Here is a 96542-nt window from a genome sequence, read left to right as displayed (position 1 = left end):
CTTTTATTTTTCGTCTCGTTTAACTCACATTGTGCGTTTCTCGAAGCGGGTGCAAAACTACAACTTCTATTTCTAACCGGCAAGAAATTTTTGAAGTTTTTTTTGAAAAATTAATTTCAATTTCTTCTTATTTTCTCAGCAGTTTTTCAAGGAACGTTGCGCGTTTAGCGGGGTGCAAAAGTAACTTTCATTTTCGAATCTCACAAGCTTTTTTAAATCTTTTTTGAAAATTTAATTTTCATTTCTTCTTGAACATAGACGCTCTACTTGCCAATCTGCTAATGAACGTCTGCGTTGTTGCGGGTGCAAAACTACCACCTTTATTCGCTTAAACAATAGCTTTTCTAACCTTTTTTTAACCTTTTCTTAAAGTTATTTTTAAGCCATTGGTTTGTTGGCGGTTAGAAATGATGCTTTTTAAGGAGTTGCGTTTTTTTGTAGCCGTTTTTGACTATTTGATCCGTTTTGTCAGCTTTTAGGAGTTGGACTGGGTTCACCTGCGCCTGGATGGGACGCGGATTACACGGATTCGCTAAAGCAAAAACACGGATGGACGCGGATTTTATCTTGAAATTGCTTCTCCTATATATAAGGTGTGGCTTTTTAGTAGCCGAATAGATCCAAACAAAACGGATTCCCCTTTGAAATACGTCTCATATATATAATGTGCGGCTTTTTGATACACTCTTAAATACATAAGATACGTTTTTACGACCAAATGCCTTATGAAAACTGATGCCATAGCCCCGATAGAAGGGAAAATCCTTGTTCGCCGGGGTTCGGCCAACAAGATTGGAATGATAGCGGGAATAGCTCCTGATGATTCTACCTATCACCTATATATTACACACCTCCTCTCTTCTTAACAATACTATAAGACTAGTCCGTTTTTTATTCCTGTTTAAAAAGTCGAACTTTGCAGTCTAAAAAAAACACATATGCCTCTTCACGTAGAAACTCCCACCTTACTGTTTTCGGCCACTTCATTAATTTTACTTGCTTATACCAATCGGTTTTTGACTGTCGCAACAATTATACGCGGTTTGAAAAAAGCGTATAAAGAAAAGGAAAACCGATTGATATTACTGGAAATAAAGAATCTTAACTTGAGATTAACGCTTATTCGCTATATGCAAATGGCGGGTGTGCTGAGTTTATTTTTATCGGTATTCACTATGCTTGTTTTATTTTTAGACTATCAACTGACTGGAATTTATTTATTTGGATTTAGTTTGTTGTCTTTATTACTCTCTTTAGGGCTTTGCTTTTGGGAAATTAATATTTCTGTAGATGCGCTTCGATTGCATTTAAGCGATTTGACCCATAAAGAACTTGAAAAAGAACAACAACCTAGTGTTATAGAAAAATAGACTCCTCTTTAGTATTAAGAAATTGCAATCCCATTCAAGTGGAAATTAGGATTGGTCATCAAAACAATAATTATTAAAAGAAACAAAATGTTTAAAAACAGTGTATTTAAAGGAGTATTTCTAGTAGGACTTGGCGCAACCAGTTTTGGAATGCTGGCCACTTTTGTAAAAATGGCTTATGCGGAAGGATATACTACCGCCGAAGTAACTATCTCCCAGTTTGTATTAGGAATAACAGGAATTCTGATTATTAATGCTTTCCAAAAAGCAAAAAACGACGACGAAGTAGTTAAAGCGTCTAAGAAAAACATATTCCAGTTAATGGTTGCCGGAACATCGCTTGGCATGACGAGTGTCTTTTATTATATGGCCGTAAAATACATCCCTGTTTCAATAGCTATTGTTTTGTTGATGCAAACCGTATGGATTGGCGTTTTGCTAGAAATGCTTTTGGAGAAAAAAATGCCTTCGAAACAAAAAATAATATCGGTTTTTATTGTTTTAATCGGAACATTATTAGCAACAGACCTACTTAAAAACGAGATACAACTTGATTGGCATGGGCTCATTTGGGGAATGTTGGCGGCCTGTTCCTTTACCACTACAATGTTTACGGCAAATCGTATTGCTCTAGGAATATCGTCGGCTCAACGGAGTTTGTACATGCTGCTTGGAGGAGCGGTCATCGTTTTTGGTTTTGCCACAGCAACACAGAATGCTCCCTTTAATTTTTCAATATTCCTAAAATGGGGAATCATTCTGTCACTTTTTGGGACTATAATTCCACCTATGCTTATGAATGCTGGGTTTCCCCTTACCGGAATTGGGCTTGGCAGTATTGTTTCGGCTCTTGAACTCCCTGTGTCTGTTTTGATGGCTTATTTTCTTTTGAATGAAAATGTAAACACAACGCAATGGCTGGGCATTGCCTTAATCTTATTTGCTATTGTACTGATGAATATTAATTTTAGTAAAAACAATAACAATTGAAAAATTAAACATTAAATATTATATTATTGTCTTATTTTTGTTTATACCCAACTACGCTTCAGCTATTTAAAACACTCAAGAGAAAGATCTAACGCAAACAATTGCAAAAAATTTAAAAAAAATGAATCTATCAAAACTCCTCCTATTTGTGGCATTTTTGACTACCTCCATCTCATTCTCCCAAGAACGCTATCTAGAAGTCAACAAGATTAAAATCAAAAATCCAAACGGAACTACTTCTACAGAGAATCATGAGGTAGCATTTCTATTCAACAAAAAAAACAAAACGTGTAGTGTCCGGATTGATTATAAAAATCCTCAAATTTTCACAATTACAAGCGAAAAAAAAGACCCTAAAACAACCGTAAAGACATACGAACTACTACACAAAGACGGAAGAAAGTTTACTGTAATGATAAAAAACAATGACATTACGTTTCTCAATCACAAAATGGGCAAGAAATATGAAAGCTATATTGATTACTCAAGGGTTGAAGGGAAATAAACCCAAGCACAAAAACAACTTAGCATAAAACTTTCATGCAATAATCCTAGGCTATTTCTTTTCATTCTAAGACATTTTATTTCGGCAAAGTACATATTAACACTATTTTTACTAACTTAGCTATAATTAAAACCTAAAATTAACATTATGAAAAAACTATTAGCAGAATTTTTCGGGACGTATTGGCTTGTATTTGGAGGTTGCGGTAGCGCATTATTTGCTTGCAATTTCCCTGGAGCAGGTATCGGTTTTGTGGGTGTTTCACTTGCTTTTGGATTAACTGTTTTAACCATGGCTTATGCTGTAGGGCATATTTCAGGAGGGCATTTTAATCCCGCGGTATCTTTTGGACTATGGGCTGGCGGGCGATTTTCTGCCAAAGAATTACTTCCTTATATTATTGCTCAATGTGTTGGCGCTATTGCCGCAGCAGGAACCTTATTTACAATTGCTTCTGGTAAAGCTGGATTTATGATTGATAATACTAAGGCTGGGGCTTTTGCATCTAATGGATACGGGGCTTTCTCTCCTGATGGATATTCGATGCAATCCGCATTTATTGCAGAATTTGCTTTAACACTGTTTTTTGTATTAATAATTCTTGGAGCAACCGATAAATTTGCGAATGGAAAATTTGCAGGAATTGCTATAGGACTTGCTTTAACTTTAATTCACTTAATCAGTATTCCTATTACAAACACCTCAGTAAATCCTGCGAGATCATTATCACAAGCATTATTTGTGGGAGGAGAGCCATTATCACAACTTTGGATGTTTTGGGTAGCTCCAATTTTAGGCGCTATTGTGGCTGGTTTCATTTATAAAAATTTACTACAAGACCATTCAGAAGCTTAATTTTTGATCCGATATATATTTAAAGAGAAAAAAGAAGTTTAATCCTTTCCTTTTTCTCTTTATTTTTGTGAAATGAATTCACTTTTTCAATCAGATCGCATCGTATTAAATCTACCAGATGCCGAAATCATCTACTTCCCTACTTTTCTTAAAAAAGAGGAAGCCGATGCTGTATTTAATGAATTGATCCTAAATACTCCTTGGCAACAGGATGAAATTACGGTTTATGGCAAAAAACACCTACAACCACGATTAACCGCCTTGTACGGAAATGAAGGAAAGCCATACTCCTATTCTAATATTATCATGCAGCCGCATCCTTGGACATCGCTTCTGCAAAAAATAAAATCTCATATCGAAAGTGCTTCCGAAACCAATTTTACAACAGTACTTCTTAATTACTACAGAAATGGCAGCGATAGCAATGGTTGGCATGCCGACAATGAGAAAGAATTGGGTACAAATCCCATAATTGCCTCACTAAGTTTAGGCGCAGAACGTACTTTTCAATTGAAACACAATTCAGATTCAACCCAAAAAAAGAGCCTCATTCTCGAACATGGTAGTTTATTACTGATGCAAGGAACAACACAACATTTTTGGAAACATCAAATACCCAAAACTTCAAAACCCATTGATTCAAGAATAAATCTCACTTTTCGAAAGATTGAATAGCTATTTGATCTAAATCAGAGAAAATCACGCAAAAAACTGCTCAAAAACATCATACTTTGAAAAAGAATTAAAAATAAAAAATTTTTTAACTTTTAATGAAAAGTGATTATTATTTTTATTAATATTGGTATCAGATTTAAAATCAATTATATTAATCATTAACACCAATTTGAATTAATTTTCACGTGATGAAAAAGAGTAACCGCAAAGAATTGAACTGGGAACAAACAGAGAAACTTGTTACAATGGCCCAAGAGGAAAAAAATCCATTTGAGATTATCAAAAAAGAATTTGGATTAGCTGAAAAAGAGGTTCTGGAAATTATGAAAAAGAAGATGCCCGCAGAAAAATTTGAAATGTGGAAAAAGAAGGCGACAGCAAATAAACCGAAACCAAAACCGCTAAAGATTGATGATTTTGATGAAGATTTAGACGGCAAGTATTACATAAAAAACAAACTTGACTAACCCAAAAAAACTCCTTTAATTAGGAGTTTTTTTATGACTTTTGTTTTTTACATTTCTTTTCATCATTCCTGTAACAATTGAACTCTTTCAAATACTTATTACCAAACAAAAAATAACAAAATGAAAAAATTACTATTTACATTTGCTTTTTCTTCTTTATTTTGGGCAGGTAAAGCCAGTACTACTTCAACATCTGTAGACCCTAAAAAAGAAAAAATTGAAGTTACCATCAATTTAAACGATGTAAAAGACGATCAAGTTCTTGTTACCGTTAAAGCTCCAAAAATCAAAACAAACGAAATCACTTATAGTCTTCCTAAAACAGTTCCCGGCACGTATTCAATAGATGATTACGGAAAATACATTGCCGATTTTAAAGCTTATGATAGCAAAGGAAATTTATTGACTGCTACCAAAACTGACGATAATACTTGGACAATCAAAAACGCTAAATCCTTAGCAAAAGTTACCTACCTCGTAAACGACACTTTTGATACCGAAAAAGGAAGAGGTTTTGGAAAAGATGACGTATTCTCTCCAGCCGGTACCAACATTGATGCCAACAAAAATTTCATGCTGAACTTACATGGATTTGTGGGTTATTTTCAAGACAAAAAAGAACTGCCTTACACAGTAACGATAACCCACCCTGCCTCACTTTGGGGAGCTACCTCAATGATAGACAAAGATGCATCTGCAACAAACGATGTTTTTGAGATGCCACTTTATTCAGAATTATTAGAAAACCCGATCATGTATTCTAAGCCAGACTACACTACTTTTACTGTAGATGGTATGGATATTCAAATTGCGGTTTACTCCCCATCAGGAAAATTCACTGCAGAGAGCATCACTCCAGAAATGAAAACAATGATGACGGCTCAAAAAACGTTTTTAGGGAAAGTAAACTCTACAAAGAAATACACCGTTATTTTGTACCTTTCTACAATGACTCCCACCGATGCAAAAGGTTTTGGAGCATTAGAGCACCCAACAGCTACTACAGTTGTTATGCCTGAAATGATGCCAAAAGACGAATTGGTAAAACAAATGAAGGACGTTGTTTCTCACGAATTTTTTCATATAGTAACTCCATTAACGATCCACTCAAAAGAGATTCAATATTTTGATTACAATGCTCCAAAAATGTCCGAACATTTATGGATGTACGAAGGAGTAACCGAATATTTTGCTAATCTCTTCCAAATCAATCAAGGATTAATCGAAGAAGATGAATTCTATTCTCGCATAGCCGAAAAAATACAAGGCGCTAACGCTATGAATGACACTATGCCCTTTACAACAATGAGTGCCAATGTATTAACAGAGCCTTATAAAGATCAATACTTAAATGTATATCAAAAAGGAGCATTAATCGGTATGTGTTTAGACATTCAAATCAGAGAAAGCAGCCAAGGAAAAAGAGGCATATTAGATTTGATGCATCAATTATCCAATGAATATGGAATAACAAAACCATTTAATGATGCTGATCTTTTTGCAAAAATAACGTCATTAACTTATCCAGAAGTGGGTGCTTTCCTAACCAAATACGTATCAGGACCAACTCCGATACCTTATTATGAGTATTTAGCAAAAGTCGGGGTTACCAAAACTACCAAAAAAGTAGCGGACGGAATATTCCTAAAAGATCAAGTTCCTTATATAGGTGTTAACAAAGAAAATAAAGAAATTTTTGTAGCTCCTAATAAACAACTAACCATTTTCTATACCAATTTAAATCTTAGGGGTGGAGATGTAATCCTTGCCATAAACGACAAACCGTATTCTCTTGATAATATATACGACATGATTTCTGAAAGCCAAAAATGGAAAGAGAATGATGCCATTACAATCAAAATAAGAAGAGACGGTAAAGAGGAAATAGTAAAAGGAACCGTAAAATTACCTTATATAGAAACCGAAGGACTTGAAGCGACCAATTCTTCAAAAGCAGCATTAAGAGCCACTTGGTTGAAAGGATAATCTTCAAAAACAACACCCAAATCCCAATCTAGAAATAGATTGGGATTTTTTTTTAAATTCGATGCCATTACAAACCTCCATTCCAACAATTTTCTTTATTTTGCGCCAAAATTAAAAAACTATGAAATTGCCACGATTCTAAACAATGGCGGTAACCTGTTCTAAAAAAAATAAACATTAATTACACATGAAAAATTCTATCATTGCTTTTGTTACACTATTACTTTTGGCCGCTTGTAACAAAAATGAATCCAAAACCAGTCTGCATCTTACCGGAAACATCAAAGGATTAAAAGAAGGTACATTGTATATTCAACGCGTAGTTGACACCTCTCTTATTGCAATTGACAGCATCAAGATTGATGGAAATTCAGCTTTCACAAGCGATATTGACTTAAAATCACCAGAAATGCTCTATCTATATCTTGACAGAGGAGTTACGAATTCTCTAGACAACAACATCATGTTTTTTGCAGAGCCGGGTACCATAAACATTGACACCAACCTAGACTCATTTATTGCAGGAGCAAAAATAACAGGATCAAAAAACCAAGAATTGTATGAAGAATACAAAAAGATAAACTCTCGTTTCAATGACGAGAATCTAACTTTGATTCAAGATAAATTTAATGCCATTAAAAGCAACAATACCAAAGCGATAGACAGCATAAACGAAAAACAAGACTCCAACATCAAACGTAAGTACCTTTACGCCACCAATTTTGCAGTAAACAACAAAGACCATGAGGTTTCCCCTTATATTGCTTTAGCCGAAATCTACGACATCAACATCAAATATTTAGATACCATTCAAAAATCGATGACTCCAAAAGTAGCCAATTCATTATATGGCAAAAAATTGACTAAATATGTGACTGAGATTAAAAAAAGTGAAGCAAAACAGTAATCAAAACTGTTCTATATATCAAAACCGCCTTTATCATCAAGGCGGTTTTTTTGTATCCATAATTCAAAGTATTAGGGCGAGACCTCATTATAAAAAGGGGCTACTTCACATACCGCCTATTCGCCCCTTTATATAATGCGGTCGGGCTATTGCCACTTCGGTAATTTGGCGCTATCCCTCTCGCGAGCCATTAGGAATCGACAACGATTGTACCTTTGTTAATTCTGATAGTTATCGAAAAAGTCGTCTCACTAGCAAAACCTCTATCTTTTCCATTTCTGAAATCAAAAATCGTTAATCAAAAATCTTAAATATTTTGCTTGATTTTTGCTTTTCCACAGGTTTTAGGATTGATCCTTGATTCCCGATTGACCCATCTTTTGAGTTTGATTCCCTAAAACGAAAAAACCACCTAACAAAAGTTAGATGGTTTTCTTAAAGAGCCGGCGGAGGGACTCGAACCCACGACCTGCTGATTACAAATCAGCTGCTCTAGCCAACTGAGCTACGCTGGCGACTCAATATGTGTTTTGTAATAAGCCAACTTAATTAAAAATCCATCTAAACGAATAGATGGATTTTTTAAAGAGCCGGCGGAGGGACTCGAACCCACGACCTGCTGATTACAAATCAGCTGCTCTAGCCAACTGAGCTACGCTGGCGACTCATTACGGGTGCAAAGATAAGTTTGTAATTCGTTTTTTCAAAATAAATTCGAACTTTTTTTGCCCTTTTTTTTACTACAAATCGTTGATTTTAGCAATCAATTGATTAGCAGTTTGTTCCAATTCAACATTAATTTGTTTGAAGTGTGCTTTTTTATTTTCAACTTTCTTTTCGTTCACTTTAGTGATCAAAACGTCGAAAGCAGCAATAGCTTCGTCGATTAATGCATTAGTTTCTGTTGTAGGTTTTCCTGTTGTAGAAATTTCGAACAAGTAAACTGCTTCAATAATATCTCCTAAAACGTAGTTGATGTCTTTCTTTAAATTCTTAACGTTTGCCATTTTATTTTTATTTAATTTGCGTTTGCAAAAGTACACATAATCTTTCTATTACCTACTATGAAATGTAAATTTCTAAAATAGAAGCTTTTCCACTTAAGATAAACTCATTCATAGCTGCTGGCATTAAAACCGTGTCTCCTTTTTTATAATTGTACTTTACTTTATTGTATTCCATTTCAAAAGAACCTTCAACACACATATAAACGGTAAAAGTCTCCCCTGTTTTAAGCATTGCTTTTTCTCCATCTAACGGAAGGAAATTGGTTGTAAAATAAGGACAATCAACAATAGTATTCGATTGATTTACTTCCTTGTCATACTCCTTAAATGTATTGACTTTATGGTAATTTATGGCTTCAAGAGCCAAATCAACATGCAGTTCCCTTGCATTTCCTTGAGCATCTTTACGGTCAAAATCATACAAACGATATGTTATATCCGATGTTTGCTGTATCTCGGCAATCACTAATCCTGCTCCAATAGAATGAACAGTACCTGTTTCTAAGAAAAAAACATCTCCTGGTTTTACTTTCACATCATCAAGAATAGAAACCAAAGTGTTGTTTTTAAGATGATCTAAATACTCTTTAGAACTTGAATCTTCTTTAAATCCTACAATAATTCTAGCATCCTGATCGGCCTGCATAACGTACCACATTTCAGTCTTACCAAAAGAATTATGACGTTTTTTGGCTAACTCATCATTGGGATGTACTTGAATTGACAAATCCTCGCGGGCATCCAAATATTTAAAAAGCAATGGAAATTGATTCCCAAACCTTTTATAAACAACCGTTCCCAAAACTTCGTTTGGACATTCACGAATTAGCTCCGTCAATGCTTTTCCTTTATAATCACCGTTTACAATAAGGCTTACATCGCCTTCAACAGTAGACAACTCCCAGCTTTCTCCTGTAATACTCGAAGAAATTGGTTTATTTAGAATTGTTTTCAATTTTTTCCCTCCCCAAATTCTTTCTTTGAGGATAGCTTCAAATTGCAATGGATATATTTTTAATTTCATGTATTTTTTTTGCGAATTTCAACACTTTTATAATCAAACAGCGCTTACTCTTTTATCAATTTACTACTGTAATTTTCGTATTGATTCAAGTGCTTTAGGAATATGGCGAGCTGCCATCATACTGTCGAATATCATAATAATCGTTCCCGTTTTATCAGCGACATAAGTAACTCTTCCTGGCAATATTCCGAACAAACCAGAAGGCACACCAAAAAGTTTTCTTATTTTTTTATCATAATCTGATAAAAGTATAAAAGGCAATTGAAATTGTTGTGCAAAGTTTTGATGAGAAACTACGCTATCACTACTAATTCCTATTACTTCGGCACCCAGATCTTTAAAATCTTCATACTGATCCCTAAAACTACAGGCTTGCACTGTGCAACCCGGCGTATTGTCTTTTGGATAAAAATAAATGACTAATGGCTTTTTCCCAATTAGATCCTGACTATCAAAATCATTTTCATTGGTGTCTTTTGCAGTAAATTTTGGAATTTTATCTCCTACTTTCAATTTCATTATTCTCCTTTATAGGTTACAAAATTACGAGGCGTTTCATAAAGAACCACTTCCAAATCCAATTCCGATTTTATTTTCTTTCTGATTTTATTCCAAATTACCACCACAATATTCTCGGCCGTAGGATTCAAATCTAGAAATTCCGGAACGTCTAGATTCAAATTCTTATGATCGAATTGATCTTCAACCTCAACTTTGATAATATCGGTTAGAAATTTCACATCCATAACAAAACCTGTTTCTTTGTCTATCTCCCCCGTAACACTCACTATTAATTCATAATTGTGTCCGTGAAAATTGGGATTATTGCATTTGCCAAAAACGGCATCATTTTGCTCGAAAGTCCAATCTTTTCGATACAAACGATGGGCAGCATTAAAATGGGCTTTTCTGGATATGGTTACTCTCATGGGGAAGTTAGAAGTTAGAAGTTAGAGGCTAGGTTAAAATGTATGGTTAAATTTATATTTAAAAAAGTATTTATCTTTCACTCTTTGATAAAGATTTTCAATTGCTAATTTATAAAGTTTCAAAAAATCTAAAATCTAAAATCTAAACTCAAAAATCTTATATTGTGTGTTCTTCCAAAAAATGATAAAATTCATCAAAAATAATTTTGAACCAAACGGTATAAATTTCTGGATTCAAAAGCATATCTTCTTTAACATCTTCAATTTTCATCCATTTCCAATCTTCAACTTCTTCCCTATTAATCAAAGGTTCTTCATTATAATACCCAATCATTACGTGATCGAGTTCATGTTCTGTCAAACCGTTATCAAAAGGCGCTTTGTATATAAAATGAAACAATTCTTTCAGCTCTGTACTAAAACCCATTTCTTCAAACAATCTGCGATTACCGGCTTGAATATTGGTTTCGCCTTCTCTTTGATGACTACAACAGGTATTCGTCCATAACAAAGGGGAATGATATTTCTGATGCGCTCTTTGTTGGAGCATAATTTCGTTTTTATCATTTAAGACAAAAACAGAAAAAGCACGATGCAAAATGGCTTTTTCATGCGCTTCCAATTTAGGCATTAAACCAATTTGCTGATCCAATTCATTCACTAATATTACTTGTTCTTCTTCCATATATTGTATTGATGGAACAAAAGTACAAAAAAGATATGCTTTGCAAAGGCTTTAACATTCTTTTGGTTTTTGTGGAAGTTATTTCTCTTGAACAACCTTGAAATCCCAACCATAGCAATTCTACATTCCCTTTTTTGTATATTTGGAAGTAAAAATCATAATCGATGAATACAATAAATATCCGAAAAGCAACTCTAAAGGATCTAGAAAAACTTCTGGAATTCGAACAAGGGATTATCACTGCCGAACGTCCCTTTGACCCTACATTGAAAGAAGGGGAAATAAGTTATTACAACATCGAAAAAATGATTTCAGCCACTGATGTTGAAGTCGTTGTTGCCGTCCTGAATGAACAGATTATTGGCTCCGGATATGCCCGAATTGAAGATGCAAAACCCTATTTAAATCACAAATTATATGCTTATTTGGGTTTCATGTACACGGATCCAAAGCACAGAGGAAAAGGTGTAAATTCATTGATTATTGAAACACTAACCAATTGGGTACGTTCGCAGAATGTATTTGAAATACGGTTGGATGTATATAATGACAATCCATCTGCAATAAAAGCATACGAAAAGGTAGGATTCAAAAAGCATTTAATCAATATGCGTATTGGTTTATAAAAAACTGTTCTATTTATTACTTTTTAAAACCAAAAAGTCATTTTTAAAGTAACTAACAATAGTTAAAAATTGTATAAATAGGAATTGAATTGTAAAATACCCGACATTTCAATTGTAACTTGTCTATTACTTTTGAGGTATAAAAAATACTATTATGAAAACAACATCCTTTTTTTGCATTTTACTACTGCTTCCCCTATTTGTTTTTCAAGCTTGCGGACAGAGTAAAGACACAAAGAGTAACGCCATGACTCCAGTTGAAAACAACCAAGGTAAACCCGGAAATCCGTATTACTCGCATACAGACACAACAAAACTAAATTTGACTGATGCCGAATGGAAAAAAACACTACCCGAAGACGTTTATTTAGTTTCTCGAAAAGCCGATACAGAAAGAGCATTTACTGGAAAATACTGGAATAGCAATGATAAAGGAACCTATTATTGTGCAGCCTGTGGCAACAAACTATTTCGTTCTACCGCCAAATTCTCCAGCAGTTGTGGCTGGCCTAGTTTTTTTGAACAAGAAAACAAAAAAAGCATCGTGTTTAAAAACGATAATTCTCTTGAAATGGAAAGAATTGAAGCGCTTTGCGGAAGATGTGGTGGTCATTTAGGCCATTTATTTGATGATGGCCCTGCTCCAACCGGCAAAAGATATTGCATGAACTCCATAGCACTTGATTTTGTTCCCGATGCTAAATAAAAAATCAAATCAAACTGCCATTCAAATGAAAACAATTATTTTAGCCTGTTTGCTAATTACCGGAGCCCTTTTTTCTCAAAACAATAATACAACTAAAAAAATGACACAATCTAATTTTGAAACCATAACCCTAGGCGGTGGATGCTATTGGTGTGTAGAGGCTGTTTACGAAAACCTGAAAGGCGTAAAATCTGTAGTTTCTGGATTTTCCGGCGGCAAAATACTGAACCCAACTTATGAAGAAGTTTGTTCTGGCACCACAGGTCATGCCGAAGTAGTTCAAATTACTTTCGACAAAAACGTAACCAATCTCGATGAGATTTTCAAAGTATTTTTCACCGTACACGATCCTACAACACTGAATAGACAAGGAGCCGATAGAGGAACCCAATACCGTTCTGTAATTTTTTATACTAATGAAGAACAAAAACAAGAAGCTCAGTCTATTATAGCTGAATTAAAAAAAGCAAAGGTATATGAAAACCCAATCGTGACCACATTAGAACCTTTTACTAAGTTTTACAAAGCCGAAGATTATCATCAAAATTATTATGCCAACAACAAAAACCAACCTTATTGTCAAATGGTTATTCAGCCCAAACTAGAAAAATTTGAAAAAGTTTTTGCAGCTAAATTGAAAACTAAAAAGTAGTCATAACTTTGTTCAAGCCGAAATTCATTTTCGGCTTTTTTTATTTAAAACAACAAAATCAACTAGCACAAATTTTTACCAAATGAGTATTCAAAATCCAAGTATAGCAATTGAAGATTTACCCAAAGACTTCATTTATATAAAAAATTTACTATCCAATAATTGTAATTTCGAAATCACCCAGCCAGATCTTGAACCTGAAAGTTCTGAATATGGAGCCTGTACTTTCGTTCTAAATAATTTAAACATTCGATACCGAACTGCCAAAATTACTCCTACCAAAACGGGTCAATTTGTTACACTGTGGAAAAGGATAGATCACGCCCCTATTCAGCCCTTTGACAGTACCGATCCAATTGATTTGTTTATCATTAGCGCCAGAAAAGACAATCACTTCGGGTTGTTTATTTTCCCTAAATCAATAGGAATTGAAAAAGGAATTGTAACCAATGGTAATAAAGAAGGCAAACGTGCTATTCGTGTTTATCCTCCTTGGGATGCAACCACTAGCAAACAAGCCCAAAAAACACAAAAATGGCAATTGGATTATTTTCTGGAAATACGGCAAGACCAAACAATAGATTTAAATCGTGCAAAAACACTCTTCCTTTTAGAAGACTAAAAAAGTTGTGATTGCAAAATCCAAATCAAATATTCTTTCTCTATTTTTATCATCTGTATTGAACTAAAAACAAACCAATTACTCTTATTTAACTCTTCAAAATATGACAAACCCATTTAAGAATCTAACCTATCCCCTATTTTCATATTGATCTTAGGTATACATTTAGCACAAGCCCAAGAAAAAAAAGTAGCTCCAACTTCGCAAGAGTTGTACAACGAAATTGCAGCAATGGACACTGTTCTTTTTGATGCTTTCAACGCAAAAGAGATGACAAAATTCAAACCCTTGTTCACCGAAGATTTAGAATGGTATCAAGACAATGGAGGTTTAATCAACTATGAAACTGTTTTTTCTAATTTTGAGAATATGTTCAAAAATGAAAACAAACTTACTCGACAGTTGGTCAAAGGAAGCCTTGAAGTTCATCCTATAAAAGATTTTGGAGCTATAGAAATAGCCATTCATCAATTCCGACACATGGAAAACGGAAAAGAAGAAATAGGAACCTTTAAATTTGTTGCGATTTGGAAAAAAGTAAACAACTAATGGAAAATTTCAAGAATGATAAGCTATGACCATTGAACACTATTCCTAATTTCGCCCCCTCCAGCTAAAGCTAGAGGCAATTCAAAGTTGGAGGCAATTTAAAACTTTAGATAAACTAGGTGAAAGATTAGCAACAGCTGAAAACCAAACTTTATTTTCTCAATACCTCAGCAATCATTAAGGCACATTTTTCCCCATCAATCGCTGCAGAAATAATTCCACCAGCATAACCTGCTCCTTCTCCGCAAGGATACAAACCTTTTATTTGCAAGTGCTCATAAGAAACTGCATCTCTAGGAATACGAACTGGGGAGGAAGTTCTCGATTCTGGAGCATGCAAGATAGCTTCATTTGTCAAATAGCCTCGCATGGATTTTCCAAACTCTGTAAAACCTTCTCTTAATATTTGAGATAGAAACCCTGGAAAAACCTGTCCCATCTCTACCGAAGTAGTTCCTGGAACATAGGAAGTTTTAGGAATATCCGATGAAACTTTATTTTGAGTAAAATCGACCATGCGTTGTGCGGGTACCCTTTGGGTCTCTCCAGCCAAATGCCATGCTTTTTGCTCGATACTTTTTTGGAATTCCATTCCGGCTAAAGGGCCAAATTTTTCAAAAGGTTTGAAATCTTCCAGTTTCAATTCGATTACAATTCCTGAATTGGCAGTGGCTTGATCCCGTTTAGACGGAGACCAACCATTGGTCACTACTTCGCCCGGACTTGTTGCACAAGGTGCAATCACACCACCAGGACACATACAAAACGAATACATACCACGACCATTTACCTGTTTTACTATTGAATAAGGTGCAGGCGGTAAAAATTCCCCTCGATAATCACAACTATATTGAATGCTATCAATTAAAGATTGTGGATGCTCAGCTCTTACGCCCAAGGCAAAAGGTTTGGCTTCGATAAAAACTTTCTTTCTGTCGAGTAATTCAAATATATCGCGAGCTGAATGTCCCGTTGCCAGAATTAATTTATTTGCGGAAATTGTATCTCCGTTTTGAGTTACAATTCCTTCTACTTCATTATTTTCTATAAGAATATCGGTCACACGAGTTTCGAACAAAACTTGCCCACCACATTCGATGATTTTCTCCCGAATATCTTGTATGATTTGAGGTAATTTATTGGTTCCAATATGCGGATGGGCATCTACTAAAATATCGCCAGTAGCTCCAAAGGCAACCAATAACTCTAGTATTCGAGTAACATCTCCACGCTTTTTGGAACGGGTATACAACTTTCCGTCCGAATAGGTTCCGGCACCACCTTCACCAAAACAATAATTAGAATCTTCGTTGACAATATGATCCACATTGATGGCTTTCAAATCGCGACGACGCCCTCGAACGTCTTTCCCGCGTTCGATTACTATTGGCTTTAAGCCTAATTCTATTAATTGCAAAGCAGCAAAAAGTCCAGCTGGCCCAGCCCCAACAACTATAACTTCTTGGGCAGTTGAAACATTTTGATAATCGGGTAGTTCTATTTTTTGTTCTTGAAAAGGTTCGCCTTTCAAAAAAATCGACACTTTTAAATTGATTTTGACAGCTTTCTGACGTGCATCAATGGAACGTTTCAAAATAGAAACATGCTGAATCTCATTTGCCGAAACTTTTATCTGTTTGGATAAATAGTCTTTAAGCAATGACTCGTTGGAGGCTATCTCGGGAGAAACTTGTAATAGGAGTTCTTGTGGCATTTTTTTTTATATTCTGGAATTTTATGGGAATAATTTATAAATATCTTCCCGTTTAGCAAATCTAGCAAGTTCTATAATTTCACCATCAAAATAAAATCCCAATCGATACTTTCCAATTCTTATTCTGTAAGCTTCGGAATGACCTTTCATTTTTTTTATATTGGATACCAGATTTAGATTTTCTATCTTTTTTAAAATGATAATAACATCGAATAAATTATTTCTCAAAGTTTCATCATTAATTTTAGACAAATCTTTAGAAAATTGCTTTAAATATTCGACTTTCATTTACCTAACATTCTGAAGATTTCTTCTTCACTGACTTTCTCATTTCTATCGGCTTCTTGCATTAACATAAGCATCCCTATGTCCTCTTTCTCTTCATCGGATAAATTTTTGAATTGACTGGATTGCTTATTTTTCACGTACATTTGCACGGCATTTTCTATCAATCCCTTGACACTTGTTTTTTCAAATATTGAAATTACTTTTAATTTTGTTAAAGTTGTTTCGTCTATGTCAATCAATTTTCTCATTGGAAATAAATTTTACACAAATATATACCATATATACGATATATACAATACCAAAATAAACTTCGTAACTTTGCTTCCTAAACTTTAAACATTTAAAATGTCCATAAAAATAAAACTAATATGGGATTTCCGTGGTCCAGCTTCTGCAAAAACGGCAGAACACCACGAAATTCATTTAAAAGAATATATAACCATTGAAAAATTACCAATAGACATTACTGGATTTCAAATCTTGGATGAAATGTATGCGATTGCTTTTATCGTGGTCAATGAAGAAAATATGATTCAGGTACGTGATGCATTGAAACCACATCGAGGGGAGGTTTTTTAGTTTGCAGTATTCAGTCTCAGTATTCAGTTCTCTTCTGTGACTGAATACTGAGACTGCAAACTTTCTTTAATTCGCAACTTCGCTAATGAACTTTATTCGCATTAAGCGCAATTCCATAAGATCATAATCTCCATCAAATTCTTTGAGGGCATTTTCTATGTTATCGGAATCGGATTCCATAAAATACTCATGAATCTCTTCTTGTTGATCATCGTCAAGCATTTCATCAATCCAATATTTGATGTTCAGTTTGGTACCAGAATACACAATTTGTTCCATTTCTTTGATCAAATCATCCATCTTTAACCCTTTTGCGGAAGCGATATCCGTCAAGGCCAACTGTCTGTCAATATTTTGAATGATATACAATTTGTTGATGGAGTTGACACCAGTTGATTTTACAACCAAATCGTCTGGACGAACAATATCATTATCCTCTACATAACGACTGATTAGGGTAACGAATTCTTTTCCGTATTTTTTGGCTTTTCCTTCTCCAACCCCATGAATATTAACAAGCTCTTCTTGTGAAATAGGATACTTTAAAGCCATATCCTCAAGAGATGGATCTTGGAAAACCACAAAAGGAGGAACCCCGAGTTTCTTAGCCACTTTTTTACGCAATTCGCGCAACATGGTCATCAGTAATTCATCTGCAGTACCTGAAGATTTCGCGGCTGTGACGATAGCTTCATCTTCGGATTCATTATACTCATGATCCTCAGACATCATAAACGATACCGGTTTTTTTATAAAATCCGATCCTTTTTTAGCTAGTTTAACGATACCATAAGTTTCGATATCTTTAGACAACAAACCATCTACAAGCACTTGTCTTAATAATGCCATCCAGTATTTCTCGTCATGTTTTGATCCAGAACCGAAAAAAGATTGAGAATCTGTCCTATGCGCTTTTATCATCGCATTTACACGACCTATTAAAGTAAATACAATTTCTTTAGACTTATAAATATATTTGGTATCCCTTACCACTTCCAACAATTGAACCACTTCATTTTGTGCTTCTACTTTTGTTTTAGGGTTTCGAACATTATCATCCATATCTGCACCATCTCCTGTCTCGCTATCAAATTCTTCCCCAAAATAATGGAGTAAAAATTTTCGTCTGGACATAGAAGTTTCGGCATAAGCCACCACTTCCTGTAATAAGGCAAACCCTATTTCCTGCTCGGCGACTGGTTTCCCAGATAAAAATTTTTCTAATTTCTCTACATCTTTATAAGAGTAATATGCTAGACAGTGTCCTTCGCCACCATCTCGACCCGCGCGGCCTGTTTCTTGGTAATAACTCTCTAATGATTTAGGAATGTCGTGATGAATTACAAAGCGCACGTCGGGTTTGTCGATTCCCATTCCAAAAGCAATGGTTGCCACAACGACCTCCACATCTTCCATCAAGAACATATCTTGATGTTTGGCACGTGTTTTCGCATCCAAACCAGCGTGATAAGGAACGGCACTAATTCCGTTTACTTGCAAAACCTCGGCAATTGCCTCTACTTTTTTGCGACTTAAACAATAAATAATCCCCGATTTTCCTTTATGCTGTTTTATAAAACGAATAATATCAGATTCGATATTTTTGGTTTTTGTTCGTACTTCGTAATATAAATTGGGTCTATTAAAGGATGCTTTAAAAGTAGTTGCATTAGGCATATCTAGATTTTTCAAGATATCCTCTTGCACTTTTGGCGTAGCTGTTGCGGTAAGACCTATAATAGGTACAGCTCCCAATTGATGAATAATATTTTTAAGATTTCTATATTCCGGTCTAAAATCATGCCCCCATTCTGAGATACAATGTGCCTCATCTATGGCCACAAAAGAAATAGGCACGGTTTGAAGAAAAGCTACATACTCGTCTTTGGTTAATGATTCTGGAGCTACATATAATAACTTGGTCAATCCCGATGTAATATCGGCTTTGACTTGAGCAATTTCTGTTTTGGTAAGTGAGGAATTTAAAACATGCGCGATACCATTTTCCGAAGATAAGCTTCGAATGGCATCTACCTGATTTTTCATCAAGGCTATTAAAGGCGAAACCACTATCGCAGTCCCTTCTTGAATCAATGCAGGTAATTGGTAGCAGAGTGATTTCCCTCCGCCAGTAGGCATAATAACAAATGTATTTTGCTTATTGAGCAGCGTTTTTATGACCTGTTCTTGCAGCCCTTTAAATTGGCTAAAGCCAAAATATTTCTTTAATTCTTTGTGTATGTCAATTTCGTTTGAATTCATTCTTTATTATGTGGTATTTTATATAAATTTGCGGTACATAAAGATACTACTTTCTTTTAGACATACAAATTTTAAATTATCTGTTTTGATAACAAAAGAAAATATATTGGCGATAGCCAAAAAAACAATCGAATCCGAGAGTAAATCGATTACAAAACTAATTGATTTTATTGACGATACCTTTGCGGAAGCGGTACAATGTATCTATAATTCTAAAGGGAGATTAGTCGTGACCGGAATAGGGAAAAGCGCCATTATTGCTCAAAAAATGGTAGCTTCTTTTAATTCTACTGGTACACCCTCTTTGTTTTTACATGCTTCGGAAGCCATTCATGGAGATTTAGGGATGATTCAAAATGACGACGTTATCATTTGCATTTCAAAAAGTGGCAATAGTCCAGAAATTAAAGCTTTGGTGCCACTTTTGACGCGTTTTGGCAATAAATTAATCGGAATAACGGGAAATATGACTTCATTCCTTGCTAAAGGTTCTGATTTTGTCTTGAATACTACCGTAGATACCGAATCTTGCCCTTTGAATCTAGCACCCACAAATAGCACAACTGCACAATTGGTCATGGGAGATGCCCTAATCGTCTGCCTAATGGAAATGAGAGAGTTTAAAGCAGAAGATTTTGCGAAATTTCATCCCGGTGGTGCTTTAGGAAAAAAATTATTACTTCGGGTAAAAGACATGTTAGAGCATACTTTGAAACCCGAAGTTACCCCAGATGCACCAATTAAAAAAGTCATTTTTGAAATTTCAGAAAAACGTCTTGGCGTTACTGCTGTTGTAGAAAACAACAAGGTAGTTGGAATAATTACCGATGGCGATATTCGTAGAATGCTCAACGATAGAGATACTTTTGCCGACTTGACCGCAAAAGACATTATGACCAAAAGCCCAAAAACAACAAATTCAGAAAGCATGGTCATTGATGCTTTTAATATTATGGAAGATTTCTCCATCACACAATTAATGGTTGTTGACAATGGTGAATACAAAGGAGTATTGCATTTGCATGATATTTTAAAAGAAGGAATTGTATAATGGCAAATAAAACTCTAGGCGAAATGTCTTTTTTAGACCATCTCGAAGAACTGAGATGGTTATTGGTTAGAAGTACAACGGCTGTAATTATTATGGCTTGTGTTACCTATTTTATTAGTGATTACTTATTTGACGTCATTATTTTTGGTCCAACAAGACCTTCCTTTTTTACCTATACTTTTTTTTGTGATTTGTCGCATCGATTGGGTTTTGCCGAAAGCATTTGCATAACCGAAATGCCTTTTATCATTCAGAACACTGAAATGGAAGGACAGGTCAACATCTTTGTTTGGATGTGTGTCTTGGCTGGTTTCATTTTGAGTTTCCCTTATATTTTATGGGAAGTTTGGAAATTCATCGGCCCTGCTTTGTATGAAAAAGAAAAGAAAAACGCAAAGTTTTTCATATTCACTTCTTCCTTGCTTTTCTTTTTAGGAGTGCTGTTTGGTTATTTTGTGGTTATTCCAATGTCAGTTAATTTTGTCGCAACCTTTACGGTCAGTGATGTAGTCAAAAACCAGTTTACATTAGACTCTTATATCGGAATGGTAAAAACCAGTATTCTGGCTAGTGGATTGTTTTTTGAATTACCCATAATCATTTATTTTCTAACGAAATTAGGTTTGGTAACCCCTGAATTTTTAAGGAAATATTGGAAATATGCCGTGGTAATTATCCTTATTGTAGCTGCAATTGTTACTCCACCCGATGTGGTGAGCCAAACTATCGTTGCCATCCCAATGTTGATTATTTATGAAGTGAGCATCTTGATTTCAAAACTGGTTGTACTAAATAAAAAGAAAGAAAATGTCTGATATCATTCAAGAATTCAATGACTACCGTTCTAAAATGAACGAAAAATTATTGGCAGACAATAACAAAATAGTGAAGCGTATATTCAATTTGGACACTAATGCGTATGCCGCAGGTGCTCTTGACGTAAAAACCAAAGAGCTATTAGGATTAGTAGCTTCGGCGGTATTGCGTTGCGATGATTGTGTAAAATACCATTTGGAAACCAGCCACAAAGAAGGCGTTACCAAAGAAGAAATGATGGAAGCCATGGGAATTGCGACCCTTGTTGGCGGCACAATCGTAGTACCTCATTTGCGTAGGGCTTATGAATTTTGGGAAGCGTTGGAGGAGCAAAAATAAGCAGCAGGTGTCAGAAATCAGATAGCAGTTCGTCATTTTTCGGATTCTAGTTGACAAGATTAAAACCTAAAATTGAAGTTAAAACCTAAAACCAAATAGACGAAATTCGTTTCTTTGCAACAATAAAAACTTAGTTACTCAGTAACTATGCTACTTAGCAACTTTAAAGACATGAAATTAAGAGCAGAGAATTTAATAAAAACCTATAAAGGCCGTTCTGTGGTAAAAGGCATTTCGGTAGAAGTGAACCAAGGCGAAATAGTCGGGCTTTTGGGTCCGAATGGAGCTGGAAAAACCACTTCATTTTATATGATTGTAGGATTGGTTAAGCCAAATTCAGGAAACATTTATCTTGACGATTTGAACATTACGGATTATCCAATGTACAAAAGAGCGCAACAAGGAATTGGATACTTGGCACAAGAAGCTTCCGTTTTTAGAAAATTAAGCATAGAAGATAATATTTTGAGCGTATTGCAATTGACCAAACTTTCTAAGGAAGCACAAGAGGCCAAAATGGAAAGTTTGATCGCCGAATTCAGTCTGGAACACATTCGTACCAACCGTGGGGATTTACTTTCGGGAGGAGAGCGTCGTCGTACCGAAATCGCTCGTTGCCTAGCAACCGACCCCAAGTTCATCTTACTTGATGAACCATTTGCAGGTGTTGATCCAGTTGCTGTAGAAGACATTCAGAGAATTGTAGCTCAATTGAAAAATAAAAATATTGGAATTCTAATTACCGACCATAATGTTCAGGAAACATTGGCCATTACCGACAAAACCTATCTGATGTTTGAAGGCGGTATCCTAAAAGCGGGTATCCCAGAAGAGTTGGTTGAAGACGAAATGGTGCGTCGCGTATATCTGGGGCAGAATTTTGAATTGAGAAAGAAGAAGCTGGAGTTTTAGTATTCACAATAAACCCGACAGGTTTCTAAAACCTGTCGGGTTTATTGTAAAACTAAAAACTACTCCACAGTAATAAACTGCAACTGCTGCAAATCGCCATTATAAATATTGACATCAACATTGTAATCGATTCCAGGCACGGTGGCTTTCTCTGTAAACTGCCAAAAGAGCCAGTTGTCCTGAATTTCTTCTCTATAAAAGTTATAATTGGCGATCCAAAAAAGATAATCGCTAAATTCCTCTTTCAAGAAATCATCGTAGTATTTCTCTCCAGTATAAATTATTGGCCGTACTCCATAATGCAATTCTACCGTTTTCAGCCAGCGTCTTAAACCAATTTTCAGCCGTTCTATAGACTGTTCTTTGGGTAGTTTTTCGATGTCTAAAACGGGAGGCAAATCCCCTTTTTTCAGTTTAACTGTTTTTATAAAAAGTTCCGCTTGTTCAAGAGAATTTTCATTTGGACGATAATAATGATAGGCACCGCGAATCATTTTATTTTCTTTGGCGCCAAGCCAATTTCGTTTAAATTGATTATCTACCCTGTCGTTTCCTACAGTTGCCCGAATAAGAACATAACGCAACGGGTATTTTTTTTCTAAAGTATCTACATAAGACCAACGGATTTTCCCTTGATACTCAGAAACATCTATACCTACTACTTTCCCCTCATTTTTTTCTAAAACTTTTAAATTTCGAGCTTCCGAAAAAACATCGGTATGACTGCTGTAGCGTGATTTGAAACCTAAATAATAGGCAAAACCCGAGCGGTAATGATACCCAACCGATAAAACAAGCACGATCAAGAAACCTATAGCAAAATAACCAAATATTTTGGTCGAGAAAACAGTACTTTTCTTTTTGGGTTTGCGACTATACGTTGTTCTGACACTCTTTTTTCTCATCTAAAAAAAACTACTTTTTTAGAAACTTATTATTAATTACCGAAAGCAACACATAAAATATGATTACCAATGTAACGCCTAAATATTGAAGAAACAACAACAAGAAAATAGAGATCGCTAAGAAAATCATCTGAAGCGCATTATCCTTGAAATTAAATTTTTTGATTTTTAAAGAAAATAAAGGAATCTCAGCGTTTAAGATATAAGCACTAAACAATGATACCAATAGCAAAACCCATTTCTCTGTCAAAATTTCAAGAACCATTAACGACTCAGCAGAATAATACTCTAAAACTAGAGGAAGGCTCAATATAAAAAGGGCATTTGCTGGAGTTGGCAAACCTATAAACGAATCTGTTTGACGCGTATCTATATTGAATTTTGCCAAACGGAAACAAGATCCCAAAGTGATTATAAAACCTAAATAAGGAAAGAATTGAAGATAACCTTCGTTCATAAAAGCGGAGCTGCTACTCATCATTTTAAACATCACAAATCCAGGCACTACACCACTGGTTACCATATCTGCCAGAGAATCTAATTGCAAGCCCAAAGGGCCTGCCACTTTAAACAAACGGGCAAAAAAACCATCAAAGAAATCTAAGAATATACCAAGGCAAACAAAAAAGAATGCCATTTCGAAACGATCATTACTAACAAATACCAAAGCGATACAGCCACAAAAAAGGTTTAGCAAAGTAATTATATTCGGAATATGTTTTTTGATATTCATAGTTTTTAAATTGGATTATAAGCTCGACAAATTTAAGTAAAGGTTTTGAAATAAACCATGCAAAATTTGACGAAGTTATTTTGGTCTTTTTCAAGGTAAAAAATCTTTGAATAGCGGGGCTATTGAAAGATTTTTTAACGAAGAAAAAGGACGAAAGAACGAGAAAAATTGCAGGGTTTATTTTGAAACATTTACTAAGATAATAAGTGAAAGTGATACCCGTTTTATTAAGAGATTTTGATTTCTTAACGACAAAAATCATTAATTAATTGAATTGAAGTAACTACATCATCAAAAAACTTTATTTTTGGTAAAAATTAAAAACGTTTTCTGCTTACAAATATCAACTTTTGAGAAAAATACAGCTCTTTTTATTACTTTTTATGGCTAGCTTTTGTTACAGCCAAACCGTTCGTAAATACTCGAATGAGTTCATGAATATTGGTGTAGATGCAGCCGCATTGGGTATGTCTAACGCCGTTGTTGCTTCAAGCGCCGATGTAAATTCCTGTTACTGGAATCCGGCAGGGCTTATTCATCTAGAAGACAATCAAATCGCTTTGATGCATGCCAATTACTTCGCCAATATCGCTAAATACGATTATGCAGCCTATGCGAGTCCTATTGATGACAGAAGTGCATGGGGAATTTCATTAATTCGTTTTGGCGTCGATGACATTTTGAACACCACCGAGTTAATTGACAATGAAGGCAAGATTGACTACAACAGAGTTAAACTTTTTTCTACTGCAGACTATGGTTTTACTTTCTCATATGCTGTAAAATTACCCGTACCTGGTTTTCAATATGGAGTCAATGCTAAAATCATCCGAAGAGTAATAGGGGATTTTGCCAGTTCTTGGGGATTTGGTTTTGATTTTGGTTTGCAATTCGAAAAAAATGACTGGCAATTTGGATTGATGCTTCGAGATATTACCACCACGTACAACATTTGGAACATCAATGAAGCGGCCTATAAAAAAATCGCTGATGCTATTCCGGGACAAAATCAAGAAATGCCAGAGAGCACTGAGATTACGCTTCCCAAAGCCCAACTGGGTATGGCCAAGAAATTTATTTTTCATGATGACTATAGCCTTTTGGCAGCAGCCAATATGAATATGCAATTTACTCAAACCCATGATTTAATTTCAACTCCTATCGTAAGTATCGATCCCGCGATTGGTTTAGAGTTTGGATACACCAATCTTGCTTTTTTGAGAGCTGGTGTTGGGAATTTTCAGCAAGTAACACAATTGGATAATTCTGAAAAAATAGGATTTCAGCCCAACATTGGTTTAGGATTTAAATACAAAGGTATCGCCATAGATTATGCATTGACAGCATTGGGCAACCAAAGTACAGCTTTATATTCTAATGTATTTTCATTAAAAATTGATTTATCGCTTTTTAGAAACTAACTTTATACCATTCAAAAAAAAAATGACAAAATGAAATCGCCATGATTCTGAATCATAAACATGGATGAAGAAAGGCGATACCATATTGCTTCGCCTGTTCGCTATTGCTCGAGTCCTTTAAAAAACAAATATTATCTACGTATGAAAGCTACATTATTAAAAAAAATATCCATTTGTATTCTTTTAGTTAGTTCCATTTATAACTCTTTCGGTCAAGATGTTGTATTGTCAAAAAACGCCCATATTAGTGTACTTACTTGTGGAACAGGAAATGAATCGTATTCGTTATTTGGTCATACCGCAATAAGAGTAAGCGACATAGACAACAATCTCGATGTGGTTTATAACTATGGGCAATTTGATTTTGACACTCCAAATTTTGTGTTGCAATTTACAAAAGGAGATTTGAATTATTTTATAGCAAACAATCGATACGTTGATTTCATCAGTCAATACAATTATGACAAAAGAGATGTCTACGAGCAAGAATTAAACATTCCACCTGTACTCAAACAAGAATTATTTGACAACTTAGCCCAATCCTTGTTGTCTGATGAACGTTTGTACCAATATAAATTCATAGACAACAATTGCACTTCTAAGGTTGTGGATGTCATCAATAAAACATTAAAAGCTAACCTAATTACAAAAAAAGCAGATACTGATCTAACCTATAGAACTATCTTATTCCCCTATTTTGACAACCATTTTTATGAAAAACTAGGAACGAGTATCCTATTTGGGACAAAAGTGGATCAAATGGGAACCAAAATATTTTTACCCTTTGAACTTCAAAAAAGCTTAAAACTCATTCGATACCAAAACCAACCTTTGTGCGGAGAAAATAAAACTATACTTGTTTTTGAAAAAGAAATCCCTTCTTCTTGGTGGAATAACTGTTATACCTATCTTTTACTTTTAGGATTTGTAATTTTAATAAATAAAAAAGCTGTTGATTTCATTTATTTATTGATTGTACCCTTATTGGGTTTGTTATTTGTTTTTTTAGGATTTTATTCCTCCCATCAAGAATTAGGGTACAATTATAACATCTTATTATTTAACCCAACGCTACTTATTCTGCTTTATTTTTGGCGTACAAAAAACACAAAATGGACTTATAAACTAGCAGGTTTAAATACACTTATGCTGGTTTTGTATTTCTTTTTTATGCTCAACAAAGCGCATTTGCTAGTAATTACACCTATTTTAATAACCAATTTAGTTGTTTTAATAAGGATCGCGATTAGAAATAAAAAACGCATTCCGATAATTACATAAAACACTAATTACTAATCATTTAACTAAAAAATCAGCGTTTTTTTTAACCATATAAGGAATATAAGTTCATTTAAGTTTGCTTCTATGAACTTATATTCCTTATATGGTTATTTTTTTAGAAATGAAGTGAAATTTATTATTTGAACCAGATTCTATTACTATTATGGACACCCACACTATTACTGCCCTCTATAAAACAAAACGGTAGAAATTGTTTTGAAAGTAATACTTAAATCCAAATAAAAGCTTCGGTGCTTGATATAGTACAAATCATACTGAAGTTTTATCAAACTGTCTTCTATTTTTTCGCCATACGAATAATTGACTTGCGCCCAACCCGTCAGACCCGGCTTAATAATATGTCGAGTCTCGTAGAAAGGCATTATTTCGGCAATCTTTTTTACAAAATAAGGGCGTTCTGGACGAGGGCCAATTACTGCCATTTCTCCTTTTACAATATTAATAAACTGAGGGAACTCATCTATTCTTGTTTTTCGTAAAAATTTCCCAAACTTAGTTATACGAGAATCATTGGTTGTTGTAAAAACTGCTCCTTTGATTTCTGCATTTTCAATCATAGTTCTAAACTTTATAATTTTAAATACAACACCATCTTTACCAACCCTTTCTTGGGTATAAAACAATCCTCCTTTGTTCCAAAAAACATTTCCAATGAAGATTACGGGAACCAAAACAAGGCCGATACTTAGTCCAAGTAATGACAAACCAATTTCAAATACTCTAAGAATAGACAGGTACAATTTATTTTGGTTGCTACGACTAAAAGGAAAAAATCGGTAAAAATCTCTAGCAATATATTGTACTGCTATGCGGAGCGTTTTACTCTCATACACTTGGGTATACTCCCGAATAGTTATCCCCGATTCTAACAACTGAAGCAATTGTTGATACAAATCTGCTGTTATACCATCTGTTTTCTGGGATGCTACCACCAGTTCGGAAATTCCATTTTCTATTACAAATAAACCTAATTCTTCTCTTTTTATACAACGTATATAATGATGTTCTAAATTATCAGTAATAGAGGCGTCTGATTTTACGTACCCAATTATTTTATAATGGGGATCGGCACTTTCAAGACCCAAAATTAGCTCCTCGACTTGCTCTTTATCACATATTAACAACACTTTTTGAACGAAACGATTGGAAGCTAAAAATTGAACATAAATCATTCTCCAAGTATACAATGCTATAAAAACCGTCAGATAAAAAACCAACAATTGAAGCCTATTTTTGGGTAATTGAGGTGAGAAAACAGGGGTTAGTAAATAGAAAACTACGGTAGCGGTAGTCGTAAGAACCGTACTTTTCAGAACCTGAAAATGATTACTGGCCACCTGAAGACTATACATTTCAAAAACAGCTCCAAATACATTTATATAAATGGCCAAAAGTATGGTCCAATAATAGTTGGTGGCAGAAAATGTAAAATACTTAAAATGAAATAAAAAACCAACAAGATACATCGCACTCAAAACAAAAACCACATCAAAGAGACGCAATAGAACCTTTCTCTCTGAAATTTCGAAATGTATGTTTTTTTGGTTACTCATAAGATTAAAAAGTCATATATCGTTGCAAGATACTTAAATATATAAAAAAGAAGTCAATTATTTTAGAGTAGCGATCCAAATATGTTTTACGGACTCCCAATCAAAGCTTTCAGCCTTGACCCTAGCCTGCCTTGTTAGATTTAGAAACAAATCAGAGTTTTCAATTATTTTCTCAATAGCCGAAACCATTTCATCAACATTATTATCCTGCACTAATAGCCCTTCTTTTTTATTTTCTAATAAATACGGAATCCCTCCAACATTGGTAGAAACCACCGCCAATCCTAAGCTCATAGCTTCAATTACACTTACAGGCATATTGTCAAAATGAGTGGTATTAATAAAAACAGCATATTCTTTAGAAAGATTTATCCAATCTTGTTTTGATAATTTCCCTGTAAAAAGCACCTCCAATTTTAAATCTTTGGCTTTTTGTTTGGCGCCTAATAAACTCCCGTCTTTTTCAGGGCCAACCATACAAAGTGTCGCTTCTGGATATTTCTTTTTAATTGTAGAAAATACGGCAACTGCCATTAAGGGATTGTATATTTTGGCAAAAGAACGCACCCATAAAAGATCTGGAGAGGCTTTTTTTCGTTCTTCAAAAGGATAGTTTTCTATTTCAATTCCATTTGGAATATGAATCAAATTATTAAAACCTTGTTCTCTGAATTTCTCTAATAAATAATTAGAAGGAGACACATTGTGATAAGAATGATTAAAAATCATATTACAGATTTTCGGGTTATTCTTTAACCGAAAGGGTAAATTACCTCCGTGCAAAATTGGTATATACTTTAATTTTAACAATCGACACAACTGAGAAGCAACAAATGCATACCAAAAATTAGTAGTACTATAGGTGTCAATCAGTACAGCATCTACTTTTCTATTTTGAAAAACGGACCATAGCATATCAATCATCCTAAAATAAATATTCTTTTGAGAAGAAGCATAGGAAACAGTAAATCCCTCTCGTTCCAATAAAGGCCCAAGAATTTCAATGGTGGTTGGAGTAACCCCATGCTTGGATAATTTATTCCCTATGTAAAGTAGGTTTTTCAAAATGATATACTTTTAATAATGAGAGTGCATAAACAAAGGCTGGAGCGGCAAGACGCATGGCTGCGTGATTAATGGTTAATAGCCAAAAAGCTAAAAACGACAATGCAAAAATATTTTGCCTATCATTTAAATACAGAACAATTGGCGTAAAAAACAGTATCAATAAATCAATAATACCAAGCGATCCATGCTCTGCCAACATCCTTGTTAGCTCGTTATGGGAGGCGGAAACTATTCCCGTTTGTTGTTTACGAACTATCTTATTTCTACCCACACCGACACCAAAAATAGGATTATCTAAAAACATCTGAATTTCAGACGCCATAAGATCTTCTCTACCGCTCAATTGTGTATTTTTCTCTCTTCCTCTAGCATCTTGATTGGCATATCGCTTGTTAATCAAGCCTCCAGTTTGAGCAGAACTGTAGCCCCATACGCCAAATCCCGCCAAAAAAGACAAGACAATAATTAATCCAATTTTAGGTTTTGTATTAAAATTAGCTTGAAAATACAACACCATTAATAACAATACAATCATTATAACAGCAGTCATTACTCCTCCTCTAGAAAAAGTAACAATTCCTCTAAAAGCAAAAACTAGTACAAATCCAGCATTAATTAATGCCAATATTTTATTTTTTGAATTCAGTAAAAACTGTACAAAGAAAACAAAAATTCCAAGTCCTAAAATGGTAGAAACTTGATTAGGGCCAAATCCTCCAGAAGTTTCAAAATTAGATTGTGTGCCCGATATTACGTCCTTTACGCTTGGTGTGTACAAATACAAATACACTACAATCGCAACCAAGGGCAAGCAAAAAGCTGTTATAACTCCTTTTAATCTATCGAAAGTAATTTTCCTTTCGTGGCAATAAATAGCGCAAATCCCTAAACAAACTGGCCCAGTAATATTAAAAAATATTTCCTTTTTTATATCAAACTCAAAATAGGTAGTTACAGCTGTCAAAATAATACTTGGAATAAGTAAACCTAAAAACAACCAATACATATAAGCCCTTTTTGAAAAACCAGAAAAAATCATGCCCAAAAACATAAAAAACATAACTGCAAATTTGCCAAATTCATTTAAAAGCATTCCATCAGTCATGCGCAAAAGCACCTCAACCCCAATCACATATGCCGATATCACAAGCGCTTCATTATTTTTGTTTTTGTTTTTTATAATGTAAAAAGTTCCATAACCCAAAATAAGAATGGTGTACAATTTAGAAAGAAATGGCATCAAAAACACCAACACTCCTATAAAAGCATGAAACAGAATTAGATAAATATAATACAGCTCTTGTTTTTTCATTTTATATTTCTTGCAACCAATTTAAATATTTTTCAATCACACTCGAACACGAATAACCATCTTGAACGGTGGTATAAAGTGCATTTCCAAAATCATTTCGTAAAGTTTCATTTTCTAATAAATCAAGTAGAGCGCAATAAAAAGGATCTATTTCATTAGAATTAACAATATATCCATTTATTTTATTTTGTACAATCATTGGTATCTCGCCAACATTTGTTGTCACTACTGCTTTTTTATATAGCCCATATTCTAGAAGAGCTACTGGGAGACCCTCGGATTTTGAGGTTAAAATTGCAATAGCCGATTGCGACAAAATATTCTCAATATCTTGTTTTGAACCATATAGAAAAACAGTGTCTTCTAATTTATAATCCAATATTACTTGTTTAATTTGACTCGAATAATCATCCTCAAAATCTTTTCCTATCAAATGAAAAGTCCATTCGGGGTGGGATTTTTTTAACTTTCTCGCAATATCTAGCAGTAAAAAATGATTTTTTTGCTCTCTTAAATTAGCCAAAGATACTATTCGTTTCCCATCGTTTCCTTTTAATACTGTCTTGACTTCAATATCATTCCCTATTATTGGAAAATTAGGTAAATAAATAACATTTTTAGATTTCAATAGCTCTTCAGACCATACTTTAAGTTTTTGATTCACTGCAATCACACCGCTAAAAAAAGGAGCTGTTATTTTTAAAACCAATTTGGGTCTTGTAATTAAAAATTCATTGTTCCCAAAATGATCTTGTCTTATTATTTTTAATGCTGGACAAGTCAATTTTAACAAAAAAGCTAAAAAAAAAGAAGTACTATGAGCATGAATAATTGTTGCTTTATTTTTAAGAACAAAAGACCTCAACTTAAACAGCGCCCTAAAATCAAGCTGTCTTTTTTTATTCAAAAATAAATACGAAACATTCGGATTGATTTGACTTAAAAAAACACCTTCTTTGCGAGTAGCCACTATACCTGAGAATTCAATTTTTTGTGCTAATGCATTGGCATAACTTATCGCCATACGTTCTGCGCCACCCGCTTCCAGCGAATCTATTATTTGTATGATTCTCATTGAGCTAGCATTTTTTTTATTTCATCTTCAAAAATATCTAGTGTGTACTTTCTAGACCAATCCGAAGCTTTCTTTCTTTTAATTTCAAAAACCTTTGCATCGTTCAGGATCTTTTCAAGTTGTTGTACATCCTGTTCTAAATTCATTTGCAACAGCATCCCTCTTTCTCCTTTATCGAGCATATACGGCACACAGGAAACGGGTGTAGCAACAGGAATACATCCCCAAAACATCCCCTCGGCAATGGCTTTTGGCCAACCTTCACTTTTGGATGGTAAAAGCACAAAATGGCTGTTTTGATACCCAATCATAACTGTTTCTCGATTTTGATTTCCTCTTAAATAAATGATATTCTCTAAATTATTTATCTTAACGTAGTGCTCTAAATCCTTACGCTCTGTCCCTTCTCCATAGACATCTAATGATACATTATATCCTTTTTTATATACTATTTCTAACAATTGAATAGCATACATTGGATTTTTTCCTTTGGCTAAAGTACCCACAAAAACAAAATTTATTTTTTCCTTTAAATCCAATTGTTTTATAGGTACTTTATCTACTTCAGAATAGGTTGCCGTAAAAAAAGACTTAATATTCTTTGTACTTCCCTCCCATTCTCCATAAACCAAAACCTGCATATTTCTCGTCAAGAAGGTATTACTCAAAATCCATTTTTGCAAACGATAACTCCAAGGTTGTTTTGCTTTTGGATCCCAATTCCCGGCATACTTCGCCGTTTTGTTTTTACGAGGAAACAAAATCTGAACCACACACCCTAATAAACCGATATTTCCGGGGCAACGCAAATGGATATGATCGGCTTCTTTCATGGCTTTATAAATCTGCCAACTTATTTTCGGCATTCTTAAAATCGCATTACAAATGGATTTGAACCCCAATAAATTAACATTAGCAATCTTGACAAACTTACTGTTTTCTAGATTATACGGAATATCAATTGCCGTTTTTGAAGCTTGAATAACGGGCGCAACAATAATAAACTCATCGACATATTTTGACCAAACGTTCATCTCACGCACATAAGGTGCATAAGCAAAATAGTTGTCCTTTTGAAAGACGTGTGGCAGCTGAGTTATAATGGCAAATTTCATAAAACTATTTTAGAAAAATCATTACAATAATTTTTAATACTAAAAATTGATAAAAAAGTATTCCTAGCGTTTAGGCTCATTTGCTCTTGCATATCCATGTTTTTTTCAACTTTTTTTAATAACAAAACTATAGAATCAACATTCGGATCAAATTTAAAACATTCATAACCATCCTTTAAGTAATTTGTAAGTCCCGTTTTATTCGAAATTAACAATGGCGTATTATTCATCATTGACTCCAAACCAACTGTTGGCAAATTATCAAATTTTGAAGGAATTATTATAAAATGACTTTCATTCAAATAATCGTCAATTTGATCATAAGCTAAGAGTCCAAAATAATGTATCGAAGTATTATTTTTTATTAATTCTTTTATTTCTGATTCTTGACTACCCCTTCCTGATATATTTAAAATCATTTTAGAATCATTTGATCCGTTTCTATAAATTTCAAAAGCTTTAATTAAATCTAGAACTCCTTTTGAACAGTCTAACCTGCCTAAATAGGATACTACAATCTTTTCACTAGACATTCTTTTTTTGTTTTCAAATCTATCCTCCATAGGATTTAATAGAACAATTCCTTTTGATATTTTAAAAAAAATTTCTAAATCTTTTTTTGCTAATGCAGATGGGCATACAATTACATCACAAAATAATTCATAAAAATTTTTTTTTCTAAAAAACAACAAACTCTGCTTTATCGAAGTATTGTTTTGATCGGTTAAAAGTTGGTCAGACAGTGTATGATAATAACAAAATGTCTTTACTTTTCCTAGAGACAATACTTTTGAAACCAAAATAGAAATATTACTACCTACAAAATGTCCTATTACTACATCTGGTTTATATTTTAAGTAAATTTTAGAAAACCAAACAAAATCTTTTAAAGATGTAGGTCTTTTTTCCGTAGGCCATGAACAAACTATAATTTCTCCAGCCCCCTTTTCTATTTTTTGATTTGTCTTAAAATAAGGCTTGTGCGAAATAAAAACAACTCTATTTCCTAAATCAGCCAAATGATGCGCTAAATGAAAACTCATAGCTGCAAATGAAATTTCGGAAAAATTATGAGCTATAAGTATCGTTTTCATCTTTTTTAAAGAATTTACTTTTTTGTTGCTTCCAGATAAATCGTTGATCCTTGGTAATTATTCAATAAGGCTTTAAAAGAATTCTTAAAAAAAAGTTTCTTAGTTAATGCTACATAAGGAAATTTCTTAATCTCAATTTTGCAATTAGTGAAATGATACAATTCAAAAATATTCTTTATGCTTTCTGTAGTAAAAAAATTAAGATGAATTGGAGGTTCATCCTGAAATAATTGGTCTTTTTCTCTATTTGGGTAATTCCGTATCTTATTATAATTGGGAGTTGAGAGTATTATTTTACCCTTATTATTTAGTTTTTTATAAGCCAAATCAAGAAACAATTTCAGATCCTGAAGATGTTCAATAACCTCCCAAAGCATTATTACATCAAACTGACCTTCTATTTTTTCCATTTCTGTAAAATCGCCATTAATTGTATTCAATTGTAATAGTTGTGATTTACGAAATGCTTCTTCATCCAGTTCAATTCCTGTGTATTTTATTTGTTCATTTTTTAACCGTACGTATGCCCCAATCAAACCTATTCCGCTCCCAATCTCAAGTACCGATTGACAATTTGAGTTCAAAATGTTTTTTTTTATCAATCTAGAACGATTCAAACCTATTTTGATGACTTTTTCTTTTACAATTTGATCAAACTCAATTATTGAATGTCTCTGATATTTACTATCCTCTTTATTATACAATTCATCATAAACCGTTACAAATTGTTCTTGAGAATAAGCCGTTAAACAAAATATAAATTTACATTTACTACATTGACCTAAATTAAACTTCTCATTTATTAATTCAATTCTAGCATCACAAACTTTACAGATATTGAATTGCTCCATTTTATTTTAAATTAAGCTAACTTTTTGGTTTACTAAAAATCAAACTCCACCACCCAACAGTCCTCCCTAGTGCTTCGGTAAAAGCTGCTGTTCTTTTTGTTGCGCTAAAGATATTACTAAATCTAATGATTGTCAATAGTATTGTAATAGAATGCCATTTTAGTTTATCTTTTAATGCTGGTTTAGGATTTTTAACACGCCACACATACCAACCGTTTCTTACCACCATTTTACCGTATTGGTATTGATTCGGTCTTCCCGAGGGGTTGTGATAATGGCTTAAGGTTGCTGCTGTATTTAGGTACAATTGCCCCTTTTTGCCGACTCTTAGCGTAAAATCGGCATCTTCATAAAGACCATACCCTTCAAAATAAGTAGAGAATTGAAAGCTATCAAATACTTTTTTTCTAAAAGAAGAAACCCCTCCCATTAATTGTTCTACCTGATAAATTTTACCGCTTGGCGGCAAAAAACCAACACTTCTTCCATGAGAGAACAAAGGAGAAAATCCTGGAGGAGCATCACTATCTAATCCTATTTTTTTCCTAAGAATAAATCGGCTTCCGTCTTTTCGTTTCCAGCCATCAAAATAAAATTCGTTGCTTTTAGGTTGGTAATTATCTCCTACAAACTCGTACTTCGCTTCATTATTGATATAACCACCAACTCCCAATGCTTCTGGGTACAGTTTATAGGTATTTATCAATTGTTCAAAATAATCTTTTTCTAAAACTATATCATCGTCTAAAAACGCAACAATATCCGACGATTTATCTACTCTAGCAATACCATAATTACGCTGTTTGGTTAAACCTCGATGTTCATTTGGCACCTGATAATAGTCAAGATTTTTAAAATAATTTTCTTTTAAAACCAGTTGTGTTTCATTATTAGTAGATCCATCAATAATTAAAATTTCATCGGGATAGATAGTTTGCTCCCTTACCGATTGCAACAATTGAAGCAAGGGTTTTGGTCGCATGTAGGTGCAGATGATTAATGATAATTTCATGAATTTTCTATTTTGAAGCTATAAATATTAAATTATTATACCCTTTTTTTCTATTATAGGAAGTACCATTCAAAATTGAAAATTCTTCTAAAGAATAAACTTCAATATTTTTGAACCCCGATTCTTCAATATCTTCTAGCAATCCTTTTTTAGCATAATAATAGCCTGGAATATAAAGCCCATTAAAACCAGTATCCCTATTACCAACATTTTCTCCCAAAAAAACGGAAAAAAAATTTCTAATTTTAAAATACAATGTTTTCGTTAAAGTTCCGACTTGATTATGAACCGTTCCAATCATAACCCCATCATCCTTTAGAATTTGATGAGCATTTTTTAAAATCCCCAAACGGTTATTCCTTTCAGGAACGTATGTTAACATACTATTTAATACAGTAACTAACTCAAATTGACAACTCACTTTATTAAAGTCTAAAGCATTTCCAACAATCGTTTCCGTAATGGAATTCATCTTCCAAATTTCAAGATTTTTTTTGCATTTTGAAATCATATTTTCTGAAATATCAGAAGCAACAATTCTACTAGGATGATAAATTTCTACAATAGATTTAATTTCTCTACCGGTACCACATCCAAAAACTTTAATATTTTTAATTTTTCCAAATGCTTTATATCTCTCTTTTGCTTTTTCAAACATAAACGCTTCAAAATTTGATATGTTTTTCGAAATGTCTTGTGTTTTAATAATATTTTCATTCTCCCAAAAGTCTTTATTTCCCACTTTCATCTCTTATTTTTTTATCATTGATAATATTTGCGCTATTTTCTTTTTATATGGTTTCATGTATTTATCAAAAAACAAAAACATTTTAAAAACAAATGGATTCAAAACCCAATGAAACTTAGAATTCTCAAACAATATTTGCTCGGTATTAAAACTATTTTTAAAATCAACAACCCCTTTTGACCCTCCCAAGGAAATATTATATCCATCAAAACCATATTTTAAAGACATTTTTATTGCTTCCCATTGAAGAAGATCTCCAGTTCGCAAATCCGGCATTTCTTTTTTGGACCCCCCTAAAACATAAGTCAAATAATTCCCTGATTTTAATAATAATACAGCCCCTTTCAGTTCCTTATTTTTGTAAACTCCTAACATTTTTAAAACATCTTTTTCTAATAAAGCAAATAAACATTCCTTTATTTCATCCCAGTCTCTTATAGTATAATTTGACGCTTTTGAATTCTCAACAAAAAGCTGATACCCTTCTTTAATTTTCTCACTAGTCCCCAATTCCTCAAAATCTAAACCTTTACGATAAGAGTTCCTAATATTCCTCCTTATTGATGGCTTTAGAGACATTATTTTTGTTTCAGTATCAAAACCTTTCAAACCTACCCAATTTAGTCCATTTGAAGAATAAACATATTTAAATAAATGTCCCTGTTTTGCGTTTTTAAGAGAATCAAGTTGAGGAAAATCAGGATACACATGACTATTGGAAACTGATGAAAATGGCAACGTAATATGACTGTAACATGCTTTAAGCTTTTTGGCTCTTTTAGGCACATTATCAATAAGAGAATTTAGATCCCTTTCATGCCCTTTGCTTACAATTGGTCCAAAAGGAACGATATAAAACTTAAAAAACAATACTTTGGCAATTACAACACCATACCCGCCTATAATAATGTTGTTTTCTAAACAAAGACACACTTCAAAATCAAAATTATAGGATTCATAAGAACGCAACCAATCTGACAATACTAGATGACTCCCTTTATCATTAGCTTGCACAAAATTGTCCCATCTTTCTAGCCATTGCTTGTCTTTTGTAAAAATAAACTCCATTACTTTACGGTTCTATAAATTATATTCGTTTCATTTTTCACAACTATAGTACCCAGTTCATCAACATCAAACAATACACTCTCAAAACCTGACCAATAATCAACCAATTCTTTTAAAGTAGGATTCCAAATTTCATTATTTATAATTTTTGAACCTAGAAAATTAAAGTTTTGCTCTACTATATAATTAATCTCATTCTTACTATAAAACAACCTGCCTTTGTGGTACTTCATAGGTACCGAAAAATAGGTATGGGCAATAAAAATTCCTTTCTCTTTTATAAGCGATTCAATGTTTTCTTTGCACAATGCCTTTTCAAAATTAACTATTTTTAACGTCTGAAAAATATAAAATTCCTTCTCAAAAATGGTATGTTTGAATAAAATCGGGCTATATTTTGCTAATTTATAAGGTTTGTTTTTGTTGCTATTCCAAAAAACAAAAACGGCCAAAAAACTGGAAGCCAAACCAAAACCATCTTTAAGTAAGGCATAAAATTTACTCTTATCCTTTTGATAAACCACTTTTTTAAAATTTCCAGCGATACTTTTGTATTTCTGAATCAATTCTTGATCGGCATAAAAGTGAAACATCATATTTTTAGCCATCAACTGCAATTGTTTCGAAAAACGTAATCCTTTATTTCCTTTTATGAAACTAGAAAGTGTAAATTGTTTCGTATTCAATTGATTAATTACCCCTACTGTTGCTTTACCCGAGTCAATATAATTCCACAGAATTTTAATATTTCTACTTATTAAATTGGCTTCATAATCTTCGTCTTTTATTTTTTTGTCTTTAAAAAGCGATAAATTATACGGCTGAAAACCATGATCAATCCATGTAGAAAGACTAGAAAAAGGAGCTTTAAAATTAAAAAAAGCATCAAAACTATCTGGAATAGATTTTAAAGATTGCGAGAGAGAATGGTAACCTAACTCATGACCATCTTTCTGCCATAGCAACAACTCTTCTGCATCATTTTCAAAGGAAGCATTGTCTGATCGTTTTGAAAAATGATCTAGAAAAAAACCTTTCGTAATTTTTACATTGTTTCGCTTAAAAAAAGCTCTTTGAATCGTTAAATTTTCTGGGGTATCAAAATCACAATGATCCGTAAAACAAGCTATTGCTTTAAATGGTTTTTTTGACCGACTTAATTCAACAGCATTTTCCTTAGAAAACAAAACCGCTAGTTTTTGTTTTCTATTAAAGTTTTGATTTGCCGATTGAATAGTAACTTCATTCTGCCCGTTAATATAGTTCGTTAATGAAGCAGCGTACTCAGGATTAAAACGCCACATCAATACGTTTTTGTGTTTTTTACTAACTTCCCAAATCCCTATATTACAATTTGCTTGAACCAGTGTTCCATCCTTCAATTTAATAATCTTAGGGCAAAACTCATTCGCTATTCTATTGCTATTACAATTTACCCATTGATAATCGTGATTTCTAAATTGGGTAATGGGTTGATAAAATTGTATTACAATATCAAATGAATTGATTGTTGAATACATAAAATTTGTGATGTCTATTTCTATTTTATTCTTTAGACCTCCGTCAAAAGGAACTTCGCTTTTCCCTAATGACGTACAAATTGAAATAGATTGTATCAAAATAAGTGCTTGTTTAATATGTGTTTATTATTGTAAGATAAAATATCTGTTCAGCAGTAAATGTAGTTTTTATCCAACTGCCAATCAAGGGTGATTTTACTATCTTTTTTTTAATTCTTTTGCCCAAAAACCACTTTTTCTCCACTGCTTATTGAAGTAAATTAAATAACGAATTGGGTTTTTGACATTTTGATGTCTATAATACTTAAGAAACAATGTAGTTTTATATCTGCTTATTTGCTCCTTACAATTATACTTGAGTTTCACATACATAATCGTAGGGGAAGGTTTGGGCTGTATCTTATCATTAGTCCATGCAAAAGTAGGTTTTATTCTAAATCCACCCATGGGAGCTTTTAGATGCAAAATCGCTATCTCGGGAAAACAAATAACATCTACTCCTAAATTACGCAATTGCAATCCAAAATCAGTATCCTCCCCGTATCCAAATTCTAAGCTCTCATCAAAGGATACTTTTTTTAACAAATCGGCTTTCAAAAAACTATTTCCAGATCCAAAAATACTGGACTGATGAATATGAAAATTATGTTTATGCTCATTTACTTGTAAATATGCTGTTGTCAAACTCAAAATACCGTATTGCTTAATACCCTTGAATACCTCCTCTATCAAATCCGATTCAAATCTATTATCATCATCATTCAAGAATACCCATTCACTTTCTACTTGACTCAATGCCAAATTCCTAGCATTGCAAGCTCCTGCTTGATGTGTAAAGGTGTGTTTTATAACAAAAGGCCAATCCTCATTATGTATGTAATCGAGTTCTGAAACGCTTTCGACCGAGGGATTTTGCTCTACTATAATGACATGAACTGGCAAATGGGTTTGTTGCCCTAAATCCTTCAATACATCATACAAATAGTCTTTTCTCCCAATAGTCGGAATAATAACATCTACAGTGGGGTTAACCACAACTGTAAGGGATGAATTGACTTTAATAGTATCTATATTCGTTGCATTTCTTTTTCTATTCTTAAAAAAGTAAGCGTATAAAAAGGCTACTAAAGGAAATTCATGTTCGTAGATAATTAAATTTAGAAACAACATTACTACCCATCTCTTTTTATAGTGTTGTTTTATAAATTTAAAAAGGGTAAAAATAGAAGCTTTGGGAGAAGAAACTAAAAAGTGTTTTTTTAACAGCTTCGGTTCAGAATAGCACAACAAACCTTGTGGTTTACACACTTTGGCAATTGAATTTAAATAATAATCAAAATCCGAATCCCGTTGTATCGTTCCCTCAGTAGCTTTTATTATTGAAGCATGAACTCCTCCTACTAAACTACTCATTTGCCAGGTAGGATACCTAACGCTTTTATTGATTTTAATAAACAACGATTCCTCTACATAGCCTATTTTCGAGCCTAAATAATTACTGCTACTCGGATTATAGGAAAGCATTATTTTATTGTGGTGCATTATCGTATTGAGTTCCGCTAGATTAAGCACTTCTTGATACTCTTCATGACACCAAACCAGTTTTGACTCTGGAAATCGTTCTGCCAATTGCATTAAACCAAAAGCAATAGGTTTATTCTTGGCAAAAGATATTTTACTTTTATCCTCCAAAATAACCTTGGTAATCCTGTTGTTTTTGTGATATACTACAATCAAAATTTATCTATTATGGTTTTATAAAAAGCAATGTTTTGCGCTACTATTTTTTCAATATCAAAAACAGCCTCTGCCCTTATTCTAGCTGCACTTCCTATGGTAGAACATAAAATATCGTCTTGCAACAAACCAATTATTTTATTGGCAAACTCATCATGCTCTTTAGGATGTACCAAATAGCCACTTTCACCATCAACGATTAATTCTTGTGCCCAACCAATGTTGCTATTGACCACTGGTTTTTGCAAAGCCATAGATTCAATTGTGACCATTCCTAAAGTCTCTGCAAAAGTAGGAAAAACACAAACATGAGCTTTTTTTATAAAATCCTGCACTTCTTGATACGAAATCTTTCCTAAATAAGAAACATGGTTTATATCGTCGTTTTGAAATTGTTGTTGTACTACTTTCCAAGTCGATTTAGAATTGGTTAGAACATCAAAAGAGTCACTTCCTATCAAAACCAATTGAGCTTCTGGGAATTTACTCCTAACTTTATCGAAAATAGCTGGCAATTCAAATACCCCTTTTTTTCGAATTATCGTTCCTATGTATAAAATCAAACCTTTCTCATACACCAATGGATAGGTATTTTTAAAATAATCCAAATCCAATCCATTATGAATGGTTTGAATTGTTTTGTTTTTTATTCCAAAAAGCTTTTTAGACAGTTCTCCTGCAAAACTCGTAGGCGCAATAAAAGCATGAGCTTTCTTAATTGCTAATTTCTCAAACCAAAAATTCTTAAGCTTTTGTTTTCTATCTTCCAAATGACAAAAATAGCTATCACTTCCGTGAAAACGAATCACTAACGGTGCTTTCAGATTCATAAAAGCTGTTATTCCTGTCCAATCTGGCGCTTCGACCAAATCAATTTGATCCAAAACAATATGGGTATTCAAGTAATTTTGAATGTACTTTCGATGAAAATACCAACCCAATACTTTATATTTTTGAGTTTTTATCAAATGGATTTTGGCTCCTTCTTCTTGGAGAAGAGCATCTTCTTTTTGACCATAAACAAAAATTGAAACAGTAACCCCTTTTTTAACCAAAGACACAGCTAGATTCTTGATACTTGTACCAATTCCTGCCGCATAGCGTACCCGATCATGAGGATATTCTGGAGTTAAAAAAGCAATGTGCATTGTTTCTATTTATTAAAAAAGTCTTTCAGAATTCGAGCCGTAAACAATCTTGCGCCTGTGTCATTCATGTGCCCACAGGAAGAAAAATATTTGTCCTCAACCACCACATTTTCATAATTATGAATTTCTGGATATAGTTTTTGAACTTTATCAAAATAATTAATCCCTTTAGTGTTTTCACACATTGGGGTCATTACCGCTATGAAATTTATACTATTCGCCTTGCAAATTTGCTTAATCTCTTCGTAATATCGGTTGTATTTTAAAGGTTTTAAATTGACAATATCATTTTTCATATTGGCATTCGGTTTTTTCCCTAAAGGATAATAGCCCAAATTATCTAAATGAATAGTTCGCTTATGAATAACATTAAAAAACATTTCACGAAAACCGATACGCTCATCAAATTTAATGTAGCGGTAAAAAGGGATGTAATACAATTCCTTAAAATCTTCCTCTTGCTCAAAATGGGTTGCAATCGTTTCCGACTGATGCAAGTATGGCAAAAACTGAGCTGCAATCCCTTCAGCTTGATGATCATTCGACAAATTCAAATCGGCTTCTAGAATTACATTTTTAATTTTATAATGTCGTTCCACCATTAATTTTAAAAGCAGGGAAGCTTCAAACAAATGCCCGCCACTCATACCGTAATTGAATGTTTTTAGTCCTTTGTCTTCAAACATTTGGGCAACAAAATGGTTATTGGCTCTGGAAGAACCTAAAACAACCACATCATAATTTTGATTTTTTGAGTTGTAAACATGATCTATTTTACCTCGATTGCTCGATTGCAAATAAACAGCTGTATATAAAAAGTCTGAAACAACAGCGATTACTATCGTTAAGACCAGTATTTTTAAAATGAATCGTATAAACTTTTGCATTAGAATTGAAAATATATAAATTCTTTATAATCAGAATAGGTTCCAAAAGCGATAATAGCAGTTATAGCCAGAGCCAATTTAACGGTATTGTATTTCCCTGAAATAGGCTCGACTTTGGTTCTATTATTCCATTCGACCAAAACAAAAATGCCTACCATCAAGAGTAGTTCATAATTGTAACGCTCATTGGCAAGATACTGTGAAGCAAATTCTCTGTTTACTACTATTCGTTTCAAATACAAACAAGCATCGGTTATGGTTTTGGCTCTAAAAAACACCCAAGCTATACAGGTTAACGAAAAAGTATATACCATTCGCCCAATTATTCCAACCGATTCAAAATTCCATTTTAAAGGTACTGCTTCAAGATTATTTCGGTTTCTACTTAACAATAGCAGTGGTAAAAAATACAATGCGTTGATAAATCCCCAAGTCACATACGTCCAATTGGCGCCATGCCAAAAACCGCTTACCAAAAAAATAATAAAAACGTTTCTGATTTGCATACTCTTTGATCCTTTGCTTCCGCCTAATGGAATGTATAAATAATCTCTAAACCAAGTGGTAAGAGAAATGTGCCAACGACGCCAAAACTCGGCTATATCTCTTGAAAAATAGGGATAATTAAAATTGCGTAATAAATCCAACCCAAACAATTTTGACATCCCCAAAGCCATATCAGAATATCCTGAGAAATCTCCATAAATTTGGAATGCAAAATAAATGGCTCCCAAAATCAGAGAAAAGGAATTCATTGCCGTATAATTATCAAAAATGGCATTGGCATAAGTCGCACAGGTATCAGCAATGACAACTTTTTTGACCAATCCCCAAATAATTTGGCAAACTCCTTCTTTGGCTTGAGCCAAATCAAACTCTCTTTTTATTTTTACTTGAGGTAATAAATGAGTTGCTCTTTCGATAGGACCAGCTACCAAAAGTGGAAAATAACTCACGAACAAAGAGTAATCGACAAAATTATATTCGGCCTTGATTCTTTTATAATAAATGTCAATCACATAAGATAAACCGTGAAAGGTATAAAAAGAAATCCCAACGGGCAAGATGACATCCAACAAAATAGGACTCGCTTTAAATCCTACAGCAGTGAGCATTTGCGCAAATGAAGCTGAGAAAAAATTATAGTATTTAAAAATTCCTAAGAATCCCAAATTAACACCAATACTCAACCAAAACCAAAACTTCCGCCCTTTGTCATTATTGCTTTTTTCAATTTGAATTCCAGTATAATAGTCTAAAAATGTTGAGAAGACCAACAGAAACAAAAAACGCCAATCCCAACAGGAATAAAAATAATAACTCGCAACAATGAGGAGCGCATTTTGAGTACTCTTCGTTTTATTAAAAACAAACCAATACAAGAGAAACACTATTGGTAAAAAAACGGCAAAAGCCAGAGAATTGAAAAACATAATTTAATTTAAAAAATTGTAGGGTAATCTAGGGTACAAAGAAAAGCATTATTCTTTAGAAATGATGGTTTTAATTCCTTCCCAAATACGTTTTGAAGCTTCTTGTGGCCGATGATAATTGATGATTTGAAACCATTGCTTTGCACCTTCTATAACCGAGGAGTTCGTTGCTATTCCTTTCTCGATTATAGTTGCAATTGCATCTGGACTGTTGATCCAAAAAACGGTTTCGGTATTGGGCATGGAACGAAAATGTACATAATTGTATATTTTTTTAACAGACCAATCCGAGGTTTTTCTATTAGCAACATCATAATTAATAAAAGCACACCCTTTATGATGCGCCACATAATCAAAAACCATAGAAGACCCTAAATTGACCACTAGTTCCGTATGGGCTATCGTATTCATTTGCAAATCAACATCAGCTTGAGTGGGCAAAACCGTATTCCAACCGCCTCCAATTTTTTCCCAAAGTGGTGCAATTGGATTGATTACATCTTGATATTCATCGAGTACTTTTTCATATCGACTCGAAAAATCAACGGGGCAGCGTCGGAAAATAATTCCCAATGACTGGCCATTTTTGTTCAATTCTCGAATGGCGATTGCAACATCTTCTAGGTATTTTGGATCATCCGGGCAAGTTGTTACATCATCCCCCGAATAGCAAATGTATTTTTTATCTGTATCTAAAGCGTTTTGCTCAAAAAAATCTTCTTTTGAAAGCAACTTATTTTTATCAAAATGAGATTCAAATTGTGGAGTCCCAGTCACAAAAACCTGTGATTCTTGAATATACGGATAATAAAAAAGCAATTCCTTTTTCATCAGGTCACTCCACACAAAATAATAATCTGTTTCTACCACCATAGTAGCCTTGGGCAAATTATCCCAAGAAAAAATGAAGGTTGCCGTGGGAATTCCTAATTCCTGTGCTGCTAACAATGGTGCAATTGCTGTCATTGGTCGCTGATTGGTACAAAAAACCACAACTGGTTTTTCCTTTTGCAAGGTTTCTAAACATTGATGATAATACAACGTTTTGCGCTCCTCTTGTTTTATTTTTTCTCGAATACGTTTTAACCCGTACTTTGAAGAATGGGTAAAAGACAACAACTCAGTGGCTCCACTTTTCATTGCTTTTATGGGTGTTGCATACGAAAAAGGAAATCGATACGTATCGTAAACACGATCTTTGGTTCTTCGGATATTGAGGTTCAATTCGATTTGCTTACGGACATTCTTATAGGTCTCCGTAAGTGGATGTGACTTGGAGTTTTGAATCTTTATTTCTTTAAAACCTAATTCGGCTAAATCAAACGGAGTATTGTTCCAAAAAACAATGTCGAAATTTTCTTTTATACCCAATGCATGAAAATCAGAATACGCAAAATTTCGTAAACCAATTCCATCGGGTAAGAGAATGAATATTTTATTATTTTGCATTATCTGTCTCTAAACTGTTTTTGATGATTCATTTGCCAAAACTCTTCTTTTTGAAGACATTCCAAAAATAATTCGGCGCTATTGCCTTGCCCAAAATCGGCATCTGTCTGTTCCACTTGGCGTGAATCAATAGTTCTTAAGGCTTCTGATATGTTCTTTTCATCATAATCTACATTTATAATATCAGCATGAACCGCTCTATTTTGTTGGCGAGTACCAATATTAATAATGGGAATTCCGTAATAAGGTGCTTCTCGAATTCCTGCACTACTATTCCCAATGATGAATTGACAGTTTTTTAATAATGTCAAAAAATATTCGAATCGCAATGATGGAAAAATCCTGAAACGAGGATTAGCGATTAATCGTTCGTAGGCTTTCAAAACCGTTTTGCTTCCTAAATCATTATTTGGAAAAACCACAACATAGTTATGGTTATCGGCAAGCAATGCATTTACAAAATGGGTTGCATATTGTTCCATTTCTTTTATTTCGGTGGTAACAGGATGAAACATCACTATAGCGTAGGTTTCAAAAAACAATTGATAATATTCTTTAGCAACAGCTAAATCCGGAAGTTTATCCGAAAACATAACGTCAATATCAGGTGAACCAATAGTAAAAATTGATTCTTTTATCTCCCCCATTTGTTGCAATCTTTTGGCAGCTTCGGCATTGGAAACAAAATGAATATGACTCAGTTTGCTCACACTATGACGAATCAATTCATCTACCGTTCCCGATATTTCGCCACCCTCAATGTGTGCCACCAAAATATTATTTAAAGAACCCACAATGGCTCCCGCCAAAGTTTCGACCCGATCACCATGTACGAGGATTAAATCCGGCTTTACTTTTTTTACATAACTGGAGAGTCCTTCGATGGTTTTGGCCAATGTCAAATCCATGGTGGTTTCATGGGTATGATTATGAAAAGTATGGATGTTTTTATACCCACAACGTTGTATTTCTAGTAATGTATAACCGTATTCTTCCTGTAAATGCATACCGGTTACCGCTACAAAAACCTCAAATTCGGGTTGTTGTTCCAAAATCGAAATCAATGATTTTATTTTGCCAAAATCGGCACGGGTTCCAGTAAGGAAAAGGATTTTTTTCATTTTATTCAAAATCACTAAAATCTAATTGCTCATCATTATCAATACCCCTAGTGGCTTTTTTACCTAACAGATCATCAAAGTGCTCGGCTAATATTTTACCCGTTCCAGGACGCTTTACCCAAATATTCTCTTTGGTAAAAGTTTCCCCTTTCTTTATATCTGCAATAGCACAAACGGTGGCAAAAGCAAAATCAATAGTCACTTGCTCTTCTTGGGCTGGTTCTTTAAGACCACCACGCATTTGCCAAATCTCATTAGAATTTACTATTAAATCCTTTGTGGTTTCTTCATCCATACTGCACACAATATCTGGCCCTGTGCGCTGCATGTGATCCGTAAAATGGCGCTCGAGAATACTGGCTCCCAAAGCCACTGCTCCCAAACAAGCATTATTATTCAGCGTATGATCGCTCAATCCAAACACTTTATCCGGAAAAGCTTCATGCATTTGAGTCATGGCTCCCAAACGAACTAAATGTGTTGGTGTTGGGTATAAATTAGTTGTATGCAATAAAGCTACAGGGACTTTATGGTTATCAAAAATAGCTACTGCTTTGCTAATACTTTCTATGGTATTCATTCCAGTACTCAAAATAACAGGTTTCCCTAACGAAGCAATATGCTCTAATAGCGGATAATTATTGCATTCGCCCGATCCGATTTTATAGGCTGGAATATTAAATTTTTTCAATCGCTCGGCTGCAGCACGGGAGAATGGAGTCGAAATAAAGATCATTCCTTTACTTTCTACGTACTTTTTCAATTCTAATTCGTCAGCTTCGTTCAACGAACAACGTTCCATGATTTCGTATATGGACACATCAGCATTGCCAGGAATGACGCTTTTGGCGGCTCCAGACATTTCATCTTCCACAATGTGAGTTTGATGTTTAACAACCTCAACACCGGCTTTATATGCAGCATCAACCATTTCTTTGGCTATTTGTAAAGAACCTTCGTGGTTGATACCGATTTCGGCAATGACTAATGGCGGAAAATCTGATCCTATTTTACGTCCTGCTATTTCTATGTATGGGTTCATAAAAGGAGTTATGAGTTGTGGGTTATGTTTTTTTGAAAAAGATACTCGGCATAATCCAAATCTTCTTTCGTATCGATATCTATATTTGCAAAAATATGATTTACCTCAAGAGGAAAAGCAGTTTCCGAAATAATAATTTCCTCTAAAATCAAGGAGGCTTTAGTGATATACAACAATCCGTTTTCAAAAAAAAGCGGCTCTAAATCCTGGCTGCGTTGTCCAATTGCATAATTAAAAGGAATAAATTTACTGTCTATAATTTTCCCGAATTTCTGATGATTTCTGGTCACTGTAAACAAGCTATTATGCTTTCCAATTTTATAAATTTCAAATGCTTCTTTCAATAAATTTTGAGGACGCAGTGGATTGGTAGGCTGTAGCAAAATAACATTATCTACAGTATCTTCAATTGTTTCTAGAACATGCTTTAAGGCTGAAATCGTTGGCTGCAAATCCCCCGAAAGAGATGCTGGCCTATCAATAACTTTTGCCCCATGAGCCAACGCTATTTTTTTAATAGTTAAATCATCTGTAGAGACATAAATAGCATCTATAATTTCACTATTTGCTAATGCATATTGTATTGAATGTACCAATAATGGTACACCTCCAAAGAGTCGAATGTTTTTTTCTGGTATGCGTTTTGATCCGCCTCGGGCAGGAATTATAGCTATGTTTTTCACTTACATTTAACTGTTTACAAAATCAATTAATTATATTAAATTTTAACACAAATCGTGCAAATCGAAAATTACATTTTCAGTTTGCACAATTTTTATTTAATCAGCCCTAAAAGCCTTTGCATTTGTTATTATACTGTTCATCCCTGCAGACCAACTTTCGGAAGAATATAATTCGGGGGAAATAGTAATTTTGGGAACGGGATCTTCAAGAAAATCAAGTATTGCATTTTCCCATGCCGAAACAAAATGCGGGTTTTCTATTAATTTGCCCAATTTCCCATATTGAAGCACCTCCGAAACTCCCCCAATAGCCGACGCAATACAATAATTACCACAATGCAACGCTTCTATTAAGCTCATCCCAAAACCTTCGTGACAAAGAGTAGGAAACAAATAACAATCTGAGGTTTGAAAATAAACGGGAAGCTCGTCATTGGGAATTCTACCTAAATACACCACGCCGTCTTGCGGTGTTTTGGGTTCACAACCTATAACCCACAACACCATATCTTGCCTAGTTTCATACACTCGCTTCCAAGCCTGAAGTAAAATATTCAGTCCTTTTTTGGGACGATCCTGAGAACACCATACAAAAACGGTTTTATCGTTTGTGTTTTTCGTTTGCTTAATCGCTTGCTTCTCTTTTAACGAAAGTGGAAAAAACTTTGTGGTATCAATACCATTATGCAATACCGCAAAACGAGTTGGCAATACCGTATAATAATTTTTATGAGCCAAATAAGAATCATTTGTTAATAACACCATTTCATCAATAGAATCAAAAAACCATCTGCCGTGATAATTTTCATAAAAAGGAGGAAAACCATGGTAAAAAAACTGAAGACAACAATTGGATCGCAATCCTTTGGCGACCAAAAAACTAGTAAGTGGTTTTACAATTCCAAAATTATCTATGATTTGAATAATGTATTTTTCGTTTGGTTTCAGAATTCTATCTAAAGCTTCAAGATAGCCTAAGTACCAGTTTTTCTTGATTTTTCTTCGTATCTTAAAAATGAGATCGTTGGCAACCAAACTGTACTTAACATTCTCAAACTGCTTTTCTGGTGGTTCACATATTATAAAATCTATCTGATGTTCGCCTTGCAAATAATTTTTATAGAGCGTAGTCCAACTTCCTATTTTAGAAAAAGGGAGCGGAACTTGTGATATGAGAATTACCTTGGTCATCATTCAGAATATTTAAACAAATATAATAAATCTAAAACCGTATCTATTTTTTAATACTGAAAGTAATGCTTTTTAAATCAGGACTAATTGAATAGTTATAAGGCACTTGATGGTAAAACGAAATAATATGCAGCAATACCCTATCATTGATTTCTTTTAAAGTATAAAATTCGGGTACTTTTTTACCCATTATTTTTTTTACTTTGTATTTAAATTCTGAAATCATTGGGTCTTCAATAAAAACAACCGAAATTATTTTTCCTTTTAGCATTGGTAACTCATTAAACAAAAAGTAATCAATCTGAACCTTTTTAGAAGTAATTACTCTTGGCGTTTCCTTTTTTAATTCTATAAATTCATTTTCGCTTATAATCATTCCCCAACCAGACTCATTGACTTGAGTTCTTTTATTTATCAAATTAGTTTGCAAATGCAAATGATTCATCTCAACGGTTCTTGACAACTGTAATTCAGGATTAAGCGCTTTTGTTTCTCTACTTCTATAATTTTTATGCCATTGATGAAGCAATAAAACCTCATCATTACAATATTCAATTTCAAAACCTGCATTTCTCAATCTGTTTTGAATATCGGTGTCTTCTGAACCCCAAAAATGAAAAAACTCATCATAACCATTTATCAAATGAAGAGCGGCTAATGGAAATAGTGTCATTCCTGTGGCTTCTTCATTACTCTTAAAATTGATTTTATATTCCTCAAAAGCAATCTCTTTAACGCTTTCTTCTTTACTCAAAAAACCAACTTGAAAATACGCTATTTTATTTGAATGTATCTTATCTTCTAATACTGATGTAAATTTTGGATGAAAAATCATATCTACATCAGCAATAAAACAATAATCAGTATCTACTTTTTTTATTGCATGATTTAATGCTTTAGCCTTATTCCAAGGTTGCAACTCCGTAAAAAGATATTCATAATTAGCAAAATCATACTCTTTTATAAGTTGTTCAACTTCATAAGCCAGATTTTTTTTAGAGCCATAATCTAAAAATAATACTTTAAAATTTGACAATGATTGCTTTGACAACGAATGAAGAGTTCTCTTGATACGCACTAAATCTCTATTGCGATAGGTATATAAAATGGTAATCATGATACTATTTGTGTTTATCCGGGAGTATGTATAAAAGTACACTAAAAACAATCGACACTAATTTCCTGATAAAAGCAAACTTTTCTATTTGTATTAATTGATCAAAACGAGGAGAAGAATAGGAAAGTAATCTTTTGTAATCATCTTTATACAAATGAAAATATTTTTCAATAGTTTGCTCCCGTTCTGCTGTTGCTATATGTTTGAAGTTTGGATTCCCAGACACTCCAGTCGTATCATAAATGGATATTAAAAAATCTACTTTTCTTGTTTTTACCCTCGCAATATAAACTGCATAAATAAAAAATTCCCAATCGGAGCAAATTTTATAATTTTCGTTATAAAAGAAAATAGTATGAAACAATGACCTTTTGATTAAACAAGCCTGTTGACAAATTGTTTGTCTATAGAAATAGGAAAAAGGCAATTCCTCAGGATGTCTTTGAATTCTCTCCCATTTTTTTTTCTCATTTCTTAGCAAAACATCACCATATAGGATTTCATCATCTACAGTAATTTCTTTTATTAAATTCTCTAATACAAAAGCATCATACAAGAAATCACCACTATTCATGAACAAAACAAACTTACCAGTTGCTTGCCTGATGCCTTTGTTCATCGCATTATATATACCTCCATCTTTCTCACTGACCCAGTAAGAAATTTCTTTTTCATGATTCTGAATAATCTCTAAACTTCCATCAAGACTACCGCCATCTATTACAATGTACTCAAAATCTTTGTATGTTTGGCACAATACACTCTCTATAGTCTTTTGAAGTCCAAGTGAATTGTTATAGTTTATTGTAATAATGGAAACTGGGAATTTCATAAGCAATGTTGTAATATATGAAGCTAATTTTAAAAAACATTTCGTTTTATTAAAATAGCTTTTATTTTTAATACTGTTCTGTTTCTATTCTGGTTAATTAATTTGCTATATAAAAAATAACATCGTTTCCTTAAGACGGTTTGTTTCCTATGTATATATCTCTAAAAAAAACAATTTGTTCGAAACTAATTTTACAAACTATTGTAGTATTGCAATCATACTAAATAATTTTCGGCATCTTCCATATCTAATCCTTTCCAGATTAAGAAATACTTCATTATTTTTTTATTCAAAATAAACTTGGCAAATAATTTACTTTTTACAAAATAAGTCAGTTTAGAACTTGGTTGAATGGATTTTAACTCAAAATCACTTCCTTTATCATTCTGCACCAATTTAGAAACGGCATCGAACATCCAATCTTCTATAACATTCCCCATGTGATAAGCATAATTATCCTCAGTTGATACCCGCCAAAGCCCTTTTTTTATAACGGGAATATCTAAAAATCGTCCTTCGCTATCGCCTCCTAATTTGTATTTTGCAAATCTACTTTCTAAATTATTGAATACTTCCGCTCTATAAGTGGTCGTAAAATGTCCCGCACCCACAACAGCTTTCATATTATCATTACTAACTGTTAAAAATGTACGGAGTTGTGTGTCATTATAAAAATTGGTATCCCCTACACTTAATGCAAACATTTTTAAAGCATCAGGATTTACTACCGGAGTACATTTTATTTTATTCGACAAAAACAAATCCCAATACACATTGGCCGTATAGGTTCTCAAAGAACGTGAAGAAGGTGTAGGACAAACAGCTCCCGTTTTTGGAAACGCATCAAAAACGGAATAACTGGCCTCTTGCCATCCGTTCAAGAAAAGCACATCGGCATCCGAAACTGTAATTAAAGGAAAATTATTTCCCGAAATCCCTTTTAAAACAGCATTAAGTTTCCCAATATTAGTAGTATGAATTACTTCCTGTATTTTATTTTCTTGAAACAAATTGTTCAGATAATCTACAACTTCTAAACAACTTCCATTATTTACAATCGTAATGCATGTTTTTTGGTGAATGGTTTTAAATAATGAATCCAAACATAGTCCCAATATTTCGAAACTATCTTTAAAATAGCCTTCTAGATTGGGGATATAAACAGGAACAATGATCTGATGCATGTACTCAGATGCATTTTGAATTTTATCTTTATGTGGATTGAAGCCTACTCTCATGTTTATGAATTTAAAAAACTTAATTTCACTTTACTTTTTTATGACTATAAAAACACATCTCAAGTTTTAATTTTGGTTGTCCCTTTCTATTAATAACACTGTTTTTGAAGTCATGGTCACAATACTGTAAACTCCTAAACATTCGAAAGTATAATTTGTGTCAATCTTATATTTTGACTATTGCTTATACAGCACTTAACCATTTAGGAAAAATCTATTGAAAAATCCTAAATTATATTTGATTAAAATATCTACAACTTTGTTTTTCCTATATAATTTTTCTGGATCTCCCCATTTTTTATGAAATTTAACATGATCTATTAACGCTTTTTTATCTTCAAATAGCCATTTAAACTCCTCCTTAAAAGCGTATTTAGGCAAATCGATCAAACCTAAATTGACTTCTGACTGCATTTTTTTATACTCTAATCCAACATCCTCTTTTTTTTCATTTCTCTTTTCTCTTTCCAAATGTTCCACTTTAGAAGTGTTTACAAGAGCATGCTTTATATTGTACTTTTTTAAGGTCATTGCATAATCATTATCGGCATAATTAAAATCAAATGTTTCATCTAGAAAACCAATTCTAGCAAACACCTCTCGATTGGCAACAATGCACCAACCCATAACGTGAGTTCTTACTTTATATCCCAATTCAAATATTTTGCTAAACGAATAATCATCAATTTTCCCACTTGGAGAAAAGGACTTTATGGAAGGATTCTCTTCTTTGACTTTCAGAATTTCGCTGAACCAATTGTTATAAAAAATCAAATCATTATTGCACAATGCAACATATTCTCCCGTTGATGCTTTGATTCCTATGTTTAGAAACTTGTGAAAGTTAAAATCTGATTCTGGAATGATGACTTTTACAAATTCTGGATATACAAATCCTGAATTAGGATAATTTTTATTTGATTCAATAATAATAATCTCCATTTCGATAGTGCTTTCAGATACTATCAAAGAACTAATGCAATTAGAGGTCATCCTAAATAATTCCTCTGTAGTAGTCATTGCCAATACTATTACTGATACTTTCATTTTAAGAACTTGTTTAACTTTTTATATAGAGACAATGGAAACTTGTACATTTTATACAAAAAACTTGAAACTACTTTTGAGTGAAACTTTTTTAATTCTAAATTTTCTCTATAAAGTTGAATTGAATTACCATGCTGATTTACAAAAAAATCGGCATGCTTAATAGTTATATAATTAATGGAATCATCATAATTATTTTTATCAAAAAGCTTTTGCCTTGAAACCTTCTTTACTCTATAATAAAAGCCAATACTATCTAAACATTTTACTTGCCCATCTTTTTTTAATATTGCAATCCAAAACTCCCAATCTTCAATGCCGTGTATCATTCCTACATCATATCCCCCGACCAATTCCCAATCTTTCTTTCTAAATAAGGCAGAACAAAAAATCATGTTCTTTATACTTAAATTATAAAGTGAAAAAGAATCCAAACCCCACAAACCAACCTCGTCTCCAAATTTCTCAGCCTTACAATAAACTACTTTTAGTGAAGAATTTTCTTGAAAAGCAGTTATTGCTAAATCAATATAATCCTTAGAAATTTTATCATCTGCATCTAATGGTAAAATAAACTCACCCATTGAATTTGCAATGCCAAAATTCCTAGCACTACTTACACCTTCGTTTGCTTTATTATAATATTTAAAGCGTTTATCTTTTATAGTCCATTTAATAGCTATTTGCTCTGTATCATCTGGGCTACCATCATTTACAATAATACATTCCCATTGAGCATACGTTTGATAGAATACGGATTGCAAAGCTTCATCCAAGTACTGAGCTTGGTTGTAACAGGGAACTATTATAGAGACTAATGGTTTTTTCATTTATTCTTATAAAAAATTAAAGCTTTGACGGCTAATTTTAACTCCTCTCTACTAATTAATTTCCATTTTTTTTTAATCCTTAAATAATCTAAATAAACCATAGGAGAATATCTATTCCTATTCAAAAAATATTTTCTAAATGTCTTTTCCTCTAATGAACACAAATAATCTTGAAATCCTTTTGTCTCAAAAAATGAGTTTGAATTTGATAACTTTAGTTTATCATTTAAAAATAAAAATTGTTTTATTTCATCGAAACTAGTATCATCACTATTCAGGATTACTTTTTTTAAAAGCTCTCGTTCACTTGCTTCTATTGTACAATCTAAATACTGCAATATATTGAGCCTTGCTTCTAAAGCTGAGTTTATTTGTTGTTTATCTCTTTTTTGAGAAACTTGTGAATCATGTACACGATAATTTAGTAAAACTTCTTGTAAATTATGCAATTTACCTATAGCCAATAACCGAATCCAAAGATCATAATCCTCAGCAGGTTCTTTACTTACGTCATAAATCACTACTAATTTGTCAAGGCTTTTTTTCCTAATCATAACTGTTGGATGTCCAAAACAGCATTTTCTCAATAAAGCCAATTTTATGTCTTCAAAATTTTCTGGAACAGTAATACCCTTTTCCGTACCTATTATGCTATAGAACGTCCCACACAAAACCACATCTTGATTAGCATCCAAGAAAGCAACTTGCTTGGCAAACCGTTCTGGCAAACTGATGTCGTCTCCATCCATACGAGCAATATACTCGCCTTTTGCAATACTTAATCCATGATTTAAACTATTGGTATAGCCCGAGTTCTCAGGTTTCTGAATTAATTGTATCCTTGGGTCATTGTACTTTTTAATAATAGCAACAGTTGCATCTGTAGAAGCATCATCTATTATTAAAAACTCAAAATCGGTAAACGTTTGATTTAAAACACTATCTACAGCTTCCTGTATGTACAACTCACAATTGTACACAGGCATGAGCACTGTTATTTTTGGACTTGATAGCATTCTACTATATTTCTTTTTCAAATAATTGCAAGTCTGATGCGATCATCTCTTTTACTATGGCTTTCAAATCATACTTAGGTTTCCATCCTAAAACAGTTCTCGCTTTTGTAGCATCGCCTATTAATAAATCTACTTCGGTTGGTCTGTAATACGTTGGATCTACTTTGACAACAATTTTACCTATTTCTATTTGATACTGGGAATTTGAACAGGACTTAACACGTCCAACTTCATTTTCTTTTTCTCCATCAAATTCTAATTCAATTCCACATTCAGAAAATGCCATTTTTACAAATTCACGAATACATGTCGTTTTTCCAGTTGCAATTACAAAATCATCTGGTTTATCTTGTTGCAAAATAAGCCACATTGCTTCTATATAATCTTTGGCATGCCCCCAATCCCGTTGCGAATTCAAATTCCCAATATACAAAGTATCTTGCAATCCCAAAGCTATTTTGGCGGTAGCCATAGTGATTTTTCGGGTAACAAAAGTCTCTCCACGCAATGGCGATTCATGGTTAAACAAAATCCCATTACTAGCAAACATATTGTAAGCTTCCCGATAATTAACCGTAATCCAATAAGCATATATTTTGGCAACACCATAAGGAGATCTTGGATAAAAAGGTGTTTTCTCATTTTGAGGAACTTCTTGAGCTAATCCAAACAATTCTGAAGTTGAGGCTTGATAAATCTTAGTTTTCTCCGTCAACCCTAAAATCCGAATCGCTTCCAATAATCTCAAAGCACCTAAACCATCCACATTCGCAACATACTCGGGAGTATCAAAACTCACTTTCACATGAGACATGGCTCCTAAATTGTATATTTCATCAGGTTGAATTTCCTGTATAATTCTAATGAGATTAGTAGCATCTGATAAATCACCATAATGCAATATAAACTTCACATTCTCTTCATGTAAATCCCTAAATAAATGATCTATTCTTTGGGTATTAAATGAGGAAGCTCTTCGTTTTATACCGTGAACTTCATAACCTTTGTCCAATAAGAACTCTGCTAAATAAGCACCGTCTTGCCCAGTCACTCCTGTTATTAATGCTTTTTTCATATTTTATATATTAGTCCAACTAGTTGGAATTATGTCTTCTGAATATATTGAATCATCATTAAACCACTGCTTTGGTGCAATTACAATTTTATCAGGATTTTGATTAAGCCATGCGCCCCACCAGCTAAAACTGCTATTAGCAATTATATTGTGTTTACAAGACGACATTAATTTTAGATCTTCAAAATTAGTTAAAGCATCATTAAAATCAATAAAAACAGTTTCCTGTTTTGTCGAAAAGTTCAACTTTACCCAATCCATATCATCTGAGAAAACAAAAAACACAGGATTTTCTATTCGATTTTCTATAATTCCCAAAGCCTTTTCATAATAGTTTTCTTTATTGGTATTATGTATTGGATTGGTTAAATAATCACCTCTTCGAATATGTATGGATACTGAATTTACTTTTTGTATCTGTTCTATTGTCTCTTTTGTGACTGTTTTTAATGGCGCTATTATTTCAAAATCCTTCCAAATTTCTTTTTCATATTTTAAAAAATATTTTTCGGATTGAAAATAGCCCTCTAAAAAAATGTTATCTCCATTTATATCAATTAGGTCTTTATTATATCCAAATTCAACCTCTTTATAATAAATATTTTTTTGAAAAAAACTCTTTATTTTTCTTAAATATTTATTGGGTCTCTTATAAATATTAGAAACTATATTGAAATGATTTAAAGCATAATTATGCAATTTATAGTTTTCAAATTGCGAAACATCAATACACAATTTTTTCTTTTTTTCAATAGCCAGCGATTTTGCCGCCGCATATTGAAATAATTGATTTCCTAAACCACCTATGAGTTGAACAACAACCATTATTTTTTTAATAAATTTTCAATAACTACTAAATCTTCTTCTAAAAGCTCTGGGTAATTTCCGCAGTAAAAACCATTGGCATGCATCATATTGGCACCCGGCATATCATACAACTCGGTTACATATTTTTTGTAAAAAGGCTGCTCCTGCATATTACCTGCTATCATTGGTCTAATTTCTACTCCAGCCTCCGTAAATTTATCTAAATAAAACTTCCGTAATTCGGGAGTCTTACAAACCAACGGGAAGGCAAATGTTGATAAAGTCGTGATATGATCGTGTTTGAGGTGAACAAAATCTGAATTCTCTTTTATAACTTTTTCTATTCTTAAATAATTCTGCTCTCTTTTTGTGATATTCTCTTCTAAAAACTGCATTTGATATTGACCTAAAAAACCGGTAATTTCAGTAGGTCTAAAGTTATATCCCAAATCATAAAAAGTATATTTGGCTTGAAATTCTGATTCTATATCAAACTTGGTTCTCCATTTTTGTTGTTGCTCAGCTGTCAGGTTTCTATCCCATCCATTCGCTCTGACAATCCTAAGCATTTCGGCAAAGTCATCGTCATTGGTACAAACCATACCCCCTTCTATAGTTGACATGTGATGTGCCACAAAAAAAGAAAAGCTTCCGCCAATACCAAAATTCCCAGTTCTTCCTTCGGGCAATTCCGTCCCTAATGATTCGCAGTTATCTTCAATTAAAATAATATTTCTTGCTTCGCAAATTTGTTTTATAAGATCAACATCTCCTGTAAATCCTAATATATTGGTTATAAAAAGTGCCTTTAAATTGGTCGTCTCTAATCTTTTTAATAAATGATTTGACATTGTGTTTAATGTATCCGGTTGGCAATCTAACGCAACGGGAATCATTCCTAACTGAATAATAGGCATTGTATTGGTTGCCCAAGTTAATGCCGAGAATCCTACTTTGTCTCCCTCTTTCAGCTTTCCTAAATTTTTTAGGGCTTGCAACATAGCAAGGTTGGCACTACCACCACTATTGAATAAAACAGCATGCTTACTTTGTTGGTATTGTGCAAATTTATTTTCGAATTTCTTGCATTCAATATCCATACTCAGTCTATCCGCTGTAAGAATAAAAGCGGCTAATGCTTTTTTCGTTTCTTCCTCTCTAAGAAATGCTTTTCGCATTAATGGTATTTTCATTGCTTCTTGTTTTTATAACTCTCAATCACTTCTTCTATTCCTGTTTCCAAAGATTTATTGGGTTTAAATCCTTCCTTTATCATATTAGAAACATCCATACATTTCCTTAACATTCCGTTTGGTTTTGTAGCGTCCCAGATAACTTCTCCAGAATATCCCACTTTGCTAGCAACGAGTTCTGCTAATTCTTTTATACTTATATCGGTTCCTGTCCCTATATTAATGAAATTTGGAGCATTATAATTTTCGAAAAAATGCAGTATTGCTTTCGAAAAATCATCTACATGCAAGAACTCTCTTCTAGCAATTCCTGTTCCCCATAAAGTAATTGAAGCGTCATTATTGCTTTTTGCATCAACAAATCTTTTTACCAATGCCGATAAAACATGAGCATGACCTAAGTCAAAAGTATCATTTGCCCCGTATAGATTACTTGGTATCAAACTTATTCCGTTAAAACCATATTGTTTGTTATAAGTTTCTAATAACTTAATTCCCGTGATTTTCCCTATAGCATATCCCTCATTAGTTGGTTCTAATTTCCCGTCTAAAAGATAGTCTTCTTTCATTGGTTGTGGAGAATTGGCTGGATATATGCATGAACTAGCTATAAATACAAACTTTTTAACATTGTGTTTGTACGCAGAGTTTATAATATTGGCTTGCATCATTAAATTATCATACAGAAAAATAGCTGGATTATCTATATTCGCTTTTATCCCTCCTACTTTGGCTGCAATATGAATTACATATTCTGGTTTTTCACTTTCGAAAAAATTCTCAACTGCTTGCTGATTGGTTAAATCTAATGCTGCGTGAGTTCTAGTTACAATATTAGAATACCCTTTTTCTTCAAAAAATTTTAAGGTTATACTGCCCAACATTCCGCTATGACCAGTAATGTATATTTTTGAGCTTTTATTTATTTTATTTTCCAATTTTCCCATACAAATTCATATTGATACGTTAATTCATGGGTTTTTGAAAGATTTTCTTGAATTTTATTCATTCTTTCTTTTGCGTTTTCAAACAAAAAATCATGAAATTGGATTTGTATATTTTTAAAAATACTTATACATCCATTATCTATTAACGATTCTAAAAGTTCGTATTCACCACCTTCAATATTAATTTTTATTAGATCAATTTGTTTGACATTGTTAGTTTTAATAAAATCTACTATTGATTTTATCAGAATTGTTTCTTTATTTTCTCCATTTAAATAAACCGATGAAGAATTATCTGAGAGGCTGATTTCCAATTCTTGTTCTTTTCCTGCCAGCCCAAAGTTAAAAGGCTTCACTTTTATGTTATTTGAAAATTTGTTCTTAATAATCAAGAAAAATTCTCTAATGGGTTCAAAAATATAAATGTTTGCATTATACTTACATAATATTTCTGCTGCAAATTCTCCTTTATATCCTCCAATATCAAAAACAATAGAATCTGAATTCAAATCATAATCCAATCTAAGCGTTTGATCTCCCTTTGCAGCAAACCAAGGCTGAACTCTGTTATATTGCAATAAATCATTCTCACTTACTACCTTTTTTTTATCGTGATTGATAAGAATTTTAATTGCTTTTTTAATTCTTGAAATCATTTTTTACTTTTTTTAAAATCTTCAATTTTAATTTGCGATAAGAGTTATAATTAAGATTCTTCAATTATTTATTCGTTTTTTTCCATTCTGGATTTAAAAACATAAGTCCAACCGATCTTGGCAAATTTCGAAGTGTATATTTCCCGCCATCTATAATCTGAAAAGACAATGCATTTTCAATATTATCATGAATTTCATGTCCTGTTGTATTGGCGCTTATGATACTAATAGTATAAGTCCCTGGGTATAATCTTAAATCTTTAATACAAATAGTATATTCTTCCTCTTTCTCAATATGATTTAATTCATAATTAGAGTCTCTAGCCATAATGTGAAATATAGGCATCTCATCCGAGGATTTTATTTGGATTCCAACTTCAGATTTTACCTCATTCGTATTGTTCTTCAATCGAAATTTAATGTTTAAATCATCTCCAATAGAAAACTCTTGACTTAATTCGTTATTTTGATTCCTTATATCTAAAGAAAGAAACTCTAAATTTCTACTTCCATTTCTCTTGGTATTTTTATCAAAAATCACTGAACAATCTGTAGAATAATCTGTACTTAAATAGGCATCCACAGCTTCGTCAATAGCACCGTCAAATTTCACCCTCCCATTCTCCAGCACAATCCCCCTTGTACATAAACTCTTCACTGCCGCCATGTTATGACTCACAAACAAAACCGTCCTCCCTCCCTCACGGGATATATCCTGCATTTTGCCAATGGCTTTCTTTTGAAATTCGGCATCTCCTACGGCCAGTACCTCATCAATCACCAATATTTCGGGCTCTAGAAAAGCTGCTACTGCAAAAGCCAAACGTACGGTCATACCGCTACTGTATCTTTTTACGGGTGTATCTATGTAACGCTCACATCCAGAAAACTCGATGATTTCATCCAGTTTAGAGGTGATTTCTTTTTTGGTCATTCCGAGAATCGCCCCGTTCAAGAAAATATTTTCTTTACCGGTTAATTCAGGATTGAATCCTGTCCCTACTTCTAGCAAAGATGCAATTCGTCCTCTAGACTTGATGCTTCCAGTTGTTGGCGCCGTAACCTTGGATAATATTTTTAATAAAGTCGATTTTCCCGCTCCGTTCTTACCAATGATCCCCAGAACTTCACCACGTTCTACTTCAAAATTAATATCTTGCAAAGCCCAAACATACTCGCTAGTTCCTTTAGTACTGCGGTCATTTGTCTCGCCAATTTTCAAATACGGATCTTCCTTCCCACGAACTTGATGCCACCAACGGTTCAAGTCATGACTCAAAGTCCCAGTACCTACTTGTCCTAAGCGGTATTGCTTAGAGATATTTTCGGCTTTTAATATAATGTCTTTGCTCATTGTAGATATTCGGGGAGTTGGAAATTGTACGTTATTTTAATCTGCTATCTAAGAATATTTTCCTGTTTCAAATAATCCATAAAATCAGAAACGGTTTTTTGAAAAAAAGGAGTCAATTGTAATGCTTCTTCATACAATTCCTGAAATGCAATCGCCGAATATTCATGTACTGCTTGATTTCTAAAACTTTTTAGCTCCATCAATGTATCAGCGCTTTCTATCACGCCTATTTTTTCTAACAAATTAAGTCTATCAATAAACAACAAATTATCTTCTCCTTTCAACTTAAAATATCCTTTTACAATTTGCTGAAAGAAAACATCCGAATTCCTTGTTAATTTTATGATTAATGCATCGTAGGCTTCTGTTTCTTCAAAAGCATAATTTTCTTTTATACCGATTGCCCGACAATGTTTAAGAGACTTAGACAGTCCCTCCATTGCTGCACCAAAAGATTTACACGATTCTTTAAATGCTAATCGGAATAACTCATTCATTGTTTAATAATTTTGCATAACTCAAGACATGTTTTTTAAATACGCTTTCATCATTCTTTGTAAAACTGATCACATCCATTTTTTGTTGACCGAATTTAGAAAAAAACAACTGCTTCATTTTAAATAAATCAGTATGATGTAGTTTTTTATCCGACAATACCAAAATATCAATATCACCTCCTTTTTTAGAATCGTCTACTCTAGACCCAAATAGATATACTTGATTAGAAGACTCTTTTTCTTTCCAATAATCATAAATGAATTTTTTTTGTGCAGTCGCTATTCTCATGGTTTTTATTTTTTGTCCAACACTATGACAAAATTACGTTATTTTTTCTCTTGAAATGGATTACAATTCGCAATTTCAAACTTGAAACATTACGCCAATTTTATATCAAAAAAAAACTTGATTTCTTTTTTTAGTTTTTAAAAAGTTTTAATTACACCTATAACTTTACCTGTTTTTACCAATTTCTATAGTTATATTTATAACTTTTTTAAAGTAAAATTATAATCTGTTAGCCGGACACTTTAAACTTAACATTGCTCTCTGATAACGATAACCGATAACTCATAACCGACAACTTCCTTAAACCGTATCTATAAAACTCTTCTCCGTCTTATTAAAAATTAGTAGACCAACAAAAAATACACTTCCCGTAACCAAAAAAGTATACACAAGTCCCAAAATTGATATTTGCCCTACATTGAGTAACATGTAGCGGGTGGTTTCTATAACATACGCCAATGGGTTGTATTGCACCAACCATCCATAAGACGGAAGTTTCTCTTTAAGCAAAGCCATAGGATACATTACGGCCGAAAGATACATTAGCAACTGTACGCCAAAACCTATCAAATGATTAAAATCCCTATATTTTGTAACCAATGAGGAGATTAGCATTCCCAATCCTAACCCTAAAATACCCATCAACAAAATAAGTAATGGGAAGAACACTATTGAAAGATTCAAACTAATGGCAGCACCCTTAAAATAATAAAAAAGATAAAAAACGATAAATATTCCGCATTGAATTCCAAACTTCAATAAATTGGAGATCACTATCGAAATAGGCACTATGATTCTTGGGAAATAAACCTTACCAAAAATACTCGCATTACTCCTAAATGTATCTGAAGTCCCATTAAGACAAGCCGTAAAATAATTCCAAACCGTGATTCCTGCCAAATTAAATAAAAACGGAGGCACTGTTCCTGTATCTATTCCTGCCACATTATTAAAAATGACAGTAAAAGTAACAGCTGTAAACAACGGCTGAATCAAGTACCACAGTGGCCCTAATACCGTTTGTTTATAAACTGTAACGATGTCTCTTTTCACAAAAAGAAACAGCAAATCACGGTATTGCCAAACTTCTTTTAGATTAAGTGAAAAAAAATTATTTTTGGGCGTTATCTCAAACAGCCAAGGTGTATTTGTAGTATTCATTTTTTGGACTAAAAGCTGAAATTAGGACTGAAATATTTTTTGCTGCTTCTTAAGATTTTAACGTTTCTTAATACTTCAAAATAAAAGGCAAAGATACAATTTATATAGTTTTATCAACACATTGGACGGTTTCGTATTATAAAAAATTCCCCATACTCCAATCACGAGTTCGAGTTTTTTTTTAATAAAAATGCCATAGCAGTCTTTATAATCTCGACACTTCGGAAGTATTGAGAACCATTGTAAAACTATATTAAGCAAAAAAAAGGCTTACAAAAAAAATTGCAAACCTTTTAGTAAATCCTTTTATTCTTTTTATTTATCCAAAATTTCAAAAGTAGAATTCATACTTATAAACTCCGGAACAATTGTTTTCATTTTTGCAACTATATCATCATTGTTAAAGAAATTTGCAATTCCTATCAATTCATTTATTTCACCATGCAAATTTTCAAATTCATCTTGAATTTCTTCCGCAATCATTATTTTTTCATGATGCGTTGGAATCGTTTTTGAAGTGTCATTCAGTAACTCTTCATACAATTTCTCTCCAGGTCGCAATCCAACTATTTCAATCTTAATATCTTTATCTGGAATAAATCCTGCCAACTTAATCATCTTTTTCGCCAAATCAATAATCTTGACCGGTTTACCCATGTCAAAAATATAAATCTCGCCTCCATTGCCCATAGCTCCAGCTTCTAAAACCAATTGGCAGGCTTCTGGAATGGTCATAAAATAACGTATAATGTCAGGATGCGTAATTGTAACAGGGCCACCATTGGCAATTTGTTTGGTAAATAAAGGCACCACAGATCCATTAGATCCCAAAACATTTCCAAAACGAGTGGTTATGAATTTTGTGGCTTTTTCATTGTTCTTTTTTGAGTTCTTAATTTGCAAAGACTGCACATATTTCTCGGCTATTCTTTTACTGGCTCCCATAACATTACTCGGATTTACCGCTTTGTCAGTAGAGACCATCACAAATTTTATCACATTGTGTTCACAGGCTAAATCTGCTAGATTTTTTGTTCCTTCAATATTGGTTAAAATCGCCTGTGATGGATTTTCTTCCATCAAAGGGACATGCTTATAAGCCGCTGCATGAAAAACAACCTGTGGTTTGTATAATTTAAAAACTTTAGACATCGCGTCATAATTCCTAACATCGGCAATGACATTGTGAATTTTGGAAGTATAGTGATTTTTTTGCAATTCAAGACTCAAGTGATGCAAAGGTGTTTCGGCTTGATCCAGAATAATTACCTTTTTAGGATTAAAACTCAATACCTGTCTTACAATTTCACTCCCTATAGATCCTGCAGCACCAGATATTAGAACTGTTTTATCTTTTAATTGCTTAGAAATCGATTTATTGTCTAAAACTATTGGCTTTCTTTCCAGTAAATCTTCAATTTGAATATTCTTTACCTTTTGAGAAATTTCCTTTTGGTTTTCCCAGTCAGAAATCAATGGAACCGTATAGACTCTATAATTAAACTCTAAACATTGATCTACAATAATCAATTGTTCTTCTTTTCCTAAACTTTTATCGGCTATAATAACGGCCTCAGCACCAACAGAACGCATTAAAGACGGTAATTTTTTCTTTTGAACCAGTATCGGCAAATCCAACATCCTTTTGGATGCATTTTGATTGTTTCTATCTACAAATCCTACAATTTTAAAACGGGTAGGCGTTTCAAATTTTAAGGCATTGGCAACCGATATAGCATTGGCATCTGTTCCATAAATTATAGCCCGAATTAATTTAGTTGGACTCTTCTCCGAAAAATAAAGTTCGAAAGTTTGCTTCACTACTACGCGATACAAAAACAATCCACAAAAAGAAAGCACAACATTTATAAAAAGAGCTGTGGTTAAAAAAGCTCTTTCATCGTACAATAGTTCATACGAAAAATTAAAAAAGAGAAAAACGATCAAAACCGACATCTGAGAAAACAAAAGTTTGACAGCATCAATATAGGAGGAATGTCGTATAATTCCAGAATACGTTCTAAATAACCAAAAAAAGAAAATATTTACACCAAAAAAAGAACATACAAATAACACGTCATGTGTTGTAATGATGTATTTCAAACCTGTTCCCCTAAAGATAAGAAGCGTAAAAAAAAAGGAGACTATCAAGACCGAAAAATCAATCACAATAATAATCCATCTTGGAAGATAGCTTAAATTATGAATGCTTAATTTCAAATTGGCTCTTGAAAAAAATCCAGAAATAAAGGAGTCGTTATTCATGTTTTATAATGTTTGCTTTTCCCATAAAATTAAGTTGAAACCGCAAAAATACAAATTAAAATCAATGTAGAATTCAATTAACAAAGTAGAATACAAATTTACAGGCAAATTATTTAAACGGCTAAGGTATCGAATAGTGGATTTAAAATAAATTTACCTTTTATTATTCTTATAAAGCCATTTTATGTTTTTTTTTAAAATTTAATAACCAATTTTCAAAAAAAGAATCTTTACGGGTATCAAATAGGTCTTTTAAGAAACACAAAACCAATAGTTTTGAGAATAATTTTTAAATCTCCACAGAAACTTTGCTGGTAATAATAGTCCAAATTCAGTTGCACTTTATCAGGAAAAAGCACCTGATCATTATACACCAAAGGGGAGGGTTGCTTTTCCAATAATTGGTCTTCATTACAATATTTTAGAGATGCTAAACTGGTTAACCCTGGTTTTAACTCCAAAATTTTTCGGTTCTCCCCCACCAACAAATCATAATATCCGGAAATATCGGGTCTTGGCCCTACAATACTCATCTCCCCTTTCAAAACATTAAACAGCTGTGGCAACTCGTCTAACTTAAAGTTGCGAAGTACTCTTCCCGTTCTTGAGATTTGAAATTCGCCTGAGTCATGAATCTTTTGAATGGTCCTCAATTTATAGATTCTGAATCGTTTCCCATATTGCCCAATACGCTCTTGAGTAAAAATCCCATTGGTACTGGTGTCAATAACAGCCATAAACCAAGCGATAAGTATTACCCAAAAAAACAAACAAAGTGCTATTATGGAAAATAAAACATCAAAAATGCGCTTTAGAGTCGGTTTCAAATTACACTAATTATATTTATCATCTAGACAATTGAAATTTGGGATGCAATACAAATTCAACAAAGAGTAATCCCATTTCCGTAATTTTTTTTTAAGCCCCTTTCAGATTTACTTTTTGAACAACCCTTCTCCTAATCCACAAATAAACAAGGATTTGCACTGTCAAAAAAGAAACAACAATAGGAAGTGATATTTTTCCATTGGTTTCCAAATAAACAATAACCGCATTAATTACAAGCTGAACACCCGCATAGATAAACGACACCAAAATATGCGAATACCCTAACTCATTCGCCAAATATTGATACAAATGGGAGCGATGGGGCTCGAAAATATTTTCTTTCTTTTTGATTCGGGTAAAAATGGTAATAATCGCGTCTATTCCATATACCGACAAGAAAAGCAAATACCCTATTTGTCCCGAATCTAGAATTGTTTTTACCATAAAATACCCCAAAAACAAAGCCATACTGATACTTCCAACATCACCTGCAAATGTTTTAGCTTTTTTTCTAACATTAAAAATCCCAAAAGCACAACAGGACAATCCCATAGTGATTAATAACGGAAGGCTTTCTTGGTTTATGGGTAAAAAAGAAAAACTAACTATAGCAACAAATGCATACAATACTGTTATTCCATTGATTCCATCCATAAAATTGAAGGCATTGACCCACCCTATTAACAAAATAAAGATAATAGGTAAAATCCAAATGGCTTGAGAAAACAGATTTAAATCATAAAAAACCAAGCCAATGGCTATGGCATGAGAAGCAAATCGAGGCAATTGAGACAAGGGTTTTATATCGTCTATAAAACTAACTACTGCCACCAAAACCACCGCTAAAACGACTGCCCAAGAAACATATCCTAACAAACCTGCAATTAAAATTGCAATAGGAAAAATAATCCCTCCTCCTCGCAAAGTAATTGATGAATGAGACGAACGACTATTGGGTTTGTCTATAATATTGTAATGATCGGCAATCTTGAAATAAATCAATTCAATACCAATAAATAAAAAAAGTAATGTAATGTAAATCATATTAAGGTCTTGTCTGGTTTTCCGTAATGGACTTTTGAAATTTGAAATTTCATTTTCCTCATTGGAATTTGGAATTTCAATATTATAATTTCATCTACAGCTTGTGCTTCAAAAGTCCCAAAAGATATTCTCCATACCCAGATTTCTTTAAAGGTTCTGCCAAATCTCTTAATTGCTGTTCGGTTATAAAACCTTGTCTCCAAGCAATTTCTTCGATACAACCCACCTTCAACCCTTGACGTTCTTCCAAAACCTGAACAAACTGCCCTGCTTGCATCAAGCTATTAAAAGTTCCCGTATCCAACCATGCTGTACCTCGGCTCAAAATCCCAACTTTAAGAGCCCCTTTTCCTAAGTACACTTTATTTACATCAGTAATTTCATATTCGCCTCTAGCACTTGGTTTAATATTCTTGGCAATTTCTACCACCGAATTATCATAAAAATACAATCCCGGCACTGCGTAATTCGACTTTGGTTCTAATGGTTTCTCCTCGATAGAAAGTGCTTTTAAGTTTTTATCAAACTCCACTACTCCATATCGTTCCGGATCCGAAACATGATAGGCAAAAACAACGCCACCCTCTGGTTTCGTATTCGACTGCAACAGTTCCTGCATATTGGCTCCAAAGAAAATATTATCCCCTAAAACCAGCGCCACACTATCAGAACCAATAAACTCTTCTCCAATCACAAAAGCTTGTGCTAAACCATTTGGAACCGCTTGCTCGGCATAACTGAATTGACATCCAATAGCAGATCCATCACCCAACAATTTTTTGAAATTAGGTAAATCATGCGGAGTCGAAATAATTAATATCTCATGGATTCCCGCCATCATCAAAGTCGATAACGGATAATAGATCATCGGTTTGTCATAAACCGGCATCATTTGCTTACTCATCGCAAGCGTTAACGGATGTAAACGAGTACCAGAACCTCCGGCTAGTATTATTCCTTTCATTATATATATTTTAGATTGTAGATTGCCAATTTTTAAAGACCCTTTTTTATTGTTGATTGTTAATTTCTGTTTTTTCGATTCTATTTTAAATATATTGCTAAAACGAAAAACGGAATAACGCAAATTTCAAAACTTGAAACTCTTAAACTGATAACAACAACCCCATACATCTAATCAAACTCTCCTTATAATCTGGTACGACTACACCAAAAGTGGTTGCAATTTTGGTTTTATCCAATAAAGAATATTGAGGACGTTGAGCAGGTGTAGGATAGGCCGAGGATGGGATACCACTGATGGCACAGTCAAATCCACCTATTTCTTTAATAGCCACCGCAAATTCGTACCAACTGATTTCTCCTTCGTTAGAGAAATGATAGATGCCAGCTTGCCAATGATTGTGTGTCATAATAGTCATTATGGCTTGAGCCAAATCGGCGGCATAGGTTGGACTACCAATTTGATCGTTGACCACATTCAAGCTATCTCTTTCCTGCATCAAACGGGACATCGTTTTTACAAAATTAGCGCCAAAACTCGAATATACCCAGGAGGTTCTGATGATGATCGCTGATGGATTTGCTTCCATACAAGCTTTTTCACCAGCCAATTTAGTTACCCCATATACATTAATCGGATTCGTAGGTGCCGATTCATCAAGTGGCGTAGCTGCAGTGCCATCAAAAACATAATCCGTGGAAATGTGTATCAATTTACAATCATTGATCTCACTCCATTTCGCCATTATGCTCACGGCTTGATGATTCAAAACATCTGTTAATTCAAACTCTGATTCTGCTCGATCCACAGCAGTATGCGCTGCACAATTGACAATAAATTGCGGATTGATGTTTGCTAATTTAGTGGCTAAATTATCTAAATCACACAAATCCAATTCGGTTCTGTCGGCAAAAACCCATTCGAATTGGCTATAGTTTTTTGACAAAACGTTCAATTCCGAACCTAATTGTCCTTTAGCTCCTGTTACTAGAATTTTTTTCATTTAATTTTAAATAATGATTCATGGAGTTATGCAATTAATATAAAAAGCCAAACAACCATAATGGTATTTTGTTCTGAAAACCATACTCAATATCGTCTGCGGCGATGAAGGCGTTTTCAATACCTTCAATTTGTTTCATCGATTTATCCTTTCCGCCTATTTCGAAAACATACTTCTCATTTATCAAAAAATCACCCTTGTTAGAATACATGATTTTATGCTTATACCCGAGCTGATTTGCGAAAAATGTTTCTCTTATATTTCCAGTATTAGCAGCACTCGAAGTTAAAGCATACATCAAATTTGAGTTCTCCAAATACACTTTAAGCGGTTTCTGTAGTTTACTAATACCACCCGACTCTTTAAACAAGTTGATAGTAAGACCAATTTCATCCAAATAATGAAAATACAAAAGCAAAGTACTCCTAGCAATTCCAATTTTCTCACTCAATTTACTCACATTAGGGATAAAAGGTACTGATTCGGAAATAATAAGCAACAATTGCTTTATTTTATGAACATAAGCCAAATCCAAACCTCGCAACAAAGGCAACTCAATTTCAAGCATCATATTAATAACCTCTTCCAAACGAGGCACGTACAAATCTAATTCTTCTTTATAAAAAGGGTAGTACCCCTGCTTGAGATAAGTATGAAAATATTGCAATGGTTTTACCTTGGCATTAATCAAAGTCGATTCTTTTGAGTGATTACTCAAGATAGACTCTAAAGTCAATTTATCAAAATGTTGTCCAGTTTCAATACTAAGATATTCACGAAACGAAAGCCCTTGCATGGTATAAGTAATAGCCCTGCGACTCAAATCAGCTCTAGCGTTCAATATTTGTAACAAAGAAGACCCTGTAAACACGACTTTTAGCATCGGGTAATCATCATAGATATTTTTCAACTCCTGCGACCAGTTGTCATATCTATGTACTTCATCTAAGAAAAGATACTCACCTCCTTTTTTTACAAAATCATCCGCTAAATCGACCAGTGTGTTATTGCTAAACCAAATTGAGTCCAAAGACACATACAATGTTTTATCTAACACCTTCGTCAGATTCATTTTAATATGCTGCAAGAGCATTGTTGTTTTCCCAACACCTCTTGCCCCTTTAACCCCTATTAATCTTGCGTTCCAATTAATATCACTCCCCAAACTCCTAACGAAATCCGTTGAAGTAAGACTTAATTTAAAACGAAATTTCTCAACTAACTCTTCCATATTGTTTTGCTTACAATACAAAAATACTTGTTTTTGTTCGACAGACAATACAAAATAATAAATTATTGTTCGTTATATCTAACAAAAAAAATGTTTTTATATATCGCACTATACAAAAAACAACAAAAACTGTATATTTAGACTATACAAAATAGGTCTTATTTTGTATAGTCAAGTATACAAATTCTAAATTCTAAACTCTAAAACTGACTGTTACAATTAGCGAAATCTGGTAAAACTAGATCCTTTTCAGATACAATCGCATCCGCTAAATCCATTCCCCAATCGATATTTAAAGTTTCATCATCATAGCGGATTCCTCCTTCACTTTGTTTGTTATAAAACTGGTCGCATTTGTACATCACTACTGCCGTTTCACTTAATACGGAGAAACCATGGGCAAAACCTTGTGGTAGCAGCAATTGTTTTTTGTTTTCGGCAGATAGACGAATCCCAAAATGTTTTCCGTAAGTTGGAGACTCTTTTCTCAAATCGACAGCCACATCCATAATTTCCCCTTGTAGCACCCTAACCAATTTCGTTTGCGCATAAGGCGGATTCTGGTAATGCAAACCCCTCAAGGTTCCTCTTTGTGAAAATGACTGGTTATCCTGAACAAAATCAATATCAATTCCCAACCCACTCAATTTACTTTTGTTATAGGCTTCAAAAAAATAACCCCTTTCGTCTTCAAATACGTCAGGAGTCAGGATAACTAAATCTTTAATAAAGGTTTGTTCTATGTTCATATTGTAATTTTATATTTTTAAAAAAAGAAATTAGAAAATAGAGTATAGAAAATAGAGATCGCTAAATTTCCAAAACTTGAAACTTTTAAACAATCTTAAACCTTTAAACTCTTAAACTTCTAAACCCATAACCGGCTACTAATAAACCGTCCACATATCACTATCAAATCGCACATCATCTTCAGAAATTCGATCTAGATGTAAAGTCGAAAAGGATATCAATTTAGAACCCACTTCCAACGATTCAATCGCATTGGCATAGCCTTCCGGAATGTGGAGAATATTGCTTTCGGTGGCACTGAGCAACACACTTTCAACTTTTAGGTCTTTAGAAGGCGATTCCCAGTTGTCTATTTTTACATAATGCACTTTTATCACACCTTGTATGCAATAAAAATATTTGTTATCTATTTTATGGCCTTGCCAAGCCCTCAAAGGATGTTCCGCTGAATTGTTGATGATATAAAAGCGCTCGATTGCATCAAATTTCATATCATTTACAAAGGAAAGTTGCCCTCTATGGTCGGTATGTAGACCTCCTTTGATTAATTGAGGGTATTTATTTTCTTTTGGCATGTTTTTTTATTTAATAAAATGGAGCTGTTCGGGTTTACTCATCAATTTAGAATTTAAACAATCCTAAACGACTCAAACGTTCTCAATAATCCTTCTCTAGCTGCAACAGGTAATGATTTCCCTAAAGCATTAACTATCTTCACATTACTTACCACATAATTCTCCGTTAGTTTTTGCAAACGCTCAGAATTAAGAGGAAGATGAATTTTATCCCCCATAGAGGCCATGAATCTAATAAACGGTACGTTTAATTTCCAAATAGAAGTTTTCTTTCCTATGTTTATTCCCAACAATTCTATCAATTCATTCGTAGATAAAGCCGTATCGTCCGCCACTTGATACACTCCCGAAGGAATCAACTCACTTTCTAATAATTCTTTAATGACAAAACAAAGATTCTCGATACTCAAAAAAGTGCGTTGATTCTCAAAGGCCCCCAAAGGCCAAGGCAGTCCTTTAGAAACCAGCTGATATAACAAGTTTAAATTCCCTTTGTTTCCAGGTCCGTGAATCATACAGGGTCTTAATATATAAACTCTTTTTCCTTCGGGCAATTCCTTGCTCAGTATGTATTCCTCCGCTTGATGCTTCGCAATGCCATAATGGGTTTTAGGATTTGGTATTTCGTCTTCGCTCAATATTCCTTTTACCTCATCTGCAACGGCTTTTACCGTGCTCATAAAAATAAAAACTGCCGACTCCGAAGCTAAGAAAGCATCAAAAAGTTGCTTGGTTAACTCAAAATTGGCTTCGTAATAATCCTGCGGATTGGAAACTTTTTTTAAATCGTGAGCTTTGCCAGCCAGATGAATTAAAACGTCAGCCTTTATCTCAAATTGTTGATTGGGTTCATAACGTACACTCATAGGCACTACACCGTGAGAACTCTTCAAATAGTCTTGAAGATTCGTACCTACAAATCCTGTAGCCCCAGTTATTGCTATTTTCATTTTACTATTTCAATATTTCGATAAGTCTGTCAATCAACATTTCTCTTTCAAATTCATTTTTAAAATACTTTAAGGCATTTCCTTCCATCTCATTTCTGCTTTCAGAAGACAAATTATACAACTTAATTACATTCGCAGCAAATAACTCAATATTTTCAGATGGCGAAACAAACCCTGCCATTGATTCTTCTACTACTTTAGCCCCTTCTCCATCTAATGATGCCAAAATAGGTTTACCACAGGCCAAATAGGATTGTAATTTTGAAGGAATAGTTAAAGAAAATATCTTGTCTTTTTTCAATGAAACTATTAAAGCATCTGCACAGGAAAAAAAATAGGGCATAGTTTCCGCCGGAAAAGCTCCAAGAAAATGAAAATTAGACTCTAAACCTCTCTTCTTTACTTTATTAATATAATTTTCCCTCTGACGGCCAGCTCCCAAAAAAACCCAATTAACCTCAGCACCACTTTCTTTTACAATCTTTGCTGCATTAATCAAAGTACCAATTCCTTGTGCTTCTCCTAAATTACCAGCAAATAGTAGTTTAAAACCTCTCGGTAATTTAGACTGATATTCTGCGGTTGGTTCTAAAGGTCTGTATAATTTTTCAGCAGAATTAGGATAATAAATTATTTTGTCTAAAAAATCCCCTTGTTTATTAATGTAATCAGCAAAACCTTTCGATTGCACCAAAACTTTTTTGGAGTTACTGTATATCATCTTAGTTATTTTATCAAAAAAACCAAGTACGTATTTATTTTTTATGCCGCCAGCAGCAGAAAGACTTTCTGGCCACAAATCTTGTACCCAAAAATAATAGGGTATTTTCATTTTTCTGCTTGCTACTATTGCGGGTAAACCAACTGTAACAGGGGAAGGTTCATACACAAATATTTTGTCAAATTTTTCCTTAATAAAAAAAACTTTGAGACTGCAAAAAAAGACAAATGATATATAATTTAACATCAAACGAATACCACCATTTCCTCTCGAAAATATTTTAGATCTGTATATTTTTATTCCATTCCATTCCTCATCATTATTCTTCCAAAATGAATAGTTTTGAAAAAATACACCTTTGGGATAATTTGGAATAGCTGTCAGAATACTAACCTCATGTCCTCTTTCTTTTAATCCTAAAGCTAAATCATTAATTTTAAAACTTTCTGGCCAAAAATATTGTGTTATAATTAATATTCTCATCAATTATAATCATAATTACTAGTGTCAATCCACTGCTTCATCTCCAAAATCATTTCATCATACGATGGTACATTGTAATCAAAGTCGATTCTCGAACTGTGCATACTTTTATCGACCTTATATTTAGAATTTTCTGAAACAATCAATGAATCACTTCTGAAAACTTTATTAAACAGTTTTAACAAGCTATACTTATCAATTTTAGCTTGACCAGCCACAACAATTAAACCTTTTATGTCTTGTCGAATCGCTTGATTTATAACTTTTGCTAATTCAATAGTAGTGATTCCTGACCAAAAAGCTTGTGAATAACCACTCACTTCATTCGTCTGTTGCATAAACCAATGAAACAATCCTATTCCCTCTTTATTCAATTCTGGTCCTATAATAGAAGTTCTAATCGTTAAATCCTTCTCGTTATTTATTTCCCCTAACGATTTAGACACTGCATAGAAACCTTCACCATCCTTAAAATCATTTTCTGAATACGCTCCTCTTTTTCCCGAAAAAACACAATCCGTACTAATACTAATCACTTTCGTTTTCGTGTTTTTTGTAACTGCTTCGAGATAATGAGGGAAATAGCTATTAAACCATACTGCTTTGTGTGGATTATTCTCAGCATCCTTATTTAAAATTCCGATACAATTTATTATCACATCAAATCCTTGATCTATAATTTTATCTAACTCAGCTGTATTACTAATGTCTAAGTTAAAAATACGGTCGGTTTGTTCCACATTTCTGGCAATACCGTAAACTTCATAATCTCCTAATAAAGGTAAAGACTTAAACACAACGTGTCCAGCCATACCTTTTATCCCAATTACTAATATTCTTTTCATTTTTTTATTATTTATCCCAAATAACTTTATTCACTATAGGGGTATAACTCTGAATTACTTTAACAATTCTTTCCGAAGTATTGGTTACTAAGTACTCTACTGGCAATTGAGAATTACTATTTACAGAAAGTCCTGTTGTAATTTCAATAGCATTAAGCATACTATCTTTACTTACGCCTCCTAATACAATTGTCCCTGCATCAATTGCCTCTGGTCTTTCAGTGCTTGTCCTAATACTAACTGCTGGAAAACCCATCATTGCTGCTTCTTCACTAATAGTACCACTATCCGAAAGTACTACAAAAGCATTTTGTTGCATCTTAACATAATCGAAAAAACCTAATGGAGCTACACTTTTTATGAGTGGGTTGAATACAATCTTTGAACTCTCCATTCTCTTTTTTGTTCTTGGATGAGTAGAAAATATTATTGGCATTTGATACTTTTCAGCAACAGCATTCAAAGACTCTGCCAAAATTTCAAAATTATTTTTTAAATCTATGTTTTCCTCTCTATGAGCACTTACAACAATGTATTTCCCTTGTTCTAATTTCAAGTTTTCTAAAACCGTAGAACCTTGAATTTTAACTTCGTTCTTTTTTAAAACTTCATATAAAGGAGAACCTGTTACAAATACATGGTCTTTTCTAAAACCTTCACTCAGAAGATATCTTCTACTGTGCTCTGTATAAGTTAGATTGATGTCTGATATATGGTCTGATATTTTTCTGTTTATCTCTTCTGGAACATTTTGATCAAAACATCTATTACCTGATTCCATGTGAAATATAGGAATCTTTAATCTTTTGGCTGCAATAGTACTCAACACACTATTTGTATCCCCCAAAACCAACAAAGCATCAGGTATTTCACTTGCAAGAACTTCATACGATTTAGATATTACATTCCCTATGGTTTCTCCCAAGTGCTTTCCTGCTACGTTTAAGAAAAAATCTGGTTTTCGCAATTCTAAATCTTCAAAAAAGATTTCATTCAATTCATAATCATAATTCTGACCTGTATGAATCACTATATGCTCAAAATATTTATCACAAAGCTTAATACACTCCGCCAGTCTAATGATTTCAGGACGAGTCCCGATAATCGTTGCTAATTTTATTTTTTTCATTTTATTTTTTTATACAATTCCTATCCAGGCATCTGAACAACATCTTCCCCAAAAATCTCTTTTCTGATTAAAGGCAATGTAGCCAATAATTTTTTCATTCCTTCTACACCCAGTTGTTCTGTATTGTGAGAATGATAATCCTCCGCTGTTGCAATTTCTTCTTCTCCTTCCGAGAAATATTGTGCATAATTCAAATCACGGTTATCCGCAGCAATTCTATAGAATTCCCCCATATCCTCAGCCTTTGCCATCTCCTCACGGGTACACAAGGTTTCGTACAATTTCTCCCCGTGACGAGTACCGATAATCTTGATTTCGGTATCTGCCTTACACAATTCTTTCAAGGCTTGTGCCAAATCTCCAATAGTTCCCGCAGGTGCTTTGTTGACAAACAAATCTCCTGGTTTACCATGCTCAAAAGCGAACAACACTAGTTCTACAGCTTCATCCAATGACATCAGGAAACGCGTCATATTTGGATCCGTAATCGTAATTGGATTCCCCTCTTTAATTTGTTTTAAAAACAATGGAATCACAGAACCTCTAGACGCCATCACATTCCCATAACGGGTTAAACAAACTGTCGTATCAGATAAATTTCTTGAAGCTGCTACAGCAACTTTTTCCATCAATGCTTTAGAGATTCCCATAGCATTAATAGGATAAGCCGCTTTGTCTGTACTCAAACAAATTACTTTCATTACTTTATTAGCTCCGGCGGCATCAATTACATTCTGAGTCCCAAAAACATTGGTTTTTGTCGCTTCCAACGGAAAAAACTCACAAGAAGGCACCTGCTTTAAGGCAGCTGCATGAAATACATAATCTACTCCACGCATCGCACGCTCTACACTATTATAATCGCGAACATCCCCTATGTAAAACTTAAGTTTATCATTTTTCAACTGATTACGCATATCATCTTGTTTCTTCTCATCACGAGAAAAAATACGAATTTCTTTAAAGTGATCTGTATGAAGAAAACGATTCAACACGGCGTTTCCGAAGGATCCAGTACCACCAGTTATAAGGAGAATTTTGTTTTTAAACATTTTTATAAATTTACATTAATAGGTCATTATAAACCTGAAGAGTTTTATTTGCGTTATTTTTTATATTGAAATTCTCTTCTGCTAACAAAAGTGAATTGTGTCCCATTAGGTTACGTTCAATAGGGTGATCATGCATATATTTAATTGCATTGAATAATTCCTCTGGTTTTTTTTCTTCAATACAGAGTCCCGTTTGCATATGAATTACCGTATCTCTCATAGGGTCTTTTATCGCTACAATACTGGGCTTACTCAAAAATGCAGCTTCAAAAACTGGCCTCCCAACTGCATTTAAATGAGATGGAAAACACAAAACATCTATATTATCATAAACACTAGTGATATTTGAAGTAAATTTTATTAAATGTACAAAATCTTGAAGCTGATGCTTTTCTATATAATCAAGTACAAATTGTTTGGCATCATGAGACAGTCCAAAAATCTTAAGTAAAAAAGACAAAACCCCTTTTTTCTCTGCTGGTTTATCTCCTACAATTATAAAATCTATCATAAGATTATTATCCTTTGCTAATTTTGCGGCTTTTACAAATTCTACTATCCCTTTCATGAATAATAGATTCCCCACAATAACTACTTTCAGTTTTCCTTTTAATTTTATTATACTATTTTTGACATTTTCATCATTATCGTTCAATGAAGATAAAGGGTCAAATCCGTTATGTATTATTTTTTTAGGCAAATCATGAGGCAATGATTTCGCAACTGTTTCGTCAATAGCTATGCTTATTTTTACATATTTTTTTAAAATTTTATAAATTATTTTGTTTCTAATACTCTTAGGACTCCTTTGAAGAGAGCGAATATGCAAAACTATAGGCTTCTTGAAAATCTTACTAGCAAATAGAACCGAAGGCAGGTTTGTGATTTCATTGATATGTATTAAATCGAAATCAATAAGAGATTCTTTTTTGGCTTTTTTTATTGCAATAAAAGTTGATGGAAGCAAAAACAATTCCCTTAAAATAACTAGCCATCTAAATCCTCTATAATGACCATAACTAGTATTATCAAATTGAGCGATACTACTAGTTTTTATAGTTTTTATAGTTTTTATATTCTGAGAATCAAATGCTAGACTTGCAGAACCTATCGGTAATAAAACAACAGGGTCAACTGAGTTCTCCGGAAAAGATTTTATTAATTCTAATAAACTTCTAGAAGCCCCACCAAATACTCCAGAATGGTGGATGAATAATACCTTTATGGGTTGAGAAATCATATAATGGGTGTTTATTTTACTGTAGCTTTTAATTAATGATGGGTTCTGATTGATCTAAAGATAAATCTGTAAATTTTCTTTCCGATAATGCCAAAGCCATAAATATATAGCATGGAAACAAGTATCGAGGAGCATAAATTGGAGATAAACAAAATATTATACAATACAAAACCCCCATATAAATAAAATGGTTATGTATGGATATTTTTTTTCTTACAATCTGAACAAGCAATATAATTGACAACAAGCTTTGTATGAAAATAAATAAATTATTATAAATATCACTAAAATCGAATACTTTATAAAACCTAAATAAAATACCTCCTAAAAGAAAAAGCGCTTTGGGTATAAAGACTATTAGGTATCCAAATGGATAATTTTGTATAGAAATTAAAATTGAAAACAATCCACTGCCTTCTACTTTATTATCCCTAGCCTCACTTGCAACACTATCTATATCCTCAAACGAACTTAAATTAAGTGGATATAATATGGACACTAACGCTAAAAAGACAAAGACATTTAAAAAAAATTTATCTTTAATTGGATTAAATTTACTTGTCATTACTGTATATACCAATACAAACAAAGCCATTTGCCATCTTACCAAAAACGCAAGTAAAAAAGCTAAAAATATATAAATATATTTTTGCTTTTTATGATATACCAACATTAAAGCTATTACTAATACTGAAAAAATTTCTTTATTAATACCTATTAAACTTCCAAACATTATTGGACTAATAATTAACAAAACTAAAAGAAGATTTCTATTTAAATCATACAACTTAGTCAGTTTTAAAAAAAAATAAGAAAAAATCAAGAAATTTAAAAAAAAAACAAAATAATAACTATTGCCTAAGAGCCTCAGAATAGTGTATGGTCCTATTAAATTAGGGTTAATTAATAAAATTTCTTGAAAAGAATAATTTTCTTCTGAAATACTCATATACGTCTCAGTATCTGCATAGAATTCAAAATCAATATTCCCTTTCATTGCGTCTATACCAATAGTGTATAAAAATATAAGACAGAAAATAAAAAATAACCATAAATAAAGATTACTTAATAATACACTTTTTTTAAACATATAAAGTTATAAATGTAAACAAAATTAAATTTTAAAAATTTAAGACAACTAAATTTTAAACCTATTTCTTACTTTTTTTAATTTTTCAAACAATTGAAACTGATTAGGATAATCTTCAAAAGTTTTAGTTTTGGATTTCATAATGGCATCAAAATTCTCTTTTGTTAATCCAAACTTTTTAAGTGTATACTCGTAATCATTCTTTAACATACTTTCTTCACAAATAGCTTTATTTAACTCCTCGAGAGCTTCAGATCTTGTTATTTGATTGGATACAATTAAACTAGACAAATGACCTTTCCTTTTATCAATATTAAATTTATTAGGTAAAATATATGCTTGAAAAAACCTTGTATAAATTGATTCATAATGCTTTCCGCCGTAATAAACCCATCCCAATTTGGATTGTATAATTTCCATAGCATCTGCTTTTTTATAATCAACATAATCTAAAAATGGCACAAATTTTATTTTTTTAATTTTCATGTAGTAGAAAAGTTTAACCAACCCAAAGTGTGGATAGGTTTTAATTTTCTTCTCTCCGAATTTCTTTTGTACTGCGCTAATATATTTATAATCATAATAACCATATCCCCATTTCAAGGGAAGAATAGATTCTGTTGCAAAATTAACACCATTTAAAATGTACTTAACATTATACTTGCTAGCCATTTTATAAAGAATAGAAATAATAGCATGATCTGTAGGCACTTCGCCGTCAGGAGTAGATGCTTTCAAGAAGGCTAACTGTAAATCTTTAAACTCCTCCCAATCGATAACATAAGTAAACAAGTCAATACCTAGATTATTTAAAGTTTTTTCAATATTACTAACAGCTAATTCCGAATTCCAACCATTATCCAAATGAATTGCAAGTGGTTTAAGACCTAATCTCAATACTTCATAGGCTACATACGTGCTATCAACACCACCACTTACACCGATTACACAATCATATTTTTTACCTTTACCGTCCGTTTTTATTTTTTCTACTAATGCTAATAATTTTCTTTCTCTTTCTTCCAAATCTTCAAAAGTACGTTCCTTTATTAGAGTCTCTGCCCTTTTACAATGGTTACAAATACCTTGCTCATCAAAAACAATATCTGAGTCTGTGGTATCCATTATACATCTATTACAAATTTTATATCCGCTATCTTTTATCATCTTATTTTAATATCTTTTTAAGTTCAATTTGATTTGGGTAATTTATTAATACAGCTTTATGCGGGCCGTGAAAAACGAATAAACTACCCGCAGCCACTGCCGCTATATTTGTAAAATCAACTAAATTTTTTATATCATTGAGATTACCCGCACCTCCACAACCAATTACAGGAATAGAAACATTATTTACAACTGTATTCAAAAAATTTATATCATACCCTTGCATTTGTCCGTCTCTTGCTATAGAATTAAGCATGATTTCACCAGCCCCCATATCTTCTGCAATTTTACAAAAATCTAAAGGACTAATTTTATGCCTCTTCGTTCCTGATTTTGAATAAACAAAATTTTTACCAAATATATCTTTTTTATAATCAATCGAAACTACAATTGTAGAGCTTCCAAATACTAGAGAAGCTTCTTTTATAAAATCAGGATTCTCAACAGCATATGAATTAATTACAATTTTTTCAACTCCTATTTTCAAAATTTTTTCAATATCAGAAATTGATCTAATCCCCCCTCCGTAACTTAGCGGCATAAAACATTCTCCAGCTATTTCTTCTATTAGTTTCAAATTGGGCTCTCTGTTCTCTTTTGTTGCTGTTATATCTAAAAATATAAGTTCATCAACTTCTTTATCATTAAAGATTTTTATCGCATTTATAGGATCCCCAACATAGGTCGGCGAACTAAATTTTTTGGTCTTAACTAAGCCGTCCCCTCTAAGGAGTAAACTAGGTATTATTCTTGTTTTAAGCATTTTATATTGAAGCAAAATTCTTTAATAATTCAAATCCATATTTATGACTTTTTTCTGGATGAAATTGTACACCATAAATATTACCCTTTTGAAATCCAGACGTAAAATTATTTTCATAATTTGTACTACAAAGTTCATCGTTCATATCATTAAGATTTACATAATAAGAGTGTACATGATAATATTTAATTTCCTCAAAATCTATGTCTTTAAATAAAGAATTTCTATGAATAGGTTTGACTACATTCCATCCCATATGTGGTGATTTAAACTTGGTATCTGCAAATTTAAACTTTACTACCTCTGCGTCTATCCAATTCAAACCTTTAGTTTTCCCTTCTTCGCTAGACTTACACATAATTTGCATACCTAAACAAATACCCAAAATAGGTGTTTTATCTACTAATACCTTTTTATCTAACAATTCTTGTAGGTTATTTGAGTAAATATTGTTCATAGCTACATCAAAAGATCCAACTCCTGGGAGAATTAATTTAGAAGCCTTTTCTATTTCTTTCTTATCGGCTGTAATAATCGCATTATAGCCAATTTTTTTTAACATGTTTTGAATAGACTTCAAATTGCCTAGACCGTAATCAACAATAATTATATTATTCTCCATTTAATATTTGATTTAGATTATCAAAAATATTTTTTTTAGGTTGTTTTTCATCAACTATAACAAGAGTATTAACTGCTAATAAATTTTCAATTAAATCCTTCATTTTTGTATGATTTTCACAAAAGTACGCTAATTTATTTTTAATTAATTTTTTATATAAAGAAGCACCATACTCCGATGTAATAATTGAAGGCTTTGCAAATTCAGAAGCTTCAATTACAACTGTGGACTGTACAGTAATATGAATGTCAATGTTTCTAAGTACAGTATATAAAGGCATGACTGAACATATGTCAATTTCGAAATTTACAATCCCATTGTCATTTAATTTTTTTATTATTTTAAATTTATCACTCATCATAACGGGATGTAGTCTAATAAATAAATCATATTGATTTTGGATGTTTTTTAATAATTTCCATGTTTCCCCCATCAATTCGTCAGTACACATACCTGGACTTAATGTAACTAAAATCGAGGCAACATTATTCTTTTTTGTTTTGTTAAATGCTTCATCATAATCTTTGACTAATCTACTAGAATTATCTTTCCAAATTTCAGAAAACATGTTCCCGCTAATTAGCGCTTTATGCTTTATAACATTGGTATTCCAAGTGTCTATTATATCTTTTTCATCATCTGACCAAACCAAAAAATAATCTGGTAACAACCCATAACCAATTTTCGGAACTTTTTCCCACTTACTATAAGCAAGATGTAATTCCCCCTGAACACCATGTTGTATGTCTATTGTTTTAATCCCTAAATCATTACAAGCTTGTATGAATGCCATATTTGAATCACAATAATACGAAACCACAAGGGCTAACCTCGGTTTTGTTTTTTGTAATACACTAATATAATAGGCTTTAAGTTTCTTGATTTTATAAACTTTGGCTCTAACAACTTCTTTACCTGGCAATGTGGCAAAATTTTTATTTGCAAAACCATCTTCAAGGAATTTTTCATAATCTACCCAATTTTCTTTTTCAAATTTTATTTTTATCACCTTATTTATTAATAAGGCTTTGATAATAATATTATCTATTTTTGTTTGAATAAATATCGAAGGTGAATAACGTGGCGAGTAAAAATAATGAGCATCATCTAACCGTAATGTGGATGTAGACGTGTTTTTGTAGTAATCTACAATCGGATCACAAAATTTTTCATACCAAGTATTGTGCAGTTTTGTAAAAGAAACACCGTCGCTTTTTAACAAAATATCTACTTTTTTTAAACTTGCATTATTTTTTAGATCTGAGGTCATGGCTATTAGCCTTCTTATTTTAGCCTTCAAAACCATTCCTACATATCCTAATGATCTTGTTTTTATTCCTCCAGAATTTACTGTTTGGTAAGACAATATACTGTAGTTTTCTATTCTTATAAGAGGCCAAAATTTAATACCGTCAATTTCCCATTCATCAACTGCAAATCTCTTTTCGATGTCATTTATAATATGACCAATATCTTCTAACTTCATTTTATTTATAAGCTTTTATAATTCCTGAGGAGTAATCTATGATAGTATTATCATATTTTTTCATGAATGATTTAAAATCAACAGCCTCTTTAAGAAAAACTTCCTCGTTATGTAAATAAAAATAAGTATCATAGGACCACCAAATGACTCCATTTACTTTTTTGTTTTTAAACTTTGTTTTTAAAATGGTAACTGCATAGTTATCCACAAAATCCTTTTTGAGCATAACATCAAACTTGTATTCGCCATTTTCCTTTCCGTTATAACGTTGCCATATAAAAGGATATACCTTTTTATTATATTTAATTCCTAATCTTATACTTTCCTTTACATCTAATGACACATCTAAATTAGAAGGAGTATATAAATATAAATTTGGACAAAATACATCACAACTTTTGAGTAATGGCGCAATCTTGTCATTACCATGCTTCCATTCTGAAACTGATTTAAAATTATCCTTTTTAAAAGGAATGCCGTAATAGCCCCAACTTACATTAGGGCGTATTTGTTTTGCAATTTTGATTGCCTTTAAAAATTCTTTTAATACAAATTGATAAACAGGGCTATTAGAAGGAAATAACATTAAAATATCAAACGATCTCCCTTCCCAATCCAAGACCCCAATTCCATGAGCACTTTTATCAGGAAAAGCTTGAACTATATATTTGGCAATTGTGTCCGTATTCACAGAGCATTCCTGATTCAAATCTGGTTTATCCGGATAAATTTTATCCCCCAATATAACTTTCACCCCTTTATTACCTTGTTTTTTCAAAAAGGCTTTAGCAACATCACCATAATCATCAATAGCCAAGTAAAGTTTACTTTTACCTATTTGACCATAAGCTAGATTAACCGTAAATGACATTAAAAAAAGAATAAAATAAAAATAATTTTTCATGCTTTAATTTATGCTACATTACGATATAATTTTGTACTGAACCATGGCATTTCATAAACCTTATTACTTAAATACCAAGTTGCTACAAATGATATAAAATATATTATTGCCATAGAAATACTAGCTCCTATTGTTCCAAACCACTTCAGAAAAAAGTAACACAATGGAATATTAAGCAGGGCTGTAGATAGTGTTACAATAGATAACAGTTTAGTTTTTTTAACATAAAAAATAAAACCACATACCATTAAATACATACCATTAAAAGCATATCCCAAAATAATCCATAGGATATAATGAATCGCACTTTGAAAAGATTTCCCAATAAGAAACGACAATATCAACGGCAATATATATACAGAAAAAACAACAACTAAAATTAAAGCTAAGAAATACAAATACGTGAATTTTACAATTTTAATTTTAACCTGAAAATCGTTAAGATTTAATTTATTATACAGCCACGGAACATAAGCACCTATAAAAGCCGTATTAACTAATCCTAAAACACTTCCTATTTGATAGGCTACGGTATAAACGCCCGTATCTGTAACGCTTATTAAATTAGTAATTAGAATACGATCTGTAAAAGCAATGAGTAACCCCCCCAAAATGTGTGGTATCAAAGGAAAACTAAAAGATGTGATATCTTTTAAATCTGCTTTATTATAATTAAACTTTACATATTTAAGCTTTATTAATAAAAACAAACTAATTAATGCCGTTATTGATACGGAAATCAATTGTCCTAACAGCCGACTTTGCCAACCATAATGAAGTTGATAAATAAAAAACAAAGAAAACCCAGCATTCAATATGGATTGTAAAATTTGTAAAACACCATATTTAAATGGTTTTACTTTTACTTGCCAAATAGTCAATAAGGTCATCGTAACAAATTGACAAACCCCTACTAACAAAATAACAATAAGCCACTCGAAAGGTACAGCAGTATAATTACTGATAAAATTGCCAAATAATAAAAACAAAATAAACAAGGCAAAAGTGCTAAAAAGCAATAGTAAAAAGGCATTGCCTACATAACGAGGAAAATCTAACTCTTTATTTTCCTCAAAATACTTTCGATGAATTGCACCATGAGCACTTACCCCAATAAATGGGGTTACAATATTTATTATAATAGCCGCCATTGAAACAATACCATAATCTTCAGGAGAAAAAACGCGTGTTAACACTGGTATTAATAAAAATGGAATACTTGCGTTGATAATCGATGTTATCGTATAAATACCCGATGATTTGAATAATGAAGATTTTAAAATTTTTCCTAGCATTGTGCTTATTAACGTTTACTGTTTTACCAACTTATCCAACGAACTATAAATAGTCACAATCTGTAAGTAGTACTCTTTTTAACTGGCGTACCTCTATGAAGCTGTTATTTTAACAAACATTATAACAACACAATATACTACTTCGATGAGTAAATTTTCTCTATTATTTCAACCACTTTCATCCCCTCTAAGGCATTCGTGGAAATACTATCCTTACCTGCTATTACATTTGAAATATTCTCATATACATAATGATGATTTGCGGCTGAACCTTTATATTGTCCATAATCATTTGGCGGATTACTTTCGGCAAGAACTGGCATTACATAATCTTTAATATGGCAATATTCTACTTCATTCATATACTGTCCTCCTACTTTAACAGACCCTTTTTCAGCAACTATTGTGATGGAACTTTCTAAATTTTTATCCCAAACAGCCGTAGAGTAATTCAAATTTCCAATTCCGCCATCTACAAAATCAAAAGTTACAAACCCTGAATCTTCAAAATCTGTGCTTTTTTCGTGCATAAAATCATTTAATCGGGCATTAATGTTAGTTACGTCACCGAAATACCAATACATCAAATCAATAAAATGGGAGAATTGAGTAAATAATGTACCCCCATCTAATTCTTTAGTCCCATGCCAACTTGTAGGTTTACCAGTTTTACTATCTGGTTTATAATAACGATCATCTCTGTTCCAGTAACAATTGATTTGCACCATACAAATCTTACCCATAATACCTGCTTCAAGAACTTCTTTTAACCATACGGAAGGTGGAGAATAACGATTTTGCATTACACAAAACACTTGTTTATGTTTTTGAAGGGCCTTAAAAATAATTTGCTCACAACCTGCCTTTGTCAATGCCATTGGTTTCTCTATTACAACATGACAGTTATTTTCTAACACTTGTAAACCTTGCTCTTGATGAAATCCATTAGGTGTTGCTATTGCTACTGCATCAACTTCTATCCCAGAATCAAATAAAGAATCTAGTGAATAGAAAAACTTGGCATTTGGATAATTTTCTAAACCCAACTCTTCTCTTTTTTTGATATCACACAATGCTACCAATTCGAAATCGGAGTTTCCAAGAATCATACTCGCATGTCTTTTTCCAATATGTCCACAGCCAATTACTGCAAATTTTATTTTACCCATCTTCAATTAACTTATTTTAGTTACTGTATTATTTTCTAACATATATTCTTGCTTGCTTTCATGACAAACAGCAATACCTTTTTCATTAAACTCCAAACGGTGACCATACTCGCCAACCCAACCGATGTGTTTGGCTGGATTCCCAACCACAAGCGCAAAAGGCGGGACATTTTTTGTTACCACGGCACCTGCTCCTATAAATGCATACTCACCAATGTCATGTCCACAAACTATTGTGGCATTTGCACCAATACTGGCTCCTTTACCCACATGGGTCTTGGCATATTGTTCCCGTCTAATTATTGCACTACGAGGATTTATTACATTTGTAAAAACCATGGATGGCCCCAAAAAAACATCATCATCACAAGTTACTCCTGTATAAATGGAAACATTATTTTGGACTTTAACATTATTCCCTAATATAACTTCTGGCGATATAACCACATTTTGACCAATATTACATTTCTCTCCAAGTGTACAATTAGACATAATATGTGAAAAATGCCATATTTTAGTACCAGTCCCAATTGTACAACCTACATCAACTAATGCAGTTTCGTGTGCGAAAAAATCTTGCATATTTTAGTTATTAAAAAATAATTTTACTTGACTGCAAACATACTCCATTGACTCTAATTCCATTTCGGTGTGAACAGGTAACGAAATTACTTCATCACATAAAGATTCTGTAATTGGCAATTTAAAATCTGAATCCACAAATTGCTGAAATGCTTCTTGTCTATATAATGGAAGTGGATAATATATCATGCTGGGTATCCCTTTTTCAGAAAGAAACTTTTGCAATTCATCTCTTTTACCATTTTTAATTTTCATAGTATATTGATGAAAAACATGTGTACTGTTAGCTTGTCTTTTTGGAACTTGAATTTCTTCAATAGTTGCAAAAGCAGTATCATAAAAAGAAGCCATTTGATTACGTGCCTGACTGTAATTATCTAAATGCTTTAATTTAATATTAAGTATAGCCGCTTGTATGGTATCCAATCTAGAATTACATCCTAAAACCTTATGATAATATTTTTTTTCTTGTCCATGATTGGCAATCATCCTCATCTTTTGAGCTAATTCATCATCATTAGTCATTAACGCTCCTCCATCACCATAACAACCTAAATTTTTTGATGGAAAAAAAGAGGTACTCCCGATATGTCCTATCGTTCCTGTTTTGGCAGTACGTCCATCCGAGAAAGTATAAGTAGCTCCAATTGCTTGGGCATTATCTTCAATAACAAACAAATTGTATTTATTAGCCAACTTCATAATTGATTCCATATCACACGATTGACCATATAAATGAACTGGCACAATTACCTTAGTTTTTGGCGTTATTGCTTTTTCTATAATTTCGGCAGTAATATTAAAGGTGTTTTCATCAACTTCTACCATAACTGGAATTAAACCCAGTAAACCAATAACTTCTGCCGTAGCAACATAAGTAAAAGAAGGACAAATTACTTCGTCTCCTCTTTCAAGTCCTAAAGCCATCATAGCTATCTGCAAAGAATCTGTACCATTCGCACAAGGAATAACATGCTTTACATCTAAATATTTTTCTAAACCAGACTGAAACTCTTTAACCGCTGGTCCGTTAATGAAAGCAGTACTACCTATACAATCAATTACCGCTTGATCTATTTCGTTTTTTATGTGGTGGTATTGTGTTTTTAAATCCACCATTTGAATGGGATTCTTCATAATCTTAATTATATTTTTTTAATGCGAGAGAAGCTATACTCTCGCCTATTGCTAATGATGATGTCGCAGCTGGTGAAGGTGCATTACATACGTTAATTATATTGTTATCTTCAAAAATTAAAAAATCGTCAGAGAGATTCCCTTTACTGTCGCAAGCTTGAGCACGAACTCCAGCGGTTCTGTGTTCTAAATCTTCTTTTCGAATTTCTGGAATCAATCTTTGTAATGCTTTTGTGAATGCTGTTTTTGAATAAGAACGATACATTTCGTACATCCCATCTTTCCAATATTTCATAGCCACTTTTTGAAAACCGGAATGACCTAGTGTTTCCAAAAGTTCTTTCCAATTAATCGTTTTATTGGTATATCCTTCACGCGCAAATGCTAATACTGCATTAGGACCAGCTTCAACACCACCATTAATCATTCTTGTAAAATGGACTCCTAAAAATGGAAAATTAGGATTTGGAACTGGATAAATCAAATTTTTGACTAAATGTTCCTTTTCTTTCTTAATATTAAAATATTCTCCTCTAAAAGGCAAAATTTGAACATCAAGCGCTGCATTTGTCATTTTCGCAACCTTATCCGAGTACAATCCTGCGCAGTTGATAATCCATTTCGTTTCAAAACGATTGTTTTTCGTTTGTATTTCAGAACTATTACCAATAGACTTGATTTCTTGAACATTTTGTTCAAATAAAATTTCACCTCCTAGTTGAACAAACAAATCAGCGTATTTTTGTGAAACTTCGATATAATCTATAATTCCGGTTTGAGGTACCCAAATCCCTCCTATCCCAGTACAATGTGGTTCAATATCTTTGATCTCTTGTGCGTTAATTTTCTTAATTCCCAAAAGTCCGTTGGCTACCCCTCTATCATAAATCCCAGCCATTATAGCCAATTCTTCTTTCTCGGTGGCTACAATTATTTTACCGCAAAGATCATATTTAATTTCATTTTCGTTACAAAACTGAATCAATTGATCATAGCCTTTTTTGCAATTTATGGCCTTTAAACTTCCAGGTTTATAATAAATCCCCGAATGAATCACTCCACTATTATGACCTGTCTGATGCAAGGCAATTTTAGATTCTTTTTCTAAAACAATAACTTTTAATTTTGGGTTTTGTTTTTTTAAATGATAGGCAGTTGAAAGCCCTACGATACCCCCTCCTATAATGATGAAATCTGTTTTCAAATCAATATCTTTAAATTATAACCTCCAGTAGTTTTTAAACTCTTTTGGGCTCTTCATCCCTTTTATATCAAACATGTAAATTTCATCCTTAGATAATTTTTTAAAATCTTCTGTAGTCATTTGAATATATTCATGATGCCCTACTGCCAATACTATAATATCATATAATCCCACAGGCTCTTCAATCAATGTAATTCCATATTCATGAGCCAATTCATTAGGACATCCATGCGGGTCAATAACATGGACATGGATAGAATAATCCATCAACTCTTTCACTAAATCAACCACTTTTGAGTTTCTGATGTCTGAAACATCTTCTTTGAAAGTAATACCCATAACCAAAACCTTAGCTTTTCCAGGATTTTTATCTTGTTCTATTAGAGCTTGAACAATTCTTTTGGCTATAAAACTAGGTATAAAATCATTAACACGTCTCCCTGCAGCAATAACCTGAGGGTCTATTCCCAGTTGTTTGGCTTTGTGCATCAGATAAAATGGATCAACACTAATACAATGTCCACCAACCAAACCTGGCTGGTATTTATGAAAATTCCATTTGGTTCCAGCCGCTTCAATTACTGCTTTGGTATCAATTCCCATTTTATCAAAAATGATAGCCAGCTCATTCATCAATGAAATATTGATGTCTCGTTGGGTATTTTCGATAACTTTCGCGGCTTCCGCAACCTTTATTGATTCTGCTTTATGCAAACCCGCCTTAATGATTGTGCTATATATTTCAGAAATAACTCCCAAAGCTTCTTCATCATTACCAGAAACTATTTTTAATATATTAGTCAAGGTTTTCACTTTATCCCCAGGAACGATTCGTTCGGGGCTATATCCAAATTTAAAATCAACACCTCCTTTTAAACCTGAAATAGTTTCCAATATAGGAACACAATCTTCCTCAGTACAACCAGGGTAAACAGTTGATTCATAAACTACATAATCTCCTTTTTTTAGTGCCGAAGCAACACTTCTTGAAGCTCCTAACAATGGATTTAGATTAGGCACTTTATTTTCATCTATGTCAGTCGGCACACCAACTATATGGAAATGTGCTTTTTTCAAATCCTCCACATCAGAGGTAAACATGATATCACATCCGTCAAAAGCATTAGCTTCTAATTCTTTCGAAGGATCTATTCCATTTTTCATTAACTCCACTCGAGATACATTGATATCAAAACCTATCACTTTGAAATACTTCGCAAATTCTAAAGCGAGAGGTAACCCTACATATCCTAAACCTGTAACAGAAATGACTTTTTCTTTATTTAAAAATGATTCAAATAATTCTGACATAAAACTTTATCTTTTAATAATTTATTTGAAACTGTTAATTTTATCTTAACAAGCTTCTTTGCTTAAAACACAATTTGTAAAACTAAGTTCCCCCCTTAGTTAATAGTTATTCTAAATCATTAATTGTATGACTTTTGCTTGATAATTCGAGCCGGAACTCCTCCTACAATTGTGTTAGCTTCAACACTTTTAGTAACAACGCTATTAGCTCCAATAATAGAATTATTTCCTATTTCTACTCCTGGATTAATAAAAACATTTGCACCTATCCACACAAAGTCTCCAATTATAACATTTGCACTCTTTTTTAATCTATTTTCTAGAGAAAAATCTTGGTCTGCTATATCCGTAGAAGTGTAGACTCTAACATTATGGCTTATTTGACAACCTTTACCGATTTTTACACTATTCCCTTTTACAACCTGAATAGTAGATAATTCACCAATGTATGAACTATCCCCTATGACAATGTCTCCATCACCATAAAATATAATGTCCCGTCCATTAAATCTAAAATTTTTATTTAAATTATATTTTTTTCTAAAAACAGAATAAATACAATTATTTTTAAAATTGTCTATTTTTATAAAAAATTTACCAAGAAGTAATTTAATCATCTTATTCTTTTTTAAACATGTATATGTAACAACTTACTATTTTCATTGTATATTCAAATAATATTCCGTCAAAACCCAATCAGCCATAGTATCTATATCTATGCTTCTTTCCTCAGGCATAATAATTTTCTTTATTTTTTCAAACTCACTAATTGGAGTTTTTTTAAGTGAATCTACTCTCATCAAATACATAGATCCATTATAAGTAAAAACATCAGGGCAATCTTGTCTTCGTGTAAAACTAGATTTTTTACTTCTTTCCAAAAAGTTATCCCCATTTTCTTCAAATATTGTGTAGTAAGGACTTTCTTTAGATTTTTTTACACTAACAACCATATCACATTCTTCATCATACGTTTCAAATAAATTAGCTATATCATCTTGATGACGAAAAGGTGAAGTCGGTTGCAAAAGCAATACTGCATCAAACACTATGTCATTAACTTCATAATGTTTCAAAGCATGCATAATTACTTCATAAGATCCAGCAGCGTCTGAGGCTAATTCCTCCGGTCGTTTAAACGGAATTTCAATTTCTAACTTAGTTAATAATTCTAATATTCCATCATCATTTGTTGAGACACACAAAACATCTTCAGGGTTCATGTTGTGCAAAGCAAAATCAATTGAATATTGTATAAGTGGTTTATCGCCAAGCATTTTTATGTTTTTTCCTGGCAATCCTTTTGACCCAGCTCTTGCTGTAATTAAATATAGTATTCTCATTAAAATTTTATGTGCTTAATATCTAATTGGGCTTTCTCAAAATCTTCATGTTTACCAACATCTAGCCAATAACCCAAGAAAGGATAAGAAATAACTTTTAATTCATTTTTGATCAATTCTTCCATTAAATCGGTGGCATTAAAAAAAGTATTTTTCGGTATATATTTCAACATTTCTTTTTTCATCAAATAAATCCCTCCATTGGAATAATAAGTATAAGTCGGTTTTTCCTTAAAGCTTTTTACTTCCCCTTTATTGGTTTCCAAAACGGCATAAGGAATATTAACTTGATATGGAATGGTCAACACTGCCAAATCGGCATCTTGATTTATAAATTCTAGAAAAAACTGTTCGTAATCAATGTTTGTTAATAAGTCTGAATTCGTTACTAATATATAATCATGTTCGAAATTATTAATTTGAGAAACCGCACCTATTGTCCCTAATGGCTCATTTTCCCAAACATATTCTATTTTAATATTCTTTCCTTTTCCATTTCCAAAATGATTCTCAATTTGTTCTCCTAAATATTTTACTGAAACCCAAAAATCATCAATTCCAAATAAAGTCAAACGATCTACATTGTGTTCCATTATAGCTTTATCACCCACTTTTAAAAGTGGTTTAGGCATCGTATCCGTAAATGGTTGCAAACGTTGTCCTCTACCACCAGCCATTATAACAGCATCAATTGGCAAATACGATTTTACTCTTCTAAAATTGATTACATTTATTACCTTATGATTTTCATCAACTATGGGTACTATTCTAAAATTACCTTCTCGATATTCAATAATCTTATGCAAGTTATTCTCTCCTTTAGTAATATATCTAGGATTTTCCTGAATAACTTCATCAATCAAACTATCAATTGTACATCCTTTTAGTAATCCTCTCCTAATATCCCCATCAGTAAGCGCACCTATTAGCTTATCGTCAAAATCTACTACAAAAAGTATAGCATCTTGCGGTAGTTCATTTAAAACAAGTAGTGCTTGTTTTATTGAACTACCAAAAACGATTAGATGAAGTTTATAATTTTCCATGTGATTATATTCATTAACAATTCAATTGGAACTGTCTATTGTTTTTTATTTGATTCTATTAGTCTATAAAAAAAACACTTACCTATAAAACTGCAATATGTGTTTTCTCTTCTCATAATCTTCTTGTCCATGAACTGAAATCCATGAATTGACAATATCCTTATAAATTTCATGATTGAATATACGTTTACCAATATAGAAATCATTTTTAGATTTAGAAAAATTTGATTTAAATTTAAACAAAGGATCATTTAAATCATTTGTTAAACCACCGCCTAAATTTATTGTGTTTATATTTTTATCCTGAAGCCATTCCACTGTCTTTGACAATAAAAAATTTGTAGCGGGCACCTTTGAGTGTTCTAAATTTCTAGCAGACAAATAATAGGTTGCTATATTTCCACTGATTAAGAATAAAGAATAACAATAACTTACCCCTTCTTTCTCTACCCTAGTAAGTATTATTTTTCCTCCTAAATTATCAAAAAGTTCCTTTATCAATTTTTTATCAAAAAAATAAAAAGAACCAGCCCCAACATTATTCATAGTTAAATAATACATCTCGACAAACTCATTTAAGTCGTCTTTCTCTCTAGTTACGAAATAATTATATCCTTCTTTTTCAAGTTTTCGTATTACGTTCCTATTTGTTCCTGAATATTCTTTTGTCCAAATGTCTTCCCAAGATTGATCGATATCCAAGGTTACAATTGTTCTATTTTGAAAATTTGTTATTCCTTGGCTAAACTTTAGATTTTCATTATATAAAAAATGATACCTAACAAATTCTGTTACGCAGTTTTTAGACATAAATTCATTGAAAAGAATTTCGGCTTCAACAAAAAAATTTGGATTGGAACAATAAGGCCCACAATATCCATAAGGAGAAGAAATATCGAAAAAATTGTTTAATTCTGCCTTTTCAAAACCAAGTTTTATGTATGGATAAATAAAAATATCTTCGTTTTTTTGAGCTATAAAAATTTCATACTCCCCTTTTTGAATATTAGCATCTATTTCAAGGAATTCCGGGTAATAATAAATATCTAAATCAAGATTTAATGCTTCTAATAAATCAAAATAGACTGCTATATTTAATTTGTTTATAATTGAATATTTATCTTGCATAAAACATGTTTATTGCATTCCCTATTCTATCTAAATCACTAAATCCATATCTATGGTCAATATGAATCGATAAACTATTTTTTGTTTCATTTGAATTCGCATCTAACCAATGTATAGCAGTAAAAATTTTTTTGTTAGCTAAAAACTTTTTTAATTCGTCACGCTTATCACACTTAATCATAAAATACATATATTCCCCTTTAATAATCTGTATAGGTACTATTGAATTTAATTTAGCTTTCAAATAATTATAATTTGAAATTCGCCTTTTTAAAATATCATCAAATTTAATCCTTGTTAACCTATGTATCTCACTTGGATTTGCACTTTGAATTGTGGTTGTAAATAATTCGTCATTTGCTCTCTTAAATAAATTAAGATATTCTATTTCAAAGGCACTATTATTTGATTTAAAGAAAGCTGTTTTAATTAATTCTGCTTTCTTCTTGAACTCAAAATAAGAGGAATTTGACATCTTATCAACTTTCGTAGAAGTATCGACGTAAGCAACCGCAATTTCTAGATTGCAAAATTTACGCAAACTATTAATTGCATAGTCTGATCTAGACTTTTTAATATCAAAAGGGGCTTGCACGAAATCTTCAACAACAAAGGAATCTTTGCCAAAATTAAATTTGGATATTTCACTAAAGCAATTATAATGGAGTAATAAAATACAATTTAAGATACCAATAGTACTATTGATTTGCTCAGTAGAATTATATTTAAAAACACCTACAATTTTAACATCGAGAATTTTCAATTTAGATCGTAGCCTTTCTATTGTTTCCATACAATAATTCTCAGGAATCCATAAATGAAGATCCTTTTGAACTTTACATTTTTCAGAAATAATATATGCTAAAGCATCGGTTCCTGTCTCAAAAAAAACTCTTTTTTTTTCATTCAGTGACTCTGGAAAATAATCATATAGCATTTGATTATCTTCCATAATGAATTTATCCAAATCATGAGATGCATACTCACCTCCAATATATTTGTCTAAAACCATGATTTAAAAAATATCTTTTTTTACCAATAAATTATTTGATGGTAACGCTTTCAAAAAGTTTATAATTTTAACACATGCTGTCCCATCACCATATATATTAGGTTTATTGTGAAAAACCGACTTAAATTCATCTGAAACGCCAAACTTAATGGTACTTAAT

97 protein-coding genes, 2 tRNA genes and 1 pseudogene (1 of these 100 only partly in view) are annotated in these 96542 nt (G+C 32.8%); 20 read left to right on the top strand and 80 right to left on the bottom strand.

Annotated elements, in window-relative coordinates; all coding sequences use genetic code 11:
* Window positions 1–938 precede the first annotated feature (938 nt).
* From FNW52_RS13790 to FNW52_RS13755, 8 genes are all read left to right on the top strand, one after another.
* A complete protein-coding gene (locus FNW52_RS13790) occupies window positions 939–1370 on the top strand; it encodes a DUF2721 domain-containing protein (protein ID WP_143378025.1) in 432 nt (143 codons plus the stop codon).
* A gap of 87 nt (window positions 1371–1457) precedes the next feature.
* Window positions 1458–2360 carry a DMT family transporter gene (locus FNW52_RS13785; RefSeq protein ID WP_143378024.1) on the top strand — a complete coding sequence of 301 codons (903 nt, stop codon included), beginning with the start codon at window positions 1458–1460 and terminating at the stop codon, window positions 2358–2360.
* Between the two features lie 121 nt (window positions 2361–2481).
* Complete coding sequence (locus FNW52_RS13780) at window positions 2482–2865, top strand: hypothetical protein (protein ID WP_143378023.1); 384 nt, start codon at window positions 2482–2484, stop codon at window positions 2863–2865.
* Window positions 2866–3012: 147 nt separating this feature from the next.
* Window positions 3013–3720 carry an aquaporin Z gene (gene aqpZ / locus FNW52_RS13775; protein WP_143378022.1) on the top strand — a complete coding sequence of 236 codons (708 nt, stop codon included), beginning with the start codon at window positions 3013–3015 and terminating at the stop codon, window positions 3718–3720.
* Window positions 3721–3792: 72 nt separating this feature from the next.
* The gene (locus FNW52_RS13770) at window positions 3793–4395 is read left to right on the top strand and encodes an alpha-ketoglutarate-dependent dioxygenase AlkB (RefSeq protein WP_143378021.1); all 603 of its coding nucleotides are present in this window, start codon (window positions 3793–3795) and stop codon (window positions 4393–4395) included.
* Window positions 4396–4583: 188 nt separating this feature from the next.
* On the top strand, window positions 4584–4862 hold the full coding sequence (locus FNW52_RS13765) for a TIGR03643 family protein (RefSeq protein WP_143378032.1): 279 nt from the start codon (window positions 4584–4586) through the stop codon (window positions 4860–4862).
* 120 nt (window positions 4863–4982) lie between these two features.
* Window positions 4983–6848, top strand: a complete 1866-nt coding sequence (locus FNW52_RS13760) for a peptidase M61 (protein WP_143378020.1) — start codon at window positions 4983–4985, stop codon at window positions 6846–6848.
* A gap of 187 nt (window positions 6849–7035) precedes the next feature.
* A complete protein-coding gene (locus FNW52_RS13755; RefSeq protein WP_143378019.1) occupies window positions 7036–7755 on the top strand; it encodes a DUF4369 domain-containing protein in 720 nt (239 codons plus the stop codon).
* A 441-nt stretch (window positions 7756–8196) separates the two neighbouring features.
* Here FNW52_RS13755 and FNW52_RS13750 read toward each other — a convergent pair.
* The 7 genes from FNW52_RS13750 to idi form a co-directional block, all read right to left on the bottom strand.
* A tRNA-Thr gene (locus FNW52_RS13750) sits at window positions 8197–8270 on the bottom strand.
* 73 nt (window positions 8271–8343) lie between these two features.
* A tRNA-Thr gene (locus FNW52_RS13745) sits at window positions 8344–8417 on the bottom strand.
* A gap of 78 nt (window positions 8418–8495) precedes the next feature.
* Window positions 8496–8762, bottom strand: a complete 267-nt coding sequence (locus FNW52_RS13740) for a hypothetical protein (protein WP_116762090.1) — start codon at window positions 8760–8762, stop codon at window positions 8496–8498.
* A 55-nt stretch (window positions 8763–8817) separates the two neighbouring features.
* Complete coding sequence (locus FNW52_RS13735) at window positions 8818–9786, bottom strand: type I phosphomannose isomerase catalytic subunit (protein ID WP_143378018.1); 969 nt, start codon at window positions 9784–9786, stop codon at window positions 8818–8820.
* Between the two features lie 63 nt (window positions 9787–9849).
* A complete protein-coding gene (locus FNW52_RS13730; RefSeq protein ID WP_143378017.1) occupies window positions 9850–10305 on the bottom strand; it encodes a peroxiredoxin in 456 nt (151 codons plus the stop codon).
* A complete protein-coding gene (locus FNW52_RS13725) occupies window positions 10305–10715 on the bottom strand; it encodes a 6-carboxytetrahydropterin synthase (RefSeq protein WP_143378016.1) in 411 nt (136 codons plus the stop codon). Before FNW52_RS13725 ends, FNW52_RS13730 begins: the two co-directional genes overlap by 1 nt.
* A 157-nt stretch (window positions 10716–10872) precedes the next feature.
* Window positions 10873–11400: an isopentenyl-diphosphate Delta-isomerase gene (gene idi / locus FNW52_RS13720; protein WP_143378015.1), complete on the bottom strand. Its 528-nt coding sequence runs from the start codon at window positions 11398–11400 to the stop codon at window positions 10873–10875.
* A gap of 164 nt (window positions 11401–11564) precedes the next feature.
* Here idi and FNW52_RS13715 point away from each other — a divergent pair, with 164 nt between their 5' ends.
* The 5 genes from FNW52_RS13715 (at window position 11565) to FNW52_RS13695 (ending at window position 14555) form a co-directional block, all read left to right on the top strand.
* Window positions 11565–12026: a GNAT family N-acetyltransferase gene (locus FNW52_RS13715; RefSeq protein ID WP_143378014.1), complete on the top strand. Its 462-nt coding sequence runs from the start codon at window positions 11565–11567 to the stop codon at window positions 12024–12026.
* A gap of 154 nt (window positions 12027–12180) precedes the next feature.
* The gene (gene msrB / locus FNW52_RS13710) at window positions 12181–12732 is read left to right on the top strand and encodes a peptide-methionine (R)-S-oxide reductase MsrB (RefSeq protein WP_143378013.1); all 552 of its coding nucleotides are present in this window, start codon (window positions 12181–12183) and stop codon (window positions 12730–12732) included.
* Between the two features lie 25 nt (window positions 12733–12757).
* Window positions 12758–13384, top strand: coding sequence for a peptide-methionine (S)-S-oxide reductase MsrA (msrA, locus tag FNW52_RS13705; protein WP_143378012.1), 627 nt, complete (start codon window positions 12758–12760; stop codon window positions 13382–13384).
* Window positions 13385–13466: 82 nt separating this feature from the next.
* The gene (locus FNW52_RS13700; protein WP_143378011.1) at window positions 13467–14006 is read left to right on the top strand and encodes a MepB family protein; all 540 of its coding nucleotides are present in this window, start codon (window positions 13467–13469) and stop codon (window positions 14004–14006) included.
* A gap of 147 nt (window positions 14007–14153) precedes the next feature.
* Complete coding sequence (locus FNW52_RS13695; RefSeq protein ID WP_143378010.1) at window positions 14154–14555, top strand: nuclear transport factor 2 family protein; 402 nt, start codon at window positions 14154–14156, stop codon at window positions 14553–14555.
* A 151-nt stretch (window positions 14556–14706) separates the two neighbouring features.
* Here FNW52_RS13695 and FNW52_RS13690 read toward each other — a convergent pair whose 3' ends face one another.
* From FNW52_RS13690 to FNW52_RS13680, 3 genes are read right to left on the bottom strand one after another with little or no spacing between them, the layout of a single operon-like run.
* Window positions 14707–16269: an NAD(P)/FAD-dependent oxidoreductase gene (locus tag FNW52_RS13690; protein ID WP_143378009.1), complete on the bottom strand. Its 1563-nt coding sequence runs from the start codon at window positions 16267–16269 to the stop codon at window positions 14707–14709.
* A gap of 21 nt (window positions 16270–16290) precedes the next feature.
* Complete coding sequence (locus FNW52_RS13685) at window positions 16291–16557, bottom strand: type II toxin-antitoxin system RelE/ParE family toxin (protein WP_143378008.1); 267 nt, start codon at window positions 16555–16557, stop codon at window positions 16291–16293.
* Window positions 16554–16805 (bottom strand): hypothetical protein, encoded by a 252-nt coding sequence (locus tag FNW52_RS13680; RefSeq protein ID WP_143378007.1) that lies wholly within the window; start codon window positions 16803–16805, stop codon window positions 16554–16556. Before FNW52_RS13680 ends, FNW52_RS13685 begins: the two co-directional genes overlap by 4 nt.
* Window positions 16806–16902: 97 nt before the next feature.
* Here FNW52_RS13680 and FNW52_RS13675 point away from each other — a divergent pair, with 97 nt between their 5' ends.
* Window positions 16903–17136, top strand: a complete 234-nt coding sequence (locus tag FNW52_RS13675; protein WP_143378006.1) for a hypothetical protein — start codon at window positions 16903–16905, stop codon at window positions 17134–17136.
* A 66-nt stretch (window positions 17137–17202) separates the two neighbouring features.
* On the opposite strand, the gene FNW52_RS13670 is transcribed toward FNW52_RS13675, so the two are convergent.
* Window positions 17203–19398 carry an ATP-dependent DNA helicase RecQ gene (locus FNW52_RS13670; protein WP_143378005.1) on the bottom strand — a complete coding sequence of 732 codons (2196 nt, stop codon included), beginning with the start codon at window positions 19396–19398 and terminating at the stop codon, window positions 17203–17205.
* An 85-nt stretch (window positions 19399–19483) separates the two neighbouring features.
* Between FNW52_RS13670 and FNW52_RS13665 the strand changes: the two genes are divergently transcribed.
* From FNW52_RS13665 to lptB, 4 genes are all read left to right on the top strand, one after another.
* Window positions 19484–20449, top strand: a complete 966-nt coding sequence (locus FNW52_RS13665; protein ID WP_185965983.1) for an SIS domain-containing protein — start codon at window positions 19484–19486, stop codon at window positions 20447–20449.
* Window positions 20449–21264 carry a twin-arginine translocase subunit TatC gene (gene tatC / locus FNW52_RS13660; RefSeq protein WP_143378004.1) on the top strand — a complete coding sequence of 272 codons (816 nt, stop codon included), beginning with the start codon at window positions 20449–20451 and terminating at the stop codon, window positions 21262–21264. Before FNW52_RS13665 ends, tatC begins: the two co-directional genes overlap by 1 nt.
* Window positions 21257–21604: a carboxymuconolactone decarboxylase family protein gene (locus FNW52_RS13655; RefSeq protein ID WP_116762053.1), complete on the top strand. Its 348-nt coding sequence runs from the start codon at window positions 21257–21259 to the stop codon at window positions 21602–21604. Before tatC ends, FNW52_RS13655 begins: the two co-directional genes overlap by 8 nt.
* A gap of 171 nt (window positions 21605–21775) precedes the next feature.
* Window positions 21776–22516, top strand: coding sequence for an LPS export ABC transporter ATP-binding protein (gene lptB / locus FNW52_RS13650; RefSeq protein WP_143378003.1), 741 nt, complete (start codon window positions 21776–21778; stop codon window positions 22514–22516).
* Between the two features lie 59 nt (window positions 22517–22575).
* Here lptB and FNW52_RS13645 read toward each other — a convergent pair whose 3' ends face one another.
* Both FNW52_RS13645 and FNW52_RS13640 read right to left on the bottom strand, forming a co-directional pair.
* On the bottom strand, window positions 22576–23421 hold the full coding sequence (locus tag FNW52_RS13645; protein ID WP_143378002.1) for a glycoside hydrolase family 25 protein: 846 nt from the start codon (window positions 23419–23421) through the stop codon (window positions 22576–22578).
* 10 nt (window positions 23422–23431) lie between these two features.
* On the bottom strand, window positions 23432–24154 hold the full coding sequence (locus FNW52_RS13640) for a phosphatidylcholine/phosphatidylserine synthase (RefSeq protein ID WP_143378001.1): 723 nt from the start codon (window positions 24152–24154) through the stop codon (window positions 23432–23434).
* 434 nt (window positions 24155–24588) lie between these two features.
* Here FNW52_RS13640 and FNW52_RS13635 point away from each other — a divergent pair, with 434 nt between their 5' ends.
* Both FNW52_RS13635 and FNW52_RS13630 read left to right on the top strand, forming a co-directional pair.
* Window positions 24589–25575 carry a PorV/PorQ family protein gene (locus tag FNW52_RS13635; protein WP_143378030.1) on the top strand — a complete coding sequence of 329 codons (987 nt, stop codon included), beginning with the start codon at window positions 24589–24591 and terminating at the stop codon, window positions 25573–25575.
* Between the two features lie 141 nt (window positions 25576–25716).
* Window positions 25717–26856 carry a DUF4105 domain-containing protein gene (locus FNW52_RS13630; RefSeq protein ID WP_143378000.1) on the top strand — a complete coding sequence of 380 codons (1140 nt, stop codon included), beginning with the start codon at window positions 25717–25719 and terminating at the stop codon, window positions 26854–26856.
* Between the two features lie 179 nt (window positions 26857–27035).
* On the opposite strand, the gene FNW52_RS13625 is transcribed toward FNW52_RS13630, so the two are convergent.
* From FNW52_RS13625 to neuC (FNW52_RS13295), 67 genes and pseudogenes are all read right to left on the bottom strand, one after another.
* Window positions 27036–28430: an exopolysaccharide biosynthesis polyprenyl glycosylphosphotransferase gene (locus FNW52_RS13625; protein WP_143377999.1), complete on the bottom strand. Its 1395-nt coding sequence runs from the start codon at window positions 28428–28430 to the stop codon at window positions 27036–27038.
* A gap of 57 nt (window positions 28431–28487) precedes the next feature.
* Complete coding sequence (locus FNW52_RS13620) at window positions 28488–29495, bottom strand: glycosyltransferase family 4 protein (RefSeq protein ID WP_143377998.1); 1008 nt, start codon at window positions 29493–29495, stop codon at window positions 28488–28490.
* Window positions 29467–30810 carry an O-antigen ligase gene (locus tag FNW52_RS13615; RefSeq protein ID WP_143377997.1) on the bottom strand — a complete coding sequence of 448 codons (1344 nt, stop codon included), beginning with the start codon at window positions 30808–30810 and terminating at the stop codon, window positions 29467–29469. Before FNW52_RS13615 ends, FNW52_RS13620 begins: the two co-directional genes overlap by 29 nt.
* 1 nt (window position 30811) lies before the next feature.
* Complete coding sequence (locus FNW52_RS13610; protein WP_143377996.1) at window positions 30812–31885, bottom strand: glycosyltransferase family 4 protein; 1074 nt, start codon at window positions 31883–31885, stop codon at window positions 30812–30814.
* Entirely contained in the window at window positions 31882–33000 is a 1119-nt protein-coding gene (locus FNW52_RS13605; RefSeq protein WP_143377995.1) for a glycosyltransferase, read from the bottom strand. The genes FNW52_RS13610 and FNW52_RS13605 overlap by 4 nt, the downstream gene beginning before the upstream one ends.
* Complete coding sequence (locus FNW52_RS13600; protein WP_143377994.1) at window positions 32997–34094, bottom strand: glycosyltransferase family 4 protein; 1098 nt, start codon at window positions 34092–34094, stop codon at window positions 32997–32999. The genes FNW52_RS13605 and FNW52_RS13600 overlap by 4 nt, the downstream gene beginning before the upstream one ends.
* Before the next feature lie 14 nt (window positions 34095–34108).
* A complete protein-coding gene (locus FNW52_RS13595) occupies window positions 34109–34945 on the bottom strand; it encodes a bifunctional 2-polyprenyl-6-hydroxyphenol methylase/3-demethylubiquinol 3-O-methyltransferase UbiG (RefSeq protein WP_143377993.1) in 837 nt (278 codons plus the stop codon).
* Window positions 34946–34961: 16 nt separating this feature from the next.
* Window positions 34962–35957, bottom strand: coding sequence for a glycosyltransferase family 2 protein (locus FNW52_RS13590; protein WP_143377992.1), 996 nt, complete (start codon window positions 35955–35957; stop codon window positions 34962–34964).
* 7 nt (window positions 35958–35964) lie between these two features.
* Window positions 35965–36705: a class I SAM-dependent methyltransferase gene (locus FNW52_RS13585; RefSeq protein WP_143377991.1), complete on the bottom strand. Its 741-nt coding sequence runs from the start codon at window positions 36703–36705 to the stop codon at window positions 35965–35967.
* Between the two features lie 3 nt (window positions 36706–36708).
* A complete protein-coding gene (locus tag FNW52_RS13580; protein ID WP_143377990.1) occupies window positions 36709–37773 on the bottom strand; it encodes a peptidoglycan bridge formation glycyltransferase FemA/FemB family protein in 1065 nt (354 codons plus the stop codon).
* Window positions 37773–39392, bottom strand: a complete 1620-nt coding sequence (locus FNW52_RS13575) for a hypothetical protein (protein WP_143377989.1) — start codon at window positions 39390–39392, stop codon at window positions 37773–37775. Before FNW52_RS13575 ends, FNW52_RS13580 begins: the two co-directional genes overlap by 1 nt.
* 99 nt (window positions 39393–39491) lie before the next feature.
* Window positions 39492–41030, bottom strand: a complete 1539-nt coding sequence (locus FNW52_RS13570) for a glycosyltransferase family 2 protein (RefSeq protein WP_143377988.1) — start codon at window positions 41028–41030, stop codon at window positions 39492–39494.
* On the bottom strand, window positions 41027–42178 hold the full coding sequence (locus tag FNW52_RS13565; RefSeq protein ID WP_143377987.1) for a glycosyltransferase family 4 protein: 1152 nt from the start codon (window positions 42176–42178) through the stop codon (window positions 41027–41029). Before FNW52_RS13565 ends, FNW52_RS13570 begins: the two co-directional genes overlap by 4 nt.
* 5 nt (window positions 42179–42183) lie before the next feature.
* Entirely contained in the window at window positions 42184–43065 is an 882-nt protein-coding gene (locus tag FNW52_RS13560) for a hypothetical protein (protein ID WP_143377986.1), read from the bottom strand.
* A complete protein-coding gene (locus FNW52_RS13555) occupies window positions 43065–44498 on the bottom strand; it encodes an MBOAT family protein (RefSeq protein WP_143377985.1) in 1434 nt (477 codons plus the stop codon). Before FNW52_RS13555 ends, FNW52_RS13560 begins: the two co-directional genes overlap by 1 nt.
* 48 nt (window positions 44499–44546) lie before the next feature.
* Window positions 44547–45947: a UDP-glycosyltransferase gene (locus FNW52_RS13550; RefSeq protein WP_143377984.1), complete on the bottom strand. Its 1401-nt coding sequence runs from the start codon at window positions 45945–45947 to the stop codon at window positions 44547–44549.
* Window positions 45947–47068, bottom strand: a complete 1122-nt coding sequence (gene neuC / locus FNW52_RS13545; RefSeq protein WP_143377983.1) for a UDP-N-acetylglucosamine 2-epimerase — start codon at window positions 47066–47068, stop codon at window positions 45947–45949. The genes FNW52_RS13550 and neuC (FNW52_RS13545) overlap by 1 nt, the downstream gene beginning before the upstream one ends.
* Window position 47069: 1 nt before the next feature.
* Complete coding sequence (gene neuB / locus FNW52_RS13540; protein ID WP_143377982.1) at window positions 47070–48110, bottom strand: N-acetylneuraminate synthase; 1041 nt, start codon at window positions 48108–48110, stop codon at window positions 47070–47072.
* An 8-nt stretch (window positions 48111–48118) separates the two neighbouring features.
* On the bottom strand, window positions 48119–48793 hold the full coding sequence (locus FNW52_RS13535; RefSeq protein WP_143377981.1) for a cytidylyltransferase domain-containing protein: 675 nt from the start codon (window positions 48791–48793) through the stop codon (window positions 48119–48121).
* A gap of 96 nt (window positions 48794–48889) precedes the next feature.
* Window positions 48890–49987 (bottom strand): glycosyltransferase family 4 protein, encoded by a 1098-nt coding sequence (locus tag FNW52_RS13530; protein WP_255515599.1) that lies wholly within the window; start codon window positions 49985–49987, stop codon window positions 48890–48892.
* Between the two features lie 40 nt (window positions 49988–50027).
* Window positions 50028–51101: a glycosyltransferase family 2 protein gene (locus FNW52_RS13525; RefSeq protein ID WP_143377980.1), complete on the bottom strand. Its 1074-nt coding sequence runs from the start codon at window positions 51099–51101 to the stop codon at window positions 50028–50030.
* Window positions 51102–51105: 4 nt separating this feature from the next.
* A complete protein-coding gene (locus tag FNW52_RS13520) occupies window positions 51106–51933 on the bottom strand; it encodes a glycosyltransferase family 2 protein (protein WP_143377979.1) in 828 nt (275 codons plus the stop codon).
* A 215-nt stretch (window positions 51934–52148) separates the two neighbouring features.
* On the bottom strand, window positions 52149–53171 hold the full coding sequence (locus FNW52_RS13515) for a glycosyltransferase family A protein (protein ID WP_143377978.1): 1023 nt from the start codon (window positions 53169–53171) through the stop codon (window positions 52149–52151).
* Window positions 53172–53366: 195 nt separating this feature from the next.
* Window positions 53367–54218 carry a glycosyltransferase family 2 protein gene (locus tag FNW52_RS13510; RefSeq protein WP_143377977.1) on the bottom strand — a complete coding sequence of 284 codons (852 nt, stop codon included), beginning with the start codon at window positions 54216–54218 and terminating at the stop codon, window positions 53367–53369.
* Window positions 54215–55048, bottom strand: a complete 834-nt coding sequence (locus FNW52_RS13505; protein WP_143377976.1) for a glycosyltransferase family A protein — start codon at window positions 55046–55048, stop codon at window positions 54215–54217. The genes FNW52_RS13510 and FNW52_RS13505 overlap by 4 nt, the downstream gene beginning before the upstream one ends.
* Entirely contained in the window at window positions 55045–56064 is a 1020-nt protein-coding gene (locus tag FNW52_RS13500) for a glycosyltransferase (RefSeq protein ID WP_143377975.1), read from the bottom strand. The genes FNW52_RS13505 and FNW52_RS13500 overlap by 4 nt, the downstream gene beginning before the upstream one ends.
* A gap of 4 nt (window positions 56065–56068) precedes the next feature.
* Window positions 56069–57139 (bottom strand): GDP-mannose 4,6-dehydratase, encoded by a 1071-nt coding sequence (gene gmd / locus FNW52_RS13495; RefSeq protein WP_143377974.1) that lies wholly within the window; start codon window positions 57137–57139, stop codon window positions 56069–56071.
* A gap of 3 nt (window positions 57140–57142) precedes the next feature.
* The gene (locus FNW52_RS13490) at window positions 57143–57964 is read right to left on the bottom strand and encodes an alpha-1,2-fucosyltransferase (protein WP_143377973.1); all 822 of its coding nucleotides are present in this window, start codon (window positions 57962–57964) and stop codon (window positions 57143–57145) included.
* Window positions 57964–59139 carry a DegT/DnrJ/EryC1/StrS aminotransferase family protein gene (locus tag FNW52_RS13485; protein ID WP_255515598.1) on the bottom strand — a complete coding sequence of 392 codons (1176 nt, stop codon included), beginning with the start codon at window positions 59137–59139 and terminating at the stop codon, window positions 57964–57966. The genes FNW52_RS13490 and FNW52_RS13485 overlap by 1 nt, the downstream gene beginning before the upstream one ends.
* On the bottom strand, window positions 59136–60086 hold the full coding sequence (locus FNW52_RS13480; RefSeq protein WP_143377972.1) for a GDP-L-fucose synthase: 951 nt from the start codon (window positions 60084–60086) through the stop codon (window positions 59136–59138). The genes FNW52_RS13485 and FNW52_RS13480 overlap by 4 nt, the downstream gene beginning before the upstream one ends.
* A complete protein-coding gene (locus FNW52_RS13475) occupies window positions 60062–60742 on the bottom strand; it encodes an FkbM family methyltransferase (RefSeq protein WP_143377971.1) in 681 nt (226 codons plus the stop codon). Before FNW52_RS13475 ends, FNW52_RS13480 begins: the two co-directional genes overlap by 25 nt.
* A 64-nt stretch (window positions 60743–60806) precedes the next feature.
* Window positions 60807–62096, bottom strand: a complete 1290-nt coding sequence (locus FNW52_RS13470) for an ABC transporter ATP-binding protein (protein ID WP_143377970.1) — start codon at window positions 62094–62096, stop codon at window positions 60807–60809.
* Between the two features lie 44 nt (window positions 62097–62140).
* Window positions 62141–62593 carry a hypothetical protein gene (locus FNW52_RS13465; RefSeq protein ID WP_143377969.1) on the bottom strand — a complete coding sequence of 151 codons (453 nt, stop codon included), beginning with the start codon at window positions 62591–62593 and terminating at the stop codon, window positions 62141–62143.
* Window positions 62586–62882 carry a nucleotidyltransferase family protein gene (locus FNW52_RS13460; protein WP_143377968.1) on the bottom strand — a complete coding sequence of 99 codons (297 nt, stop codon included), beginning with the start codon at window positions 62880–62882 and terminating at the stop codon, window positions 62586–62588. Before FNW52_RS13460 ends, FNW52_RS13465 begins: the two co-directional genes overlap by 8 nt.
* Before the next feature lie 300 nt (window positions 62883–63182).
* Window positions 63183–64043: an ABC transporter permease gene (locus tag FNW52_RS13455; protein WP_143377967.1), complete on the bottom strand. Its 861-nt coding sequence runs from the start codon at window positions 64041–64043 to the stop codon at window positions 63183–63185.
* Window positions 64044–64358: 315 nt separating this feature from the next.
* Entirely contained in the window at window positions 64359–66308 is a 1950-nt protein-coding gene (locus FNW52_RS13450) for a nucleoside-diphosphate sugar epimerase/dehydratase (RefSeq protein ID WP_143377966.1), read from the bottom strand.
* A 239-nt stretch (window positions 66309–66547) separates the two neighbouring features.
* Entirely contained in the window at window positions 66548–67135 is a 588-nt protein-coding gene (locus tag FNW52_RS13445; RefSeq protein ID WP_143377965.1) for a sugar transferase, read from the bottom strand.
* 91 nt (window positions 67136–67226) lie between these two features.
* The gene (locus FNW52_RS13440) at window positions 67227–68180 is read right to left on the bottom strand and encodes a UDP-GlcNAc--UDP-phosphate GlcNAc-1-phosphate transferase (protein WP_143377964.1); all 954 of its coding nucleotides are present in this window, start codon (window positions 68178–68180) and stop codon (window positions 67227–67229) included.
* A 94-nt stretch (window positions 68181–68274) separates the two neighbouring features.
* Window positions 68275–69144 (bottom strand): glucose-1-phosphate thymidylyltransferase RfbA, encoded by an 870-nt coding sequence (gene rfbA / locus FNW52_RS13435; protein ID WP_143377963.1) that lies wholly within the window; start codon window positions 69142–69144, stop codon window positions 68275–68277.
* 142 nt (window positions 69145–69286) lie between these two features.
* A complete protein-coding gene (gene rfbD / locus FNW52_RS13430; RefSeq protein WP_143377962.1) occupies window positions 69287–70147 on the bottom strand; it encodes a dTDP-4-dehydrorhamnose reductase in 861 nt (286 codons plus the stop codon).
* Between the two features lie 34 nt (window positions 70148–70181).
* A complete protein-coding gene (locus FNW52_RS13425; RefSeq protein WP_143377961.1) occupies window positions 70182–71378 on the bottom strand; it encodes an ATP-binding protein in 1197 nt (398 codons plus the stop codon).
* A gap of 200 nt (window positions 71379–71578) precedes the next feature.
* The gene (rfbC, locus tag FNW52_RS13420) at window positions 71579–72127 is read right to left on the bottom strand and encodes a dTDP-4-dehydrorhamnose 3,5-epimerase (protein WP_143377960.1); all 549 of its coding nucleotides are present in this window, start codon (window positions 72125–72127) and stop codon (window positions 71579–71581) included.
* Window positions 72128–72265: 138 nt separating this feature from the next.
* Window positions 72266–72703, bottom strand: coding sequence for a dTDP-4-dehydrorhamnose 3,5-epimerase family protein (locus FNW52_RS13415; RefSeq protein ID WP_143377959.1), 438 nt, complete (start codon window positions 72701–72703; stop codon window positions 72266–72268).
* A 53-nt stretch (window positions 72704–72756) separates the two neighbouring features.
* Window positions 72757–73653: an NAD-dependent epimerase/dehydratase family protein gene (locus FNW52_RS13410; RefSeq protein ID WP_143377958.1), complete on the bottom strand. Its 897-nt coding sequence runs from the start codon at window positions 73651–73653 to the stop codon at window positions 72757–72759.
* Window positions 73654–73657: 4 nt separating this feature from the next.
* A complete protein-coding gene (locus FNW52_RS13405; protein ID WP_143377957.1) occupies window positions 73658–74857 on the bottom strand; it encodes a glycosyltransferase family 4 protein in 1200 nt (399 codons plus the stop codon).
* Window positions 74857–75702 (bottom strand): sugar nucleotide-binding protein, encoded by an 846-nt coding sequence (locus FNW52_RS13400; protein WP_143377956.1) that lies wholly within the window; start codon window positions 75700–75702, stop codon window positions 74857–74859. The genes FNW52_RS13405 and FNW52_RS13400 overlap by 1 nt, the downstream gene beginning before the upstream one ends.
* Before the next feature lie 7 nt (window positions 75703–75709).
* Window positions 75710–76831, bottom strand: coding sequence for a non-hydrolyzing UDP-N-acetylglucosamine 2-epimerase (gene wecB, locus FNW52_RS13395; RefSeq protein WP_143377955.1), 1122 nt, complete (start codon window positions 76829–76831; stop codon window positions 75710–75712).
* 20 nt (window positions 76832–76851) lie between these two features.
* Window positions 76852–77883, bottom strand: coding sequence for a polysaccharide biosynthesis protein (locus FNW52_RS13390; protein WP_143377954.1), 1032 nt, complete (start codon window positions 77881–77883; stop codon window positions 76852–76854).
* Window positions 77884–77893: 10 nt separating this feature from the next.
* Window positions 77894–79123: a glycosyltransferase family 4 protein gene (locus FNW52_RS13385; protein WP_143377953.1), complete on the bottom strand. Its 1230-nt coding sequence runs from the start codon at window positions 79121–79123 to the stop codon at window positions 77894–77896.
* Between the two features lie 28 nt (window positions 79124–79151).
* Complete coding sequence (locus tag FNW52_RS13380; RefSeq protein ID WP_143377952.1) at window positions 79152–80213, bottom strand: hypothetical protein; 1062 nt, start codon at window positions 80211–80213, stop codon at window positions 79152–79154.
* Window positions 80214–80261: 48 nt separating this feature from the next.
* Window positions 80262–81380, bottom strand: coding sequence for an N-acetyl sugar amidotransferase (locus tag FNW52_RS13375; RefSeq protein ID WP_143377951.1), 1119 nt, complete (start codon window positions 81378–81380; stop codon window positions 80262–80264).
* A gap of 1 nt (window position 81381) precedes the next feature.
* Window positions 81382–82143, bottom strand: a complete 762-nt coding sequence (locus tag FNW52_RS13370) for an AglZ/HisF2 family acetamidino modification protein (protein ID WP_143377950.1) — start codon at window positions 82141–82143, stop codon at window positions 81382–81384.
* A 1-nt stretch (window position 82144) separates the two neighbouring features.
* A complete protein-coding gene (hisH, locus tag FNW52_RS13365; protein ID WP_143377949.1) occupies window positions 82145–82765 on the bottom strand; it encodes an imidazole glycerol phosphate synthase subunit HisH in 621 nt (206 codons plus the stop codon).
* Window positions 82755–84251, bottom strand: coding sequence for a hypothetical protein (locus FNW52_RS13360; protein WP_143377948.1), 1497 nt, complete (start codon window positions 84249–84251; stop codon window positions 82755–82757). Before FNW52_RS13360 ends, hisH begins: the two co-directional genes overlap by 11 nt.
* Window position 84252: 1 nt before the next feature.
* A complete protein-coding gene (locus tag FNW52_RS13355; protein ID WP_143377947.1) occupies window positions 84253–85155 on the bottom strand; it encodes a hypothetical protein in 903 nt (300 codons plus the stop codon).
* Between the two features lie 8 nt (window positions 85156–85163).
* The gene (locus FNW52_RS13350) at window positions 85164–86450 is read right to left on the bottom strand and encodes a lipopolysaccharide biosynthesis protein (RefSeq protein WP_143377946.1); all 1287 of its coding nucleotides are present in this window, start codon (window positions 86448–86450) and stop codon (window positions 85164–85166) included.
* A gap of 137 nt (window positions 86451–86587) precedes the next feature.
* Window positions 86588–87619, bottom strand: a complete 1032-nt coding sequence (locus FNW52_RS13345) for a Gfo/Idh/MocA family protein (protein WP_143378027.1) — start codon at window positions 87617–87619, stop codon at window positions 86588–86590.
* A gap of 6 nt (window positions 87620–87625) precedes the next feature.
* A complete protein-coding gene (locus FNW52_RS13340; RefSeq protein ID WP_143377945.1) occupies window positions 87626–88201 on the bottom strand; it encodes an acyltransferase in 576 nt (191 codons plus the stop codon).
* A gap of 3 nt (window positions 88202–88204) precedes the next feature.
* Complete coding sequence (locus FNW52_RS13335; protein ID WP_143377944.1) at window positions 88205–89338, bottom strand: DegT/DnrJ/EryC1/StrS aminotransferase family protein; 1134 nt, start codon at window positions 89336–89338, stop codon at window positions 88205–88207.
* Between the two features lie 4 nt (window positions 89339–89342).
* Window positions 89343–90542 (bottom strand): L-2-hydroxyglutarate oxidase, encoded by a 1200-nt coding sequence (gene lhgO / locus FNW52_RS13330; RefSeq protein WP_143377943.1) that lies wholly within the window; start codon window positions 90540–90542, stop codon window positions 89343–89345.
* A 15-nt stretch (window positions 90543–90557) separates the two neighbouring features.
* Window positions 90558–91853 (bottom strand): nucleotide sugar dehydrogenase, encoded by a 1296-nt coding sequence (locus tag FNW52_RS13325; RefSeq protein WP_143377942.1) that lies wholly within the window; start codon window positions 91851–91853, stop codon window positions 90558–90560.
* 140 nt (window positions 91854–91993) lie between these two features.
* Window positions 91994–92137: pseudogene (locus FNW52_RS21315) on the bottom strand (DapH/DapD/GlmU-related protein); the annotation flags it as partial.
* A 375-nt stretch (window positions 92138–92512) separates the two neighbouring features.
* Entirely contained in the window at window positions 92513–93196 is a 684-nt protein-coding gene (locus FNW52_RS13315; RefSeq protein WP_143377940.1) for a cytidylyltransferase domain-containing protein, read from the bottom strand.
* Entirely contained in the window at window positions 93196–94242 is a 1047-nt protein-coding gene (locus FNW52_RS13310) for a nucleotidyltransferase family protein (protein WP_143377939.1), read from the bottom strand. Before FNW52_RS13310 ends, FNW52_RS13315 begins: the two co-directional genes overlap by 1 nt.
* 78 nt (window positions 94243–94320) lie before the next feature.
* On the bottom strand, window positions 94321–95370 hold the full coding sequence (locus FNW52_RS13305; protein WP_143377938.1) for a GNAT family N-acetyltransferase: 1050 nt from the start codon (window positions 95368–95370) through the stop codon (window positions 94321–94323).
* Window positions 95360–96382: a hypothetical protein gene (locus FNW52_RS13300; RefSeq protein WP_143377937.1), complete on the bottom strand. Its 1023-nt coding sequence runs from the start codon at window positions 96380–96382 to the stop codon at window positions 95360–95362. The genes FNW52_RS13305 and FNW52_RS13300 overlap by 11 nt, the downstream gene beginning before the upstream one ends.
* A gap of 3 nt (window positions 96383–96385) precedes the next feature.
* Window positions 96386–96542, bottom strand: partial view of a UDP-N-acetylglucosamine 2-epimerase gene (gene neuC, locus FNW52_RS13295; RefSeq protein WP_185965980.1) — the end only. It continues 1001 nt past the right edge of the window; 157 of the gene's 1158 nt are visible here — the last part of the coding sequence; the start codon falls outside the window, past its right edge; the stop codon is at window positions 96386–96388.

It is taken from the genome of Flavobacterium sp. ZT3R18 (assembly GCF_007097385.1).
GTDB lineage: Bacteria > Bacteroidota > Bacteroidia > Flavobacteriales > Flavobacteriaceae > Flavobacterium.
This window is presented reverse-complemented; position numbering and strand designations above follow the sequence as displayed.

Excerpts from the sequence above, each read along its gene's own strand:
- FNW52_RS13790 (WP_143378025.1), top strand. The coding sequence starts at position 939 with ATGCCTCTTCACGTAGAAACTCCCACCTTACTGTTTTCGGCCACTTCA.
- FNW52_RS13785 (WP_143378024.1), top strand. The coding sequence starts at position 1,458 with ATGTTTAAAAACAGTGTATTTAAAGGAGTATTTCTAGTAGGACTTGGC.
- FNW52_RS13780 (WP_143378023.1), top strand. The coding sequence starts at position 2,482 with ATGAATCTATCAAAACTCCTCCTATTTGTGGCATTTTTGACTACCTCC.
- aqpZ (WP_143378022.1), top strand. The coding sequence starts at position 3,013 with ATGAAAAAACTATTAGCAGAATTTTTCGGGACGTATTGGCTTGTATTT.
- FNW52_RS13770 (WP_143378021.1), top strand. The coding sequence starts at position 3,793 with ATGAATTCACTTTTTCAATCAGATCGCATCGTATTAAATCTACCAGAT.
- FNW52_RS13765 (WP_143378032.1), top strand. The coding sequence starts at position 4,584 with ATGAAAAAGAGTAACCGCAAAGAATTGAACTGGGAACAAACAGAGAAA.
- FNW52_RS13760 (WP_143378020.1), top strand. The coding sequence starts at position 4,983 with ATGAAAAAATTACTATTTACATTTGCTTTTTCTTCTTTATTTTGGGCA.
- FNW52_RS13755 (WP_143378019.1), top strand. The coding sequence starts at position 7,036 with ATGAAAAATTCTATCATTGCTTTTGTTACACTATTACTTTTGGCCGCT.
- FNW52_RS13740 (WP_116762090.1), bottom strand. The coding sequence starts at position 8,762 with ATGGCAAACGTTAAGAATTTAAAGAAAGACATCAACTACGTTTTAGGA.
- FNW52_RS13735 (WP_143378018.1), bottom strand. The coding sequence starts at position 9,786 with ATGAAATTAAAAATATATCCATTGCAATTTGAAGCTATCCTCAAAGAA.
- FNW52_RS13730 (WP_143378017.1), bottom strand. The coding sequence starts at position 10,305 with ATGAAATTGAAAGTAGGAGATAAAATTCCAAAATTTACTGCAAAAGAC.
- FNW52_RS13725 (WP_143378016.1), bottom strand. The coding sequence starts at position 10,715 with ATGAGAGTAACCATATCCAGAAAAGCCCATTTTAATGCTGCCCATCGT.
- idi (WP_143378015.1), bottom strand. The coding sequence starts at position 11,400 with ATGGAAGAAGAACAAGTAATATTAGTGAATGAATTGGATCAGCAAATT.
- FNW52_RS13715 (WP_143378014.1), top strand. The coding sequence starts at position 11,565 with ATGAATACAATAAATATCCGAAAAGCAACTCTAAAGGATCTAGAAAAA.
- msrB (WP_143378013.1), top strand. The coding sequence starts at position 12,181 with ATGAAAACAACATCCTTTTTTTGCATTTTACTACTGCTTCCCCTATTT.
- msrA (WP_143378012.1), top strand. The coding sequence starts at position 12,758 with ATGAAAACAATTATTTTAGCCTGTTTGCTAATTACCGGAGCCCTTTTT.
- FNW52_RS13700 (WP_143378011.1), top strand. The coding sequence starts at position 13,467 with ATGAGTATTCAAAATCCAAGTATAGCAATTGAAGATTTACCCAAAGAC.
- FNW52_RS13690 (WP_143378009.1), bottom strand. The coding sequence starts at position 16,269 with ATGCCACAAGAACTCCTATTACAAGTTTCTCCCGAGATAGCCTCCAAC.
- FNW52_RS13685 (WP_143378008.1), bottom strand. The coding sequence starts at position 16,557 with ATGAAAGTCGAATATTTAAAGCAATTTTCTAAAGATTTGTCTAAAATT.
- FNW52_RS13680 (WP_143378007.1), bottom strand. The coding sequence starts at position 16,805 with ATGAGAAAATTGATTGACATAGACGAAACAACTTTAACAAAATTAAAA.
- FNW52_RS13675 (WP_143378006.1), top strand. The coding sequence starts at position 16,903 with ATGTCCATAAAAATAAAACTAATATGGGATTTCCGTGGTCCAGCTTCT.
- FNW52_RS13670 (WP_143378005.1), bottom strand. The coding sequence starts at position 19,398 with ATGAATTCAAACGAAATTGACATACACAAAGAATTAAAGAAATATTTT.
- tatC (WP_143378004.1), top strand. The coding sequence starts at position 20,449 with ATGGCAAATAAAACTCTAGGCGAAATGTCTTTTTTAGACCATCTCGAA.
- FNW52_RS13655 (WP_116762053.1), top strand. The coding sequence starts at position 21,257 with ATGTCTGATATCATTCAAGAATTCAATGACTACCGTTCTAAAATGAAC.
- lptB (WP_143378003.1), top strand. The coding sequence starts at position 21,776 with ATGAAATTAAGAGCAGAGAATTTAATAAAAACCTATAAAGGCCGTTCT.
- FNW52_RS13645 (WP_143378002.1), bottom strand. The coding sequence starts at position 23,421 with ATGAGAAAAAAGAGTGTCAGAACAACGTATAGTCGCAAACCCAAAAAG.
- FNW52_RS13640 (WP_143378001.1), bottom strand. The coding sequence starts at position 24,154 with ATGAATATCAAAAAACATATTCCGAATATAATTACTTTGCTAAACCTT.
- FNW52_RS13635 (WP_143378030.1), top strand. The coding sequence starts at position 24,589 with ATGAATATTGGTGTAGATGCAGCCGCATTGGGTATGTCTAACGCCGTT.
- FNW52_RS13630 (WP_143378000.1), top strand. The coding sequence starts at position 25,717 with ATGAAAGCTACATTATTAAAAAAAATATCCATTTGTATTCTTTTAGTT.
- FNW52_RS13625 (WP_143377999.1), bottom strand. The coding sequence starts at position 28,430 with ATGAGTAACCAAAAAAACATACATTTCGAAATTTCAGAGAGAAAGGTT.
- FNW52_RS13615 (WP_143377997.1), bottom strand. The coding sequence starts at position 30,810 with ATGAAAAAACAAGAGCTGTATTATATTTATCTAATTCTGTTTCATGCT.
- FNW52_RS13610 (WP_143377996.1), bottom strand. The coding sequence starts at position 31,885 with ATGAGAATCATACAAATAATAGATTCGCTGGAAGCGGGTGGCGCAGAA.
- FNW52_RS13605 (WP_143377995.1), bottom strand. The coding sequence starts at position 33,000 with ATGAAATTTGCCATTATAACTCAGCTGCCACACGTCTTTCAAAAGGAC.
- FNW52_RS13600 (WP_143377994.1), bottom strand. The coding sequence starts at position 34,094 with ATGAAAACGATACTTATAGCTCATAATTTTTCCGAAATTTCATTTGCA.
- FNW52_RS13595 (WP_143377993.1), bottom strand. The coding sequence starts at position 34,945 with ATGGAGCAATTCAATATCTGTAAAGTTTGTGATGCTAGAATTGAATTA.
- FNW52_RS13590 (WP_143377992.1), bottom strand. The coding sequence starts at position 35,957 with ATGAAATTATCATTAATCATCTGCACCTACATGCGACCAAAACCCTTG.
- FNW52_RS13585 (WP_143377991.1), bottom strand. The coding sequence starts at position 36,705 with ATGAAAGTGGGAAATAAAGACTTTTGGGAGAATGAAAATATTATTAAA.
- FNW52_RS13580 (WP_143377990.1), bottom strand. The coding sequence starts at position 37,773 with ATGGAGTTTATTTTTACAAAAGACAAGCAATGGCTAGAAAGATGGGAC.
- FNW52_RS13565 (WP_143377987.1), bottom strand. The coding sequence starts at position 42,178 with ATGCACATTGCTTTTTTAACTCCAGAATATCCTCATGATCGGGTACGC.
- FNW52_RS13560 (WP_143377986.1), bottom strand. The coding sequence starts at position 43,065 with ATGCAAAAGTTTATACGATTCATTTTAAAAATACTGGTCTTAACGATA.
- FNW52_RS13555 (WP_143377985.1), bottom strand. The coding sequence starts at position 44,498 with ATGTTTTTCAATTCTCTGGCTTTTGCCGTTTTTTTACCAATAGTGTTT.
- FNW52_RS13550 (WP_143377984.1), bottom strand. The coding sequence starts at position 45,947 with ATGCAAAATAATAAAATATTCATTCTCTTACCCGATGGAATTGGTTTA.
- neuC (WP_143377983.1), bottom strand. The coding sequence starts at position 47,068 with ATGAAAAAAATCCTTTTCCTTACTGGAACCCGTGCCGATTTTGGCAAA.
- neuB (WP_143377982.1), bottom strand. The coding sequence starts at position 48,110 with ATGAACCCATACATAGAAATAGCAGGACGTAAAATAGGATCAGATTTT.
- FNW52_RS13530 (WP_255515599.1), bottom strand. The coding sequence starts at position 49,987 with ATGATGACCAAGGTAATTCTCATATCACAAGTTCCGCTCCCTTTTTCT.
- FNW52_RS13525 (WP_143377980.1), bottom strand. The coding sequence starts at position 51,101 with ATGATTACCATTTTATATACCTATCGCAATAGAGATTTAGTGCGTATC.
- FNW52_RS13520 (WP_143377979.1), bottom strand. The coding sequence starts at position 51,933 with ATGAAATTCCCAGTTTCCATTATTACAATAAACTATAACAATTCACTT.
- FNW52_RS13515 (WP_143377978.1), bottom strand. The coding sequence starts at position 53,171 with ATGAGAGTAGGCTTCAATCCACATAAAGATAAAATTCAAAATGCATCT.
- FNW52_RS13510 (WP_143377977.1), bottom strand. The coding sequence starts at position 54,218 with ATGAAAGTATCAGTAATAGTATTGGCAATGACTACTACAGAGGAATTA.
- FNW52_RS13505 (WP_143377976.1), bottom strand. The coding sequence starts at position 55,048 with ATGAAAAAACCATTAGTCTCTATAATAGTTCCCTGTTACAACCAAGCT.
- FNW52_RS13500 (WP_143377975.1), bottom strand. The coding sequence starts at position 56,064 with ATGCTATCAAGTCCAAAAATAACAGTGCTCATGCCTGTGTACAATTGT.
- gmd (WP_143377974.1), bottom strand. The coding sequence starts at position 57,139 with ATGAAAAAAGCATTAATAACAGGAGTGACTGGGCAAGACGGTGCTTAT.
- FNW52_RS13490 (WP_143377973.1), bottom strand. The coding sequence starts at position 57,964 with ATGGTTGTTGTTCAACTCATAGGTGGTTTAGGAAATCAATTATTTCAA.
- FNW52_RS13485 (WP_255515598.1), bottom strand. The coding sequence starts at position 59,139 with ATGAAAATACCATTAATGCGAAAAGCATTTCTTAGAGAGGAAGAAACG.
- FNW52_RS13480 (WP_143377972.1), bottom strand. The coding sequence starts at position 60,086 with ATGGGAAAATTGGAAAATAAAATAAATAAAAGCTCAAAAATATACATT.
- FNW52_RS13475 (WP_143377971.1), bottom strand. The coding sequence starts at position 60,742 with ATGATTTCAAGAATTAAAAAAGCAATTAAAATTCTTATCAATCACGAT.
- FNW52_RS13470 (WP_143377970.1), bottom strand. The coding sequence starts at position 62,096 with ATGAGCAAAGACATTATATTAAAAGCCGAAAATATCTCTAAGCAATAC.
- FNW52_RS13465 (WP_143377969.1), bottom strand. The coding sequence starts at position 62,593 with ATGAATGAGTTATTCCGATTAGCATTTAAAGAATCGTGTAAATCTTTT.
- FNW52_RS13460 (WP_143377968.1), bottom strand. The coding sequence starts at position 62,882 with ATGAGAATAGCGACTGCACAAAAAAAATTCATTTATGATTATTGGAAA.
- FNW52_RS13455 (WP_143377967.1), bottom strand. The coding sequence starts at position 64,043 with ATGAATACTACAAATACACCTTGGCTGTTTGAGATAACGCCCAAAAAT.
- FNW52_RS13450 (WP_143377966.1), bottom strand. The coding sequence starts at position 66,308 with ATGAATAACGACTCCTTTATTTCTGGATTTTTTTCAAGAGCCAATTTG.
- FNW52_RS13440 (WP_143377964.1), bottom strand. The coding sequence starts at position 68,180 with ATGATTTACATTACATTACTTTTTTTATTTATTGGTATTGAATTGATT.
- rfbA (WP_143377963.1), bottom strand. The coding sequence starts at position 69,144 with ATGAAAGGAATAATACTAGCCGGAGGTTCTGGTACTCGTTTACATCCG.
- rfbD (WP_143377962.1), bottom strand. The coding sequence starts at position 70,147 with ATGAAAAAAATTCTAGTAACAGGAGCTAAAGGACAATTAGGTTCGGAA.
- FNW52_RS13425 (WP_143377961.1), bottom strand. The coding sequence starts at position 71,378 with ATGGAAGAGTTAGTTGAGAAATTTCGTTTTAAATTAAGTCTTACTTCA.
- rfbC (WP_143377960.1), bottom strand. The coding sequence starts at position 72,127 with ATGAACATAGAACAAACCTTTATTAAAGATTTAGTTATCCTGACTCCT.
- FNW52_RS13415 (WP_143377959.1), bottom strand. The coding sequence starts at position 72,703 with ATGCCAAAAGAAAATAAATACCCTCAATTAATCAAAGGAGGTCTACAT.
- FNW52_RS13410 (WP_143377958.1), bottom strand. The coding sequence starts at position 73,653 with ATGAAAATAGCAATAACTGGGGCTACAGGATTTGTAGGTACGAATCTT.
- FNW52_RS13405 (WP_143377957.1), bottom strand. The coding sequence starts at position 74,857 with ATGAGAATATTAATTATAACACAATATTTTTGGCCAGAAAGTTTTAAA.
- FNW52_RS13400 (WP_143377956.1), bottom strand. The coding sequence starts at position 75,702 with ATGAAAAGAATATTAGTAATTGGGATAAAAGGTATGGCTGGACACGTT.
- wecB (WP_143377955.1), bottom strand. The coding sequence starts at position 76,831 with ATGAAAAAAATAAAATTAGCAACGATTATCGGGACTCGTCCTGAAATC.
- FNW52_RS13390 (WP_143377954.1), bottom strand. The coding sequence starts at position 77,883 with ATGTTTAAAAACAAAATTCTCCTTATAACTGGTGGTACTGGATCCTTC.
- FNW52_RS13385 (WP_143377953.1), bottom strand. The coding sequence starts at position 79,123 with ATGATTTCTCAACCCATAAAGGTATTATTCATCCACCATTCTGGAGTA.
- FNW52_RS13380 (WP_143377952.1), bottom strand. The coding sequence starts at position 80,213 with ATGTTTAAAAAAAGTGTATTATTAAGTAATCTTTATTTATGGTTATTT.
- FNW52_RS13375 (WP_143377951.1), bottom strand. The coding sequence starts at position 81,380 with ATGATAAAAGATAGCGGATATAAAATTTGTAATAGATGTATAATGGAT.
- FNW52_RS13370 (WP_143377950.1), bottom strand. The coding sequence starts at position 82,143 with ATGCTTAAAACAAGAATAATACCTAGTTTACTCCTTAGAGGGGACGGC.
- hisH (WP_143377949.1), bottom strand. The coding sequence starts at position 82,765 with ATGGAGAATAATATAATTATTGTTGATTACGGTCTAGGCAATTTGAAG.
- FNW52_RS13360 (WP_143377948.1), bottom strand. The coding sequence starts at position 84,251 with ATGAAGTTAGAAGATATTGGTCATATTATAAATGACATCGAAAAGAGA.
- FNW52_RS13355 (WP_143377947.1), bottom strand. The coding sequence starts at position 85,155 with ATGAAAAATTATTTTTATTTTATTCTTTTTTTAATGTCATTTACGGTT.
- FNW52_RS13350 (WP_143377946.1), bottom strand. The coding sequence starts at position 86,450 with ATGCTAGGAAAAATTTTAAAATCTTCATTATTCAAATCATCGGGTATT.
- FNW52_RS13345 (WP_143378027.1), bottom strand. The coding sequence starts at position 87,619 with ATGGGTAAAATAAAATTTGCAGTAATTGGCTGTGGACATATTGGAAAA.
- FNW52_RS13340 (WP_143377945.1), bottom strand. The coding sequence starts at position 88,201 with ATGCAAGATTTTTTCGCACACGAAACTGCATTAGTTGATGTAGGTTGT.
- FNW52_RS13335 (WP_143377944.1), bottom strand. The coding sequence starts at position 89,338 with ATGAAGAATCCCATTCAAATGGTGGATTTAAAAACACAATACCACCAC.
- FNW52_RS13325 (WP_143377942.1), bottom strand. The coding sequence starts at position 91,853 with ATGTCAGAATTATTTGAATCATTTTTAAATAAAGAAAAAGTCATTTCT.
- FNW52_RS13315 (WP_143377940.1), bottom strand. The coding sequence starts at position 93,196 with ATGAGAATACTATATTTAATTACAGCAAGAGCTGGGTCAAAAGGATTG.
- FNW52_RS13310 (WP_143377939.1), bottom strand. The coding sequence starts at position 94,242 with ATGGAAAATTATAAACTTCATCTAATCGTTTTTGGTAGTTCAATAAAA.
- FNW52_RS13305 (WP_143377938.1), bottom strand. The coding sequence starts at position 95,370 with ATGCAAGATAAATATTCAATTATAAACAAATTAAATATAGCAGTCTAT.
- FNW52_RS13300 (WP_143377937.1), bottom strand. The coding sequence starts at position 96,382 with ATGGTTTTAGACAAATATATTGGAGGTGAGTATGCATCTCATGATTTG.